At 67.7% G+C, this 113,452-nt stretch carries 108 protein-coding genes, 1 tRNA gene and 7 pseudogenes (2 of these 116 only partly in view); 65 read left to right on the top strand and 51 right to left on the bottom strand.

Annotated elements, in window-relative coordinates; genetic code table 11:
- The 3 genes in view from KFLA_RS37030 to KFLA_RS04385 are tightly spaced (each overlapping or abutting the next) and all read left to right on the top strand, a layout consistent with a single transcriptional unit that may run on beyond the window.
- Positions 1-1,312, top strand: partial view of an aldehyde dehydrogenase family protein gene (locus tag KFLA_RS37030; RefSeq protein ID WP_041289780.1) — the 3' portion only. Its footprint begins 233 nt before the window's first position; the window shows 1,312 of its 1,545 coding nt (coding positions 234-1,545); its start codon lies off the left edge, out of view; the stop codon is at positions 1,310-1,312.
- Positions 1,309-2,466 carry an NAD(P)/FAD-dependent oxidoreductase gene (locus KFLA_RS37025; RefSeq protein WP_202797079.1) on the top strand — a complete coding sequence of 386 codons (1,158 nt, stop codon included), beginning with the start codon at positions 1,309-1,311 and terminating at the stop codon, positions 2,464-2,466. Before KFLA_RS37030 ends, KFLA_RS37025 begins: the two co-directional genes overlap by 4 nt.
- Positions 2,466-3,404, top strand: a complete 939-nt coding sequence (locus tag KFLA_RS04385) for an ornithine cyclodeaminase family protein (protein WP_012918551.1) — start codon at positions 2,466-2,468, stop codon at positions 3,402-3,404. Before KFLA_RS37025 ends, KFLA_RS04385 begins: the two co-directional genes overlap by 1 nt.
- A 7-nt stretch (positions 3,405-3,411) precedes the next feature.
- On the opposite strand, the gene KFLA_RS04380 is transcribed toward KFLA_RS04385, so the two are convergent.
- Both KFLA_RS04380 and KFLA_RS35355 read right to left on the bottom strand, forming a co-directional pair.
- Entirely contained in the window at positions 3,412-3,981 is a 570-nt protein-coding gene (locus tag KFLA_RS04380) for a dihydrofolate reductase family protein (protein WP_012918550.1), read from the bottom strand.
- A gap of 123 nt (positions 3,982-4,104) precedes the next feature.
- Positions 4,105-4,764 carry a hypothetical protein gene (locus KFLA_RS35355; protein ID WP_012918549.1) on the bottom strand — a complete coding sequence of 220 codons (660 nt, stop codon included), beginning with the start codon at positions 4,762-4,764 and terminating at the stop codon, positions 4,105-4,107.
- 239 nt (positions 4,765-5,003) lie between these two features.
- Here KFLA_RS35355 and KFLA_RS04370 point away from each other — a divergent pair, with 239 nt between their 5' ends.
- Positions 5,004-5,993, top strand: coding sequence for a hydroxyacid dehydrogenase (locus KFLA_RS04370; RefSeq protein WP_012918548.1), 990 nt, complete (start codon positions 5,004-5,006; stop codon positions 5,991-5,993).
- A 137-nt stretch (positions 5,994-6,130) separates the two neighbouring features.
- Here KFLA_RS04370 and KFLA_RS04365 read toward each other — a convergent pair whose 3' ends face one another.
- The 3 genes from KFLA_RS04365 to KFLA_RS04355 form a co-directional block, all read right to left on the bottom strand.
- Positions 6,131-6,928 carry a DUF2382 domain-containing protein gene (locus tag KFLA_RS04365; protein ID WP_012918547.1) on the bottom strand — a complete coding sequence of 266 codons (798 nt, stop codon included), beginning with the start codon at positions 6,926-6,928 and terminating at the stop codon, positions 6,131-6,133.
- Positions 6,929-7,056: 128 nt separating this feature from the next.
- The gene (locus KFLA_RS04360) at positions 7,057-8,478 is read right to left on the bottom strand and encodes an aromatic amino acid lyase (protein WP_012918546.1); all 1,422 of its coding nucleotides are present in this window, start codon (positions 8,476-8,478) and stop codon (positions 7,057-7,059) included.
- On the bottom strand, positions 8,478-9,491 hold the full coding sequence (locus KFLA_RS04355) for an ornithine cyclodeaminase family protein (RefSeq protein ID WP_012918545.1): 1,014 nt from the start codon (positions 9,489-9,491) through the stop codon (positions 8,478-8,480). Before KFLA_RS04355 ends, KFLA_RS04360 begins: the two co-directional genes overlap by 1 nt.
- 154 nt (positions 9,492-9,645) lie before the next feature.
- Here KFLA_RS04355 and KFLA_RS04350 point away from each other — a divergent pair, with 154 nt between their 5' ends.
- Positions 9,646-10,344, top strand: coding sequence for a YqeB family protein (locus KFLA_RS04350; RefSeq protein WP_012918544.1), 699 nt, complete (start codon positions 9,646-9,648; stop codon positions 10,342-10,344).
- A 2-nt stretch (positions 10,345-10,346) separates the two neighbouring features.
- On the opposite strand, the gene KFLA_RS04345 is transcribed toward KFLA_RS04350, so the two are convergent.
- From KFLA_RS04345 to KFLA_RS04335, 3 genes are read right to left on the bottom strand one after another with little or no spacing between them, the layout of a single operon-like run.
- The gene (locus tag KFLA_RS04345) at positions 10,347-10,733 is read right to left on the bottom strand and encodes a hypothetical protein (RefSeq protein WP_012918543.1); all 387 of its coding nucleotides are present in this window, start codon (positions 10,731-10,733) and stop codon (positions 10,347-10,349) included.
- A gap of 40 nt (positions 10,734-10,773) precedes the next feature.
- Positions 10,774-11,166, bottom strand: a complete 393-nt coding sequence (locus KFLA_RS04340) for a hypothetical protein (protein ID WP_012918542.1) — start codon at positions 11,164-11,166, stop codon at positions 10,774-10,776.
- A gap of 47 nt (positions 11,167-11,213) precedes the next feature.
- Positions 11,214-11,912, bottom strand: coding sequence for a M15 family metallopeptidase (locus tag KFLA_RS04335; protein ID WP_012918541.1), 699 nt, complete (start codon positions 11,910-11,912; stop codon positions 11,214-11,216).
- A gap of 176 nt (positions 11,913-12,088) precedes the next feature.
- On the opposite strand from KFLA_RS04335, the gene KFLA_RS04330 reads away from it, so the two are divergent.
- Together KFLA_RS04330 and KFLA_RS04325 are read left to right on the top strand one after the other, a co-directional pair.
- Positions 12,089-13,423: a sensor histidine kinase gene (locus tag KFLA_RS04330; RefSeq protein WP_148256546.1), complete on the top strand. Its 1,335-nt coding sequence runs from the start codon at positions 12,089-12,091 to the stop codon at positions 13,421-13,423.
- Complete coding sequence (locus tag KFLA_RS04325; protein ID WP_041289777.1) at positions 13,420-14,160, top strand: response regulator; 741 nt, start codon at positions 13,420-13,422, stop codon at positions 14,158-14,160. Before KFLA_RS04330 ends, KFLA_RS04325 begins: the two co-directional genes overlap by 4 nt.
- A 271-nt stretch (positions 14,161-14,431) precedes the next feature.
- Here the strand turns inward: KFLA_RS04325 and KFLA_RS04320 are convergent, their stop codons facing one another.
- The gene (locus KFLA_RS04320) at positions 14,432-14,785 is read right to left on the bottom strand and encodes an MmcQ/YjbR family DNA-binding protein (RefSeq protein WP_012918537.1); all 354 of its coding nucleotides are present in this window, start codon (positions 14,783-14,785) and stop codon (positions 14,432-14,434) included.
- A 136-nt stretch (positions 14,786-14,921) separates the two neighbouring features.
- On the opposite strand from KFLA_RS04320, the gene KFLA_RS04315 reads away from it, so the two are divergent.
- From KFLA_RS04315 to KFLA_RS04305, 3 genes are all read left to right on the top strand, one after another.
- Positions 14,922-15,959 (top strand): alpha/beta hydrolase, encoded by a 1,038-nt coding sequence (locus KFLA_RS04315; protein ID WP_012918536.1) that lies wholly within the window; start codon positions 14,922-14,924, stop codon positions 15,957-15,959.
- Between the two features lie 126 nt (positions 15,960-16,085).
- Positions 16,086-16,832, top strand: a complete 747-nt coding sequence (locus KFLA_RS04310; RefSeq protein WP_012918535.1) for an esterase family protein — start codon at positions 16,086-16,088, stop codon at positions 16,830-16,832.
- A gap of 48 nt (positions 16,833-16,880) precedes the next feature.
- Entirely contained in the window at positions 16,881-18,125 is a 1,245-nt protein-coding gene (locus tag KFLA_RS04305) for an ATP-grasp domain-containing protein (protein ID WP_012918534.1), read from the top strand.
- Here KFLA_RS04305 and KFLA_RS04300 read toward each other — a convergent pair.
- Genes KFLA_RS04300 through KFLA_RS04285 form a run of 4 tightly spaced genes read right to left on the bottom strand, consistent with a single transcriptional unit; the run spans position 18,100 to position 20,773 of the window.
- Positions 18,100-18,885 carry a class I SAM-dependent methyltransferase gene (locus tag KFLA_RS04300; RefSeq protein ID WP_012918533.1) on the bottom strand — a complete coding sequence of 262 codons (786 nt, stop codon included), beginning with the start codon at positions 18,883-18,885 and terminating at the stop codon, positions 18,100-18,102. The genes KFLA_RS04305 and KFLA_RS04300 overlap by 26 nt on opposite strands.
- A 5-nt stretch (positions 18,886-18,890) precedes the next feature.
- Entirely contained in the window at positions 18,891-19,226 is a 336-nt protein-coding gene (locus KFLA_RS04295) for a hypothetical protein (protein ID WP_012918532.1), read from the bottom strand.
- 3 nt (positions 19,227-19,229) lie between these two features.
- Positions 19,230-20,258, bottom strand: coding sequence for a serine hydrolase domain-containing protein (locus KFLA_RS04290; protein WP_012918531.1), 1,029 nt, complete (start codon positions 20,256-20,258; stop codon positions 19,230-19,232).
- Positions 20,259-20,260: 2 nt separating this feature from the next.
- Positions 20,261-20,773: a helix-turn-helix domain-containing protein gene (locus KFLA_RS04285; RefSeq protein WP_148256545.1), complete on the bottom strand. Its 513-nt coding sequence runs from the start codon at positions 20,771-20,773 to the stop codon at positions 20,261-20,263.
- 59 nt (positions 20,774-20,832) lie between these two features.
- Here KFLA_RS04285 and KFLA_RS04280 point away from each other — a divergent pair, with 59 nt between their 5' ends.
- Positions 20,833-21,702, top strand: coding sequence for an amidohydrolase family protein (locus tag KFLA_RS04280; protein WP_148256544.1), 870 nt, complete (start codon positions 20,833-20,835; stop codon positions 21,700-21,702).
- A 21-nt stretch (positions 21,703-21,723) separates the two neighbouring features.
- Here KFLA_RS04280 and KFLA_RS04275 read toward each other — a convergent pair whose 3' ends face one another.
- Positions 21,724-22,512, bottom strand: coding sequence for an epoxide hydrolase N-terminal domain-containing protein (locus tag KFLA_RS04275; protein WP_012918528.1), 789 nt, complete (start codon positions 22,510-22,512; stop codon positions 21,724-21,726).
- A 297-nt stretch (positions 22,513-22,809) separates the two neighbouring features.
- Between KFLA_RS04275 and KFLA_RS04270 the strand changes: the two genes are divergently transcribed.
- Entirely contained in the window at positions 22,810-24,627 is a 1,818-nt protein-coding gene (locus KFLA_RS04270; RefSeq protein ID WP_012918527.1) for a glycoside hydrolase family 2 protein, read from the top strand.
- 51 nt (positions 24,628-24,678) lie between these two features.
- Here the strand turns inward: KFLA_RS04270 and KFLA_RS04265 are convergent, their stop codons facing one another.
- The gene (locus KFLA_RS04265; protein WP_012918526.1) at positions 24,679-25,743 is read right to left on the bottom strand and encodes a YeiH family protein; all 1,065 of its coding nucleotides are present in this window, start codon (positions 25,741-25,743) and stop codon (positions 24,679-24,681) included.
- Between the two features lie 171 nt (positions 25,744-25,914).
- On the opposite strand from KFLA_RS04265, the gene KFLA_RS04260 reads away from it, so the two are divergent.
- Positions 25,915-26,691, top strand: coding sequence for a GntR family transcriptional regulator (locus KFLA_RS04260; RefSeq protein WP_012918525.1), 777 nt, complete (start codon positions 25,915-25,917; stop codon positions 26,689-26,691).
- 72 nt (positions 26,692-26,763) lie between these two features.
- Here KFLA_RS04260 and KFLA_RS04255 read toward each other — a convergent pair whose 3' ends face one another.
- Positions 26,764-27,714: an MBL fold metallo-hydrolase gene (locus KFLA_RS04255; RefSeq protein ID WP_012918524.1), complete on the bottom strand. Its 951-nt coding sequence runs from the start codon at positions 27,712-27,714 to the stop codon at positions 26,764-26,766.
- A 115-nt stretch (positions 27,715-27,829) separates the two neighbouring features.
- Here KFLA_RS04255 and KFLA_RS04250 point away from each other — a divergent pair, with 115 nt between their 5' ends.
- Entirely contained in the window at positions 27,830-28,714 is an 885-nt protein-coding gene (locus tag KFLA_RS04250) for a LysR family transcriptional regulator (RefSeq protein ID WP_012918523.1), read from the top strand.
- A gap of 86 nt (positions 28,715-28,800) precedes the next feature.
- Positions 28,801-29,613: a serine hydrolase gene (locus KFLA_RS04245; protein WP_237706728.1), complete on the top strand. Its 813-nt coding sequence runs from the start codon at positions 28,801-28,803 to the stop codon at positions 29,611-29,613.
- A gap of 17 nt (positions 29,614-29,630) precedes the next feature.
- On the opposite strand, the gene KFLA_RS04240 is transcribed toward KFLA_RS04245, so the two are convergent.
- Entirely contained in the window at positions 29,631-30,026 is a 396-nt protein-coding gene (locus KFLA_RS04240) for a RidA family protein (protein WP_012918521.1), read from the bottom strand.
- 108 nt (positions 30,027-30,134) lie between these two features.
- Here KFLA_RS04240 and KFLA_RS04235 point away from each other — a divergent pair, with 108 nt between their 5' ends.
- The gene (locus KFLA_RS04235) at positions 30,135-31,175 is read left to right on the top strand and encodes a LysR family transcriptional regulator (RefSeq protein WP_012918520.1); all 1,041 of its coding nucleotides are present in this window, start codon (positions 30,135-30,137) and stop codon (positions 31,173-31,175) included.
- Between the two features lie 33 nt (positions 31,176-31,208).
- The gene (locus KFLA_RS04230) at positions 31,209-32,015 is read left to right on the top strand and encodes an arylamine N-acetyltransferase family protein (RefSeq protein WP_012918519.1); all 807 of its coding nucleotides are present in this window, start codon (positions 31,209-31,211) and stop codon (positions 32,013-32,015) included.
- On the opposite strand, the gene KFLA_RS04225 is transcribed toward KFLA_RS04230, so the two are convergent.
- Positions 32,002-32,610, bottom strand: coding sequence for a flavin reductase family protein (locus KFLA_RS04225; protein WP_012918518.1), 609 nt, complete (start codon positions 32,608-32,610; stop codon positions 32,002-32,004). The two genes, KFLA_RS04230 and KFLA_RS04225, sit on opposite strands and share 14 nt — an antisense overlap.
- A 66-nt stretch (positions 32,611-32,676) precedes the next feature.
- On the opposite strand from KFLA_RS04225, the gene KFLA_RS04220 reads away from it, so the two are divergent.
- Positions 32,677-33,384, top strand: a complete 708-nt coding sequence (locus KFLA_RS04220) for an ArsR/SmtB family transcription factor (protein WP_012918517.1) — start codon at positions 32,677-32,679, stop codon at positions 33,382-33,384.
- Between the two features lie 63 nt (positions 33,385-33,447).
- Positions 33,448-33,687: a hypothetical protein gene (locus tag KFLA_RS04215; RefSeq protein ID WP_012918516.1), complete on the top strand. Its 240-nt coding sequence runs from the start codon at positions 33,448-33,450 to the stop codon at positions 33,685-33,687.
- A gap of 196 nt (positions 33,688-33,883) precedes the next feature.
- Here the strand turns inward: KFLA_RS04215 and KFLA_RS04210 are convergent, their stop codons facing one another.
- From KFLA_RS04210 to KFLA_RS04200, 3 genes are all read right to left on the bottom strand, one after another.
- Positions 33,884-34,558, bottom strand: coding sequence for a GAF and ANTAR domain-containing protein (locus KFLA_RS04210; RefSeq protein WP_041289141.1), 675 nt, complete (start codon positions 34,556-34,558; stop codon positions 33,884-33,886).
- Between the two features lie 344 nt (positions 34,559-34,902).
- On the bottom strand, positions 34,903-35,565 hold the full coding sequence (locus KFLA_RS04205; RefSeq protein ID WP_012918514.1) for an anti-sigma factor family protein: 663 nt from the start codon (positions 35,563-35,565) through the stop codon (positions 34,903-34,905).
- On the bottom strand, positions 35,562-36,071 hold the full coding sequence (locus KFLA_RS04200) for a sigma-70 family RNA polymerase sigma factor (protein WP_012918513.1): 510 nt from the start codon (positions 36,069-36,071) through the stop codon (positions 35,562-35,564). The genes KFLA_RS04205 and KFLA_RS04200 overlap by 4 nt, the downstream gene beginning before the upstream one ends.
- A gap of 146 nt (positions 36,072-36,217) precedes the next feature.
- On the opposite strand from KFLA_RS04200, the gene KFLA_RS04195 reads away from it, so the two are divergent.
- The 4 genes from KFLA_RS04195 to KFLA_RS35340 all read left to right on the top strand — a co-directional run bounded on the left by KFLA_RS04195 (position 36,218) and on the right by KFLA_RS35340 (position 38,473).
- Positions 36,218-36,293: transfer RNA gene (locus tag KFLA_RS04195), tRNA-Lys, on the top strand.
- Between the two features lie 243 nt (positions 36,294-36,536).
- The gene (locus KFLA_RS35350; protein ID WP_012918512.1) at positions 36,537-36,950 is read left to right on the top strand and encodes a hypothetical protein; all 414 of its coding nucleotides are present in this window, start codon (positions 36,537-36,539) and stop codon (positions 36,948-36,950) included.
- A 466-nt stretch (positions 36,951-37,416) separates the two neighbouring features.
- A complete protein-coding gene (locus KFLA_RS37795; protein WP_049797266.1) occupies positions 37,417-37,995 on the top strand; it encodes a helix-turn-helix domain-containing protein in 579 nt (192 codons plus the stop codon).
- A 55-nt stretch (positions 37,996-38,050) separates the two neighbouring features.
- Entirely contained in the window at positions 38,051-38,473 is a 423-nt protein-coding gene (locus KFLA_RS35340; RefSeq protein WP_148256543.1) for a hypothetical protein, read from the top strand.
- A 121-nt stretch (positions 38,474-38,594) separates the two neighbouring features.
- Here the strand turns inward: KFLA_RS35340 and KFLA_RS04180 are convergent, their stop codons facing one another.
- The 4 genes and pseudogenes from KFLA_RS04180 to KFLA_RS35330 form a co-directional block, all read right to left on the bottom strand.
- Positions 38,595-39,266 carry a hypothetical protein gene (locus KFLA_RS04180; protein ID WP_041289140.1) on the bottom strand — a complete coding sequence of 224 codons (672 nt, stop codon included), beginning with the start codon at positions 39,264-39,266 and terminating at the stop codon, positions 38,595-38,597.
- Positions 39,267-39,364: 98 nt separating this feature from the next.
- Positions 39,365-39,736: a hypothetical protein gene (locus tag KFLA_RS37235; RefSeq protein ID WP_012918511.1), complete on the bottom strand. Its 372-nt coding sequence runs from the start codon at positions 39,734-39,736 to the stop codon at positions 39,365-39,367.
- Between the two features lie 66 nt (positions 39,737-39,802).
- A pseudogene (locus KFLA_RS39760) lies at positions 39,803-40,162 on the bottom strand (DUF3024 domain-containing protein).
- Between the two features lie 582 nt (positions 40,163-40,744).
- On the bottom strand, positions 40,745-42,316 hold the full coding sequence (locus KFLA_RS35330) for an ATP-dependent DNA helicase (RefSeq protein WP_085956206.1): 1,572 nt from the start codon (positions 42,314-42,316) through the stop codon (positions 40,745-40,747).
- Between KFLA_RS35330 and KFLA_RS37230 the strand changes: the two genes are divergently transcribed.
- The gene (locus KFLA_RS37230; protein ID WP_049797262.1) at positions 42,307-42,510 is read left to right on the top strand and encodes a hypothetical protein; all 204 of its coding nucleotides are present in this window, start codon (positions 42,307-42,309) and stop codon (positions 42,508-42,510) included. The two genes, KFLA_RS35330 and KFLA_RS37230, sit on opposite strands and share 10 nt — an antisense overlap.
- A 65-nt stretch (positions 42,511-42,575) precedes the next feature.
- Here KFLA_RS37230 and mobF read toward each other — a convergent pair whose 3' ends face one another.
- Positions 42,576-43,619, bottom strand: coding sequence for a MobF family relaxase (gene mobF / locus KFLA_RS36475; protein ID WP_272941301.1), 1,044 nt, complete (start codon positions 43,617-43,619; stop codon positions 42,576-42,578).
- A 55-nt stretch (positions 43,620-43,674) separates the two neighbouring features.
- Positions 43,675-43,884, bottom strand: a pseudogene (locus KFLA_RS39605) (relaxase domain-containing protein); the annotation flags it as partial.
- 481 nt (positions 43,885-44,365) lie between these two features.
- On the opposite strand from KFLA_RS39605, the gene KFLA_RS04165 reads away from it, so the two are divergent.
- The 11 genes and pseudogenes from KFLA_RS04165 (at position 44,366) to KFLA_RS37790 (ending at position 53,390) form a co-directional block, all read left to right on the top strand.
- Positions 44,366-44,773, top strand: a complete 408-nt coding sequence (locus tag KFLA_RS04165) for a MerR family DNA-binding protein (RefSeq protein ID WP_012918509.1) — start codon at positions 44,366-44,368, stop codon at positions 44,771-44,773.
- On the top strand, positions 44,770-45,738 hold the full coding sequence (locus KFLA_RS04160; RefSeq protein ID WP_012918508.1) for an alkylmercury lyase family protein: 969 nt from the start codon (positions 44,770-44,772) through the stop codon (positions 45,736-45,738). Before KFLA_RS04165 ends, KFLA_RS04160 begins: the two co-directional genes overlap by 4 nt.
- Before the next feature lie 356 nt (positions 45,739-46,094).
- Complete coding sequence (locus KFLA_RS04155; RefSeq protein WP_012918507.1) at positions 46,095-46,313, top strand: hypothetical protein; 219 nt, start codon at positions 46,095-46,097, stop codon at positions 46,311-46,313.
- A 10-nt stretch (positions 46,314-46,323) separates the two neighbouring features.
- Positions 46,324-46,842, top strand: a pseudogene (locus tag KFLA_RS39520) (DUF6879 family protein).
- 25 nt (positions 46,843-46,867) lie between these two features.
- Complete coding sequence (locus KFLA_RS38685) at positions 46,868-47,440, top strand: helix-turn-helix domain-containing protein (RefSeq protein WP_049797259.1); 573 nt, start codon at positions 46,868-46,870, stop codon at positions 47,438-47,440.
- 17 nt (positions 47,441-47,457) lie between these two features.
- The gene (locus KFLA_RS04135) at positions 47,458-48,321 is read left to right on the top strand and encodes an aminoglycoside phosphotransferase family protein (RefSeq protein ID WP_237706726.1); all 864 of its coding nucleotides are present in this window, start codon (positions 47,458-47,460) and stop codon (positions 48,319-48,321) included.
- Positions 48,322-48,946: 625 nt separating this feature from the next.
- Positions 48,947-49,171 (top strand): annotated as a pseudogene (locus KFLA_RS39600) (DddA-like double-stranded DNA deaminase toxin); the annotation flags it as partial.
- Between the two features lie 8 nt (positions 49,172-49,179).
- Positions 49,180-49,566 (top strand): Imm1 family immunity protein, encoded by a 387-nt coding sequence (locus tag KFLA_RS04130; protein WP_012918503.1) that lies wholly within the window; start codon positions 49,180-49,182, stop codon positions 49,564-49,566.
- Between the two features lie 723 nt (positions 49,567-50,289).
- Entirely contained in the window at positions 50,290-51,672 is a 1,383-nt protein-coding gene (locus KFLA_RS04125) for a ParB N-terminal domain-containing protein (RefSeq protein ID WP_012918502.1), read from the top strand.
- Positions 51,673-51,790: 118 nt separating this feature from the next.
- Positions 51,791-52,516, top strand: a complete 726-nt coding sequence (locus KFLA_RS36450; protein WP_083792789.1) for an HNH endonuclease — start codon at positions 51,791-51,793, stop codon at positions 52,514-52,516.
- 700 nt (positions 52,517-53,216) lie between these two features.
- Positions 53,217-53,390 carry a hypothetical protein gene (locus KFLA_RS37790; RefSeq protein ID WP_158307258.1) on the top strand — a complete coding sequence of 58 codons (174 nt, stop codon included), beginning with the start codon at positions 53,217-53,219 and terminating at the stop codon, positions 53,388-53,390.
- Between the two features lie 419 nt (positions 53,391-53,809).
- Here KFLA_RS37790 and dbpB (KFLA_RS36445) read toward each other — a convergent pair whose 3' ends face one another.
- Genes dbpB (KFLA_RS36445) through dbpB (KFLA_RS04115) form a run of 3 tightly spaced genes read right to left on the bottom strand, consistent with a single transcriptional unit; the run spans position 53,810 to position 57,283 of the window.
- The gene (dbpB, locus tag KFLA_RS36445) at positions 53,810-54,922 is read right to left on the bottom strand and encodes a DGQHR domain-containing protein DpdB (protein WP_012918500.1); all 1,113 of its coding nucleotides are present in this window, start codon (positions 54,920-54,922) and stop codon (positions 53,810-53,812) included.
- The gene (gene dpdA / locus KFLA_RS36440) at positions 54,915-56,153 is read right to left on the bottom strand and encodes a tRNA-guanine transglycosylase DpdA (RefSeq protein ID WP_012918499.1); all 1,239 of its coding nucleotides are present in this window, start codon (positions 56,151-56,153) and stop codon (positions 54,915-54,917) included. The genes dbpB (KFLA_RS36445) and dpdA overlap by 8 nt, the downstream gene beginning before the upstream one ends.
- Positions 56,150-57,283, bottom strand: a complete 1,134-nt coding sequence (gene dbpB, locus KFLA_RS04115; protein ID WP_012918498.1) for a DGQHR domain-containing protein DpdB — start codon at positions 57,281-57,283, stop codon at positions 56,150-56,152. Before dbpB (KFLA_RS04115) ends, dpdA begins: the two co-directional genes overlap by 4 nt.
- A 988-nt stretch (positions 57,284-58,271) precedes the next feature.
- Here dbpB (KFLA_RS04115) and queC point away from each other — a divergent pair.
- Genes queC through KFLA_RS36430 form a run of 4 tightly spaced genes read left to right on the top strand, consistent with a single transcriptional unit; the run spans position 58,272 to position 60,744 of the window.
- Entirely contained in the window at positions 58,272-58,979 is a 708-nt protein-coding gene (gene queC / locus KFLA_RS04110) for a 7-cyano-7-deazaguanine synthase QueC (protein ID WP_012918496.1), read from the top strand.
- Position 58,980: 1 nt separating this feature from the next.
- Positions 58,981-59,616: a 7-carboxy-7-deazaguanine synthase gene (gene queE, locus KFLA_RS04105; protein ID WP_012918495.1), complete on the top strand. Its 636-nt coding sequence runs from the start codon at positions 58,981-58,983 to the stop codon at positions 59,614-59,616.
- Positions 59,613-59,981 carry a 6-carboxytetrahydropterin synthase QueD gene (gene queD / locus KFLA_RS36435; RefSeq protein ID WP_083792787.1) on the top strand — a complete coding sequence of 123 codons (369 nt, stop codon included), beginning with the start codon at positions 59,613-59,615 and terminating at the stop codon, positions 59,979-59,981. Before queE ends, queD begins: the two co-directional genes overlap by 4 nt.
- On the top strand, positions 59,974-60,744 hold the full coding sequence (locus KFLA_RS36430; protein ID WP_148256542.1) for a GTP cyclohydrolase I FolE2: 771 nt from the start codon (positions 59,974-59,976) through the stop codon (positions 60,742-60,744). The genes queD and KFLA_RS36430 overlap by 8 nt, the downstream gene beginning before the upstream one ends.
- Before the next feature lie 90 nt (positions 60,745-60,834).
- Here KFLA_RS36430 and KFLA_RS04100 read toward each other — a convergent pair whose 3' ends face one another.
- Genes KFLA_RS04100 through dpdE form a run of 8 tightly spaced genes read right to left on the bottom strand, consistent with a single transcriptional unit; the run spans position 60,835 to position 78,150 of the window.
- Complete coding sequence (locus tag KFLA_RS04100; RefSeq protein ID WP_012918493.1) at positions 60,835-62,838, bottom strand: hypothetical protein; 2,004 nt, start codon at positions 62,836-62,838, stop codon at positions 60,835-60,837.
- Positions 62,835-63,356 carry a phospholipase D-like domain-containing protein DpdK gene (gene dpdK / locus KFLA_RS04095; RefSeq protein ID WP_012918492.1) on the bottom strand — a complete coding sequence of 174 codons (522 nt, stop codon included), beginning with the start codon at positions 63,354-63,356 and terminating at the stop codon, positions 62,835-62,837. The genes KFLA_RS04100 and dpdK overlap by 4 nt, the downstream gene beginning before the upstream one ends.
- Positions 63,353-67,762 carry a protein DpdJ gene (gene dpdJ / locus KFLA_RS04090; protein ID WP_012918491.1) on the bottom strand — a complete coding sequence of 1,470 codons (4,410 nt, stop codon included), beginning with the start codon at positions 67,760-67,762 and terminating at the stop codon, positions 63,353-63,355. Before dpdJ ends, dpdK begins: the two co-directional genes overlap by 4 nt.
- The gene (locus KFLA_RS04085) at positions 67,759-68,442 is read right to left on the bottom strand and encodes a hypothetical protein (RefSeq protein ID WP_012918490.1); all 684 of its coding nucleotides are present in this window, start codon (positions 68,440-68,442) and stop codon (positions 67,759-67,761) included. The genes dpdJ and KFLA_RS04085 overlap by 4 nt, the downstream gene beginning before the upstream one ends.
- The gene (dpdH, locus tag KFLA_RS04080) at positions 68,442-71,498 is read right to left on the bottom strand and encodes a protein DpdH (protein ID WP_012918489.1); all 3,057 of its coding nucleotides are present in this window, start codon (positions 71,496-71,498) and stop codon (positions 68,442-68,444) included. The genes KFLA_RS04085 and dpdH overlap by 1 nt, the downstream gene beginning before the upstream one ends.
- Before the next feature lie 5 nt (positions 71,499-71,503).
- Positions 71,504-72,367: a hypothetical protein gene (locus KFLA_RS04075; protein WP_012918488.1), complete on the bottom strand. Its 864-nt coding sequence runs from the start codon at positions 72,365-72,367 to the stop codon at positions 71,504-71,506.
- 1 nt (position 72,368) lies between these two features.
- Positions 72,369-74,945 (bottom strand): protein DpdF, encoded by a 2,577-nt coding sequence (gene dpdF, locus KFLA_RS04070; RefSeq protein WP_012918487.1) that lies wholly within the window; start codon positions 74,943-74,945, stop codon positions 72,369-72,371.
- Entirely contained in the window at positions 74,938-78,150 is a 3,213-nt protein-coding gene (gene dpdE, locus KFLA_RS04065; RefSeq protein WP_272941300.1) for a protein DpdE, read from the bottom strand. Before dpdE ends, dpdF begins: the two co-directional genes overlap by 8 nt.
- A gap of 479 nt (positions 78,151-78,629) precedes the next feature.
- On the opposite strand from dpdE, the pseudogene KFLA_RS38680 reads away from it, so the two are divergent.
- From KFLA_RS38680 to KFLA_RS04015, 11 genes and pseudogenes are all read left to right on the top strand, one after another.
- Positions 78,630-79,678, top strand: a pseudogene (locus KFLA_RS38680) (IS256 family transposase); the annotation flags it as partial.
- Positions 79,679-79,867: 189 nt separating this feature from the next.
- Positions 79,868-80,940 (top strand): annotated as a pseudogene (locus KFLA_RS39595) (IS110 family RNA-guided transposase).
- Positions 80,941-80,956: 16 nt separating this feature from the next.
- A pseudogene (locus KFLA_RS39590) lies at positions 80,957-81,187 on the top strand (transposase); the annotation flags it as partial.
- A 903-nt stretch (positions 81,188-82,090) separates the two neighbouring features.
- A complete protein-coding gene (locus tag KFLA_RS37220) occupies positions 82,091-82,312 on the top strand; it encodes a hypothetical protein (protein ID WP_148256540.1) in 222 nt (73 codons plus the stop codon).
- A 1,663-nt stretch (positions 82,313-83,975) separates the two neighbouring features.
- Positions 83,976-84,533 carry a hypothetical protein gene (locus KFLA_RS04045; protein WP_148256539.1) on the top strand — a complete coding sequence of 186 codons (558 nt, stop codon included), beginning with the start codon at positions 83,976-83,978 and terminating at the stop codon, positions 84,531-84,533.
- A gap of 477 nt (positions 84,534-85,010) precedes the next feature.
- Positions 85,011-86,102, top strand: a complete 1,092-nt coding sequence (locus KFLA_RS04040; protein ID WP_012918484.1) for a sensor histidine kinase — start codon at positions 85,011-85,013, stop codon at positions 86,100-86,102.
- A complete protein-coding gene (locus KFLA_RS04035) occupies positions 86,099-86,701 on the top strand; it encodes a response regulator transcription factor (RefSeq protein WP_012918483.1) in 603 nt (200 codons plus the stop codon). The genes KFLA_RS04040 and KFLA_RS04035 overlap by 4 nt, the downstream gene beginning before the upstream one ends.
- Before the next feature lie 108 nt (positions 86,702-86,809).
- Positions 86,810-87,694 (top strand): ABC transporter ATP-binding protein, encoded by an 885-nt coding sequence (locus tag KFLA_RS04030; protein ID WP_012918482.1) that lies wholly within the window; start codon positions 86,810-86,812, stop codon positions 87,692-87,694.
- A 26-nt stretch (positions 87,695-87,720) separates the two neighbouring features.
- Positions 87,721-88,437, top strand: a complete 717-nt coding sequence (locus tag KFLA_RS04025) for an ABC transporter permease (RefSeq protein ID WP_012918481.1) — start codon at positions 87,721-87,723, stop codon at positions 88,435-88,437.
- Positions 88,438-88,500: 63 nt separating this feature from the next.
- A complete protein-coding gene (locus KFLA_RS04020) occupies positions 88,501-89,178 on the top strand; it encodes a GOLPH3/VPS74 family protein (RefSeq protein WP_012918480.1) in 678 nt (225 codons plus the stop codon).
- Positions 89,179-89,473: 295 nt separating this feature from the next.
- On the top strand, positions 89,474-90,760 hold the full coding sequence (locus KFLA_RS04015; RefSeq protein ID WP_237706723.1) for an alpha/beta hydrolase: 1,287 nt from the start codon (positions 89,474-89,476) through the stop codon (positions 90,758-90,760).
- A 110-nt stretch (positions 90,761-90,870) separates the two neighbouring features.
- On the opposite strand, the gene KFLA_RS04010 is transcribed toward KFLA_RS04015, so the two are convergent.
- Positions 90,871-91,773, bottom strand: a complete 903-nt coding sequence (locus tag KFLA_RS04010; protein ID WP_148256537.1) for a phosphotransferase family protein — start codon at positions 91,771-91,773, stop codon at positions 90,871-90,873.
- A gap of 48 nt (positions 91,774-91,821) precedes the next feature.
- Complete coding sequence (locus KFLA_RS04005; RefSeq protein ID WP_012918477.1) at positions 91,822-92,364, bottom strand: GNAT family N-acetyltransferase; 543 nt, start codon at positions 92,362-92,364, stop codon at positions 91,822-91,824.
- Positions 92,365-92,634: 270 nt separating this feature from the next.
- Between KFLA_RS04005 and KFLA_RS04000 the strand changes: the two genes are divergently transcribed.
- From KFLA_RS04000 to KFLA_RS03985, 4 genes are all read left to right on the top strand, one after another.
- Entirely contained in the window at positions 92,635-93,576 is a 942-nt protein-coding gene (locus KFLA_RS04000; protein ID WP_012918476.1) for an alanine racemase, read from the top strand.
- The gene (locus KFLA_RS03995) at positions 93,554-94,786 is read left to right on the top strand and encodes an MFS transporter (protein ID WP_237706722.1); all 1,233 of its coding nucleotides are present in this window, start codon (positions 93,554-93,556) and stop codon (positions 94,784-94,786) included. Before KFLA_RS04000 ends, KFLA_RS03995 begins: the two co-directional genes overlap by 23 nt.
- Entirely contained in the window at positions 94,783-95,532 is a 750-nt protein-coding gene (locus tag KFLA_RS03990; RefSeq protein ID WP_012918474.1) for a class I SAM-dependent DNA methyltransferase, read from the top strand. Before KFLA_RS03995 ends, KFLA_RS03990 begins: the two co-directional genes overlap by 4 nt.
- 330 nt (positions 95,533-95,862) lie before the next feature.
- Positions 95,863-96,177, top strand: a complete 315-nt coding sequence (locus KFLA_RS03985) for a hypothetical protein (protein ID WP_237706721.1) — start codon at positions 95,863-95,865, stop codon at positions 96,175-96,177.
- Between the two features lie 114 nt (positions 96,178-96,291).
- Here the strand turns inward: KFLA_RS03985 and KFLA_RS03980 are convergent, their stop codons facing one another.
- The 4 genes from KFLA_RS03980 to KFLA_RS03965 form a co-directional block, all read right to left on the bottom strand.
- Positions 96,292-97,893, bottom strand: a complete 1,602-nt coding sequence (locus tag KFLA_RS03980) for an ABC-F family ATP-binding cassette domain-containing protein (protein ID WP_012918472.1) — start codon at positions 97,891-97,893, stop codon at positions 96,292-96,294.
- Positions 97,894-98,070: 177 nt separating this feature from the next.
- Positions 98,071-98,928 (bottom strand): ABC transporter permease, encoded by an 858-nt coding sequence (locus tag KFLA_RS03975; RefSeq protein WP_012918471.1) that lies wholly within the window; start codon positions 98,926-98,928, stop codon positions 98,071-98,073.
- Positions 98,925-99,863, bottom strand: a complete 939-nt coding sequence (locus KFLA_RS03970; RefSeq protein WP_012918470.1) for an ABC transporter ATP-binding protein — start codon at positions 99,861-99,863, stop codon at positions 98,925-98,927. The genes KFLA_RS03975 and KFLA_RS03970 overlap by 4 nt, the downstream gene beginning before the upstream one ends.
- A gap of 92 nt (positions 99,864-99,955) precedes the next feature.
- Positions 99,956-100,987: a hypothetical protein gene (locus tag KFLA_RS03965; protein ID WP_012918469.1), complete on the bottom strand. Its 1,032-nt coding sequence runs from the start codon at positions 100,985-100,987 to the stop codon at positions 99,956-99,958.
- A 421-nt stretch (positions 100,988-101,408) separates the two neighbouring features.
- Here KFLA_RS03965 and KFLA_RS38660 point away from each other — a divergent pair, with 421 nt between their 5' ends.
- Entirely contained in the window at positions 101,409-101,633 is a 225-nt protein-coding gene (locus KFLA_RS38660) for a hypothetical protein (protein WP_237706720.1), read from the top strand.
- 109 nt (positions 101,634-101,742) lie between these two features.
- Here KFLA_RS38660 and KFLA_RS03955 read toward each other — a convergent pair whose 3' ends face one another.
- A complete protein-coding gene (locus KFLA_RS03955; protein ID WP_012918468.1) occupies positions 101,743-101,931 on the bottom strand; it encodes a hypothetical protein in 189 nt (62 codons plus the stop codon).
- A 70-nt stretch (positions 101,932-102,001) separates the two neighbouring features.
- Positions 102,002-102,400: a VOC family protein gene (locus tag KFLA_RS03950; RefSeq protein WP_012918467.1), complete on the bottom strand. Its 399-nt coding sequence runs from the start codon at positions 102,398-102,400 to the stop codon at positions 102,002-102,004.
- A gap of 122 nt (positions 102,401-102,522) precedes the next feature.
- On the opposite strand from KFLA_RS03950, the gene KFLA_RS03945 reads away from it, so the two are divergent.
- A complete protein-coding gene (locus KFLA_RS03945) occupies positions 102,523-102,822 on the top strand; it encodes a DUF4287 domain-containing protein (RefSeq protein ID WP_012918466.1) in 300 nt (99 codons plus the stop codon).
- A gap of 73 nt (positions 102,823-102,895) precedes the next feature.
- Positions 102,896-103,405 carry a tetratricopeptide repeat protein gene (locus KFLA_RS03940; RefSeq protein ID WP_041289769.1) on the top strand — a complete coding sequence of 170 codons (510 nt, stop codon included), beginning with the start codon at positions 102,896-102,898 and terminating at the stop codon, positions 103,403-103,405.
- A gap of 18 nt (positions 103,406-103,423) precedes the next feature.
- Here KFLA_RS03940 and KFLA_RS03935 read toward each other — a convergent pair whose 3' ends face one another.
- The 3 genes from KFLA_RS03935 to KFLA_RS03925 all read right to left on the bottom strand — a co-directional run bounded on the left by KFLA_RS03935 (position 103,424) and on the right by KFLA_RS03925 (position 105,581).
- Positions 103,424-104,686 carry a type II toxin-antitoxin system HipA family toxin gene (locus tag KFLA_RS03935; protein WP_012918464.1) on the bottom strand — a complete coding sequence of 421 codons (1,263 nt, stop codon included), beginning with the start codon at positions 104,684-104,686 and terminating at the stop codon, positions 103,424-103,426.
- Positions 104,679-105,029: a helix-turn-helix domain-containing protein gene (locus tag KFLA_RS03930; RefSeq protein ID WP_012918463.1), complete on the bottom strand. Its 351-nt coding sequence runs from the start codon at positions 105,027-105,029 to the stop codon at positions 104,679-104,681. Before KFLA_RS03930 ends, KFLA_RS03935 begins: the two co-directional genes overlap by 8 nt.
- Positions 105,030-105,125: 96 nt before the next feature.
- A complete protein-coding gene (locus tag KFLA_RS03925; RefSeq protein ID WP_041289133.1) occupies positions 105,126-105,581 on the bottom strand; it encodes a rhodanese-like domain-containing protein in 456 nt (151 codons plus the stop codon).
- 234 nt (positions 105,582-105,815) lie between these two features.
- On the opposite strand from KFLA_RS03925, the gene KFLA_RS03920 reads away from it, so the two are divergent.
- The 5 genes from KFLA_RS03920 (at position 105,816) to KFLA_RS03900 (ending at position 110,682) form a co-directional block, all read left to right on the top strand.
- Positions 105,816-106,517: a GAF and ANTAR domain-containing protein gene (locus KFLA_RS03920; RefSeq protein ID WP_012918461.1), complete on the top strand. Its 702-nt coding sequence runs from the start codon at positions 105,816-105,818 to the stop codon at positions 106,515-106,517.
- Positions 106,518-106,608: 91 nt separating this feature from the next.
- Positions 106,609-107,751, top strand: a complete 1,143-nt coding sequence (locus tag KFLA_RS03915; RefSeq protein WP_012918460.1) for an ROK family transcriptional regulator — start codon at positions 106,609-106,611, stop codon at positions 107,749-107,751.
- Positions 107,752-108,057: 306 nt separating this feature from the next.
- Positions 108,058-109,029 carry a D-alanine--D-alanine ligase family protein gene (locus KFLA_RS03910; RefSeq protein ID WP_012918459.1) on the top strand — a complete coding sequence of 324 codons (972 nt, stop codon included), beginning with the start codon at positions 108,058-108,060 and terminating at the stop codon, positions 109,027-109,029.
- A 77-nt stretch (positions 109,030-109,106) separates the two neighbouring features.
- On the top strand, positions 109,107-109,544 hold the full coding sequence (locus KFLA_RS03905) for a MerR family transcriptional regulator (protein ID WP_012918458.1): 438 nt from the start codon (positions 109,107-109,109) through the stop codon (positions 109,542-109,544).
- 88 nt (positions 109,545-109,632) lie between these two features.
- Positions 109,633-110,682, top strand: coding sequence for an aldo/keto reductase (locus KFLA_RS03900; protein ID WP_012918457.1), 1,050 nt, complete (start codon positions 109,633-109,635; stop codon positions 110,680-110,682).
- A 69-nt stretch (positions 110,683-110,751) separates the two neighbouring features.
- On the opposite strand, the gene KFLA_RS03895 is transcribed toward KFLA_RS03900, so the two are convergent.
- Positions 110,752-111,336, bottom strand: coding sequence for a TetR/AcrR family transcriptional regulator (locus KFLA_RS03895; RefSeq protein WP_012918456.1), 585 nt, complete (start codon positions 111,334-111,336; stop codon positions 110,752-110,754).
- Between the two features lie 138 nt (positions 111,337-111,474).
- Between KFLA_RS03895 and KFLA_RS03890 the strand changes: the two genes are divergently transcribed.
- The gene (locus tag KFLA_RS03890; RefSeq protein WP_012918455.1) at positions 111,475-112,494 is read left to right on the top strand and encodes an aldo/keto reductase; all 1,020 of its coding nucleotides are present in this window, start codon (positions 111,475-111,477) and stop codon (positions 112,492-112,494) included.
- Positions 112,495-112,548: 54 nt separating this feature from the next.
- Here KFLA_RS03890 and KFLA_RS03885 read toward each other — a convergent pair whose 3' ends face one another.
- Positions 112,549-113,001, bottom strand: a complete 453-nt coding sequence (locus tag KFLA_RS03885; RefSeq protein ID WP_012918454.1) for a MarR family winged helix-turn-helix transcriptional regulator — start codon at positions 112,999-113,001, stop codon at positions 112,549-112,551.
- 153 nt (positions 113,002-113,154) lie between these two features.
- Between KFLA_RS03885 and KFLA_RS03880 the strand changes: the two genes are divergently transcribed.
- Together KFLA_RS03880 and KFLA_RS03875 are read left to right on the top strand one after the other, a co-directional pair.
- Entirely contained in the window at positions 113,155-113,358 is a 204-nt protein-coding gene (locus KFLA_RS03880; RefSeq protein ID WP_012918453.1) for a hypothetical protein, read from the top strand.
- A gap of 52 nt (positions 113,359-113,410) precedes the next feature.
- Positions 113,411-113,452, top strand: partial view of a hypothetical protein gene (locus KFLA_RS03875; protein ID WP_012918452.1) — the beginning only. Its footprint extends 150 nt past the window's final position; the window shows 42 of its 192 coding nt (coding positions 1-42); its start codon is at positions 113,411-113,413; the stop codon falls past the right edge of the window.

The following is a 113,452-nucleotide window of genomic DNA, read 5'->3' as shown; positions in this document are numbered from 1 at the left end:
CGCGAACAAGGCCCGGCTGGCCGCGCTGGTCACCCGCGAGATCGGCAAGCCGCTCGCGGAGGCGCTCGGCGAGGTGCAGGAGATCATCGACACCTGCGACTTCTTTCTCGGCGAGGGCCGCCGGCTGTACGGCCAGACCGTGCCCTCGGAGATGCCGGACAAGCAGCTGTTCACGTTCCGCCGCCCGGTCGGCACCGTCGTGGTCATCTCGGCCGGCAACTTCCCGGTCGCCGTCCCGTCCTGGTACATCGTGCCGGCCCTGCTCTGCGGCAACACCGTGGTCTGGAAGCCGGCCACGTACTCCGCGGTGGTGTCCGACGCGTTCTACCAGCTCTTCGCCCACGCCGGCGTCCCGGCCGGGGTGCTGAACGTCGTGCACGCCGACGGGCCGGACACCTTCACCGGCCTGGAGCAGGCCCTGCAGGCCGGCCTGGTCGACAAGGTCGGCTTCACCGGGTCGTCCGAGGTCGGCCGCCGGATCGGCGAGCTGTGCGGCCGGCACCTGCAGTCCCCGTGCCTCGAGCTCGGCGGCAAGAACCCGATGGTGGTGACCGAGAACGCCGACCTGGAGCTCGCGGTCGAAGGTGCCCTGTTCTCCGGGTTCGGAACGGCCGGTCAGCGGTGCACGTCGCTCGGCACGGTGATCGTGCAGGAGTCGGTGCACGCCGACTTCGTCGAGCTGTTCGGGGCGGCGGTCGCGGCGGCGCGCATGGGCGACCCGACCCAGGACGTGCTGTTCGGCCCGTTGCTGGACGAGAAGTTCGCGGCCGGCTTCGAGAAGTCGCTCGGCTGGATCGCCGGCCACCACCGGGTGATCGGCAGCACCGGCCGGGTCACCGCGGACAATCCGCGTTCCGGCTTCGTCGGGGACCCGGCCGCCGGACTGTTCTACCACCCGGTGATCGTGGCCGGCGTGCGGCCCGACGACGAGCTGTTCCTGCACGAGACGTTCGGGCCGGTGGTCGGCGTCACGACGTACTCGACGCTCGACGAGGCCATTGCTCTCGGCAACAAGCCGGGGTACGGCCTGTCCAGCTCGATCTACACCACCGACCCGCGGCAGGCGTTCCAGTTCGCGCAGGGCATCTCGGCGGGCATGGTGAGCGTGAACAACTCGACCTCCGGCGCCGAGGCGCACCTGCCGTTCGGCGGCAACGGCAAGTCGGGCAACGGTTCGCGGCAGAGCGGGATCTGGGTGCTGGACCAGTTCACCCGTTGGCAGTCGCTGAACTGGGACTACTCCGGCAAGCTGCAGAAGGCGCAGCTGGATACGGCGACGGTCGAGGCCGATTTCGACTTCCGGCTGCCTTGAGCCGGGCGTTGCCCGACGCCGCCGACGTGGTGATCGTCGGCGGCGGGGTGATCGGCACCAGCATTGCGTTCCACCTGGCCGAGGCGGGCGTGCAGCGGGTACTGCTGCTGGAGAAGGACAGCCTCGGCGCCGGCTCGACGTCGAAGGCGGCCGGCGGGGTCCGGGCGAACTTCTCCGACGAGGTGAACGTGGCGCTCGGCGCTCGCAGCCTGGCGGCGTTCGCGGACTTCGGCGTACGGCCGGGGCAGGAGATCGACCTGCACCGGGTCGGCTACCTCTTCCTGCTGTCCACCGACGAGCAGGTCGCGGCCTTCGAGCAGAGCACCCGGGTGCAGAACGAGCTGGGCGGTCCGACCCGGATGATCTCCGTCGACGAGGCCGTCGCCCTCGCTCCGCTGATCTCCCCGGACGGCCTGGTCGCTGCCTGCTTCTCGCCGGACGCCGGGCACTGTACGCCGGAGTCGGTGGTGCTGGGCTACGCGACCGCGGCCCGGCGACTCGGCGCCCAGCTGGTCACCGGCTGCGCGGTCACCGACATCGATGTCGAAGGCAACGAGATTCGCAGGCTCCGGACCAGCCGCGGAACGGTCCGGACCCGGTCGGTGATCTGCGCGGCCGGCGCGTGGTCCGCCCAGCTCGGCGCGTACGCCGGTGTCGACCTGCCGGTGGTCCCGCTGCGGCGGCAGATCGTCGTCACCGCGGGGATCCCGGGGCTGCCGGACAACCTCCCGATGACGATCGACTTCACCAGCACCTTCTACTTCCACCGCGAAGGACCTGGCCTGCTGGTCGGCATGTCCGATCCCTCGGAGCAGCCGGGCTTCCACCTCGACCGTACCGAGGCCTGGCTGCCCGGGCTGACGGCGGCGATGCAGCATCGCGCGCCGAGCCTGCTCGACGTCGGCCTGACCGGCGGCTGGGCCGGCCTCTACGAGATGACACCCGACCACAACGCGCTGATCGGCGAGGACGAGGACGTCAGCCGTTTCCTCTACGCCACCGGCTTCTCCGGCCACGGCTTCCTGCAAGGCCCAGCCGTCGGCGAGGTCGTCCGCGACCTGTACCTGCGGCGCACCCCCGTCGTCGACGTGTCCCCCCTGCACGCCGACCGCTTCCGCACTGCCACCCCCCGAACAGAATTCAACGTGGTCTGATGACTCTGCTGCTCACCCGCTCCGACATTGTCGGCCTGCTCGACGTTCCCGCCGTCCTGCGAACGATGCGCGCGGGGTTCGGCGCGATCCAGGAGGTGGAGCCGCAGCGAATCCGGACCGACCTCGCCGGGCCGGGCACGGCGACGGCCTTGCTTCCCGGCAGCATCCCGGGGATTCCGGCGTACACCGTGAAGGTGAATGCCAAGTTCCCGGCCGCCACGCCGGCGCTGCGCGGCGTGGTGTGCCTGCACGACCTGACCGACGGGACCTTGCTCGCGGTGCTCGACTCCGCCACGATCACCGCGTGGCGCACCGGACTCGCCGCGGCGCTGGCGACCGACGTACTGGCTGCACCCGGGGCTCGCACGCTCGGGGTGATCGGCACCGGCGCCCAAGCGGCGATGGTCGTGCGCGGTTTGACCAGCTTGCGGCCGATCGAGCAGCTGGTCGGGTACGACGTCGATCGCCCGCGGGCGCAGGACTTTCTCGCTGCGCAAGGCATCGCCGGCTCGGTGGCCGACGGACCGAGCGACGTCGCGGCGCGGGCCGAGATCGTCGCCCTGGCCACCTGGTCGCGCGAACCCCTGCTCACCGCGGCCGACGTACGGCCGGGGCGGCACTTCACGACGCTCGGCGCCGACGAGCCGGGCAAGGTCGAGCTCGGCGCCGATCTGCTCGGTGGCGCGCGCGTGGTCGTCGACGATGCCCGGCTCGCGGTCGCGATGGGTGCCGTGGGCAACGTTGGGCTCGGCGCGGGCGCGATCGCCGCGACGCTGGGCGAGGTGCTGACCGGAGCCCGCGCCGGTCGGCAGTCGGCCGGGCAGGTGACGGTCTACGCGCCGGTCGGTCTGCCCTGGCAGGACCTGGCGATCAGCTGGCCGGTCTATCAGGCGGCCCGCGCGACCGGCGTCGGCCGGACGATCGACTTCCTCAGCTGACCAGTGGTCAGCTGGGCGCCTGGTCGTCGCCGACGCGGTAGTCGAGCAGGACCAGGCGGTCGTCGAGCACGGTCGTCCCGGCGAGGCTGAGCCGCAGGTCGGGCAGGTCGGCGAACACCGGCCCTTCACCGGCCGTACCGTGAATGGTCGGGAACACCATCACCCGGAGCCGGTCGACAAGGCCCTGCCGGAAGAGGCTGCGAATCAGGGAGGCGCTGCCGATCGTGCGCATCGGCAGGCCGTCGTCGAGCTGCTTCAGCGCTGGGACGGCGGTCTCGATCGGCTCGTCGACGATCGTCGTGTTCGCCCAGGTCAACGGCGGTCGCAGAGTCGAGGAGAAGACGATCTTCGGCAGCTCGGCCATCCGGGGGAACGACGGGTCGTCGCCGTCCGCGACGATCTCGGCCAGCTGCCGGTACGTCGTCGCGCCCATCAGCATCACGTGGTCCGTCGCCAACTGCTCGTCCACCCAGCCGGACAACTCCGGCCCGCCGTACCCCCAGTACGGCGCGGACTGCGGACCTCCTCCGCCGAAGCCGTCCACGGTGCTGAACAGATCGACCGTCAACTCACGCATGGTTCCTCCCCGGTGAGATGCCGCCGACAACCTCACTCAGCGCGTCCACCGGCTTTCTCGGCACCTGGTCTCTGTGGTCGAGCGTGGTGGCGTGACCGAGGGACTGTCAACCGCCGGGGGCGATCACGGGCGGCGCGGGCCCTCGGGATCGTTCGGGTCCTGGGGCCAGTTGTCCGGGTCGCACCAGTCCGGGTCCCAGCCGCGGACCCGGCAGTACTCCCGGAGGATCTCCTCGCGGGTCGGCGGGGTGCTGGTGGTGGTGCGCGGCGGGCGCGGGGGCGTGCTGACGGTCTTCGTCGGGGTCGGCGTCGGGGCGCGCTCCTCGGTGCGCTCCGGACGGCGGGTGGTCCGTCGTTCGGTCGGCTTCTCGGTCGGCTTCAGCGTCGTCCGCCGCACCGGCGGCGGGGTGGTCTTGCGCACCGGCGGCGGGGTCCGAGCGGGAGTCAGGGAGGGCGAGGGCGAGGGGGACTGGCTGCGGTCGTCGACGACCGGGATCGCCTGCGTCTGCGGCGGTTCGACGTCGAACACGCCGGCCGCCGTCATGCCCCACAGCGCGGCCGCCACCAGCAGCACGGCTCCACCGGCGCCGCCGAGCACCACCCGCCGCGACGGTCCGCCGTACAGCCCGACCGGTCCGCGCACCGGGTTTCCCTTGCCGTCGACCCAGAACTTCCAGTCCTCCGGCGCGGCCGGCCAGGACGGATCGGGCCGCCACGTCTTCGGCGGCATCCAGCTCCGCCGCGGCGGCGTCGGCCAGTTCGGCGGTACCACGAACCGCTTCACGCAACCTCCACCTCGCCGACGGAACCCGACCCAGGCTAATGGATCCACCCCACCCAACGACCCACCTACCCGAAAAGCTACTTCCCCCGTCAGCAATCCAGCAGCTGTGCCTTTGCCCCCGCGCCCGCAGTACGTGGCTCGCCGGGGTCAGAGGCGGGGGTGTCTCGGACTACCATCCAGTGGCAAGCGCTTGCCGGATGAGGGCTGATGCCCATGCAGCTGGACCAGGAGGTGTCGTGATGCTCAACGGCCTGTACGTGATGGACCTGGCCCGGTTCCCGGACGTGTACGGCGACGAAGAACGCGCGGCGATCGAGCAGCAGCTGCAGATCACCGCTCCCCCATTGGCCCCGGCCGAGCTCACCCCCGCGTTGCTCGCCGACGTCGACGTACTGGTCACGGCGTGGGGCGGTCCGCAGCTCACCGCCGAACTGCTGGCGTTCGCGTCCCGCCTGCAGCTGGTCCTGTACGGCGCCGGCTCGGTGCGGTCGATCGTGACGCCGGAGTCCTGGGCCCGCGGCATCCGGGTGACCACCGCCAACGAGGTGATCGCGGCGTCGGTCGCGGAGTTCACCCTGGCGCAGGTGCTCTACGCGCTCAAGCACGGCTGGCGGTACGTGCTCGGCAGCCGCGCACGGCACGAGTCGTTGCCTAGAGCATCCAACGAACCCGGCGCCGACGGCTCGGTCGTCGGCCTGATGTCGCTCGGCGCGACCGGCCGCGCGACGGCCCGCCTGCTCGGCCGGCACGAGCTGACCCTGCAGGCCTACGACCCGTACGTCGATCCGGCGGTCGCGGCCGACCTGGGTGTTCGGCTGGTCTCGCTGGAGGAGCTGTTCGCCACCTCGGACGTGGTCAGCCTGCACGCCCCTGTTCTGCCCGACACCCGCAAGGTGGTCAGCGCCGAACTGCTCGGCTCGATGAAGCACGACGCCACGCTGATCAACACCGCCCGCGGCGCGCTGATCGACGAGGACGCGCTGGTGTCCGTCCTGCAGGAACGCCTCGACCTCTTCGCCGTTCTCGACGTCACCGACCCCGAACCGCCCCTGCCCGGATCGCCGCTCTTCAGCCTGCCGAACGCGGTGGTGACGCCTCACCTGGCCGGCACCCTGAACACCGAACGCCGGCGGCAAGGCCGGTTGATGGCCGAGGAACTCGCGCGATTCCTCGCCGGGGAACCCCTGCAGCACGAAGTCTTCGAGTCCACCCAGGCCCGGTCGGCATGACGACCACCCTCGTCATGAGTCCGCCCCAGCGCGGCTGAGCGCGCAGCTGATCGCACCGAGGGCGTGGGAGCCGCTGTCGCGGTTCCCACGCCCTCCGGCCGTGCCTGTGCCTCAGCGCTCAACCTCAGCGCTTGGCCTCAGTGCTTGCGCGGCGTCTTCTCGTCCAGGTCGGCGTCCACGACGTCGACCTGCTCCTTGCGGACCTGCTCGCGCACCTGCTGCTCGTCACGTACGGTCTTGGTGTCGAGCCCGACTTTCTCCACCGGGACGGTCTCCTTGGCCACCACCGGGCGCTCCTCGTGCAGCGTGACCTCGCGGTCCTCCGGCGCGATCTCGGCGCCCGGACGACCGTGCTCGATCGGTTCCCGCACGACGCGGACCTCTTCGTGGCTGACCGGCACGGTGACCTGCTGCTCCTCGGTCACCACGTGCTTGTGGAGGCGCACACGGCCGGTCTCGACCGTCTCGGTGCCGGCCCGCAGCCGCTCCTCGGAGCGGACCACTTCCTCGCGCCCGTGATCGGCGCGGGCGTGCTTCATGCCGGCGTTCTGCTGCTGGTCCGCCGGTACGCCGTCACCGGTGGCCATGCCCAGACCGTCGGTGCTCCGCGTGTTGCGCGACGTGGACTGCAGGTTGTAGTGCCGGTACAGCTCGGCGGCCTCGGCCTCGGACAGGTGCCCCTGGTCATCGATGCGTGGCGCGTCCTTGATCGCGTCCTTGTGCGCCCCGACGTGCAGCCCGTCCTGCTCGGCGTGCGCACCGGCGAGCGGCACAAACGTCTCCTTGTTGCCGAACAGGCCGGTCCTGACGGTCACCCACTCCGGTTCACCCGACAGGTCGGAGGCGTACAGGTTCGCCGCGGTGCCCACCTTCTGCCCGTCCACGTCGTAGACGTCCTGGCCGATCGTGCGCTCCAGCTCCTGTGCGGTGCTCATCTGTTGCATCCCCGTTCTTCTTGTCGACGGCAACTTCCGTACGACGACCGGGTACCCGAGGTCACTTTCCGCAAACACGCGATCACGCACTGATGTTGCTGACAGCCCCATTCCGGCCCTGGCGCCGCTCAGAGCACGGTGTCGAGAATTCGCTGCAGATCAAGGCCGAACGGCCGGTCCGCGCCGATCGGCGGTACGACGTCCGCCACCGCGTCGAGCAGGTCGCGCAGGCCCGCCGGCACCGGCCGTCCGGACAACGCGAACGCCTGGTGAACAGCGAGCAGCTCACCGGCAGCGACCTCGCGGGTGAGCCGGATCGCCTCACCCAAGCCGCCCACTGCCTCCCAGCAGAACGTCTGCACGTCCTCCTGGCCGTTCGAGGTCTCCATCGCACCGATTGCCGTCGGCAACGTCAACCGCCGCAGCGCGTGCACCGTCGCGACGGCGCGCTTGTGCACCGGGACCAGTCCTGCCTGCGGTCCCGGGACACGCGCCAACTGCGCGGGCAGACCGCTGACCGCCGGATCCAGCAGGCGATGCAGCCGTGCGGCCGACACCTCCGCGGCATGCGCGAGCGCGGCCACCACGTGGTCGCAGTGCGCCGCGAGGTCGATGCCGTGAAAGCCCGCCGTGCCGACGAAATCCCTGCCCAGCAAGGCCGGTGAGTCGGTGACCCCGTCCAGTCCACGGTCGACCGCGGCGGCCAGCTCCGCAACCATCCGCCTGGCATGCGAGACGACGTGTCCCACGACCCGGAACGAAATCGGCGCTTGCAGCGTGCTCGGGTTGCTTTCGGTTCCGGCAAGCTGAAGGATTCTCGCCTGCTCGGCCGCCAGCAACGCGTCCGCCCGCCCGGTCCGCGGGTCGTACGGGTCCCGTGAGGCGGCCACCACCGCGATGGCGCCGGCAGCCACCTCGCCCATCCGGTCCAGCAGTCGTTCCAGTACGCCGATCTGCAGCCACGCCCGCCCGGTGGCACCGGGGATGCCGGCCAGCAAGGCAATCCCTTCCTTCGGTCCCAGCTCGAACGAAGAGGCAGTGCGGCGCCAACTGCTTGCCAGGCGCACCTTGTCCTCGGCATCCACGACGCTCCCGACGCCGACCAGCGGGCCGAAGGCGTGGGCCAGTGGAATGATCTCCCCGGCCGAGCCCGCGCCACCGACGGGAATCGCCGGCGCGAATCCGCTGTTCAGCAAGGCGACCAGCTGCGCGCACAGCTCGGCCGACACGCCCGCGTCACCGGTGAGGAACGTTCGCAGCCGGGCGACCACCACCGCCCGCGACTCGGCGTACGGAAGCCAGGGCGCGCCACCCACGGCACGTCCCAGCAGCAGATTGCGCTGGTGGACGCGCTGCTCGTCCTCGTCCAGCCGGACCTTGCTCAGCGCACCCATCCCGGTGTTGACCCCGTACACCGGCGACTCCGTCGCCAGCACCCGCAGCGCCTGTGCCCGCGTCTTCCGCAGCTGCTCGAGCAGGCTCGGCGCCAGCTCGATCGGCCCCACCAGGTCGATCGTGAGGTCCTCCGGCCGCTCGACCGGCGTCGGCATCAATGGAACCTGAGCATCGTGCCGACGTCGGCTGCCTCGGCCCGGCGCAGGATCAGGTGCGCGATCGCGACGTCCAGCAGCGACAGTCCCCGGTGCCAGAGCAGGATCCGCTCGGTCGCGGTCTCCCGCCCCGGCTTCTGCCCGGCCACGATCTGGCCCAGCTCGGCGTACAGGGTCTCGGGCGAGAGCCGTCCGGTGTCCACGTGCCGCCGCAGGGCGCCGAACCTGCCGGACTGCGCCTCGCGCCAGTCGTCGACGACCACCTTGTCCATCACGTCGAGCAGATCCAGCTCCACCGCGCTGACCGTCCCGTACGGAACGACGAACGCGCCCGGCTTCACCGCGGCGGTCCGGAGCAGCGGCTCCGGCTCCACCAGCCGCGTCGCCTCGACCAGCACGTCGGCACCGTCGAACGCCTCCGCCGCGGTGGCAACCACCCGGACCGGGGTGTTCAGCTCCGCGGAGAGCTCCGCCGCGAACTTCTCCCGCGACTCCGGCCGGCGCGACGTCACCCGGATCTCGTCCAGGTCGAACAGGTCGTCGAGCATCGTGACGTTCCACCAGGCGGTGCCGCGCGAGCCCACGTGCCCGAGGATCTTGCTGTCCCGGCGCGCCAGGTGCCGGGCGCCGACCGTGGTCATCGCGCCGGTCCGGGCGGCGGTGATCATGGTTGCGTCGAGGATCGCCAGCGGCACCCCGGTGGTGGGGTCGAACAGCGTCGCGACGGCCAGCTCGCTGGGCAGTCCGATCTGATAGTTCGGCACGAAGTCGCCGACCACCTTGACCCCGCTGACGCCGTGCTCGCCGAGCCGGTTGAGGTGGCCGCGCAGCACGTTGAAGTGGCCGATCCCGCCGTTGTCGGGCATCAGGTGCACTCGCGGCTCGAAGCTGGTCTGCCCCTCGCCGTGGTCGCGGACCGCCGCCTCCACGGAGTCCACCAGCTCCGTCCGGGTCAGCCCGAGCGAGTCGATCTCGGGCCCGGACAGGAAGCGCAACCAGATGCCCGCGGTCATGGACTCTCCGTTCTCGGTACGACTTTGGTCTCGTCCAGGGTGTCAGGCGGCGACTTCGGTATCGGGCGCCGTCTCAGCCGGTGACCCGGCCCGGACCCGCTGCTACGTTCGCTGAACTGTGGACCCAGGACGGCAGGAGCTGAAGGAGCACGGCATGCGCACGGACACCGCGACGGTGATCGGGCACTCGGCGGCGGACAAGGTCGTGCTGTTCGGCGGACTGCCGCTGGCCGGTCTGGCGCTCGGCTACTTCCTGCCCCGCATCGCGGACTGGGCGGCCGAACAACGGTGGGTGCCGATGCAGGGTCCGCTGGAGCTCATCTCCGGCTGGGACGCCTGGTGGGTGGTCGTCGTCACCACCGTCGCCGGTCTGGTCGCCGGGCTCCTGCTGGGCGCGGCCGCCCTGGAGGACACGTTGCGGGTGACGGTGACGAACGCCGGGATCGAGTTCTTCAAGAAGCAGCACACGACGTCGGTCCCGCGCGACCAGGTGGCCTCGGTCTTCCTGGACGGCAAGGAGATCGTGGTGCTCGGTCGCGACTCCGGCGAGCTGGCCCGCGAGCGGCACGACGAGCTGAAGTCGGGCGCCCCGAAGATCGGCGCCGCCTTCCGGGCTCACGGTTACCCGTGGTCCGACGCCGGCGACCCGTACGCCGACCGCTTCCGCCGCTGGGTCGAGGACGACCCGGACCTGCCGCCGGCGGTCAACGCCGTCCTGCGCGCCCGGCAGAAGGCCTTCGCCGGCTCGTCGTCGGCCGACGATCTGCGTGAGCTGCGCGCCGAGGTGGCGAAGCTCGGCTACGTCGTCCGGGACAAGGACAAGAAGCAGTACTGGCGTCCCGCCAAGTCCTGACCTCAGCCCTCGAGCAGGTCGAGCAGGGCTTCGGCGTACGCCTGCTCGGCGTCGGTGGCGGTGTACTCGCCGGCCTGGGTGCGCACGGTGTAGCCGTCGCCGGTCGCGGTGAGGCTGACGAACTGGTTGCCGAGCAGGGTGCGCAGCTGCTCCTCGCGCGGCAGCCAGATCACCTCGCGCTGCTCGATGCTGTCCAGCGCCCACTCGGTCGTGCCGTTGAAGCCGATCACCTTGCCGCCGGGGTAGTCGTGCACCTCGACGGTCATGTCGCTGACCACGAACACGTCGTCGTCCATGTCCCGGTCCGGCACCAGGAACCGGTCTCCCGCTCCGGGCACCCACAGCGCCCCGGCCTTGCGCAACCGCTTCGCCTGCTCCACCGTGATCATTTCTCCATCGTCCCCACCCCGATCAAACCGGGGACGTGGTTCAGCGGCTGAGCGCCCGGCGCAGCTCGTCGGCGCGGTCCCGGATCCGGTCGCGGGTACCGCTGGTGAAGCGGTGCAGCGGAAGGTCGACGATCGCGCCGGCCTGTCCCGGGCTGACGTCCAGCAACGCGCGGATCCGCAGTACGGCGGTCTCCCGGTCGGAGGCCGCGGCGATCGTGTCCAGCACCTCGGTCCGCCGGTCGAACGCGCTCAGCACCGCGTCGTAGATCTCCAGCTGGGTGTACGCCGACCGGTCCGGCTCCGGCTGCCCGGCACGCTCCGGGCCCGCCGCGGCGCCGCCGACGACCTGACGCCACAGCGACGGAACGACCGGCCGGCGGCGGCGACGGGTCGAGGGCCGGGTGGTGACGGGCGCGGCTGCGGTCAAGGTCATGCGGGACTCCTGGTTTCCGTTGTCGGTACTGGTCTGTCAGCGGGGTTTCAGCGCGTGGCGACCGAGTGCGGCTCGCGCGGGGGGCACTTGCGGCCCGGCGTGGTGAGCGCCTCGAAGTGCCACGGCTCGTTGTCGTAGCGGCGGCAGATGCCGTAGCGGTAGCCGTTGCGGTTCAGCCAGGCCATGCCGGCCTGCGGCCCGATGTCGACGGCTCGGCCCTTGACGTGCGCCGAGTCCTCCGGCGGAAGCACCCAGCGGGTGGCCGCCTGGTACGAGCCGTACTGGACGATCGCTTCCTCCAGCAGCCGGCGCTGCTTGGCCGCGCTGCGCCGCCCGGAGGTGATCGTGAGCGTGACGCCGTCGGCCTTCGCGGCCGCCATCGCCTTCAGCAGCCGGGTCCGCAGCTTGACCGACAGGCCTTCGACCGACTCCTCGTCGTACGCCGGCCCGCTCGACTTCGGCGACCTGCGGGTGGGCGACGCGGTCGGCGTCGCCCTCGGGCTGGGCCGCGCGGACGCCTTCCGGGTCGGCGGCGCGGCCGGCGTGTCGGCCGCCGGCGGCGTCGGACCCCCGGGCACCCCCGATCCGGCCACCACCGGTTGCTTGTCCCCAGCAGTGTCCAGCCCGAGGAAGTCGGCCACCTGGGCGTGCCAGACCAGCAGGGACGCGGCCACGACCACTCCGGTCACGGACAGCCACCGGGCGCGGACCGAGAAGGTCCGCCGCGGCGGCACGTCGTTCGTCATGGGGTACAGCCTCTCGGATCGGCGGGCGGCGCGCATCGGTCCCAGGGACCGTCCTCAGCGGCCGGAAGTCGGACCTGGGTAGCAGGTCCGACGTCACGCCTCCTCCGAAAGTTGGAGCGCCCGCCCGTCCGGGCGACGGAACCGCACGGCGATCGGTGGCGACTACTGTGAGCAAGGTGTGGAACCTCTGGCGCCGGCTGTCGCAGGTGTGGCAGGACCTGCTGCTCGCGGCGCTGATCGGCGTCGGCTGGTTCCTGGCCCTGGCCGTGATCAACGACAGCACCCTGCGCCCGGCCAACCCCAGCGTGTCCGCGGTGACCGGGATCTTCCTGGTCGTCACCGTGGCCGCCGGGCGTAGCCTGCCCCGGACCACGCTGGTCTTCGTCTCGCTGCTGTACCCCTTCGTGTACGCCGCGGCCGGCACCGGCCTGGCGTCCCAGGCCGGCATCGACGTGTTCGGCCAGCCGCGGATCAGCAACGCCGCCCTGCAGTCGGAGATCCACGTGGTCCCGCTGCTGGTGGTCGGGTACGTCGCGGCCGCAGCCGGCGTCCGGCGGCTGACCTGCCTGTTCTTCACCATGGGCAGCCTGGCCGGACTGATGATCGGCCTGCCGACGGTGGTCGCGATCGTGCTGTCCCGCGCGGACATCGTGATCAGCCTGCGCTACCGCAGCCTGCCGCGGGACCTGGTCAGCCTCTACAGCTACATCGACCTGTCGCTGTTCGTCTTCGCCGAGGCGCTGATCTGCGGCATGGTGCTGCTCGGCGCGGGGGCGCTGCGCCGGCGCAAGAGTGTCGCGGTGCTGGAGAACCGCAACGCCGAGCTGGTCCGGCTGCGCAAGATCGAGGCCGAGCGGGTCGCGGCGGCCGAGCGGACCAGGATCGCCCGGGACCTGCACGACGTGGTCTCGCACCACATGAGCGCCGTGGTGATCCGGGCCCAGGCCGCGGACCGGGTCGCCGACCAGAACCCGGCCGCGCTGCGCGAGGCGGTCCGCTGGATCATTGCCAGCGGCAAGGAAGCGCTGACCGCGATGCGGGAGACCGTCCGGGTGCTGAACACCGCTTCGCCGGGCGGCGGCGCCGAGACCGCGCCGGTGCCGGACCTGGCGGCGGTGGCGCGGATGGGCGACCGGCTCAAGGCGGTCGGGGTGGACGTCACGATGACGTTGCCGACTCGGAGCCGCGAGCTGACCTCGGCCACCGACCTGACCGCCGTCCGGATCATCCAGGAAGCGCTGACCAACGTGATGGTGCATGCGAAGGCGACCACGGCTCAGGTGACCTGGCAGAGTGGGCCGCAGGGCGAGCTGCTGACCATCGACGACAACGGCAGCGGTGGGCCGCCACCGGTGAACGTGCTGGAGAACGCCCGCCGCAGCGAGAGCGGCCGCGGCAACGGACTGATCGGGATGCGCGAACGCGCGCTGGCGGTCGGCGGCACCCTGGCCGTCGCCGCCGGACCACTGGGTGGATGGAGGGTGCAGGCATGGTTGCCGCCGCAGAGGTGACGGACCAGATCCGGGTGCTGGTCGCCGACGACCAGGGGGTGATCCGGACCGGGCTGGCGATGATTCTCGACCACGAGCCGGACCTGACCACGGTGGCCCAGGCCGGCGACGGTGAGGAGGCGCTCCGGCTGATCGACCGGTTCGACCCGGACGTCGTGCTGATGGACATCCGGATGCCGGTGATGGACGGACTGGTCGCGACCGAGCGGATCACCCGGGCGAACCAGGAGGCCGGCCGGAGCAGGCCCGCTGTCCTGGTGCTGACCACGTTCGACGACGAGGCGTACGTGCTGAGCGCCGTACGGGCCGGGGCCTCGGGGTTCCTGCTGAAGGACACCGACCCGGACCTGCTCGTCGCGGCCGTGCGGGCCGTGCACCGTGGGGACTCGCTGGTCGATCCGGCCTCGACGCGGGTGCTGCTGGAGCGGTGCGTGGAGCTGGAGCGGCAGGTCGGTGCGGATCCGGTGGCGGCGGCGCCGCACGCCGCGGACGGGCGGTGGACGGGGTTGCTGGCGCAGCTGAGCGAGCGGGAGCGCGACGTCCTGGTGTGGATGGCGCGCGGCCTGTCGAACCGCGACCTGGCGAACAAGCTGTTCGTCAGCGAGACCACGGTCAAGACTCACGTCAGCAGCGTGCTGTCCAAGCTTGGCCTGTCCAGCCGGGTCCAGGCGGTCGTGGTCGCCTACGAGGCGGGCGTGGTCCGGCCGGGCGAGGCCGAGGTGCGCTGGGACGGCTGACGGCCGGCTGGGTTCAGCGGCTCATCGGTTCAGGTAGAGCAGTACCGCGCCGGCGGCCACCGCGAGCAGCACGACGGCGGTCACGGCCTGGGCAAGGACCGGCGCCTGGCGACGCCGGGGCAGGAAGTCTCCGGTCATGGCCCCAAGCCTGCCGTCCCGGCGCGCGCCGTTCATCCTTCCCGGGAACGGTTTCCGGCCCACCGGAAGTAGGCCCACCCGCCGGCCGGCTCATCCCTGGGGATGAGACTCTCACCGGATCAGTTGCCTGTGGCTACTTTCTGTGCGGGCGGGCCAGGTACTCGGCCGCGACCCGTTGCGGGACGCAGAGCTGCCAGGCGTCCAGCACCAGCTCGCGCAGTTCGGTGCGGTCGATCGCGTCCAGGTGGACCTGGATCCACTGGTACCGCTCGTCCGACGGCACCGGCCGGAAGAACTTGGCCGGCTCGGCGGCGATCGCGGCGTCGCGCTCGTCGCGCGGGAACGCGATGCCCATCGACCGCTCGTCCGGCGCCACCGCGAGGTAGACGATCTGTCCGACCCGGAACTTGATCCGGTCCCGCACCAGCACCTCGTAGCTGCGCGGCAGGCCGTCCGTCGCGGCCCGGATGTCGCTCAGCTCCACCACGGCTGTACTCCCCTCGCAGCTCCGGCCCGCTCACTGTCTCGGTCCGACCGTAGCGCGGATCACTGACACCGGCTGTCAGCAATGCGCGGCCGGAGCCGGTCGGCAGAACCGTGGCACCACCACGTACCGTGGTCTGATGCCCGATGAGGTGAAGAGTGCGGTCGAAGGCGCCGAGGTGGTGTTCCGTCTCGCCGATCCCGAGCACGCGCTGCCCGGGGTCCGGTTGTGGGAGGAGCTCGGGCTGGCCGCCGAGCAGCTGGAGTTCAAGCCGGTCCCCTACGGCTGGGAGCTGCGCCTGCCGCGGCCCTCGGTGCACCGGATGGAGTACTTGTTCGACGTCGCCGACGCCGGGATGCGGACCGACCCGACCAACCCTCGGGTGGTCGGTGGCGCGTTCGGCGAGCACTCCTGGCTGCCGCTGCCCGGGTACGTCGAGCCGGCCTGGCTCGAGACCGAGCCGATCCCGGGCAGCCTGACCCCGGTCCCGGTGGAGGCCTCGCCGGTCGGTGCTGTCGACGTCCAGGTCTGGGCGCCGGACGGGATCGCGCCGTCGTTCGAGCTGCCGTTGCTGCTGTCCCACGACGGACCCGAGTTCGCGATGTACGCCGGGCTCACGCACTACGCCGGCGCGATGGTCGCCGACGGCACGGTGCCGCCGTTCCGGCTGGCGCTGGTCCGCCCCGGCGCGCGGAACCCCTGGTACGCCGCCAACCCGCAGTACGCCGAAGCCTTGGTGGACCACGTGCTGCCGGCGGTCACGACGCAGTACCGGAGCCGGCAGCCGGTGCTGATGGGGGCGAGCCTGGGCGCCCTCGCCGCCCTGTACGCGGAGTGGAACCACCCGGGCACGTTCGCCGGGCTGTTCCTGCAGTCCGGGTCGTTCTTCACCCCGACCACCGATCCGCAGGAGTCCGGCTTCGAGTTCTACGCCGAGGTCACCGCCTTCGTGAACGAGGTGCTGGCGGCAACCGAGCCGCCGAGCCGCCCGCTGGTCGCGATGACCGCCGGCACGCCGGAGGAGAACGTTCACAACAACCGGGTGCTGGCCGCCCACCTGACCACCCTCGGCCTGGACGTCACCTTCGCCGAGACCCCCGACATGCACAACTTCACCGCCTGGCGCGACGTGCTCGACCCGGCCCTGACCGACCTGCTGAACCGCGCCTGGGGCTAGGCCGAGACGCGCTTGTAGGAAGCAACGGGTGTGAAGACGTGCGAGGGTTACCGGCAGGGCACTGGCACGAGAACCGGCCCCGACGGACCGGGTGTACGAGCTGTCGAGCGCGAGAGGTGAGGCCGCGTGGAACGTGAACAAGTCGAGCTGGACGCGCCGGGACTCGACCGGCCCGGCACGGTGATCCGCTACGGGCACTACGGGCGCCCGGTGCTGGTCTTCCCCAGCGAGCAGGGCCGGGCCTGGGACTACGAGAACAACGGCATGGTCGGCGCGGTCGCGGACCTGATCGAGGCCGGCCGGGTCAAGCTGTACTGCGTCGACTCCTTCGACCACCTCAGCTGGTCCGACCGCAGCATCCCGCTGGAGGAACGCGCCCGCCGCCACGGCGGGTACGAGTCGTGGATCCTCGACCAGGTGGTGCCGGCGATCGGCCGCGACACCCCGGGCGCCGCCGACATCATCACCACCGGGTGCAGCCTGGGCGCCTTCCACGCTTTGAACTTCGCGCTGAAGCGGGCCGACCTGTTCCCGATCGCGATCTGTCAGTCCGGCAACTACGACGCGTCCAGCTGGCACGCCTGGGGCGAGCGCGGCGACGCGACGTACTTCAGCAACCCGGCCGACTACCTGCCGAACCTGGACGGCGACCACCTGGAGTGGTTGCGCCATCGCGTCTTCCTGCTGCTCACCGTCGGTCAGGGCGACTGGGAGACCCACCCGACCGGCTCGCTGCCGTCGGCCCGGGCCACCTCGGCCCTGCTGGCGTCCAAGGGGATCCCGCACGAGCTGGACCTGTGGGGGCACGACGTGGCCCACGACTGGCCCTGGTGGCGCAAGCAGCTCGCCCACCACCTGCCCCGCTTCACCTGATCACACCGCCCTCCCTTCCCTGTCGTCCTTCACTTCTTTGGAGCTAGCGTGGCTGACCGCTCTCAGCATCTGATCGGGTTGTTGCTCGGCGCGGAGGAGGACTGGCCGCAGGCGTTCGAGGCGTTGCTGCGGCGGGTTCCGCCGATCACCGACCCGGCCGGACGGACGCACGAGTTCGTCTCCGAGCGGCTCAGCATCGAGCCGTTCGACCTGAACGACCCGGTCCGGGTCGAGCTGGTGATCGACCGGCTGGCGTACTGGTACTACCACCCGCGCGAGTGGCTGAAGAAGGCCGCGCTGATGAACGGCACCTACCTGCTGAACTCGCCGTTCACCTTCCAGTCGATGGAGAAGCACAGCGCGTACTGCGCGATGCTGCGGCTCGGGCTGAAGATCCCGCGGACCGTGCTGGTGCCGTACAAGAACCCGGTCGACAACGTGCGCTGGGCCTACACCTCGGCGAAGTACAACCAGCCGTTCGACCTGGACGCGATCGCCGACGACCTCGGCTACCCGATGTACATGAAGCCGTTCGACGGCGGCGGCTGGCGCGGGGTGTCGAGGATCAACAACCGCGACGACCTGCACCAGGCCTACGACGAGTCCGGCGAGATGCTGATGCACCTGCAGGCCACCGTCGAGTACGACAAGTTCGCCCGGGCGCTGTCGATCGGCGCCGAGACGATGGTGATGGACTTCCGTCCCGACGAGCCGATGCACAACCGGTACGCCGTCTCGCACGACTTCCTCAGCCCGTCGGCCGGCCACCAGGCGGTCGCGATCAGCCGGATCGTGAACGCGTTCTTCGGCTGGGAGTTCAACTCCTGCGAGATGCTGGTCAAGGGCGACTCGGTGCACCCGATCGACTACGCCAACGCCTGCCCGGACGTGGCGATCACCTCGCTGCACTACTACTTCCCGTGGGCGATCAGCGCGCTGGTGAAGTGGTCGGTGTTCTCGCTCGCGACCGGCCGCAAGACCTCGGTCGACCTGCACACCGAGCGGTACTTCGCGATCGCCGACGACGACTCACTCGACTACGACGCCAAGATCGACGCCTACCTGGCGCTGGCCGACGAGTACTTCGACACCGCCCGCTACCAGGCCTGGTGCGCCGAGAACCTGCCGTCGTTCGACGAGCAGCTGGTCGAGTGGGTCTCCGGTCCCGACTTCGACCGCCTGCTCACCGAGACCGTCGCGGCCACCTACCCCGCGCACGAGCAGGAGAAGTTCCTGGCCCACTTCCGCGGGCTCACCAGTCTGTGGGTCACCGACCAGAGTGTGTCGCGGTGATCACTTGCGCCCGTGGGTGGTGCGTCCACTCGCCGGCCGGGGCGCGGTCGAGGAAGCGCCGGCGCAGCTCGTCGACGAACGCCTCGCCGCGCACGTTCGCCGTCGCCCGCAACGGGCCGAACCGGGTGAACGCCTCGAAGAACGCCGCCGCGTCCGGGTGGGTCATCGGGAACGTCGCCTGCTCGTCCCGCTCGACGCTCGCGCCGAGCTGCCGCAGCGCGGCGGCGACGTCGGGATCGGGATCAGCCGGCCCGGGATCGACCAGTTCGTCGATCAGCCGGAACGGGCCGGCGTCCTCGGTCACCGACGGCCAGTAGACCACCGACAACCGCCCGCCCGGCCGCAGTGCGCGGTACCAGGAGCCGATCGCCTGCTCCGGCTCGGGCAGTTGCTGCAGCCCGAAAACCGACACGACCGCACTGCAGGCACCGGCCCACCGAGGGTCGAGCTCTGAGGCGTCGCCCTCGACGACAGTGACCTGGTCGAGCCCAGCGGCCCGGTCCCGCGCGAGCCGGACCATGCCGGCGGACAGGTCGATGCCGACGAGCTCCCGGTCGGGAAAGCGTTCGAGCAGCAGCTCCAGCTCAGGGAACGTGCCGCAGCACGGCACCAGGATCGGCCCCTCCGGGACCTCCTCCACCGCCGCCACAGCCAGCTCGACCCACGGCCGGAACCGCGGTACGAAGTACTGCTCGTAGCCGGCCGCGGCCTCGTCCCAGCCGCGTGCCACCCGCCGGAGCCGCTCAACTCGTTCAACCATGCCGCTCAGAGTAGGACGGCGCAGATCACTACCGCGAGCCCGACCTGGACCACGCCCGAGACGGTACGCCGGGCCGGGTGCGCCCCCTGCACCCAGGTGAGCTTCGACCAGGTCCGGCCCGCCAGGGCGGTCGCAGCGACCATCACCGCCAGGCCGATCAGCCAGAGCCGCGGCGGCAGCGCGTTCCAGTCGATGGTGGCGCGAGCGAAGAGCAGGAAGAGGACTCCGCTGGACAGCATGATCAGCAGCTCGGCACGGTCGCGCAGCTTTCCGGTCCAGATCTGCCAGAGCGCGACCGCCGGAAAGCTGACGCCGAGCACGATCAGGATGATGTCTCGCATGCCCTAGCCCTCCAGCAACTTGGTGGCGAAGTCGTCCACGTCGACGGCGACGTCCGAGAGCACGACCACCGCCCGCCGGCGGTCCAGATCCAAAGCGATGAAGGAGCGGTAGCCGCCGGTGCCGCCGTTGTGCCAGACCATGCTCCGGTCGTCGCGCAGCGGACTGGTCATCCAGAACAGGCCGATCCGGTCCTCCTCGTAGTCCCGCCGAGGGGCCAGCGCCGTGACGTACTTGCCGTCGAGCAGTGCCCGGGCGAGCAGAGCCAGGTCGGCCGCGGTGGAGACGACGCCGCCGGCGGGGCCGTAGCCCTCCTGGACCCAGGGCGCCTGCCGGCGACCACCCGAGCCGTACCCGTCCGGCGCCGCACCGGCGTCGCTGGTCGGCGTACGGGAGTTCCGCATGGTCAAGGGCTGGAACACGCGCTCCTGCAGCAGGTCGGGGTAGCTCTTGCCGGCCTTGCGAGCCAGTGCCTGGCCGAGCAACGCCCCACCCAGATTCGAGTACGCCGGTTCGCCGCGGCCGCCGGTGCCGGCGGAGCGGGCGTGGTCGAGCAGCTGGTCCACGTCGTACGGGTAGGGATTGCCCCCGGCAACGGCGGCCAAGGCCGACCGCACGGCGGGCAGCGGTTTGCCGCTGATCTTCGGCAGACCCGAGTGATGGGTGGCCAGATCTTCCAGCGTTGCCGTCGCGACCTCTGACTCCTGCAGCGGCAGCAGTGACCCCACCTGCTGGCCCAGCGTGACCTCGCCGCGCTCGACGGCGTCCGCAAGCAGGAGGCCGGTGAGCGCCTTGCTGATCGAGCCGATCTCGAAGCTGCCGTGCTCGTCACCACCGCGGCTCGCGAAGCGCGTCGAGCTGCCGTCCACCAGTGCCACGGACAGCCGGTGACCAGGCCCTTCGTAGTTGTCGTCGATGAACTTCTGCAGGGTCGCGTCACCCGTCCTCGGCCCGGCCAGGTGCAGTGCGCCGGGCCGGATCAGCCAGCCTCCGACGGCCAGCGCAACAGCGAGCAGTGCGGCGAAAAACTTCATGACTACCTTTCCAGGGCGACCAGGATCGCGAGCAGCGGCACCACCCGGGTCGGGGGCACGGCGAAGGCGCCACGGCTGGGGGCGTGCAACCAGCCCTCGGCCGTCAACTGCCGCAGATGGTGGTAGATCTGCCCGCTCGTACCGAGGCCCTCGACCTCACTGAGCGCGCTGACCGTGGTGCGGCCGTGCAGGATCTCGCGCAGCAGCGTCAACCGGACCGGATGGCCGAGTGCCGCGAGCGCGGACGCCCGGGCCGACCAGTCCGCCGCCAGCACGTCCGGTGTGGTCCGCCCGTACTGCCAGTCGAGCTGCCGGTCGTCGGGCAGCGTGACGCTGCCGGTGTAGAGCACCGCCCCGGGCGCCGGATAGCGCTCCTTGAGCGCTTGCAGCGCGAAGAACGCCTCCGGGTCGACGCCCTCGGGCAGCACTTGGTCCTGCGGAGGCAGGCGAGCGGACTCCAGCGCGGCGATCCGCCGCTCGAGCTCCGCGAGCCGGTTGTCCACAGCATCATCCACAGTGTGGATACTACGTAATTACGTAGCAATTGCAAATGCCATGTGTCTACAGTGTCCGGATGCGCGACGAAGGGGTCCCGGCCTGGTGGCAGCGGCTCGGGCTCGAGGGGCTCGTGGACGTGCACGTCCACTTCCTGCCCGACCCGGTGATGGATGCGGTGTGGAGTTACTTCGACCGGGCCGAGCAGCACTACGGCGTTGCCTGGCCGGTCCAGTACCGGACTCCGGTCGCCGAGCGCCTGCAGACTTTGGAGGATCTCGGAGTACGCCGCTTCCCCGCGCTGGTCTACCCGCACAAGCCGGACATGGCCGCGTGGCTGAACACCTGGGCCCGCGAGTTCGCCGCGGCGACACCGGGCTGCGTGCCGAGCGGCACGTTCTACCCGGAGCCGGGCGCAGCGCAGTACGTGAAGGAGGCGCTGGACCTGGGCACGCGCATCTTCAAGGTCCATGTCCAGGTCGGCGACTACGACCCGCGGGACGCCGAGCTCCACGCGGTCTGGGGTCAGCTGGCCGAGGCCGGCGTACCGGTGGTGGTGCACTGCGGGTCAGGCCCGATCCCCGGCCACCACACCGGTCCCGGCCCGTTCGGCGACGTACTGCGGAAGCATCCGCGGCTCACAGCGGTCATCGCGCACCTGGGCATGCCGGAGTACGCCGAGCACCTGGCACTCGCCGAGGCGTACCCGAACGTGCACCTCGACACCACGATGGCGCTGACCCCGTTCACCGAGGCGCTGGCGCCGTACCCGCGGGAGCTCAGGCCGCGGATGGCAACACTGCAGAACCGGGTCGTGCTCGGCTCGGACTTCCCCAACATCCCGTACGAGTACGCCGTCCAGTTGGCGGCGCTGGAGCGGCTCGACCTGGGCGACGACTGGCTGCGCTCGGTCTGCTGGGACAACGGCGCCCGGCTGCTGGGGGCCTGAGACAGGCCCTGCTCGGCGGGACTACTCGACCGGGAGCTGGGAGGCGAACCAGGCCAGTGTCAGGCCGGTGAGCAAGGCGTCGCGGTCGATCTCGAGGCTGACCAGCTGGGCGTTCCACGCGAGCAGTGCCGTACTCAGCACCAGCGCGGAGATCTGCTGCCCCTCGTTGAAGGCGGTGAGGTTCTCGTTGAACCAGCGGACCTCGGCCAGCTCGGCCGCGTCCAGCCCACGCTGCTGCGCTACCGCCTCCGACACCGCCGTGTACGCCGGGGTCGCCGTCAGGCCCTCGCGGTCGTCGCCGACCTGGTACTCGTCGTACCCGAGGCGGCGCATCAGCTCGTCCCAGCCTGCGGCGGTCCGGCGGCTGGGCGAGCCGCCCTCGTCGGGCCCGGTCAGCGCGGTCCACGCGATCGACGGGATCACCAGGTGGTAGCGGCCCGAGGCCTCCAGCGGCATCGCGGCGTCCAGCACATCCATCACGCCGCTCGGCCAGGCGTGCGTGAGCAGGGCGGGCTTCGCCGCCGGATCGGCGGAGCGCAGGTGCAGGAAGTGCAGGAACTGGCCGGCGATCTTGGTGCCGTAGTGGTCGTAGGCGTTCAGCCGCGCCTCGTGGACCCGCCAGTCGTAGCCACTGACCCAGTAGTCGAGCAGCTCGTCGGCGTACGCGGCCGGCACGACGCGGTCCAGCCCGGCGGCGATGTAGCCGCCGCCGTCACGGAAAGCGCGCAGTCGCCGGTACAGCGCGTCGAGATCGGTTTGCGGCACGCGCAGCCGGAGCTGACGCACCTCGGCGGTTCGCTCAGTTGCCACCCATCGACCTCTCCCTCTCCCCGCTGACGCACTACCCCTCCAGCATGACGCCCCGAGCCGCCGGTTGGTTGGGTCCGGGCCCGATCTGCCTCTTCTGACAAAAGAACGACGCGCCGGGCAAAGGGTTGCACGCCCCGGCTGACAGCAAGCTGTCAGTGCGGCGAGACGGAAAGGCTTGACAGCGCGGCGCAGGACCGGGGCACCGCCTGTCCGGAGGGCAGGAAGCCGTTGCCGGGGTTTTTCCAACGTTGTAACCTCGATCCGACCTGCTCAGCCCATCCCACGGGAGCCTTCTCGATGCCCAGCACCCAGCCCCGCCCCGAGCACCCCCGGCCGCAGTTCGTTCGTCCGCACTGGCTCAACCTGAACGGCGAGTGGCAGTTCGAGTCCGACCGCTCCGACTCCGGCCTGGAGCGTGGCCTGCGCGACCGCGAGCTGGCCCAGCGCATCACCGTCCCGTTCGCCCCGGAGTCGCAGCTGTCCGGGATCGAGGACGTCGACTTCCAGGAGGCGGTCTGGTACCGGACCACGGTGACCGTGCCGGCCGAGTGGACCGGCCACGACGCAGTGCTGCACTTCCAGGCCGTCGACCACGACGCCACGGTCTGGGTGAACGGCGTCGAGGTGGTCCGGCACCGCGGTGGCTTCACCCCGTTCAGCGCGAACCTGGCCGGCGTCGCCGGACCGGGTGACGAGGCGCTGATCGTGGTCCGCGCCCGCGACAGCCGGTACGGCGTCCAGGCGCGCGGCAAGCAGAGCACGCTGTACTTCAACCGCGACTGCCACTACACCCGGACCACCGGCATCTGGCAGACCGTCTGGCTCGAGGCCGTGCCTGCGGTGCACCTCGGCCGGCCGCGCATCACCCCGGACGTGGCGGGATCGGCGTTCCACCTGGACGTACCGGTCTCGGCCAACAAGCCGGGCTGGAAGGTCCGCGCCGTCCTGTCCGACGCCGACGGCGAGATCGTCACCGCCGAGGTCCGGGCCGACCTCGACCTGGCCCCGCGCCTGGTGCTGGCGGTGCCCACCGACCGGGTCCGGCTCTGGGACACCACCGACCCGCACCTGTACGGCGTACGGCTGGAGCTGCTGGACGCCGACGGAGCTGTTGTCGACCAGGCCGCCAGCTACGCCGGTCTGCGGTCTGTGTCGATCAACGGCAAGGCCGTGCTGATCAACGGCAAGCACGTCTTCCAGCGGCTCGTGCTGGACCAGGGCTACTGGCCGGAGAGCCTGATGACGGCTCCCTCCGAGGAGGCGCTGGTCGCTGACATCGAGCTGAGCCTGGCGGCCGGGTTCAACGGCGCCCGGCTGCACCAGAAGGTCTTCGAGGAGCGCTTCCTCTACCACGCGGACCGGATGGGCTACCTGGTCTGGGGTGAGTTCGGCGACTGGGGCGCGGGGGTGGCCGAGGGCACCCAGCGGGACAACCAGCAGCCGACTGCTTCGTTCGTCACGCAGTGGCTGGAGGCGGTCGAGCGCGACTACAGCCACCCGTCGATCGTCGGCTGGTGTCCGCTGAACGAGACCCACCAGTTGCTGCACGACCGGATCACCCAGCTGGACGACGTGACCCGGGCGATGTTCCTGGCTACCAAGGCCGCGGACACCAGCCGGCCGGTGCTGGACGCGTCGGGCTACTCGCACCGGGTGCCGGAGACCGACATCTGGGACTCGCACAACTACGAGCAGGACCCGGTGGAGTTCGGCAAGCAGATGGCAGGGCTGGCCGAGGGCAAGCCGTACGGCAACACCGGCGGTGCGGACGACCGGCCGATCTCGCAGCCCTATAACGGGCAGCCGTACTTCTGCAGCGAGTTCGGCGGCATCTGGTGGAACCCGGAGGCGGCGGCCTCGGCGGCCGGCGAGGACCGGACGGAGTCCTGGGGCTACGGCCAGCGGGTGCGGGACGAGGCGGAGTTCTACGAGCGGTTCGCCGGGCTGGTGGACGTGCTGCTCGACGACCCGCTGATGTTCGGCTACTGCTACACCCAGCTGACCGACGTCTTCCAGGAGGAGAACGGCATCTACCGCTTCGACCGGTCGACCAAGCTCGACGTGGAGCGGATCCGCAAGATCCAGGTCCGCGCGGCGGCTTACGAGCAGGACTGAGCGGGTCGGGCCGGGGCGCGGCCGGATCGGTCGCGCTTCAGCCCGAGCGGGTCACAGCGTGCCGGTGAGCCACTGCAGCCCGAGGCTGCCGAGGGCGACGCCGACCCAGAGGATTGCACCCAGCAGCAGCGGGCGGAACCCGGCCTTGCGCAGTTCACCGACGCGTAGCGAGAGGCCGATCGCGACCAGTGCGCTGGTGATCAGGAAGGTGCCGACGAGGGCGAGGTCTGCCTGCCGCTCGTCCGGCACCAGCCCCGCCGTCCGCAGCCCCGCCGCCACCAGGAACCCGACCAGGAACAGCGGAACCATCCGCCGCCACGGCAACTTCCGCCGTACGCCGGGGCCGGCTGCACCGGAGTCGGATGCGTCGGTGTGCGGCACGTCGGCGAGCGCGGCGGCCCGGGCGTCGCGGCGGGACTTGAGCACGACCAGCGCCAGCACGATCGGTACCAGCATCAGCGAGCGGGTGAGCTTGACGACCAGGGCGTGGTCTCCGGCCTGCTGGCTGTAGGCGTAGCCGGCGGCAACAACCGAGGACGTGTCGTTGACCGCGGTCCCGGCCCACAGCCCGAAGGCCTCCGGACCGAGCCCGAGCAGGTGTCCGAGCGGCGGAAAGGCCAGGACCGCGACGACGTTGAAGGTGAAGATCGTCGCCAGCGCGTACGCCACCGAGGACCGCTTGGCCTCGATCGCCGCCGTCGTCGCCGCGATCGCCGACGCCCCGCAGATCGCTGTGCCGACCCCGATCAGGATCTGGGTGTCACCCCGCACCCCGAGCAGCCGCCCGAACACCCACGCCCCACCGAGCGCGATCGCCAGCGTGCCGAGCATCACCGGCAGCGACCCGGCGCCGACCTCGACCACCTGCTGCAGCGACAGCCCGGTGCCCAGCACCACGATCGACACCTGCAGCAGAAACCTCGACGCGAACTCGTAGCCCGGCCGCGACCACTCGCCGCGCAGTACGGGCACGGCGGCGCCGACCAGGACACCGAGGACCAGGCCAAACACCGGACCACCGACGACCGGGACCAGCCGGCCGAGCGGCACCGCCGCGGCGGCGAGCACCAGCACGATCAGCAGTCCGGGCACGCGGTCGGCGACGTGCGGCTTCACCGCTGCCTCCCCGGGCGACGCGGGTGACCTAACCTCGACTTGCGCCACGGACGGAACCCCTAGCTCTGAAATGTACGCACATTTAAGCTAGGAGATGACCGGACATTTGGCAAGCGAGCGACCGACCACGCTGACCAAGCAGTAGGAGCAGGACCGACAGGGAAGGCGCGGATGACCGAGCGCAGGCTGGACCGCAGCGGCGGAGAGCCGCTGTGGAAGCAGCTTCAGCAGGAGCTGGTCCGCCGGCTGCGGGCCGGCGAGTTCGACGACGTCTTCCCCGGTGAGCTGGTGCTCGTCGAGGAGTACCAGGTCAGCCGGCACACCGTCCGGCAGGCGCTGAGCCAGCTGCGTGCGGACGGCCTGATCGTGGCCGAGCGCGGCCGCCAGCCGCGGGTCGCGACGACGCCGGAGATCCGGCAGCCGATGGGTGCGCTCTACAGCCTGTTCTCGTCGGTGGAGGCGTCCGGCCTCACCCAGCACAGCGTCGTCCGGGCGCTCGGCGTCCGGGCCGACGGCGTGATCGCGACCCGCCTCGACCTGGAAGCGTCCATCCCGCTGGTGTACCTGGAACGTCTCCGCTTCGCCGGCGACGAGCCGCTGGCCCTGGACCGGGTCTGGCTGCCGGCCTCCCTGGCCGAGGGGCTGCTGGACGCCGACTTCAGCCACACCAGCCTGTACCACGAACTGGCCGAGCGGACCGGTCTGCGGCTGGACCACGGCCGCGAGGACATCCGCGCGGTCAACCCGACTCCGGCCGAGCGGGCGCTGCTGCACTGCCCGGCCGAGGCCGCGGCGTTCTCGATCAACCGGCTCGGCCACGCCCAGGGCCGCAAGATCGAGTGGCGGCACACCGTCGTCCGCGGTGACCGGTTCGCACTGGCGGCCGAGTTCTCCGCCCACCAGGGCTACCGGCTGACTCCCTCCGGCCCGGCCATGACGTTGCTGTGAGCAAGTAGTTCACGCCGGACGCGTTGGCCGCTGGAGACGCGCCCGGCGTGAAGTCGTGGACCGTCGGAGCGGTCAGAGGGTGATCGACTGCAGGTGCTCGACCTTCGCGAACTCGGCGCCGGCGGCAACGACCGAGGCCTGCAGCTTGGCCAGGCCACCCCAGTCCACCGCCGGCCGGTCGAGCGGCTCGTCGAAGTCGTCCCAGTGCGTCGCGATCACCAGCGGCACGGGCTTCAGCGTCGCCAGCAGCCGGTCGGTGACTCCGGGCTCACCACCAGGAGCCGCCAGCACGACATCGACCTCGAGGTCCTTGAGCGCGATCGGGTCGAACCCGGCCGTGCTCAGGCTCAGGATGCGCAGTCCGCCGATGGTGATCACGTACGCGAGCGTGCCGCCCTCGACCAGGTCGGCGATCGTGCGCGGCGTGGGCGGCACGGCGCCGGGGCGCGTGCCGGGAAAGGCGAACTGGTGCCGCGCACCGCCACACGAGTGCAACGAGCGGAACACCTCGATGGTGAACTTGGGGAACGGCAGGTACTCGCCCCCGACCACCTGCGACAACTGGTCGGCCGGCGCGCGCAGCGACCGGAGCAGGTTGAGGTGCGTCTCGTTGCCGAACACGGTGGCCTTGGTCTTCCGGGCGATGTACGGCACGTCGGGCAGGTGGTCGTAGTGGCCGTGGTGCACCAGGATCGCGTCGGCCTTCGTGACGTACTTGTCGACGATGCTCGGCTTGCTGACGATGCGGGCCGACTCGTCGACGCCCTCCGGCTTGTAGGTGCCGGTGCGGAACCGGGTCAGCCACGGGTCGGTCAGCACCACCGACTCACCGCAGCGGATCTGCCAGGCGTGGTTGCCCCACCACGTCAGCTCCACCGGCTGCCGGCCGCTGCCGGCTGTCAGTACTGCTTGGCCGGGTGACGCCGTCGCGCTGTTCGCCGCATGCATCCCGACCGCGGTCCCCGCTGCGCCGACCGCTGCGGCGGTCGCCCCTTTGAGCACGCCTCTGCGGCTCACCGTCATCTGTGGTCTCCTCACCTCGACTGACTCCAGTCAAAGCCGGATCGCGCCGCCGTGTCGAATATGCTCTTACATATGGGTCGATTGCCAGCTGGTATCACCGCAGGTCACGTGAATCATGCTGACTGAACGGCACCTGCAGATCTTCGTGGCCCTGGCCGAGGAGCAACACTTCGGCGACGCCGCCCGCGTGGTGGGCATCACGCAGCCACCGCTGTCTCAGGGACTGCGCCGGCTGGAGGCACTGGTCGGCGCGAAGCTGTTCGAGCGCGGCCCGGGGCGGGTCGAGCTCACCGCAGCCGGCGCTGCGCTGCTCCCGTACGCCCGACGGGCTCTCGGCTCGCTCGACGAGTTCCACCACGCGGCAAGCGCCCAGGACCCCGACGGGCCGGAGCTGCGGCTCGGGCTGACTGCAGAGCTGCCACCGGCGACCGGCGCCGCGGTCGCTGCCGCCTGTGGCGAGGCACTGCCGAAGACCCGAGTCACTGTGGTGTCTGCACCGACGAGCCAGCTCCTGCCGCAGCTGGCGTCCGGGCGGCTGCAGCTTGGCGTCGTGCTGCACCCCGCGGTCCTGGATGGGCTGGAGGCCGGTCCGGTGACGCTCCTGCCGACCGCGGCTCTCGTACCGACGTCGCTGCACCCGGACGACGGCGTACCACTGAAGCTGCGCGATCTGGATGCGCTGCCGATCGCAGTCCGTCCACGGGCTGAGGCTCCGGCGGCGCGGGACCTCTTCCTGGACACACTCGCTCTCCACCAACCCACCGGCGGCACAGTTGTCGTCACCGACGAGCGCGCCGCGTTGGCGATGGCCGCGGCCGGTCAGGCGATCGTGGTGACGCCGGACCCCTCGCTGCAAGCAGCCGGCCTCGGACGCCACCTGATCGTCGACGACCCGCTGCCGCTGCGACTGCGACTCGTCTGGCCGACCTCCCGTACGCCGTCCGTGCTGCCGGCCGACGTACTGCCGCAGCTTGTCAGCGCACTGGCGGTCGAGTCGTGAGCCCGCGGCCACCCCGGCCCCTGGGCGCTGCCGCACACCTCAGCGGGGTCTTCGACGACGCCGGTGCCCGTGGCTGGTTCCACGCAGTGTCACTGGACCGGCCCGACGAGCAGATCGCGCTGGACGCGGACCACGTCGTACCGATGGCGTCGGTGTACAAGCTGCCGCTGGTCGTCGCGTTCAGCGAGCTCGTGGATCGTGGCGAACTGGATCCCCGGCAGCCGCTCACGCTGGAGCCCGGCGACCGTACGCCCGGACCGACCGGGGTGTCGATCCTGAGCGATCCGGTGACGATGTCTCTGCGCGACCTGGCTGCCTCGACGATGGCGGTGTCCGACAACGCGGCCGCCGACGCGCTGCTGGAGGTCGTCGGGCTGGATCGGGTCGCCGACTTCCTGCGGCGGCACGGGCTCACCGACACCCGCGTCCGCCGGGGAACGGCCGGCAACCTGCGCGACCTGGTCCGGCGTACGCGGACCAGTGGCCCGGACGCCGCCTTCGCCGTACTGGCCGACAACGACACAGCCGATCCCGACGGCATCTACGAGGCGGCCGGCGGCTCGTCGACAACGGCCCAGGACATGACGAGGCTGCTGGCGATGCTGTGGGCGGGCGCGATCCTCTCCGCCGAGCAAACGGCGTTCGTGCGACGGCTGATGGAGTTGCAGGTGTTCGGCCAGCGCATCGCCGCGGGGTTCCCGTACGACGGGGTGCGGGTGTACGGCAAGACCGGGTCGTTCGGAGCGTTGCGGCACGAGGTCGGCGTGGTGGAACTGCCGGGCGGGCCGACGGTCGCGCTCGCGGTCTTCACCCGCGCGGCCCGGGCCGACCGGCGACTCCCCCGGGTCGACGCGGCGATCGCGCACGCCGCCCGGTACGCCGCCGACCGGCTCCGCTGACGGCATACCGGCTTCGCCTACTCGGCGACCACGGCGTACGCCTCGACCTCGAGCAGGATGTCAGGGCGGAACAGCGCGACCACCTGGACCGCGGTGCTGGCGGGCGGATTCGCCGTGTCGACGTGCTCGTCGCGGGCGGTCCGGATCGCCGGCAGGAACGCGATGTCGGTGACGTAGAAGTTCAGCTTCACCACGTCGGCGAAGCTCGCACCGGCCGCCTGCAGACAGGCGTCCAGGTTCGCGAACACCTGCCGGGCCTGGGCCTCGGGATCGCCGGCGCCGACCACCGACCCGGTGTCGTCCAGCGCGACCTGTCCCGCGATCGCCACCCAGCGGCCAGGCCCGGTGACCACGTGGCTGTACCCGTTGCCCGGTGCAACGCCGACCGGGCGCGGGTAGGAGAGCTGACTCACGGTTCCTCCTCGAAGATCGGATCGGCCTTCATCCTGACCACTGCCGGCGCCATCCGACCAGCGCATACTTCGCAGACCAGCCATGCGTTCGCGGTATACCGTGAGCTGATGGAACTGACCCCGCTACGCGCTTTTCGCGAGGTCTGCCGGCTGGGCTCGATCAGTGCCGCGGCGGAGCACCTCGGCTACACCCAGTCAGCCGTCTCCCGGCAGCTCACCACCCTGGAGTCGCAACTCGGCCGCGACCTGCTCACCCGGCACGCCCGGGGCGTCGTACCGACTGCCGCCGGCGAGATCCTGCTGACGCACGCGATCGGCATTCTCGCGCAGGTCGACCGGGCGGCCGCCGACGTCGCGGCCGCCGAGAGCTGGCCGGGCCCGTTGCGGGTCGGAGCCGTGCCCACCGCGAGCGCACGATTGTTGCCACAGGCACTGAATGTCTTCCACCGGGTGCGTCCGGACGCCCGGGTCACCTTCGCCGAAGGGGTCACCCCGGACCTGGTCCCGCGCCTGGTGGACGGCACGATCGACCTTGCGGTGGTCACTGACCAGGGCGTGTCTCCCGATTCCGCGCCGTTGCGAGCAGGTGCTCGGTGCGGTAGCTCGGTGTGCGGGAGACGAGGTCTCGATGCGGAGCATCGTGGCCTTGGCTCCCGTGCAGCGAGGTGCCCTGCCGAGTGCCGCGCAGTAGGCGGGGAATCGGGGGACACGCCCTACCCGCCGGGTCTGCCGGCCGCGGACGGGCTCGACCTCGTCAAGCTGCTCGACGACCACCTGCACGTCGCACTGCCGGCCGACCACCGCCTCGCGAGCGAGCAGCGCATCGATCTGACCGACCTGGCGAAGGACAGCTGGGTCGAGGACTACCCGGGCGCGGCGGCCGTGCTGACCGGGCTGTGCGCCCGCGCGGGGTTCGTGCCGCGGATCGACATCGAGTGCGGCAGTCTGCTCGGCAAGCAGGCGTTCGTGGCCGCCGGGTACGGCGTGATGCTGGTGCCCGGACTCGTCGTACCGGCGCTGCGGCCGGACGTCGTGGTCCGCGAGCTGACCGGCTCCCCGACCCGCACCGTGTACGTCGCGACCCGGGCCGGGGACGCACCGTGCGGCGCCGTCGACGGCTTCCTCGACGCCCTCCAGGCGAGCGCTTGACCTCAAGTCCACTCGAAGTGCTGGGATGCTCGCATGACGACCGACGAGTGGAACACCCAGACCCTCGATCTGGACGCCTACCTGCGGCGGATCGGGCAGCCGGGCAAGCACACCGCCTCGGTGGACCTGCTGCACACCCTGCACGCGGCGCACGTCCGGACGATCCCGTTCGAGAACGTCGACGTCGTGCTCGGCACCCACCCGGGCCTGGCCCTCGACGCGATCCAGGCCAAGCTGGTCGGGCGTGAACGCGGCGGCTACTGCTTCGAGCACGCGCTGCTCTTCGCCGCCGCGCTCGAGCACCTCGGCTTCGAGGTCGAGCGACGGATGGCCCGCGTCCAGCCGCACCTGTCGGGGCCGCGCACGCACATGATGCTGGTGGTCCGGGTCGACGGCCAAGAGTTCCTGGCCGACGTGGGCTTCGGCGCCGGCATCCTGCACCCGATGCCGCTGAAGGACGGCGCCGTGGTCGACCAGGCCGGCTGGGACCACCGCCTGACCAGCGACGGAGTGGCGTGGACGCTCGCGAAGAGGACTGCGGAGGGCTGGGTCCCGCAGCACGCCTCAACTGCGGAACCGCAGCGCCTGATCGACTACGACGTCGCCCACCACTACGTCTCCACCCACCCGCACTCGCCGTTCTCGAGCAAGCTGGTGGTGATGCGGGTGACCGACGGCGTCAGCCGCCGGCTGGTCGGCACCGAGCTCACGACGGAGTACGCCGACGGACGTACCGAGCACCGCACCCTCACCAGCGAGGACCTCGGACCAGCCCTCGCCGCCCTCGACGTCGTCCTCAACGACGAGGAACTGGACCGCCTCCTGCTCAACATCCCCTAGGCGTCTCGCTCCGGAAGCTGTGGCCCAGCTGATCGCCCAGACCGAAGTAGTGCCGGAAGTTGTAGATCAGCGGCGACCACGCGCACGGGTCGACGTACGACGTCCCCGGCACGACGATCGCGGCCGCCGCGTGGACCCGGAGTACCTGCGCCTGCACGACGAGGAAGTTGCCCTGGGCATCCAGTTCCACGCTGGTCGCGGTCGCTTCGAACTGCAGCGGACACTCCGCCACCGGTGGCGGCGCGACCAGCTCCGAGGCGACCGGCGTCAGCCCGGCTGCCTCGAACTTGCGCGGCTCGTACCGGAACCGCGCTCGCTTCGCCGGCGGCACCGGGTGCTGACCGGTCAAACTCGCCAGCCGCTCGACGGCCTCCCACAGCGCCGGAGACGGGTAGTTGATGACGAGGTCCGGCCGGGCCTGCAGATTGAACCTGGTGCGGCCGTTGGCACCGAGACCGAGCACCACGACGTCACCGAGCGCCCAGGCGGACGACATCGCAGCCAGGTTGAAGGTGCCGTCGCCGTTGTCGGTGCTGAGCAGCGCGACCGGCGTACCGGCGTACAGGATGGAGGGCTGGATGGTCAGATGCGTCAAGACGGCCGAACCTAGAGCCGCAACGCTTCGGCGGGGGCCGAACCTTCGGCAAGGCACGATGAGGGTGTGACTCCTTCGACCGAGGCGCAGCAGCTTGCGACCTGGGCGCGAATGCTGGCCGACGGCACCCGCGCCACGGTGTGCCTCGCGCTGCTCGACGGACGAGCGTGGACCGCCACCGAGCTCGCCACCCTGGCCGGTGTCTCCCGGCCGACGATCAGCGAGCACCTGAACCTGCTGGTCGATGGCGGCCTGCTGAGCGAGGTCCGCCAAGGCCGACACCGGTACGTCGAGCTGGCGAACTCGGAGACCGCCCAACTGCTGGAAGGACTGGCCGCGCTGGCACCCCGGCGTACGGAGATCGCGACCAGCTTGAAGGCGGCGAGCCGGCGTGACGCGTTCGCCCGGGCGCGTACCTGCTACGACCACCTGGCCGGACGGCTCGGCGTCGCACTGGCCGACACGATGACCACCCGTGGTCTGCTCGATTGGTCCGAGGGCGTCGCGCTCACTCCGGCAGGACTGCGCTGGCTGGAGGAGCTCGGCGTCACTGTCCGTACCGGCCGCGGCCGGCCACTCGTCCGGTCCTGCCTCGACGTCACCGAACGCCGCCCGCACGTCTCCGGGGTTGTCGGCGCAGCCCTGTGCCGGCATGCGCTCGACCGAGGTTGGGTTCGCCGAATCCCCGGTGCTCGCGCACTCACCGTGACCGAAAGCCTCGCCGAGCTCGGGCTGCCGGACGACCTCATGCTGGATCTTGCTTCCAGAGCGTGAGATTCCCAGCGCAGAACACGCACTCAGCAGGCGAATGTCGGCGACAGGGCCTAGCCTTCGGCCATGACTGAGTTCGAGCCCGACACCGAGCTGGTGTCCCGCCTCCCTCTCCCCAGCCATGTCGTCGTCGAGGTGGACGGCGTGTGGCGCCACGGCTGGCTGATCGGCCGTGACAACGAGGACGCGGGATGGACCGGCCTGGTGCAGTACGAGGGCGACGACGGTGTCGAGCGGACGGAACGCCTGCCGGCGGCCCGGATCGCTTCGCCGGAGTCGGACCGACCGACTGACCGAGTGTCGTAGGAGGAACGACCAAGCCGAAGGGCCCCCAGGCAGTTGCCTGGGGGCCCTTCGGCTGTAACGGTTTCGGGCGCCTCGGGCGAAGAGATCCCGCCCCAGGCCCTTCGGGCGGTTGACCTGGAGCGGGACCCAGCGTTACACCCTCTGTATCGGCCGAGCCACGGCCGGTGTTACACGCGTCAGGGAAATTTCTTGCCGGTCAGGACAGCTTGCGGGTGGCGATCAGCCGCTGGGCGACGTCGCGCAGCTTCACGTTGTTGTCCTGGGAGTACCGGCGCAGGACCGCGAACGCCTGCTCGTCGGTCAGGTCGAACCGCTCCATCAGAATGCCCTGCGCCTGCCCGATCAGCTTGCGGGCGTCGATCGCCTGCCACAACGTCGACTCGCTGCGGGCGTTGGCCACCGCGACAGCGGCGTGATCGGCGAACACCTGCGCGATCACGTCGTCGGACTGGGTGAACCGGTCCGGCTGCGGGTCGTACAGGTTGAGTACGCCGACCGTGCTGGTCGGGGTCCGCAGCCGGACGCTCAGCACGCTGCTCAGCCCGACCTCTGCAACGCCGGCCGACCAGCGCGGCCACCGGGGGTCGGTCGCGATGGAGCCGCTGACGACGCTCTTCTCGTCCTCGACGACGCTGGAGCTCGGCCCCTCGCCGGTCTCCACCTGCACCCGGTCCGCCTCCTCGACCAGCGCATCGGTCGCGGCAGCCGACTCCAGCCGGCCGCCGCGGTGCGCGAGCAGCAGGCTGGCGTGCACGGTCCCGATCCGGGCCAGCACGTACTCGAGGAACCGTTCGGAGGTCTGCTCGACGTCGGGTTGCTCGTGCAGCACCAGCGCCATCCGGGCCAGCTCCTGGGCGAACTCGTCGTTCACGCGGCCACTGCGTCCAATGGCTGGGAGGGTCGTCTCACCGGAGTGCATCCCCAACGGTTGGTGGTGTCGTTGCGGGCGGCAGGCTGCGCCGCCGGCTGACTTCCCAACCGGGATGAACCTTAACACCGAAGTGCTGGGGCTCGGTCCGGCCTCACCCGGACAGCAGGCGACCCCGGTGCGTCGGGTCTGAACACCGGGGCCTGGAAGAACATGCCTCTCGAGCGATCTGTCCTTCCTTGCCATCAGGTGCCCCTTCCGTCGGCCCTCATGCGTGCCTTGCGCATCGAGTCCGCCCGGCCGCCGGTACGCCGCTGGGAGAACCAGTCGCACGGGCGGCGTACCGGTCAGAACTGGACGGCCAGCAGGATCCGCCCGGTGTCGGAACTGCGGATGTCGAGCGCGCGGATCTCGCTCTTGTGCAGCTTGGTGGTCGCCGCCGGCCGGACGGTGGTGCCCGGCGAGGCGGTCCAGTTCGCGATCAGGGTGGACTTGCCGGACCGGTCGGTGACGTACAGGTCGTACCCGCGGGCCCGTTCGCTGGGCGTCGCCAGATCGTCGTACCGGCAGCTGATCTCGATCGTCGTGCCCCACCGCTCCTCCACCAGGCGGGCATCGGCGGACAACTTGCTGGCGACCGTCTGCGCCAGAACGACGTACTCCCCCTCCGGCTCGTCACGGGCCAGCGGACCCGCCACGACGGCCCCGATCGCGGCAGCGGTCGCCGCAGTGGCGGCGACCAGTCCCGCCACGCGGAACCGACGCCGCCGACGGTCCCGCTCGACGGCACGCGCCAGGCCCGGCAGCAGATCCGGCGGGGTGGGGTCGAGGGTGGCGAGCGCCCGGTCCTCCGGCAGCATCGCCAGGCTGTCCGGAACACTCTGCAACGCAGCCACCTCGGCCGAGCACTCCGCACACGTCCGCAGGTGTTCCTCGTACTCGCGCCGCTCCTGCGCGGACAGCGCGCCCAGCACGTACGCCGCGTCCCACTCCCGGAACCGATCGCTCATCCCTGCGTCACCCCCTTCTCCTGCAACGCGAGCTTCAGCGCCCGCAACCCGTAGTGCATCCGCGACTTCACCGTGCCCGGCGGAATCCCGAGCTCCGCCGCGATGTCGCTGACGGTCCGGCGCCCGTAGTACGCCCGCACGATGACTTGCCGATGGTCGTCGGACAGCTGCGCCAGCGAGTCCGCCACCAGCCACGCGTCCAGCACGGCGTTCGCGTGATCCGCACTCGCCCGCTCCGGCAACTCGTCACTCGCGAACTCCCGGTTGACCCGCGCACTCCGCCGATCGTCGATCACCAGGTTCCGCGCCACCGTGAACAACCAGGCCCGCGCCCCCGCCTCGTCCTCGGTCAAGATCTGCGGCCGTCGCCACGCCCGCAGCAACGTCTCCTGCACCACGTCCTCGGCCAACCGGTCGTCCCCGGTCAACCGCACCACGAACCGCCACAACGACGGCGCGTGCACGTCATGCAACTCCCGCAGCAGCGCCGCCCGCTCATCAGCCATCCGGCACTCCCGCCCCGTCCCTTTCGTGGCTTCCCGCCCCGAGGCTACTTTCCCCACCCACCCCCGCCCAAGCGATCACCCACCACCCCACCGCCCGATCCGGTTAGCACTCCACCCCACCCACCTGTCAGACTGTCCCCACACAAGGGCCTCTAGCTCAACTGGCAGAGCAGCGGACTTTTAATCCGCGGGTTGTGGGTTCGAGTCCCACGGGGCCTACCAGTTTCCCCAGGTCAAGCGCATATCGGCGCCTCGGCTGTGAAAGTCGGGTTTGCGCAAACTCTGCCAATACTCAGAGTGGCCGATGCATGCCCGTCTGAGAGGGGGGCGGCGGCTCCGCGCAGCCAGCTGGCGGCGCGTTACAGAGCGACGTATCGCATCCTGTCGCACTGGTCTCGTTTCCTCCGATCTCCGGCTCGCCCAGCCGTTGAGCCGCCACGTGCTGTTGGACTGTGGAGGGCTGAGATGAGCAGACCGCCCCTTCCGATCGGAACCTGGGGCAACGTCCGATCCCGTGCTGAGAGGAAGGACGCCGAGGGCAAGGTGGTCTCCTGGCGCGCGTCCGCGTACTTCCGTGACCACGACGGACATACCCGTGAGGTCACCGCGTCCGCCAAGACCAAGGGCGCAGCCGAGCACCGCCTACTCGCGAAGCTGCGAGACCGCGCAAAGATCACCCAGTCAGGCGAGCTGAGCCCGACGGACAAGATCAACGACCTCATCGACCTCTGGATCGAGAAGTTCGAGGAACGCATCGAAGACGGCAGTCGATCACCGACGACGCTGACGACGCTGACGACGCTGACGACGCTGACGACGCTGACGCACAGCCATCAAGAACCACGTACGGCCCGCCCTCGGCGAACTCCTGATTGGTGAGGCAACCACACCACGCATCGACAGAGTGATCGGAACCATCAAGCGCAACGCCGGCCGCCCCACCGCCTAGACTTGCCGCGCGGTCATCGCCGGGATGATGCAACTAGCCGTCCGGTACGGCGCCTGACCGTCAATCCGGTCCGCGAAGTCGAAGCGGTCGAGTCCCGCCCGAAGAACCCGCCCCGCGCCCTGACCAACGAGGAGATCGCCGGCCTACGCCACCTCTTGACTACCGACGAAGACGCCGTACGTGCCGACCTCCCGGACCTAGTGCTCTTCATGCTCGGCACAGGAGTCCGAATCGGCGAGTCACTCGCCGTCCTCTGGTCACAGGTCAACCTCGAAGCCAGCGCAGTCGAGATCACTCACACCATGGTTCGCGTCCCAGGCCAAGGCTTGATCCGCAAGGCACCGAGGTCCAGAGCCGGCGAACCGCGCCCTATCCCTCCCAGACTGGGCCGCCGCCATGCTCCACCGACGCCACGCAGCCGGCGTCCACCTCGACCAACCCATCTTCGCCGACTCCCTCGGAGGCTTCCGCGACCCCTCCAACGTCCGCCGAGCCCTCCGCCGCGCACTGTCCCCGGTCGGCAGCACCGCCCGCCACGAGCTCGGCCAGGTGCTGCGATCCGCCCGCCTGCAGGCCGGCCCGACTCGCAAGCAAGTCGTCAAGAAGCTCGGCTGGCCAAGGACCAGACTCGAACTCATCGAGAACAGCCGCATCAAGATCGACCGCGACATGGTGGTCACCCTCGTCAAGACCTACCGCATCAACCTAGACGCCTCGCCGACCCTCAGGGACCAAGTCGACCGAGCAGCCGAGCCGTCCCCCTCAGACGCCCTGACCTGGATCCGCTCCCACACCTTCCGCAAAACTACCGCCACCGCCCTGGACCGCCGAGGCCAATCCGCCCGCCAAATAGCCGACCACCTAGGCCAAGCCCAGGTCTCCATAACCCAAGACGTCTACATGGGCCGCCGAATCCACAGCCCCTCCGCAGTGCATGCCCTAGACGAAGAATTCGCCGGCCTCGACCTCTGGTGACAATCCGCATCGCGTCGCGGGCGCCACATGGAGGGCGCGCTCTAGAATCCTCGTCATGTCATGGGTTCTGGTGGCTTGGGATGGACCGGTGCCGGCCAGCACCGACGATGCGGCGCGGATCCTCGAAGAACTGGAGTCCTCGGTTGACGAGGACGACCCACCGACCGACGCAGTACGGGGATACATCGAGGAGTTGCTCGCTCGGTGGCCCGACATCACGCAGGACGGCGGCGAAGACTCCCCATGGGCCGATGGGCCGCTGATCGCCAACGCCTCTGGGCGTCTCTTCGTCTTCTCGCTAGGCGTGAGTTCGCTGACTGAGTCGATCCCGTACTGCATTGAGGTCGCGAGACGACGCGGAATCGTCCTTTACGACCAAGAGCAGGCCGAGGTCTATTCACCAGCAGGCATCCCAAGAGCGGCCGCGGTGCCCGCCCCGGCATCCTCATCCCGATGGCGGTTCATCCGTCGCAGGTGAATCCTCGCTGACACGATTGCCTGATCGACCGGATGGCTAGTCGTAGATCCGGACGTCGAGTTCGTTGCCCAGACCTGTGGTCAGGAATCTATGACCTGCCAGTCACCGGGGACTCGGTCCATCAACCGACGCAGGTCGTCTTGGGTCTTGCCGAGTGCCCATAACCAGTGGCCGGCATCACTTCGTACCACCGCGTCGCGATGTCCGTACCACCTGGCAGGAGGCGCGCCGTCTCCTGCGGCCCAGAAGGGTGCGGCGGGATCCCCAGGGGTGCGAGCTGCTCAAGTGCCTCAGACGCTTGCGGCGTGGGGTCGAGGCTGGCGATATGTGTTCCCGAGCAGAACATCGCCTCGCTCAACACACCTTCCAGTACATGGATCGCGAGGCGGTTCTGGAATGGCTGCCAGCTGGACAAGCCAGCAGTCATGTGGTTCTTGATAACCACTGCAGGGTCCGGGGCCGACATCACCTGGTAGCCCCATTCGACGCAGCCTTGCTGCTCAGTCCTGAACGTGACAACGCCGTCCTCGTCAACCATCAGACTCTCAAGATGCACGATCGGGTCCTGCTGGAACAGCCGTCCGCCGGAGGCGCCTAGTCTGCTGTACAGCCAACGAAGAACAGACGGCGACGGAGCCCCCAACCTCGACTGCGCTGCGATGAGTTGCGGCTCAAGCTCCACGTCGGACAGGGCGACTGCGGGCACCCAGTCCCGAAGGAATTCTTCGGCTACCGCGCAGACCTCCGCAGCCTGCGCAGGAAGCGCGATGACTTCCCTGACCGTTAGCGACAAGTTTCGACCTTCCTCGGCTGTGCGCGTTGATCGTGGCATAGCAGGGCAACGACATGACCGCTCATCGGCTGGTTGCCGGGATAGCGGGCGGATGGACTCTAGGTGAAGAGGTCCTGCCCGTCCGCGCCAGTCGGATCGCAGGTCAAGAGGTCCTCGTGAAGGAACTCCAACTCCGAGCTGGTGATGGCCGTTGGCTCGCCAGAATCGCCTAGCGCGGTCTCGACGATCGTCCATCCCTTCCGGGCATCAACGTTCGCCTCTTCGGCGTGCTCGGCAGACAACAGGAACAGCAATCGGAACGCCGTCTCGTAGGAGGCAGCCGTCATCGCTCGGGCTAGGTCACCTGGAGAGGCGCCCGCTTCGGTGGCCCGCCGAGCCGCGGGGACGTTGAGGACGTTGGTCTCGTCGGCGGAACGAATCTCCTTCCAGACCACCTGAAGGAGTCGCTCACGAACGCTGTCATTGGCCACAGAGGAACCCTAGACGCCCCACGTGGCCGCATCCCACTCATCAGCCTGTCTCTTGTGCAGGCAGAACTATCTCACCGACGGGGCGCGGTCAGCCCAGAAGATGTTCGTGGGGTCGCGGTCGATCTCGGTCAGTAGGTCGTCGATACTCAGCGACGGGGCGAGTCGGTCGTAGGCGTGGAAGCGTTGGTGCTGGTCGGCTTAGTACAACGTCCAGGACTTGTCAGTGGCGATGTAGCGCAGGCGGGCGATTGCGGAGCAGGTCCAATCCGGACCGAGGTCCTCGCGCCACGGCGGACGCCGTTCCACGATCGTTAGGTGGCGCGGAGCGAGTTCGCACTCGATGCGCAGTTGGTCGCGGGCGTGCTCGGGGACTCGCGCGGCGCACCCTTGCTGTACGCGTGCAACATCCAGTTCGGGAAGAGCCATTCAGATCACCAGTTGTCGGGTGGCCGGAGCCGTGCTGGTTCTGGTCGGTGGCGCGGCCGATCGGCGTGAGGGTTGGTGGACGCGTTGATGCCAAGGTGCAAGTGGGCGACCCCGTCGTACGTCAGCACCCTACCGACCAACGCTCGCTACATCTGGCCGATCGCTTGGCATGGCTATGTCAGTCTGGCTGCGGCAGTGGGGCGGACTGTGTTGGCGTCTCGGTAATGCAGGTGCCATCGGTCGATCGTTCGGCGGCCTGTGTAGAGAAGCAGGTGAGCATCTTCGTGAGCCGGGAGTGCTGACGGCGTCGCTCGTCCGCGTTGGCTGGTGGAGCGTCTCCTAGGACGGAATGGCCGTGGATCTGGTAGCGCTCCCTGTAGGCGGCGATCTCACGGGCAGCTTCGGCGAGTTCCTGGTCTGGAGGATCACCGGCAGCGCGACGCCATTCGCGGTGCCAGGCGTGTGGCTCGGTGAGTAACTGGTCGGTGAGCCAATTGGCCCGTTCGATGATCCGCGATTCGAGTTCGCGCAGCGGCGCGATCAGTGTCGGATCGCTGACGTGGGTGGCTGGAGTGACGAGGCCTACGATCTGCGCCGGGTGGCGGCCGGTCTTCTGGAGTGACCGGGCGGTGAGGCGGTGGACTCGGTGGTGGATGACGGCAGCGAGGTCGTTGGCGGTTGTGAGTGGTGATTGGTTGACGGCGCGGTGGAGGAGGTCGGTGATGTTGAGGCCGGCGTTTTCGGCGCGGCGGAGTTCGGCGATGAGGGGCCGTAGGCGGGGGAGGCTTGGAGGGCTGCTTGGTCGGTTGGGTCGAGGCCGGAGGCGGCGATGGCGGGTTGGTAGCGCTTCTTGGCGTCGAGTTGGCAGAGGTGTTGGTGGATGGGGATGAGGCGGTCGAGGCGGGTGGCGTTGTCGAGCTCTTGGCGCACAACTTCGTGGGCGGATTGTTCGACACCGGGGTCGCTCAGGACGGCTTCGAGGACGTCCTGCATTGTCTGTTCGGGGTGGGGTTCGTGCAGGTCTGAGTTGGTCTGGTGGGTCGCAACGTAGGCGCGGTTCGAGGTGCGGCCGCGGGTCATGCCGACGTACATGAGGGCTCGGGTGAGGTGGTCGGTGACGAGGAGGTGGGCGGTGTCGACCGTGGCGCCTTGGGCGCGGTGGGCGGTGGTGGCGTAGGCGAGTTCGACGGATTCTTGGACGTACGCACTGGGCAGGGTCACGGTGTCTCTGCTGTGGTTCTGGACGGTGAGGGAGCCGTCGGGCCACCGCTGGATGACGGTCCACTGGTCGCCGTTCTTCACGAACTGGCGGTGGCCGTAGGGGATGCGGCGGTTGTTGAGGCGCGTGACGATGTGGTCGCCGAGGCCGACGTGGTTGCCGTTGTGGAGTTCAATGCCGTCGGGTTCGACCTTGCCGGTGGTGATGCGGTCGAGGCGGGCGCGGGCGTTGAGCCGGGCGACGGTGACGTTGTCGGCGGCGAGCAGCAGGCTGGTTTTGCCGTTGTGGGTGTCCGTGAGCCAGGCCTTGTAGGCGGCATCTTCCATCTCCTCTGACGAGCCTACGGTGAGCCGTTCGTGATTGTCGTAAGCGTCGATGGCGGCGAGGTCGCCGCGGCGTAGGGCGAGGCTGGCGTCGCGTTCCCAGGGGTTGGTGAAGCGCCAGACGTCGGTGAGTTCCGCGGCTCGGGTGTCTTGGGCGATGAGGCGGAAGGCGCCGCCGGTGTCTGCTGCGGAGAGCTGGGCGTCGTCGCCGACGAGGAGGAGTTTGGCGCCGGCGGTGTTGGCGGCGCGGGCGAGGGTGGCGAGTTCCATGGTGCTGGCCATGGAGGCTTCGTCCACGATGACGAACTGGTTCTTGTGGAAGCTCCATCGATCGTGCTCGGCTCTCAGAGCGGCGAGCTGCGCAATGAGTCGCTGGTGGCGGAGACGGCGCCCTGAGCGGCGGGCGAGGCCGGCGGCGTGTTCGGTGTGCAGGATCATCTCGCGGCATTGTTCGGCGCCGAGGCCGGCGGACTCGAAAATCCATTTGGCGATGTTCTCGGCGGGGGCGCCGATGGCGTCGGCCAGGACGGTTGAGGCGGCCGACGATGGTGTGAGCGCGATGATTGAACCGACGCCGTGGCTAGCTTCCCAGCTGGCCGCGAGTGCAGACAACAGACTGGTTTGCCCGTGCCAGCTGGGCCGATGAGGACCTCGAGCTTCTGGCCGCTGGTCGCGATTTGGTGGAGTGCGGCGGCCTTGTCCGCACTGAGTCCGGTGGTGTGGATCGTGGCTGGGGCGAGGACTGGTCCGTTGGCGTCGTGGGCGAGGTCGAGCAGGACGGCTTCGGCGCCGAGGATGACGGGTGAGGTGTAGATCTGGCCGTTGTGGATGGTGAACACGCTCTCGCCGCTGGCGCGGGTGACGGGGATGGTCACGAGGTCGGGTGCAATGAGGCTGACCGAGTGCTGTTCGGCGCGTTCGAAGGTCGCTGTAGCGCGGCGAACCGGTCGGTGGTGGAGACGAATCGGAGGAGTCGGGTTCGCCGTGCGGCCTCGGCGAGGAGATTCCAGCGCGTCCAGGTCGCGCGTTTGGTTTGCAGGGTCAGGACGGTCGCGGCGCCGTACGCGTCGAGCGTTTCCGGGCTCAGGTCTGCCGCCGCCAAGGGACGCTCGGCGGCGTTGTTGAGGGCGCGTTGGATGGCGGCGACGGCGTCCGGTCCGATGGCTTGGTCGGCGCGTTTGCGCCACTGCGCCATCAGTACGGTGAGGGGTTGGGCGAGGTGCTTGGCTGGCCGATTCATGAGGGTCGAGTGCTGCCGAAGGGCGTACATTTCGCGGCGGCTGGGTGGGTGGATCTGGTCAAGACGCTCGTCCAGAAGTGCGGTCAGGTTGGCTTCGATCTGTTCGGTTCTTGCGAGAACTCGCGGAGCAGTTCGTCCGGAATCGCGTCGATCTCGAACGCCGGATTGCGCCGGGAACCGCGTTCGCGATGCTCCCATTTCACGCCCAAACGACGCGCGAGATGGTCGGCGAGAAGCACGTTGTGGATCTCCGACATCGCGACCGCGGCCTGGGTACAGGACCCGCCCATCCAGGGTCCGCCAGGTGCCGTCCGGGCCCTGTACGCGGTTCGCGACCACCACGTGAGTGTGCAGTTGCGGGTCGCCACTGCGGCTGTCCCAGTGATCGAACGCTGCCGCGATCACCCCGCGGGTATCCAGTTGCGCGATGCCGCCATCGCCGCTCCTTGTGAACGCCGCGTGCTGCTCGATCAGCGACAACACATCGGCGACAGCCTCGTGATGCGCAGCCACTATCTGCTCTTGGATACCCACATCGGCAGTCGCCCACAGCGCCGACACCGACTTCACCGGCGAGAACGTCAGGTCGAACCCAGCGACTGCCTGTCGCGACTTCTTCCGCATCTCCTCCCGGCGAATCCGTGTCACAGCGCGCTCGCGTTCGGCGGTAGACAGGGCCGGGTCGAGTTCGCGGATCCGATCCCGGGTTTTGCTCCGCCGGACCTTTTGAAACTCGGTACGGCTCGCCGAGCGTCCGGCCGGTCATCGGATCCTCTGCACGTCCGAACAGCGCCGCCATCTGAGCCTCGGTGACCTGGCTCCCGGGCACCAACTCGCCGTCGCCGAGACCGCTGAGGCCCTGTCCCATCCAGCGGCCGGGCGGGTATCCCGATGCGGTGTAGTACGCCGTCAACGGCGTAGCCCATCCGCCGATCAACATCCCCCGCAGCGACATGCCGAAGCAGGTACAGGTAGCCCTCTCCGGCGTTCAGCCGGTGGATACTTAGCACAGTCGCCTGCCCGGAAAGTAACTGTTGAGTCTGTTCGCCTGGTCGGTCATGCAAGCTCAACGTGTGAGCGATCAGGGGGCTGATCGCGGCGGCACCCGACGGAGTCGGCCCGGCATGCAAGAGGTGTGCGGGTGTTGGGGTTGTCGTTCTGGTGGCGAGTTCGAGTTCGCGGGCTGAGATGGTCGTGCTTCGTTCGATGACGACGGGGCGCTGCAGGTTGCCCGAGTGCAGCGGGCAATCGGTCTCAACGTCTCGGATGGTCCGGCCGGTGGCGTCTCCGGCGGCAAGGTCAACTCAAGTCGAGAATCCGTTGCGGCGCCCGGTTGAGCCGGAAGCTGCGGTGTGCTCGGTTGCAGCGTGCTCAGGTCGTCACTTGACTCCGTACTTGAGTACGGGGTTGACCATGGGGACATGAGTACGAGCGAGTTGGCTGGGCGTGCTGGGGTGAACGCTGAGACGCTGCGCTATTACGAGCGTCGCGGGCTCCTGACGGCGCCGCCGCGTATCAGTGGTGGCTATCGGGACTACCCGGAAACGATGTTGGAGTTGCTGCGATTCATCAAACGGACCCAGGAACTGGGGTTCACCCTAGACGAGGTGGAGGAATTGCTTCATCTGGACGCGGGCGGCCCGGAAAGCTGTGACATGGCGAGGGCGTTGGCGGAGCGGCGTCGTGCCGACGTGGAGTCACGGATCCACGACCTGCAACGGGTGCGTGATTCTCTCGCGGAGTTCGTCGCGACCTGCGAGCTGCCTCGCGCGGATCGGCGGTGCGCATTGCTCGAGGCACTCGGCGCCCAGAGCGAGGCGACCCGATGAGGCTCGAGGTTCTGCATGTCGCGGGGTGTCCGAACGTCATCCCGATGCTGGACCGGCTGGCACTGGTCACGGATGTTCCGGTCATGACTCGGATGATCGACACCGATGCGGACGCGGTCCGGTTCGGCATGGTCGGCTCGCCGACGTTGCTGGTCGACGGTGCCGACCCGTTCGTCTCAGCCGATGACGATGAGGAGGGCGCGTGCACCCTGTCTTGTCGTCTTTACCGCGACGAGGCCGGCCGGATCGTTCCGGCGCCATCCGTCGAACAACTGCGCAAGGCAATCGTTGCAGCCAGCCAGCAGCCACAAGACACACCATCCGGCGTACTGAGTGCTTGGCGGACGCGGGCCTTGCCACTGGAGTCCGTCCAGCGGGCGGTGCATCAGGCCATCCTTCGTTGTTTCGCTGCTACAGGCCGACCGCCCGGCCGGGGCGATCTGAATGCCGCGGCGTCGATCGGCGGTGGCTCGAGCGTCGAGGAGACCTTGGAGGCACTGCATGACCTCGACGCGATCCGCCTGGCGCCGGATGGGCAGATCGCGATCGCGTACCCGTTCTCCGCCGTACCCACGCGGCACGGTGTCTGCATCGCCGGCCCACCCGGCGAGGGAGTGGATGTGTTCGCGATGTGCGCGATCGATGCGCTCGGCATCTCGGCGATGCTCGGCCGAGACACCGTCATCGAAACGGTGGACGTCGTCAGCGGCCAGCCGATCACCATCACCACCAGCGACGGTCGGACTAGCTGGGAACCCGCAACCGCAGTGGCATTCGTCGGCGCTGAAGAATGCGGCGGACCGTCGGCTGACTGCTGCTGTGACTACCTCAACGTGTTCGCCGACGACCGCGCCGCCCAGGCTTGGGCGGACGCGCACCCGAATGTGCCGGGGCAGATCCTCAGCCAACAGGAGGCCGAAGAACTTGCAGCTCGGCTGTTCGGCCACTTGCTCTCCGCCAGCTGACCTACGCCGTACACGGGCGGACGTCGTTCTGCGATACGACAAGATCAGACTCGGAGGCCCACTGCTGATCGCGGTCGTCGGTTCTATGGCAAAGACCCCCGCTGCCCAGGCAACAGCTGTCCTGCGGTCTTCCGCGAGGGGGAGAGCAACGTCTACCTCCAAGTTGAGATGGTCTCGATCCAGCGCTGCTGGCCAGGCCGTCCTAGGAATGCGAACCTTCGGACTCGGAGGTCCCGGCGGTCGAGAGGCGGAGCCCGGTCTCAGCGTGGGAGACTCGGGCTAGCAACTTTTCGCAACATCGGTGACATGCAACATCGAGGAATTTCAAACTTGGCGAAGCAAAGCTTGAGAAACCGATGCGACAGGGGATCACGATGAAGCTGACGCTGGTTGCAGGCGACCCGGATTCGACTCCGAAGAACAGTCCGACCCTCTACAAGACCGACCGGGGCAGCTGGGTCGTGCAGGGCTGGGTCGTCACTGACCCGGATGCCCTCGCGACGATCAACCTCCCGGAGGGCGAGACCGCGGTCGAGATTCCGGACCGGATGATTCCGTTCTTCACGAACCCGTAGGCCGGCCGGCGTGGAGGAGATCACCGAGGAAGCCTTCGACGAACTGCTGACGGAGTTCAAGCGCAGTTCGGTGCACCTGGAGACCCGCGACGCGTACGGCACCGAGGTTGAGCTGCCGCACATGGCGAAGTGGAAGCGCAGTGAGGCGGACGACTTCGAGTGGCTGCAGGAGTGGTGTACGACACTTCGTGAACATGTAGCCGCGGGACGAACGGTGCGACGAGCAAAGATCGTCTCGGAACCGCTCAGCGAATACCAGCGGTGGGTCTACACCGTGTTCACGCCCATCGCCGCAGCCGGTGAGGACATCCGCTGAGTGCCACGACGATCGGTCTCGGAGTTGTGCATACCCGGCAATGACTACTACCTGCTCGATGACGAGAGGGTGGTGTTTCCGCACTACGCCGGGTCCGGCCTGAACACGGCGTTCACGACCACAACTAACCCGTCCGTCGTGGAGATGTGCCGCGACGCATTCGAGCGGGTGTGGTCGTTGGCGATACCGCACAGTGAGTACAACCCCGAATAGCGCCACCCGAAAGGCGCAGGAGGCGTTGGGCCTGCGTCTTCGGGAGCTCCGCAAGGATGCCGGGCTGACCGGTCGCGAGCTCGCTGCCGCGACCGGTTGGCATTTCACGCGTGTCTCGAAGCTGGAGCACGGGGTACAGGCACCCTCAAACGAGGACATCCGCCTGTGGTGCGAGGCGTGCTCCGCGGAGGAGCAGATTGCGGACCTGATCGCCCAGGCTCGCACGGTCGAATCGATGTACATGGAGTTCAAGCACCTTGGCGACACCGGGCATGCCTTGTGGGATCTCGCCGTCCGTCAGGGCAAGGCTGAACAGGAAGGAGCTGCCAGGCTGGCTAGCGCCGTCGCCGGTCACACCGAGACCTACGTGCGTTCGCGCGCCATGAGCGGTATCAAGCTGGCATCGCTGACCATGACGGTTGGCGATCCCCAGGAGGCTGTCATTGGCGCGCAGGCACTGAAGGACGCTCGGTCCTTGCGTTCACGTCGGGCAGCTGACGACCTGCGTGACCTGGCGCGCCGGGCGACGGTGTTCGAGCGAATCGATGAAGTCGACGAACTGCGCCACGACATCCGTAATGTGCTGGCCGCCTCGTGACAGTGTCACCTTCACAGGTGCTGCTCGAGCAGGCATGCAGTCAGGTTGGCCTGTCCTCGTCGGGCGCCAAGCCAGTTCGGCTGGGCGAGAACGCCATCTACCGTCTCCCGGGCCAGGTGGTGGTGCGCATCGGACGAAGCGGGCAGCTTGACGCCGCTAGGAAGGAGGTCGCCCTCGCACGATGGCTTGCGTCTGTGAAGGTGCGAGCAGCTGAGACCGTCGCCGGCATTGACCAGCCGGTCGTCATTGATGCCTCGCCGGTGACCTTTTGGCGTGAGCTCCCCGAGCATCGTCATGGCACCCCGCCCGAGGTCGCCGCCGTACTCAAACGCCTACACGCCAGTCACTACCGAACGACTTCGATCTTCCACCGCTTGCCCCCGTTCGTTCGCCTGGCCGAACGTATCGAAGGAGCGACGACCTTGAGCGAAGACGATCGGGACTGGCTGCGTGGGCAGCTTGCCCGACTCCGGGAGGCGTTCGATGACCTTCCCGCCGGCCTGCCACGGAGCGCGATCCACGGCGACGCCTGGGCTGGCAACGTCGTGGTAACAGCCGATGGCCCGGTGCTCCTGGACCTCGAACGTTTCTCGCTCGGACCGCCTGAGTGGGATTTGGTCAGCACCGCGGTTCGGTTGAGCACGTTCGGCACTATGACGGCCGAGGAGTACCAAGCCTTCGCACAGGCATACGGGCATGACGTGCTCAAGTGGGACGGATTCGATGTGCTGCGCGACATCCGTGAGTTGCGCGTCACCTGCTACGCGGCCCAGCGTGCGAGCGAAGAGCCTTCGCTCCGTGAGCAGGCCGATCTGCGAGTCGCCAGTATTCGCGGCCGACGCGGACCGAGACCGTGGCCCGACTGGAAGCCACTGACCTGAGGCCAAAGAACGAGATCGTGCTGGTCCGAGGAGGCCCTCCATCGTTAGCGATCCGAGCAGATCGGGCAGCTTGGAATAGGTCAGCCTCGCGATCACCGTCAGAGCAGCCATCTCTCGCCGCGATCGCCGCGTCTGGTCAATCGGCCAGGCGTTGCGAAGAGACAGCCCGTTGCTTGTCTCAGGCTGAGGTTCGAGAGGCAGTGGCTCGAGTAGACGATGAGCGGCACTCGAACCGCGGAACCAAGGGGCGGCTCGAGGGGCGCGGACGGTCGCCAGGGCCAGGTAACGGCCCCCGGGCGTCGCCGTGACGACCACGACGTGCGGGAAGCCAACAAGCCGGATAAGCCCGCCCCGGCGGGCGACGAGACGAGTTGGGAGGAGGATGGACCACGGTCTCTGGGGCACCATCGACGATCGGCCGCAGCACAGTGGCTCCAGTGATGAAGTTGGAGAAAGGCCCGAGCCCGCTCGTTCGTCGAGCAGACTTTTCGGCCACTACCCGACCGGCCGCGAGACGTCGGGCCGCCATCCGGAATTCTGACAAGGCCGGACGTGGAGGCCTGATTCATGTGCTCAGCGGGACGCGAGGACCCGAGGTACGGCGCCAGGTCTCAGCGGCCGAACCGCCAGCCTCGACTCTGCGCGAGAACACGCGGAGGGCGAGGCGGCCCTCATGCGCCGCGCGGGAACGCCTCGAGAAATGACCCTGTACGTGAACAAGCGTCCCTGTGGTGGTCGGTACGGCTGCGACAACACGTTGCCGTGGCAGTTGCCAACCGGTACCAAGCTGACGGTCTATTGGCCAGGCGGCTATAAGGTCTACATCGGTGATGGGAGAGGGCTCGCCTGAACGACTTCTTGACGGCCTACTACGACGATGACGCGGGACAGGAGCGCATCGGCAGCCAGGCCGAGCTCGACGAAGTGCTTGACCGAGTGGCAAGTTTGCCTCGGCCGACCTGGGTCGAACTGGTCAGCGCGGACGAGCTCGCCACGATGAACATTGGGCTAGGGGCGGCCTTCAGTTCCTTGACGCTCTACGACGACGTCGATGGCTCCGCCGAGTACCGCTCAGCCGGCACCCTCGACGAGCCGCAGGAGGCCACTTTCGACTATGGGGCCGTGCCGACGACCATGAGCAAAGGCAAAGCGATGACCGTGAAGGATGCTCGTGCGGCGGCCTCTGAGTTCTTCGCCACCGGCAGACGTCCTGAGTTGGTGGCGTGGGAGTTGGCCCTCGACTGAGCGCTCACATGGCGGACATCGAACCTTGGTGTTCTGCGCTGTTGCCGCTCAGACTTCGTCGTTTCGAACGGTCGCCACCCGCTGCCAGTTATAGGCCGATCGCGCTGGACGGCGTCACATCTGTCTTCCGGTCCAACCAGGCGGCTTCTAGTCAACGTCGCAATACGGGTGCGTCGGCGAGGTTAGCAGTGCGGTGAACAGTTCGGCGGCTGTGCGGTCTCCCAGGACACGGCGGGGACGGTGGTTGATCTCGTTTCGACGGCTCGGAGGTGTGCTGGGGTGTGGATGCCGAGGTCGGTGCCCTTCGGGAATTACTGGCGCAGCAGGCCGCTCGCGTTCTCGTTCGAGCCCGCGCCGCCGGGGCGATTGGGAGCCACAGAAGTAGATCGGCGCACCCACGGTTGCCGAGATGGTGGTGTGCCGGGCCATCTCGGCTCCGTGATTGTCGGGAAGGCAATCTGGGCCGATGCTTGCCACGGCCGGACACATCTCAGCGCGGCGGCGTTCTCTGACGAGGCGAGTCTCCATGACATCGTCGCCACGTCGCTTGAGTTGTTACCCTTGTCGGGTGCTCCAAGTTTGGCGGGTGTCGGCGGGGAGGCTCTGCTTGGAAGCGGGTATGACGCCTGCCTGCCGAGACTGGACACCGGTATGCCAGCGAATCACGCCACTGACATGCCATCATGAGCGAGCAACCAGACGACGGCTGTAGAAGGAGAGCCCGTGCCTGACACTTACACCTACGAGGCGGTCCGAGTTCAGCAGCGGCCTTCGGCACCGCCTTTCTACCTCGTTGGCGCGCCGGCTCATGAGATCACGAAGTGGGCGGACGCACCTCACAAGAAATCGAGTCTGCGTGCGGGATATCAGCGTGAGTTGGATGAATCTCGGCTTGGTTCTATCGAGAAATTTCTCGAACTCTCGAGTGACAACATTCTACCATCTGCAGCACTGATTGCCATACGGCCGTCGGCCCTCAAAGTCACGGGCGAGGGCAATCACTGCAAAGTGGAGATTCGAATCGATGCGATCGGCCCCGATGAGTCTCGCGCGATCCTGTTGGAGGAACTGGCCGAGCGTCTCAGTTCGGAGGAAATGGCCAGTGTGGGGCCTGCGGACGAGTCGGAGGAGGATGATCTCGCCGAAGAGGACCTAGAAGCAATTCGGCCTGAGTCATACATGTCTAGCCTTTACGCCGAGTTGAGGGATTATGGATCGTTGGATCCCGAGCGTCAGGCCGAGATGGACGAGTTCGTAGCGACCATGATGACTCCGGGCCTAATCATGGATGGGCAGCACCGTATCTTCGGCGCCAAGGAGGCATACAACGGTTCGATCGTCCTGCCGTTGGTTCTGGTTCCGGGCCTGGATGTCAGCGAGCAGGTCTTCAACTTCTATGTCCTGAACAACAAAGCGAAGCCGTTGGACAAGCGCCAGTTGCGGTCGATCATTGCTACATCGTTGACGGCCGCTGAGATCGCGCGTCTGTACGAGCGGTTCAGTAGCAGTGGGCTTCGTGCTGATGAGGCTCAGTGGACATATCGAGTTCACACAGATCCGTCAAGCCCATTCGTGGGCCTGATCTCGCTGAAGTTGTCTGACGATGAGGCTCCGATCGACGACAATGTCATGGACCAGGTTGTCAGTAGGTTCATGAAACTCCCGAAAACCTATAATGCGCTGAAGAAGGGTATCTCCTGGGAGTCCGGTGATCCAGATTTCTCGAACCGCCTCGCGCTGTTCTATGCACTTTGGAGGGCGGTCAAGGACACGTACCCAGGGGCGTGGGCGGCGGCAACTGGCACTGGCGGGTTCGTCCAGATTTTCCAGAAGGTCGCGCTACTGCAAACGCAAGAGTACGTGCTTGATGTCCTCAAGCAGGTCGTCGCCTTCCAAGACAAGTCGCCATTCTCGTCACCGGATGACCTGTATGACGCTGCGTCTGTGGCTCTCAAACGGATTCCGGAGGCCTTCTATCTGAAGGAATGGAAGAAGAAGGGTCTTGATACCGGACCCGGCAAGACTTTCTTCTTGGAGCAGATGAGGAAGGTCGCAGCTGCCGACGGGAAGAACCTTGGAAACTTCGCAATCTTCCGCGCTGAATAGCTCGGGGACGTGGGACGACGCCCGGCTTGACTCGTTGATCTCCGACCTGATTCTCAGCGTTGGTCGAGGGACGAGGCACTGGCAGCATGCTCGGGACTGGGCTGCGGAACGTCTCCGGATGGCGAATGAGTTGGAGGACCAAGCAGATCTGGCTGTTCGCCTTCGCGTGGCTCTCAGCCTCTGCCCTGCGGATGCCCTGACTCACCGCAGATCTGATCGAGTCTCTAGGCGGGAGAAGATCGAACGACACCTCCTCGCTGAAGCGCTTGTACCGGACGAGTTTGTGGATCTTCTGGCAGAGGCTGTGGATCGAACGCTGGACGCTTGGCAAGTGCAACGCGAAAACGTTGCCAACTTCCGTGAGTACCTGCTTGAACGTGACGGTAGCCGTTGTGGCTCCTGCCGCGTGGACTTTAGTCAAGCGACCGACGAGGTCGATTCCGTTCGCCTGCGAGACCCGTTCAAGCTGGCCTGGGTCGACCCAAGTCGGCATCTTCAAGCAACAGTCGACCATCGTGAGCCTGTGTCCAAGTTCGGCACAAACGAAGTCGACAACCTTTGGTTGCTCTGCCGATTCTGCAACGAAGGTAAGGGCGATGGGTCACCCATCTTGCTTAAGCATGAGCTCGACTACGCGGCCGACTTACCATGGGCCGGTTCGGTGAACCCGGCTGCGAACTTGCTGGCGCATTCGTCACGCATCACGTATCGCGTTCTAGCCCGCCAGAACTTTGAATGTGGGCGCTGCGGTGGACGGGATCACGAACTCACTGTTCGCAAGGAGCGAGAGAGTGGCCTCGCGGTGCTGAGTAATCTGACGAGCGTGTGTGTCGAGTGCCTGTAGTGACGTAAGTTTCAGCACCGCAGTTCGCGATCCATGCAATCGCTGTGGTTACAGTTCACAGAAATCTGGGCGGACCGTCTCGCGTTGGAGCGCGCAGCGTTACTCGTTCGAGCGAGGCCTGCAGTTCCAGGACGGCCGCAGAGGCGGTGCGAGCCGGCGACTTCGGAGCCACAGTTCGACGATGCCTCCAGACTGTTCGTCCCGCTCGGTCAGAACCTGCCGCACCTTGTCGTGCTCATCCTCGTGCCTGCCCCTCCTCCCTTCCAGTCCCAGATGTGGGTCACGTCGAAGTGAAGTCGCAGCCCTTCGAGTGCTGTAACGAGTTGGCGGCCAGTCGACGTACCGCCTGGCCCGCGAGTCCAGTTGATTCCGTTGGCGGCGATCAACTTCATCGTAAACACTCCAATCGCTCGACCGCCAAGACCAACCTCGCAAGGCTCGATCGCTCAAGGCCCGAACGTAATCTTGCTTCAACGAGATTGTGGCGATCAGGCCATAGTCTCTGCGGCTGGCCAGGACAACTCTGTGTCGGCCGGAAGCGGTCCGCGCACGTCGATTCCGTCGACCTTGACGACCGAAATCGCAGGCTCGGTCTTCTCGGGTGCTCGCCGTCCCCGAACAGACCATTCTCACGCGCGTGTGGGTAGATCGCGCAGACGCCGATCCGTGGTCCGGGTACGCCGGCGCTGAGCGTCGCGGCATGGCCGCCGCCGAGCGTCCGCCCGACAAGGCCGGGCTCGGACGTCGTCCGCGCGACAGCGAACTCCTACATCCCCAAGGCATCGAGGACGATGAAGGCGGTATCTCGACCAATCAGGACCAGCGCCAACGGACGGGGACCTGCGGCGAGCAACTGCCGAGCGACGTCCGATAGCACGGTGGAGATGGCTGCCGGCGCTGCAAGTGCGTGGGCGAGACGGACTCTGCCATCAGCACCCACAGGTCGCCCGGCTCGCAACGCCCCAGGTGCCCTCGTTGCGCAGCGCGTCGGCCTGCGATCTGCAGGAGAGACCGCCACGCACTCGATCCCGGTCAAGCTGATGTTTGGCGCAGCTGCGGTCTAGTCGACAACGGATCGATCTGCAAGGGCCGCCGGCTCTGCGGGATCCGGCCGAGAGGGTCTGGACCGCGACACGTCCCCAAGTTGGACACAACCCAGAGGTCGTAGGGTTCAATCCTGCCCCCCGCTACGGAGGAAGGCCCTGTGACTACGCGAAACGCCGGTCAATGGGATTTCGTGATTGCGGCAGATCGACGTGACCACGGTCTAGGATGGCCTTCACAAAGAGACGATTACCGGATTGACCTCAGTAAGTGATTGCTAAGAAGGCGAACGTCCGACGGTGTGTTCTGCAGACCATTCCAGCGGCGCGACTCGCCATTTCCAAATTCCCAAACGCCGCTTGTCCACGCGCAGACGGACTTAAGTCTCGCCAATGGTTTGCCGAGGTCAAGTGTCGGCAGTTCCCTGGCTGGGATGCCGTCCGTCAGATGATCCATCACGTATCCAAGCGCTTGGATCCCCACTCCATGGCTAAGACGGGATTTGCGCGGTGGCAGTGACCAAGCCTCTGGAAACGTAGCCTTAACAAGGCCCCAGAAAATCTTCAAGTGGAGAAGCATCGCCTCTTCGTCGCCGGATCCGTCGCGAGGATCGCGGTATTGGTAGAGAGCGCCTTCATACAGGCTATTCTCGATCATCTTTAGTACACTGTTGTCTTTAATGTAGCCGTCGGGCACCGTTGGGGTGGAGATCAGGCCGCGGAACGGACTGTCGATGTCCGACTGGGTGGTCACTTCGTTGTTTAGCCGCGCCATGATCCGGGTGGGAAGTTGCCGACGAGCGTAGCGAGCGGGTAGATGCCCTGCAGTGTCGGGAAGAAGTTCGTGGATCAAGCCTTTCGGTAGAGGTTTGGTATTGTTGACCAGGATGAACTGTGAGCGTTGGTGATCCTGCCCGTCCGCGATGAACCCCACGGCTGCGATCGGGAACTCGGCGAGTTCCGCATCGCGAATGGCCGCGCTACGCTGCTGTCCATCGACAAGCCATGCAGGTTTGTCGTTCTCTGGTAAAGCCTCGTCGATTGGAATTATGAGTTCGCCAACTGTGGTGTAGTCCACAAGCGTGGCGGTCTTGGATACCTTGAACTTGACTCTTTCGTCGAAGGCAAGGACGACGGCGTTCGGCAGCATCGCGCCGTCTGATTCGAGATACCTCCGGATCGCGTTGATATGGCTCAATACCTCGGGACGTTGGTAGCCCTGTAGGTGATCGTCCTCTCGTCGAACTCGAGATACAGTGGTGAAGTCATGGATTCGTTTTCCATCGACTCCAAAGCAGTAGATGTAGTGCTTTCCTTGCCGTATCCGCAGTGCGGGTAGGCAAAGGGTGTATTTATCAGCCACGCCGGCTCCCGTTCGTGCTGCAGAGGGTGAGCTTTTTCATCTTCTTGAAGAGAACCGAGAGGTTGTGAAATCCCCGGCGCTTGTTCCGTTCGGTGCCGCGGAAGATGATAATCTCGATTCCGTGCTCTCGGCACAGAGCGCAAGAGCATGCCTTCCACGGAGTGGCCTCTAGTGTCCGCCGATAGGCGTCGAGATATGTCTTCTCGCTCTTGGTGATTGCCTCGTACTGGGAAAGAGCGTCTAGGACCGATTCCAGTGGGCAGTCGCCGGAGTCGTAGCGGCGTAGCCTTCTGAGGCACTCTCTTTCAGTTCGGATTGCATCTCGCTGAGACACCACGCCGCCAAGGATGTTGCGCTTGAGAGTGCTGTTCCCCTCGACCTGCGGAACTCGCACCGCGACGTAGTCAGTTTCTGGGGAATGGTAATTTCTCCGGTCATCCATAAAGGACTGCCTGAAGGCGGACGTGCTGTCGAAGCTCGCGATCCCAAGCCGAGCAAATTCCTCCATCGACTCGATGCGAGTAATGCCGAGTAGGTGCAGTTGAGTCTCAGGTCTGCGCACCTCGGCGATTTTCTCGAGGCATCGAATGATATCTGGCGTCTTAAGTGGAACCATTCCGCCGAGGGCGATCCGGCGGTAGCCCATCGATTGCAACTGCCGCACGCTGTCCGCATAACTATCTGGACTCCAACCTTGAGCGGCGCCAACCGGCTGAATGGTGGAGTTGCCTGCGTCTACCGCCTCAATGAATTCGGCGGCCAGGCGAAGTGTGAGTAGGCGGCGCTCAGCCCACTCTGTATCAACGGTCTCTGGAGTTGCGTCGGGGTCATAGCCAAAGATTACATGGTCTACGCTCACACCCGCATCGAAGCCGCATTCCTGATAGAAGTCGAGCGTCTCTCGAACGGTTACAGGCGGAATGCGTTCTTCGACATAATTAAAGGCCCCATTGTCGCCCAGAGTTTCGACCCCGCGCGGGAGTCTGAAGAACTTACGAACCCCAAGGCGGTGGAGTCTGGCACGTTGCGGTGCGGTGTACTTTCCGGCTCCGCGGACCGACCCGTCGACGATGGCCTTGCTGACGAGGATTCCATCATATGGAGGCCGGCTAAGCACTTCGTGAGCGTAGAGGTCGTCGCGTTGACGCACCCGCAAAGGGGAATACTCGTCATGGAGAAAGTCGTAGGTCGGACTGACCAGGTCCTGGCTATCGGGGAAATAGAACTTCATCGGGAACCTGTCCGGGCGCTGAGGTAACTCCGGACCAGCAGGTTCGACAGGGCGCTGATGTGGCGAGGCATGTTCTGTAGTTCATTCCAGGAGAGGCGCAATTCGGGCCAGGTGCCCTGGGTCCAGTGACAAAGCGGGGCAATTCTGGAGAGTTCATTCTTGGCTTGGACGAGCGCGTCTTGACTACTAAGGTCGACGTGAGCCATGACGCGGTCCATCAGGCGCCCCATCGCACGTATACCCACACCTCCCATGAGGCGCGACTTAGCGGGGGGTAAGCCCCATGCGTCTGGGAAGGTCTCGCGGACCGCGGTCCAGTAGATCAAGAGGACCCGACGAATGCCCTCGGTGTCTGTCGTCCCGGCAGCGATGTTGCGGTACGGGAACAGCACGCCCGACGGCGACTCGATTGACTCCTTGAGCGCCTCGACAAGACTGTTGTCCGTCACGACTAAGTGCTTACGTTCGACTGGATCTGCCGATGCTCGCTTGATGAGGTTATGGAATGGCGATTCGGGATCCCGATTCAGCATGTCGACTAGCGCTGATGGGAGCCTTCGGGCTGAAAGCCGAGATGACGGTGCGGCAACGATCTCCGGTAGAAGTTCAGTAACGAGATTCACCGGCAAGGGGGAGACCGTGTTCACGCGAAGGAATTGGTCGCGCTGCAGTTCGAGGGTATCGGCGACGAACCCGGCGACGGGTATCGGGAGCCGGGTGTTCTTCGTCTGGGCTAAGGCCCGACTTCGTTGTTGGCCATCGACGATCCAAGCGGGCCGTGGTCCATCGGAGCTGGCTGACAACGGTATGGTCAACGTCCCCGCGGTAGCGAGTCCGTCTGTGGTTGTTGGACCCCGGCTGGACTTGAACCTGACGGTGTCCGGCAGCGCGAGGATGAGGCCATTCGGGAAGAGGACGTCGCCGGAGTCAAGGTACTCAAGGATCTGTCGCACGTGGCTTCTCTTCTCCGGACGTTGGTATCCGATCAGCTTGCCGGCCTGGTCTCGAGAGATGCGCGCGACGTCGGCGACCAAGTCAACCTCATCGGCTGCGAGAGCGAAGAGGTAAAGGGGGGCTGCCTCACTTTGTACTAGGCGCAGCGCTCGGCGCTCCAGTCTCTCTACTGGCATGGAGCGCTCACCGCCTGCGCGAAGAGCTGCGCGAAGCGTCGTTGCTCGCATGCCAAGTTGTTGTCGCGGAGCAATCGTAGTGCTCGCGTCCGTGGAAGCGTTGGGTTCGCTGCTCGTGCCTCGCGAATAAAGGTCAGAACCTCCTCGTCACCTACAGTCGCTCTCTCGTAGTTCTCAGATCGCAACACGGTGGAGGCCCAGGTGTTCCAGGCGTCTTGCAGGGAGTCGGAGTGCAGACTGTAGCCGTCCAATCGTTCCAGCCACGCGATCGCCGTGCGCATGTTCAGGCCTGTGATTGTGCCACCGAGATGGCTGCGCAGTCGTCTGTCCGATGCAAGGCGCGGTAGGCCCGCAATGTCCCGGGCTCCTCCGACGAGTAGGCAGTCGCTACCCCGCTGAGCAAGGGCCAACAGATCTGCCTCGAGCGCGACCGCGTAGTTGGCTGACAACACGAGGAGCACCTGCCCGCGCAACTCCCGGGCAGGATCGAGCGCAGAGTGGTCATGGATCCGGTCATGCCACCAATCTTGACTGTCTGCCCTTGTCTGACAGACGGAGTCTTGTTGGTACCGCGTAAAGGTTGCTCCGTAGGCGGGCGCTGTGGACGTCAGGTCACGAAGGCCGAGTCCGGCCGAGGCGACAAGTATCCGGGGTTCGAAGCCCGCGCGTCGAACTGTGGTGCCGAGTTTGGTGACCTGTGACCATGACTCGCCCTGGTATAGGGCGCTCAGGGGGTGCCTACTCGGGGCCGATTTCAGCCGAGTTCGCCAGATGTCGGAGCGATCTGAGAGGCTACCGATCGGCAGGCTTCGCGCAAGAGTGTCACGGGTTGGCCGCGCTGACTTGCGGTCAGTGCACGTAACGATGATCGTCAGTTTCCGCATGTCCACCGCCTCTCGCTGATCGGAAACTGTCAGGGTGTCGCAGCTACTGTAGCGTGCAGTTACTCGTACCCTGGACGTGGCTCGCGGGGTGTGTGCAACCCCTTATGGAGGTGGAGGAGAAGATGGATCGTCCGGCCGTAGTGTTGCTCAGTGGTGGCCTTGACTCGACGACGGTGCTCGCGATCGCACGCTCGGAGGGATTCACACCGTATGCGCTCAGTTTTCGGTACGGCCAGCGGCACGTCGTCGAACTAGCCGCTGCCACGCGCGTCGCAGAGGCGCAAGGCGTCGCTCGACACGTCATCGCCGACATCGATCTGAGGGTTTTCGGTGGATCGGCGCTCACATCCGATATCGACGTGCCGAAGCATGACGACGTGAGCGACGTTGATGAGAGCATCCCGCTTACCTACGTGCCGGCACGCAACACGATCTTCCTGTCTTTCGCGCTCGCATACGCGGAGACTGTCGGTGCCATTGATGTGTTCATCGGCGTCAGCGCGCTCGACTACTCTGGCTACCCGGATTGCCGGCCGGAATACATCGAAGCCTACGAGGCGATGGCGAACCTGGCGACTCGCGCGGGTGTCGACGGCCACAGGCTCAAGATTCACACCCCGCTGATAGAGATGACCAAGGGGCAGACCGTCGAGCTCGGACTCAAGTTGGGCGTTGACTACGCGCTCACCTCGTCCTGCTATGACCCTGACCTCGACGGCCGCCCCTGTGGCCATTGCGATTCCTGCCTCCTGCGGCGGAAGGGGTTCGCCGAGGCCGGCAGCGAGGACCCCCTGGTGTACCAGGCGGGCTGACGTGTCTTACAAGGTAAAGGAGATCTTCTACACGCTGCAGGGCGAGGGCTCACACGCCGGTCGACCGGCGGTGTTCTGCCGCTTCGCGTCATGCAACTTGTGGACCGGGCGCGAGAAGGACCGGGCCCGAGCGATCTGCAGTTTCTGTGATACCGACTTCGTTGGAACCGACGGACCTGGCGGTGGCAAGTTCGCTAGTGCTGAAGATTTAGCACGCGCAGTCGAGGACGCCTGGCCGCACGACGGACACGATCAGCGAATGGTGGTGTGCACTGGTGGCGAACCCCTTCTCCAGTTGGACGCAGATGCGGTATCCGCACTCCATGAACGGGGCTTCTACGTTGCCGTCGAAACCAACGGCACACAGATCCCTCCGCAGGGCCTGGACTGGTTGTGCGTGAGCCCGAAGATCGGCGCTGAACTGATTGTGACGTCGGGTGATGAACTCAAGTTGGTGTATCCACAGGCGGGCGGAGATCCGGCGCAATTCGAGCACCTGGAGTTCGAGCACTTCCGATTGCAGCCGATGGACAGTCCTGATCGGCAGCAGAACACGGCCGCGGCCGTCGAGTATTGCCTCAAGCATCCGCGTTGGCAGTTGAGCCTTCAGACTCACAAGTACCTGGGGATTCCGTGACCGAGATCTTTCGAGAGTTCACCTTCGAGGCCGCGCATCGGCTGCCGAACGTTCCAGAGGGGCACAAGTGCTCGAGGCTGCACGGGCACTCCTTTAAGGTGGTGGTATCGGTAGCGGGCCCTGTCGATCCGGATTTGGGTTGGGTGATGGATTTCGGGGACGTGAAGGCTGCCTTCACTCCCCTTGAGGACCAACTCGATCATCGATACCTGAATGAGGTCAATGGGTTGGAGAATCCCACGAGCGAGAACCTTGCCCGCTGGATCTGGGATCGGCTGCGACCAGAACTTGCCGGATTGACTGAGGTAGTCGTCCGTGAGACATGTACGTCCGGCTGTCGCTATCGAGGAGTCGACGTTGCGTGACATTCAGAACGAACTCGATATACGAGGTGTTCCGATTGACCGGGTCGGCGTAGCAAGTGTGAAGTACCCAGTTTCCCTGGTGGACGGTCAGTTGGCGCAGAGTGGAGTTGCTGATTTCGATATCACGGTGGCGCTATCGGCGGACAAGCGAGGAACTCACATGAGTCGAATGGTCGAACTCATTCGTGATCATCTGACTGAATTGGATCCCCGCCGCCTGCCGATCGTGTTAAAGGTGGCAGCAGATGCGTTTGAGGCAAGGACGGTCAGCATCGGCGCCGAGATTCAGTTTGCGACCGAAGTGGCTGCACCTGTAACAGGTCGCTCCGTTTACCAGGTGCACGGTTTGAGGCTCGACGCGAGTCTTGATCAAGCCGGGGTAGACATTCAGTCAACGGTAACGGCGGAAGTCACCAGTCTCTGCCCATGCTCGAAGGCGATCTCAGACTATGGAGCACACAACCAGCGCAGCAACGTGCGTCTGACGACAGTGGGTAGTGCTGACACTCCGTACCCAATCTCGGCAAGCGAGGCGGTTTCGATGATCCGATCGATCGGTTCGGCTCCCGTCTATCCAATTGTCAAGCGTCCCGATGAGCGGCATATCACAATGCAGGCTTTTGATCATCCAGTGTTTGTGGAGGACATGGTACGGGACCTGTCGGTCAGATGCGATTTGCTCCAGGTTAGGCACCGCGTTGAGGTGCGCAACCTCGAGAGCATCCATAGTCATGACGCTGTTGCATCGATCGATCGTCGATAAGCCGCCACTTCTTGGTCAGCCAATCGCCGGCGGTATCGGCGCGCTCATCGCGGGCACCCGCTAACGCGTACTTAGTGGGCGTTGCACTCACTAATTCCCGGTCAGCCGACCCCACTCCCCGATGGCCGCTTCCACGGCGCGGAGCATCGAGCCAGTACCGGACCCGTCCGGATAGTAGAAGCCTGCCTGGGCGCCCGCGTTGTCGGCGATGTAGCCCGTCGCCGCATGAGCGGCCCGGCGGGTGGCAAGGACGATGATGTCCGCGTCGCGGGCGTACTGGCGGAGGGCCGGATCTCCGCCGACCTTGGCCGAGGAGACCTCGACCCGTGCCTGCGGCCACTGCAATTCGATCGTGGCCTTGACTCGGGAAACAGTCCCAGAATCGAGGCTGTAGAGCAGAACGAACGGGTCCACGGCCGTGGCCAGAACGGGCACCTCGTGGGACTCGAGGATGCTCCAGTCGAAGGCGAGGCCAACGTCGCTGCAGACGAGCTCGGCGAGCGCACGGAGCGGCGCGGAGAGCCTGGTCCTCTGCTGATTCAGCGGGGAGAGCAAAGTGGTGATGAGACCGGTACGGGTGTCATTATCGACAGCCGGACCACATGCCACTGCGTCGGCCAGGTCGACGGCCCGCACCGCGGTCCCGACTGCGACCCATTGCATGGCGTAACTGCGAATGCCGTCGAGCACCTCGTGGTATGCCCAAGCATCCGGCGCTCCACGCAGAAACACCTGCAACAGCGAGCAGAGCGCGCCGAGATCTGCGGGGTCAAATCGCTCGGCGAGCAGGTGTCGGTTAATTAGCGCCGCCGCGGTAGCGGTGGCCGGGTGCTCGGGATCGTCGGTCTCAAGGAAGCAAGCTACCCCGGAGAGGAGGTCGTCAACAGCCAGGTCGGCCAGGGCATCGACTGCCGTGGCGAGGTCTGCGTCGACTGTCCACGCCGGCGGCCATTCGTCGGCAGCGCCCGCCTCCAGGTGCTTGAGGTCAGGCGCGCCGAGCCTCGCAACCCATTCTTGCCAAGAGCCTGGGTCACTAGGCCCTCCGGGCGTGGGCTCCACCTCATGCTCGGGCTGGGCCTGGGGCTCAGCGGCCGATCCGGGCTCGAGGACGGGTTTGAGTTCCGGCTCAGGCTCTACGGTGGCCAGGAGCGCGGATAGTCGCTCCAGTACAGCGTCCGGCAGTCCGGGATGCTCGGCGAATGAGGCGGCCAACCCGCGATCGGCTCGGGTAAGCGTGACCAGTGCTCCAACGGTCGCGACCTCTCCGTCCAACGTCGCCGCGATGCGTTCGTCCACCAGCAACGCGAGGTCTGGCCCGGGCTCCCCGATTCGGCTGAGAGCCGCGTCGACGCCGTCCGCCGCCAGTGCGGGGAGGATCCGGTCATGCCCCCAGGCGCTGAGCACCGCCTCCCGGACCACGCGTGGCGGCTCGGTGTAGACGAGCGTCGGCAGAGAGCGATCCGCGAGGAGTTCTCTGTCTTGTCCGAGCCGCGACAAGCGACGGATCTGCAGGAACGCGATGTTCTCGTGGGAGATGCCACCGAAGCCCTCGATCTCCCGCAGCAGGGTCGCTGAGGTCTCGGTGGAACCGCTGGCGAGCGCAAGATCGAATTCGCGCAACATCCGGCCGAGCGGACGGGCGAGTTGCGGGGTCCGCAGCGGCGCCTCGGCGAGTGTCCGGACCAGCCGAGTCAGCGCCCGGAACGTCTGGCCCGCGGTCTCGGGCGGTGGCCTGAGCACGAAGGTGGTCCCAGGCCCGACGAAGTCGAGGACTGCCTTATGCACGGCGTCGCCCGGGTCAAGAATGGCTACCCGGCCGTCGAAATGGCACCAGTGGTGTGCAATTGCGGCTTCCAAGAGTGCGCGGATCCGACCGGAGTGAGCGGTGTCCCAGCAGATCACGTAAATCTCTGCGGGGAGGGCCGCCAGATCGCGGCGCGGCAACACGACCGGGCACTCCCCGCGCTTGCTGAGCGCGGTCAAGAACGGCCGGAGGGTGCTCACGATCCCGTGGCCCGGATCGGCGTCCGGCCAAATAGTGTTCGGTGCAGAAAAGAATCGGCTGACGAACTCGTCAGGGGTCACGCTCGTCATGGCGCGTCACCCCTCCAACGGGTTTGCAACTCCAGGCGCTGGGTCGCCGCCGCGGTGACATCGAGTTCAAAGTCGATGCTTTCCTCGTTGCGCTGGAGCCCGCTCCAGGTGAAGTTCATCGACCCTTTCATCAGCCAGGTCCAGCCAACCAGCATCTTCTCGTGCAGGTCAGGACTTGAGTAGGCTGATAGCGCGGTGGGTTCGGCGGCGGCACGGAGCCGTTCCACGAAACGCCGGTTGTGGTCAACCTCGCGAACAGCGACATGAACGTGGGATCCCCTGCGGGTGAGCGCGCCGAGGACTTCTGTAAGGGTCAGGCTGGATCGGGCATCGTCGCCAAGCACCGCGTCGTATTGCCGGTGTGCATTGTCGAGCACGGGCATGTCCGTGACCCAACCGGTGACGAGCCACAGTTCTGGACTCGGAGCACAAAACTCTGAGAGCAGGGCCGCGGTCAGTACGTCGGTGATGGCCAGGCCGTTGCGCGGCCGAGTCCGCACGGTGCGTGACCTACTCATTGCAACTCCTCGGCCAAGGAGACATCGGCGCGGACGATCCCGTTGCGCTGCAATACGGCAGTCACTCTCCCGTACACGCGTAGGCCGGCGCGCTCAACTGGTGTCACGGCTACTTCGCGCAACGCCTCCGACACCATGACCCGTTGCGAATATGGTGCGCGGAGGGAGACCCGTCCGTCGCGTTCGATCGCGGCGACGTAGTCGTCGTTCCAGGCCGGGGCGGTAACGTCGACGTCCACCAGTCCGGTGCTGAGGGCTCTGTCCAGGATCGTGCGTTCCACGACCACATTTTGGCGATATGGGTGCCAGTGCTCCAGGCGCTGCGAGCGGGCCTGACTGCCGCGCATCCAGAGCATCGAGAACGCCATGTCCGGGGTCAGCGGCGCGAGTTCGAAGCCGAGTCGGCCGCGATGGGCCTGAAAGGCGATAGTGCGCGCATCGATCTCGACGCCCAGCATTGACTCCTCGCGAACCCAAGCGCCCGCCAGGCTGGCGACAACCCGATCGATGGCCGGTTTTGAGCCGGGGCGCAGCAGTCGGGCGGCGAACGTGGAGACGAGCAGGTGCGGTGGCGGTCCGTCGTGCTCAGTCCAGATATGGATGAGGTCCCTCAGAGCAGCGTCCATCGAGTCGATGCCATCTGCGTCCCGAAACGCCTTGACGGAAGGGGCGAACACTGAGGTGGGATCGACGAGGTCGGCAACGAGTCGTTGCATCGCGGTGTCGACGTCCTCGGCTTCGGTGGGCGCGCAGGCGCGTCCGACTGAGTCCCAGAACCGACGCGGATCGAGCACGTAGTCGCGATGGAGCGCTTCGAGCAGACCCAACCCGCCGATCGAGGTCTCGGAGACGATGATCCGGAAGTTGCGGTCTCCTGACATTACGTCGCAGTTGGCAGCCAACTCGATGTCGACGGTCAGATCTTGGTCCTGTGCGTCGGGGATGCATTCTTGTACCGCAGTCAGAACGGCACAACCCAGGGTGTCAAGCAGGACTCTGTCGAGCAGGTCAACTGTCAGGGGGCGTGGGTCGTCGGTAACCAGGAGCCGACCGTGTTCCTCGATGACGCTGCGGATCAGGGTGCTTTCCGCTAGTTCGCGGAGTGTAGCCAGCAATCGTGCCCCGGTGACCTCTTCCTCGTCTGTTCGGTACGCCGCCGCGAAGAACTCCTCGATCTCGTCGGCCCAATGCCCGTCGGCGAGGGCGGCTGGGGCGCCAGCGAGGTCACCACCAGTGAGTCCGTACGTCACATGGGCGTGCCGGTAGATCTCTGTGAGCCAGTCGCGGTGGAACCCGTTCGCATGCCCGTCGAGACGTGTGTCCTCACGCACGCGTTGTTGGAATGCAAGGGTGCGCCACGCAGGTGATTCTGCAAAGTCACCGAAGAACTCCGCCCCATCCTTGGGCAAGTGACCGGTAAGGATCAGGGCGTCGACGTCGAGTTCGAACCCGAGCGCTGCCGACTGGCCGTGGTGTGTGTACCGGACCGAGATCGGCCGGCGAGTCCATCGCTTCCTGTGCGACTCGAGAATTTCACCCTCCGATCCAATCGTCATCCGCTGAACCCGCAGCGGGCCGCCCGTAATGTGAAGTGCGAAAGCACAGCGATCGATCAGTTCGGCCCAGAACGACGGCGTCGGGATATTGACGTCGTGCAGTGCCTCGTCGGAGTAGTGGAACGCTGAGCGCCATACCGGGGACGCGGACGAACTTGGTGCAACGCCGCGCGGCGGCTGCTGGAGCTTGAGCACCAGAGGCCGAACGACGAGGTATTCCTCTCCCTCAGTCGTGGTCCAGGCGCCCAATCCATGTCCCTTGGCAACCACGTCGGTGAGCGCCAGCTCGTCGTTGGCCGGAACTGGGAGCCAAGTGCTGTGGCTGGCGTGGGCGTAGCCGAAGCGGCGACTTACCCTGCCTGGGACGGCCTCGCGCAATGCCTGGGCGATGCCCATCGAAGCATCCTCGCGGGCAGCGAAGGGCAGATCGAACTGGACGTCCGGGGTGTTCAGCGGGTCGAACAGGGTGTTTGTCATGAACTCTGGCAGCGGTTCCGCGCCTTGTGCGCCGGGGTCGTCCTCGCCTGGGAGCGTCATCCAGGTGGACTCGAGCCGTCGGAGCGCGGTGGGAACTACCGACAGCAGCAACGATCGAGGTTCCTCCCAGAGAGCGGCTTGTGCTTCGTCGGGGCTGATCATCAGTGACCGCTGCAGATGGGTGGCGAGTTCGCGCTGAATGTCGGCGCTGACCAGAAGGTCCTGAAGGAGTGTTGCGACCTGCGGTGTCTTGTCGTTGATGTTGCCGTTGCGCGGGGGCCGGAACACCCAGCGTGCGTCGGCCTTGATCCGCCTCTGAATCCAGTCGAGTAGCGCGTGGGTGGCCTGGATCTTCACCACAAAACGGTTGCCAACCGGCAGAGAGCGGGCCCCGATCTCCGGGTCGAGGAGACGCTCATAGGACTGGTAGGCGATTCGATCCCGGCCGTAATCGGAGAGCACGACCGCCGTGATCGGGCGCATCGCCAGGTAGCGTCCCGCGCGACCTCGGCGTTGGAGGAACGAGGCCAGGTCCCGCGGCGCCTTGTGCTGGATGACGGCGCCAACGCGGGGATCATTGAAGCCGACCTCAAGCGATGAGGTCGCGACAATCACGTCCGCCGCGTTGTCGACCCCGGCGTCCTGCGACGACGTCCGTGCGATCCGCAACGGGCGGTCCATCCGCCCCAGATGCTCAGGGAGATCCCAGGACTGTCCTTCCCTGTAGCGGACAGCCGCGTGCGGCGCCGCAGGCGAGCGGAGGTCAGCAAGGACCCGTCCACGTGCCAGACCAAACCTGTCATGTCCCTCGGCATCACGCAGGTTGTCGTGCAGCCGATTGATCACGTCGAGATCGTCGGTGAATGCGAACGTCACCGAGCCGAAGTGACCCGGTTTTCCGTCCAGTACCCGGGCGAGAAGCATCGAGGTCTGGATGGTCGTCGAGAGCAACGATGCCCCCGAGAGGGGGTCGCCGCGCAAGATTACACCGTACTCGCGACTCGTTGGCCTCAGATCGACGAGAGCCGGCGCGATCACCTCGACGTTGGCTCGGTCGACACCAGTCAGATTCGCGAAGAAGTCACCGGCGTCGCGCAGGGTCGCGGAAAGCCCGACCATCACCGGCGAGACCGCACCGGGTTGACGATTTGCATAGCGCCAGCGCCGGAGCATTAGCGCCACTTGGGCTCCATGGACGCCAGAATACGTGTGCACTTCGTCGAGCAAGACCAATCGGGTTCCACTCGACCCGCGCCAGCCAAGAACGGTGGAGAGACGTGCATCGGTGGACTGCTTGCTGAGCATCTCTGTGGAACTGAAGAGGATGTCCGGCGGTTCCGCTCGGATTGACTGCCGGGTCAGCGCGACCGTCCCGGGTGTCGTCATCGCACCGCATTTCGGGCAGGAGAGTCGCTCAACTCCGTTACTACGGTCGGAGTCAGTCCAGACGAGGTAACTGCCGCAATCGTCATCAAGGCAGGGGAAGTAAGGCGTGATCCATCCGTCTCCTTCGCGCTTCCAGGCTCGCGAGGTGCTCACACCGGTGATGTTGGCATCGGTCGGAGTATTTCCGTAGAGCAGGCCGATTCGAGCGGTCCTCGACCCTGGTCCGTTCAGCGGGCCGACACTTTCGACGACCCGAAGGGTCTCCCGCGCTTGGTCGCGCAGCAGTTCGTTACGCGGGTACAACGCCAGGGTGTGCGGACCCGTGCGGCTCTCCTCGGCGCGGGCCGCGATGTCGAGCATCGCGGGCAGATAGAAGGCCAGAGTCTTGCCCGAGCCGGTGCCCGCCGTCACGATCCGGCCGGCGGGACGGGGGTCCGCCAGCGCCTCAAGGATCGATCGGGTCGCGTGCACCTGGAAGCGAGCTAGGTCTCTGGTCCCAACCACACGGCGCAGCACGCCGGCCTGCTCTGCCGTCCAACCATCTCGGGCCGCGAGGGCGGCGATCACCTCCTGCGTTGTGACCGCCCGTTTGGGGTACCAACGTGGGGACACGTGTAGGCGGTAGTCCGCGACCAGTGCGTTTGCTTGGCGCCACCACCCGACTTGAGACTCGTCGCTCGGAAGCAACTGTCGGAGGCTGCGGAGCAGTCGGAGCGTTTCGGCCAGTCGGGTCCGGTATTTCGGGATAGTGTCCGGGACTATGTGTAGCAACCCGGTGTTGATGAGATGGTCGAGGTACTCCTCTTCCGTGGGCGGGGTCGCCGAGGGTCGTTCCCGGGCCTCGCGGCTCAACTGCCCGTCGATCGCCCGGAGAACATCGTCTTTGCTGAGGTAGCCGTCGACGACGCCCCAGGAGAGTAGCGGCAACTCCAGGTCCTCGAGATGGCTGAGCAGGTCGGGAACGCCAGCCCAATGTTCGTCACTCACCGGATGCTCAACTGGATCCGCGCGGCCAACGCGGAATCGGCGCGCAGTTCGACAAGGTCGTCATCGGAAAGATCCGCCAGTGTCATCCCCCCGGCGACTATGCGGGCCTCAAGGTTTTCAGGATCGAGGCCTTCCGCGATCGCAGCGAGGTTGTCACGAGCGGCGTCTAGTGTGACTTTGAACGACGAGATGACCGCTAGCGTGGGGCTTTCCGCGGCGTATCGGCGCAGGCTCTGAATGCGCTCTCGTACTGCATTCGCGTGGGTGCCGAACGGCGGGAGCGAGGCCTCATCGAGGGCGTCGATCTGACTCTCGGCCCACTGCCGCCACGCCTGTTTGTGACTCCCGGTCATCGTGTCGCGCAGCTTGGCGACGTCCTTTGAACGGGCAGTGAGGAACTGCGCTGCTGGTCGACCAACGTTCTTAAAGTGATCTCGCAGCGCGGTTGCAGGCTTGGAGAGACCGTCGAGTGGCGGTAACGTCACACCGGCCCGCACGAGCGCCCGGCGGGTCTTGAGGCTGGAGTCCAGTTCGATGAGCAGGCCATTGAGCTTGTACAGCGCGGTGGCCACCTGACCCTGCGCTTGCGTTTCGCCCTCATTATCGCGCTTCGCGCGCGCCAAGGCACTGAGGCGCCTGGTCCGGAGCGCCAGGGTGTTGGTCGTTGTCGCCTCAGACATCAGTGCGCGCTCCCTTCTTGGGTCGCCAGTTGAGTCGCCGGCGACGTTTGTGGTGTCCCTGGAAGTTCCGAGCCTGCCTCACGTTTCGCGTGGTCGCCGAGGATTCCAAACCAGGTCGCGATCGTCGCATCGATCTGGGCATCTAGATCGGTCGCTACGCCTCCGTTGGCTTCAGCTTCCCGCAATCCTGCGTCGACCCAAGCGGCCGTCGAATCAAGGAAATCAGCAATCGCTGGCAGTTCGGCGCCCGCTTCGGTGCCGGCCAGTGCCAGCAGGGTCAGCGCGGGCGCGCTCTCGGCTTCGGCGAGCAGTTTCTCGACCTCGCCGATGCTGCCTGAATCCCAGGACTTCGCGGTCTCGTTACGCGCGTTTAGCGCCGCTAGGTCGTTGACCTTGACCAGCCCGTGGGCATGACCGACTGTGGCGGCTTCGATGACTGCGCCGACCGTATCTCCGTAGCTCGTGCCAGCGGGCATGTGCCGCCGGATACGAGAGGTGAGTCCTCGCCAATACTCAAGTTGAACTGGTGCCAAGCGTTCAAGAGCCCTCAACTTTCGGTCTGCGTCCGCGCACCACTCGGGGACGACCTGGCCACCCGCCTCGGCGCGAGCCATGGCTTGACGGACAATCGGCAACAAGCGGTGAATGTCCACCGCGTGCACCGCGCCAGTGCCTTGTGCGGCGCCGACCCCGGCGAGGAATCGATCAACGACGGTGGCGCGCGCGGCGAGGTAGATCGCGTAGGCGGCTGTCCACTGCGGGGCACGACCACCGGCGTCCGGACGATGGTGTCCCGGTTCGGACCAGAGCACGGCGTTAACCAGGTCGAGCTCCTTGGCCTTCGCCGGCAGCCGACCGGAGGCCGCTGCGCCGCGCAGCAGCGATGCCGCTGCGTCGATCAGCGATGCGTCGTCTACGGCTAGTTCGGCGATCACTCTCTTTCGCGTCTCGACGACGGCCGACTCAGCGAGGGCGTCGAGCCGCGGCAAGGCCTCACCAGCACGCTCTGGGAACCCTGCACGGAGCATCACCAGCCCGCGAAACATGCGCGCCATCCGCGCCGTCCGCGGAACTACTAGGACCGGGTTCGAGTTCTGTAGGTTCTCTGACGCGCCTGCGATCGAGATTCCGCGTGCGTTCGTCGGAATCGCCTTCTTCAGTGACGCGCTGTCCGGTTCCTTTATGACCGGGTCGAGCCAGGTGAGTCGGGCGAGGATGGCCTCCCGCAGCACCGACCGCATCTCGTTGGCCAGACCTTGGGGCAATGTCTGGCCAGTCGACCAGTTGTCGATTGCCTCGAGTTGCTTGAGGACCGAGGGAGGGATGGGCCCGTCGTCCCTGGTGACCCCTGCGCCGTCCGCGCCAGGTTCGTCAGTCTGCCGCTCGTCGAAGAGATCCGCTGGGATCGGCTCGTGCGAGAACGCCGTAAGGATGCCTGCCGGGATCACCTTGCGACCGCCGTCGCCCCAAAAATTTAGAAGAGTCGTCAGACGCTCCGCCTCGTCGTTTGGGTACTGCTCCTCGATCCGTTCCCGGACACTCAGCGGCAGGTGCTGCACTCCGACGTTTTCAACCTCCGCGGCGAGGAAGGTCGCCAGGGGGAAGAGTCCTTCGCGAATGACGTCGACGTTGTCGTTGAGCACGTCGCGGACAGCGCGCGAGAGTACCTTGCGCGGATTGAAGTTGAGCCGCGCCTGATCTCGCTCGGCGCACGCGCGGACGGCCTGAACGATCGCCGGCCTGTTGTACGGGTAGAGCCCGTAGCCGTCGGAGGAAGCCCCGAAGTTGTCGTGGCACGGAGCCTGGAACCGGCAACTCGCGCAGTGATTCGGTACCTGAGGGGTCGCCGCCTCAAGATCGTCCTTGCCGACCCGTGCGGCATTGAGGTAGCGGCCGACGAAGTCGATCAGGTCCTGCTCGTCCGCAGCACTGCTGTCGAGGTCGACATCGACCTCATAGAGCGGCGACGAAGCCTCTGCCCGCCGCTTGAAGGTCTCCGGGAGCGAATCGGTGTAGTAACCATCGGTGACCGCCATCATTGTGCGTACGGTCGCGTATCTCTGCTCACCTTGCACCACCCCAACCTCGACGACAGCGTCGAGTAGGTCGCGACGCACGCCCTGGATCAGCGCCACGTCCTCGATGAGCAGGACGATCTCCTGGCCGACGAGATTCTCGCGGATCTTCTTGAAGGCCTGACTTACGTCGCCCACGCCCAGGCTAGCGGCCTTCGTGACCGCGACATCGAACAACTCGTTGAGCAGGGCGACTGCCTCGACCTGGAGTTGTGCGCTGCTCGACAGCCTTCGGAAGATCTTCTGGGTCGTGGCGGCGGCCTCACGGATGTTCGCGAACTCGCCGATGTCGAGTGGGAGTTCGTCAACGGTGAACTCCAGAGGGACATCCGGTTCGTCGGCGTCACGCCCGCGCAGAGCGTGCTTGGCCCGGCGCTTCACAAACGAGTCCTCGCGCAGCAGATGCTGCCGGAAGAGTGGGTCCAAGAAGAAGAGCGCTAGGCCGTTGTCACCGACCAGGGCTTTGCCCAGGGGCGTCGGTGCCTCGTGGACGCGGAGAGCCTCGGCTATCTCATTGAGGATCCGCTGCTCCATCTCGTCGACGGTCATGCCACTGCCGAGGGTTGAGACCCGGCGTCGGATTTCGTCGAAGGCCGGGTCATGCTGGTCGACGAGGAGGGCCTCGACCACATCTTTAAGGCTGGTTTCGGTCTTCTGCAAGTAGATCAGGCGCCGTCCGGTTGCTTCGGGCATGTTCGCCTTGGCCCACCGGACGAGGTGCGACTTGCCGGCGCCAGACTTGCCGATGACGGTGGCGACGAGGACACCATTGTTGGGCTCGGCGGCGAGGAACTCCTCGAGCACTTCGTGCTCGGTGATGAGCTCCTCGGCGGCATGGCCGCCCTTGCCTCCCCGGCGCGTGATCCGTAGCGGTGAGTGGGTTCCGAGAAGCACCGCGTCCGACGGCGTCGCTGCCTCGGTTGGGATGGTTGCGGTGACGGTGTCGGCGGACCAGCAGACGAAGTTGACCTGTGTACTCATCGCCCTCACATCCGAATCGTGACGGTTGAGACGTACCGTGGGCGGCCGTCATGGGCGTCGTGAAGCGCCATCACGCTCGAGGGGTCGGATTGATAGGTCATGTCCAGGATCTGCCGCTCTTCTGCGCTAGTGAGGGCCAAGCCAAGCGCACGCAATGCCTCATCGGCTTCGCCGGTGAGACCGTCATAAGTGGCACTCGGGTGACCGGGGAGAACGGGGATCTCCGCACGGAGGAACGCGACCAGTTGAGTGATCGGGATCTGCTCGTCGCGCGGCAAGGGATCGCCGAATGGCTCACGGATCGCGTCGATTACGGCACCGGTCGGGTTGGGGATGAGCTTGCCGCCCCCCTGCTTCTGACCAGGCCCGGCGAGCACGCCGAGTACCACTTGCCCGAAACCGAGCACCTCGCACCACGGCCGAAAGGTGTTCCAGCGGGTGTCATTGGTGAAGGCCGTGGTTACCGGGCGCACGTCGAGGTCGAAGTCGAGCGGCTTAGTTGGCGACTGCCTCAGTAGCCAAATCAATCCACGGCGGAGGTCGTCGGGCGCGTCGAATTCTGGCCCGAACGTATCCGGCGGGCTCACCACCCGATGTCGCAACACCCGCAGGAACGCAGCCGCGTTGGTCACCCGGTCGGCGGTGAATCTGCCGTCCTCGCTTCGGACGAGGCTGAGATGGCGCAGGGCATCGAGAGCACGCTGGACGTGCACGCCATCCCCGCGCGGCGTCCGCTGTCGCATCGCTGCTGGCGCGAGGAGTTCGAGTATGTCGTCGGCCCCGAGGCCCGGTCGCTCCATGACGGTCCGGTACGTCAGCCACATCACTTGGGGCAGGAAGGACGCCGGGCTCGGGTTCAAGTACTCCACGTCACATTCTCCCCAACGCTGACATTGCTGTGATGCTCTTCCGAGTGTCTCGCAACAGGTTGCCCGGCTTCTCCGGGTCGGGCAGATCTGGCGGCCCCAACACGTAGGTGAGTTGCCCCCGGGCGATCCGTTGCCGCACCGACTCCTCGAGCAGTAACGACGTCATAATGACAACGAGTCCCGAGTAGTTCTCAATTAGGGTCGCGACGGATGCCGGGTCGTCGCGGATAATCGGCGTGCGTACGTCACGCTGCAGACGTGCGGCCAAGTTGGTGCTGATACTGAACGCCTGGGCGCCGCGCTGTGCGAACCGGGCGAGCAGGGGGCCGACGTCGTCGCCGTAGTCGATCCGGATGAAGAGGAACGGGTCGTCTCCGCGCGATGATGCCAGCGGATCGGAGATCCGGTGAGGAGCCGGCAGCGACGGGCACGGTTCGGCCGGATGGATTCCGGGCGCACGTCTCGGTTCGCGTCGGCAGACCGGGCAACCCCGGCAGGCCGGGCTGGTGTGGAACTTCCCGCCCCCGTGGCGTACGGCATAGTGGCGGGCGATGACCCGGCCGGCGCACTCCTCGCCGGTGGCGAGGGTGAGCAGGGACTGCAATGCATGCCCTTGAGCCGCCCGCACTTCGCCGCGCACCGACCCCAAGGCCGCCTTCCAGGCCTCTTGCGCTTGCAATTTGCCGTCGAGGATTTCGAAATCGAGCAGGTCCTCAACCTCGCGATAGAACGCATCGCGAGCTTCCTGCTGGGCGGATGCAGACTGGTTTGGATCCGGCGTGAATTCCGGTACCCGTAGCCGAATGATGCCGGCCTGTGCCATCAGGGTCAACGTGCGCACGTTCCACCGCGCCGACCGTCCGTAGCCGGTCTCGAGGTAGACGGGCAGAGTGCTTTTCGGCACTCGGTAGCGGAGGTGGCTGTCCGGCGCCTGAGTCGCGGACATGAGCAGGCGTCGCCATCGTTGCCAGCCTAGGTCATCCCCGATCATCGAGACGTCGTTGAGGGACTTCGCGATGCGCAGGTCCCCTGGACCACGGCAGAGAAACGCTAACGATGGACGCCCGTCGCGCCCTGCTCGACCGATCTCCTGGTAATAGCGGTCGATAGTCTCCGGCAGGCAGGCGTGTAGGACCGTCCGCACATTGGGCATGTCGAGGCCGAGTCCGAATGCCGACGTACCAACCACCACGTCGAGGGAGGTTTGCGCGGCGATTCTGTGGTCGGTTCTGCCTCTCCATCTTTCCATCACCGATCGGCGCTCGGTCTCACCAGACTTGCCAGTGATGCTGCCGACTCTGGCGAGGCCGGCGGCACGCAGACGGACGGCCCAGCTCTCCGCATCAGAAACGGTGGAGGTGTACAGGATCAGTGGACGCGGCAGTCGAGCGACAGCCTCGAGAACTGAAGTCGTTCGCGCATTCTCGTCGTCGTGATTACGGAAGAAGAACGCCGGTTCTGTCCGGGTTTCGGATCCCCAGACCAGGTCGACCGGGCGGTCACCTAGCGCGAATAGGCGGGCGAGCACATCGACCGGTCGCTGGGCGAGCGTCGCGCTGAGCAGCAGTACAGACGGCTTCGCCGCCTTGGGCGCGGCTTCGTAGGCGTTCCGGATTAGACCGGGCATCGTTTGGAACTCGGACCGGAAGTCGGCGCCCCACTGGTCAACTAGGTGCGCTTCATCGATCACCACCTGCTGCAGCAGGCCGTTACGTGCGCACTCCATAACTGCCGCGGCCAGACTGGAGACGAGTGCCTCGGGCGAGGTGTAGAGCAGGCGTTGGGTGCCGGCACGTACCGCCTCGCGCAACTGCCGCTTAACGTCGGGTGCCAGTGAGCCGACGTACGCGTACCGGAGGAGAGGGCTCAGCGCAGGCTTCCCCTTCTGCTCCCGCTCACGGGAGGCATCTTGGGTTCTGCGTTCCATGTCGAGGGCCAGTACGACCGTGGGCACCACGACGATGGTGACGCCTACGCTTGACATCAGCGCCTTCGACCAGGCCACCGCCGTCTTCCCTCGCCCGGTCGGGAGTGCGACGATCACCGACCCCCCATCGCTGAGGACAGCCGCCCGCGCCGCCTGCCGTTGGGGCTCGCCGCGGTAGACGTCGTAACCATGCGCAGCTCTCCAAAACGGGTCGGCCGTCACGGCGTTGTCATAACTCGGATCGGCGTCGCGGTAGGCGGCGCGTACCTGCAAGCGCGCGAGGTCGTCCCCGACTCCGTCGTCGAGCAAGGAGGCCGGCGGCGACCAGTCCTCCGCTTGGATCAGACGCCGTCCATCTACAGTCGCGATCGCTGAGCAGCGGACCCGGTTCCATTGGTCGAGATCGGGCCACGGGGCGATCTCGGGCACGATCAGGAACGGGTCCCCTCCATAGGTCACCTGAGTTGTGAGCAGCACCTGCCGCACCAAGGCTGCGATGTCCAGCCAACCGGTGGCTGGAGTCCCCAGGCCACGCAGCGCGTCCAGAGTCCGCCGACAGGCATCGCTGAGTTCGGCCCCGATCGCCTGGTCAGGCATCTCCGGCCAGGAGTTCAACGCGGCCTGCAGCGTGGCGATGTCGTCCCTAGACATAGTCAGCCCAGGACTGCGCCGACGCAACCATACAACTGACACCGCTGAGTCGGATCAGCGGGTCAGATACCCCGGCCTGTATGGCACGGCTCATCGCGACCTCGGCCTCCAGTGCTGCCGGATCGGCGACCAGGCCCGCAGCCCGGGCGCGCGCTCGGCTCTGTGCGAGGAGCATCTCGGTCTCCCGGCTAACACGTGCGGCGGCCCGCCGGGAAGTCGCCACGACGTCGGCCACTCGGTCGACGTGCGTGCGAGCCACAGCGAAGCACTCCTCGGCGATAGGGGCCAGGTACTGCTCACCGCCAACCAGGGTGTGCAGCGCGGGGATGCGCTCCAGGTTCAGATTGACATCTCGGCCTTTGACGAACGGCTGGTTGAGGTAGCCGACCTGCCTGGTCTCGGCGACTGGCTCCCGGGTGGAGACCGGTACCCATACCCGCTGGTGCTGCGGCGGGAACGCCGCATCGGCGCGACGCCGCGCGATTGGCTCGACCTGCGCCTGACCGTCAAGAATCGTGAGGATCGGCTCCAGATCGGCCTCAATGAGAAAGTCAAACCCGAAGAATGCCAGTGGGTCGCCCGGCCAGCGTGAATCGAGCCGCCACATGGCGACCGCCTGGCCACGATCGTCGAGGTCGAGAAGGAGTTCGAGACCGTCGATGAACGGGTTACCGCGGCGGAACAGCCGTCGTGCTGGGGTTACGCTCCAACGGTCGAAGAATCCGGTCCGTGCGTTCTCCACGCTGATGAGCCGGGCGAGCAGACGGTCGCTGAGCAACGGCTTGTCCTGGTAATCCCGCTCGAAGGAGATGCTCCCGTCGCGCTTATGATTTCCGACGAATCGGTACCCTTCATCTCCTTCGATGAGCTTGCGATATGCATTCTCGATTCCAGCGCTGTCCTCTTCGTACGCCGCGATCGCCCTTGCCATCTCTTCTCCGTCGGACTGGCCGTTGAAGCTGGCCTCGAGCGCATCCAGTTCGTTGATCCGGCGCTTCTCGCGGAGAAGCGCCGCCTTGATCGGCTCAGAACGCTCGAGCAACGCTTCGACCCCATCTGTCAGCAGCGCTGTCCATACGTCGCCAGCGAGCTTGTCGGCAACCTCCTGGAAGGCCGAGGTGGAGGCGTCGAAGATCCCAAAGCCATTCACGAGCAGGGTAAGCCAGGCCGTGCTGATCCCGTCACGGTCGTCGTCGGCGACCACGAACTGCTGCGCGGCGCGCTGGTTGCCATAGCGATCCAGGCGCCCGATCCGTTGTTCAAGCGCGTTGGGGTTGCCTGGAATCCGGATGTGGAAGGCAAGGTCGGCCTCCTGGAAGTTGCGGCCCACGTCGCCGGTCTCGTCGACGACAAGAACGCCGCCGTCAGCGAGCCAGGCGGCGGTCGCCTGTTCGCGTTCGGCCTCTACCTGGCTCCCGAGATGGGCGTGAACATGCTTGACCATCCCTTCGCCCACAGGAATCCGATCGGCCAGGTCTCCCGCAAGCGAACCACGGCCGCAGAAGACGATCGCCTTGGCGGGCGCCTTGGAGCGCTTCGCGATAGCCGCTGCCAACGCATCAAGCCCATCGGCGCCGCGTACCGCGCGCAGGTCGGCGAGCACCTCGGCTTCGATCTGCAGCGTCGGGGCGGCCGCGTGGACGGCCTCCTCGGCCGACAGCAAACCCGGCGTCGTCGTTCCTGAGACGCGATGTTCGAGGACGGCGCAAAGGTCGTCCACCGACCCGCCCAGGCGCGAAAAGAGCAACCCCGCCACCGGGCCATACAGGGTGGCGTCGAGGCCGTCGTCCAGAATCGCGGCCGCACAGCCAGCAACCCAATCGGCCATCGCCTTCGCGCCTACCTGGACCTCGTCGGTATCGAGGCGGACGACTTTCGGGCGGGTACGGCCGGTGAACTCGAACGGGGTAAGGAGGCCCTCGTCGTCAAGGCGCTGCATGTCGACCATGTGCCGCCGGTTCCGGATGACCCGGTGGTGGAGGCGGTAAGTCTCGGAGACGTGTGTCCGAACTGCGGCGACCGCGAGGCGCAGCGCTTCCTCGTCGACTGTGTCCGGCGGGGTGCCCGGCGGACCATACACATCCATCGCCCGCTGAATGGCGCTGCGGAGCGTCTCGTCCTCTGGCAACTGCTCACGGATCTCGTCGAGTTGGAGTTGTAACAAGTCGGGGTTGTCGACGTCCGGTTCCTCATCCAGGCCGAACACGGCCAGCGCGAGGGCATGCCGGGTCTCGAGGAGGCGCTCGAACGACTCTTGGTCCTTCCAGCGGAACAACTGCGGGTCGAGCAAGTGGAGCAGTGCCAGGTGTGTGACGGCGCCGCGCGAAAATGGGGTCGCGGAGAGCATTAGAACACGCGGCGCCGCGTGTGCGACCGCGGCGAGTTCCCGGTATGGCGACGCGTCCGGACCGGGAGTCCGGGCGAGGAGGTGTGCCTCGTCGACGACTAGAAGATCGACTCCGTCGAAGCCAGACCAGCGCTCGGGCTCTCCGTGGCCGAGCACTTGGACGGGCGACTCAGCGTCGACGGTCGGGAAATCGTCGAGGTAGAACTTGTCCCGCAGTTCGGCTTGCCATTGTGCCACCAGCGCGTCCGGCACAATGATGCCGATGCGGCGACCCGGAGCGTCGATAAGTACCTGCCGCATCACCATGCCCGCCTGAATCGTCTTGCCCATCCCGACCTCGTCGGCGAGCAGGTAACGCTGTACCGGGTCCCGGATGATCCGCAGCGCGGCGCTGATCTGGTGAGCGTGCATGCGGACGCCGGCCGACATGATCCCCGTCGCCGATGCGGTGGCAGCGCGCTCGGCCAGCAGAAGCCGCCTTACTGGCTCACGCGCGTCGCGAAAGCGGGGTGTCTCGTTGGCTCCGGAGAGCAACACCTGCAGCGGGTCGTGCGGGACTCTTTCCCAACGAACGCGCAAGCGATCTTCGGGGATCTCAACATCAAGGCGAAGGTTCGGCACCCGGACGAAGTATGTGTCCGGTCCGCCACCGACGATGCGTCCAGCCCGCCAACGGCCGTGCCTATCACGGAAGAAGACCCGAGTCTGCTCACCCAGCGGAACACGCCTGACGTCGTTAGCAGCCACCCACACTGACCCGATCACGGGCTCCGCCGCGGACTCGAAGAAGTCGACCCGAACCCTCCCACCGTCGATCGCGGCGACTCGCCCAATTCCGGGCGACGCCGGAAATGTCACAGAGTTGCCTGTCGCAACCGGCACGCGGACCGATCTCCTCCCGCCCTCCAACCCGCTCACGGGGAATCTATCGGGTCAACCCACTGGAATGTTTCAAGATACGCGAAAGACAACCTGGCTGGACTGGACGCCTGGGTTCGTTACGAACCCTTCACTTGACTCAGGGCAGGGTCTTCGAGAGACGGTGTAAGTCGGGCGGATCGGCTCGAGCCGAAGTCGTACCAGGAGGATCGGCGAGCCAGTTTCGAGCTTGCTGGAGGGTCGGCTGGTGGACGTTGATCGCGCCCTATCTCGAGATCGAGGGCCGGGACGGGAGTGTTTGTTCCGGCGAGGTGGATGGCCTAGAGTCGTTGGTGGGAGTTGAGTCCAGCAGAGTGGTGTACGACGAGGTCCTGGTGGCGCGTCGCGGGAACGTGAACGCGGTCATCGGGTGATCCTTCGAGTGATCTCTCACAACCGACTCGAAGAAGGAAACCGCGATGACCGCTGGCTCCAGTATCGACCCTGCCGAGTTCCTGCACGAACATCTCGAGCAGGCCAGCCCAGATCTGTTGCGTGAGTTGATGGAAGGGTTCATCAACACGTTGCTGTCCGCGGATGCCGACAGCGCGTGTGGTGCCGCGTTCGGGACCCGTGACCCGGGCCGGGTGAACTCCCGCAACGGGTATCGCCATCGCGAACTGGACACGCGGTCGGCACGTTGGATGTCGCGGTGCCCAAGCTGCGGGAAGGCAGCTACTTCACGGACTGACTGCTGGAGCGGCGCCGACGTGCGGAGGCGGCGCTGACCTCGGTGGTGGCAACCTGTTACCTGCTCGGGGTGTCCACGCGGCGGATGGACCGGCTGGTGCAGTCACTGGGCATCGCCGGCGTGTCCAGGTCACAGGTGTCGGTGATGTCCAGAGACCTCGACGAACTCGTGCGCGACTTCCGGGAACGTCCGCTGAACGAGGGGCCGTACACGTTCCTGGCCGCGGACGCGTTGACGATGAAGGTCCGCGAAGGCGGCCGGGTGATCAAGATCGCGGTCATGGTCGCTACCGGCGTGAACGCCGACGGGTTCCGCGAGATCCTCGGCGTCGCCACCAGGACTGCGGAGTCCGGGGCCGGCTGGAACAGCTTCTTCAATGACCTGGTCGCCCGCGGCCCGAACGGGTCGCGCTGGTCACCAGCGACGCGCATGCCGGCCCTGGTCGACGCGATCCTGCCCGGCGCGTCCTGGTAGCGATGCCGCACCCACTACACCGCGAATCTGATGAGTGTGTGTCCCAAACACGCCTGGGGCGGGGTCAAGGCCATGCTGCACTCGGTGTTCGACCAGATCGACACCGCCGCCGTGCACACGCAGTACGACAAACTCCTCGACCAGGTCGGGCAGACACTGCCGCAAGTGCACGTCCACCTCGACGACGCCCGCGCCGAGATCCTCGCGTTCACCGCCTTCCCCAAAGACGTCTGGCGACAAATCTGGTCCAACTGTAAGGATCTTCGTCGTGCCGTCCGGACGAGGTTCCTGGCCCGTGGTCTAACTGGCGTTGTTGCCTCTGGGTTGATTGCCGGTCCTCGTTCCGGGCGGGTGCTTGCTGCCGTCGGACCGGCAGACGTGTCCCGATAGGGGCCTTGCGGCTACAAGGCACCGTCACAGTTCTGACCGTCACGCCGGTCCGACGACGGCCATCAACGACGCCGTTCAAGGAGCCAGATGACCATCGCCAGCATGGCCGAGGCCGACGACCAGCACTACACACAAGGCAATGAAGACATCGTCCTGGGTGTCGACACACACAAAGACGTGCACGTTGCGGCTGTGCTGACCCTGACAGGTGGCGTGTGGCGCACGCCTCGTTCCCGACCACGAGATCGGGTTACCTGCGGCTCATCGCCTGGGGGCGCTCGCATGGTGAGGTCCGCCGAGCGGGAGTTGAGGGCACCGGCTCCTACGGGGCGGCGCTGGCCCGGTCTCTGCAAGGCGAGGGATTCACAGTCTTGGAGGTCAACCGGCCGGACCGTGCAGTGCGGCGACGCCGCGGCAAGACCGACGTAATCGATGCGGAGAACGCCGCGCGAGCCGTGCTGGCCGGCGAGGCGACCGCCATCCCGAAGACCGCAGATGGGCCGGTGGAGATGCTGCGAGTCTTCAAGGTCGCCAAAGACTCCGCGATCAAAGCGCGGACTCAGTCGATCAACCAACTCAAGGCGCTGCTGGTCTCGGCTGATCCATGCCTGCGCGAGCAGCTCACCGCGCTGTCGACACCACGCCTGATCACCGCATGCGCTGCCCTGGAACCAACGGCAACCGGCACCACCGACACGACGCAGGCCACCCATCTGTACCCTCAGGCTCCTGGCCGACCGGATCCGCTACCTCACCGCTGAGATCGACGAACTCACCAAACGCATCACGCCAGCAGTCGAACGCGCCGCACCCACGCTCCCTCGACAGCCCGGCATCGGCCCCGACAGCGCCGCGATCCTCCTCATCACCGCAGGCGACAACCCGACAGGCTCACAAGCGAAGCGTCCTTCGCCGCCCTCTCTGCGGCGTCAGCCCCTTGGACTCCTCATCCGGCAAGACGAGCCGACGACGACTGAACCGCGGCGGCGACCGGCAAGCCAACGCAGCCCTCTACCGCATCACCCTCAGCCGACTCCGCTGGGACACACGCACCCAGGACTACCTGCACAAACGAACCAGCCAGGGCAAGACTACGCCGCGAAGTCATCCGCTGCCTCAAGCGCTACATCGCGCGCGAAGTCCACCGCCACATCATCAACTCCAGCACCACTTGACATCCATAGGGGCGTCAACCCCAACGAAAGGCTCAACCGCGAAATCCGCCGCCGCACCGACGTGGTCGGCATCTTCCCCGACCGACCCGCCATCATCCGCCTCGTCGGAGCCGTCCTGGCCGAACAACACGACGAATGGGCCGACGGCCGCCGCTACCTCGGCCTCGACGCACTCCACCGCAGCCGACTCACCCTCATCACCAACCCCGACCACGACACACCCACCACCAGCGCGATCAGCGCCTAACCAGACAACGACGAAGGACCAAACGTCGTACACCACCTCCTGGGACTTGACCTTGGTGGGCGGTGCCAGGTCGCCTGCTCATTGCGAGCCGGGCGGGATTTCAGGATCTTGCGGTGGGCGTGGGTGGCGAGCGGGCTGGGGTCGGCAGCGCTTGTTCGGCTTGGCGAGTCGCCCGTCGAGGGCAAGGTGGCGCAGCCAGGCCTTCAGCGTGCGAGCCGGGGCGGCCAACTGCACCCAACGCACTATTGCGTCCAGGAGACCGACGTTATCTGGAGCCGCTCGATGGGCGTCCATCACGTGCATGATGGGGACCGAGTTCTCAGCAGAATGCGTCGTGGAGGCGATTGTCTTCCGATGTCCATCTATCTGCACTCTCTCCGCCGCTACTCCGCCACGGAACTCATCGCCGCGTGCGTCGATATCCGCACAGTCGTTGGCCGCCTCGGTCACGGAGGCGGCGGCGCAACCACCCTTCGCGTCTCCAGCACGCTCGTCCCGGAGGCTGATCGGCGAGTTGCGAATCTGCTAGCGAGCCGGATGCCTTGGCCCACTTCCGGCTCATGAGAACGATCTCGCCAGAATAGGGCGTGCTGACCCCCACGCAACGCGGGGCAGGCGTGAAGCAGGCGTCGTCCAACTCCCCTCTGGAGGGCTCGGATGCAACGTGAGAAGACTCGGCGGGGGCGGAGCCCCAGGGCCTCTTCAGCCCGCCGCCTGAGAACGGCCGGTTGGATGTTGCTTGGCTTAGCTGCCGGCCTCGGTCTCGGATGGCTGTTTGGCAGTCTTACCGGCTGTCTTCGCACAAGATGTGAGCCCAGGTTGGGTGCAATCGAAGCAACTGGTACCTGGGTTGGCGGACTCGGCACGATCGCGCGGTCTTGTTTGCCGTTGCAGCGTTCCAGAGTGAGGAGCGACATCGTCGAACTGAGGCGGAATTCAGGCAGGAAGAGCTTGCTGACCAAAAGGCCGAACGCGATGAACGAGCAGTTACGGCGTGAACGGGTTCAGCATGCAGACGAGATTCTGAAGCAGGATGCCGCCGAAGCTCAGAAGGCGACTGTCGATGTCGGCGCGCTCTGGACTAGCGGCGACAACATTCTTGGGTTTCGCTGGCTGGGTCTATAACGGCACGAACGATGACGCCATCTTCGATGCCACCGCGACACTTGGAGAATTCGGAGCGACGTATGCGCGGTCCATGAGGCCGGGAGAGTCGAAGCGGAAAGAGATCCAGGGGGTAGCGGCCCAATCGCTCTGTTTCGGGATGTACCTGTGGCGGCCGAAGGACCGACGTTTCTCAGAGAGGTTCAAGTCCGGACCACTGTCGAGTTCACTCTCAACGGCCGAGCCTAGCGTCGAACCGGCAACCAGTTAGCCGAACTGATGAAATCCTGAACGACCATCTCTTGCGCGATACCTAAAAGGGGAGGGCTCGTTCGGATCGGATGGTCGGAAGAGTGTGAGCCCGTCGACCAGATTCCGGAGTTGCGCGAGCACATTCTGAGAGATGAAGCCTCGATCACGGACAGGGTTGGCGAGGTTCTGGCAGTTGACACTGTTCGCGCTTCGAACCTGTTGCCCTACGGACGCCATCGCCGCACCCTGCTTCGCTTGCGGCTGTGGTCCCGCGATCGGAGAATACGTTCGCAGGCAAGCGATTGGTCCCGACAGTCCTGAGTTGTTCGCCTTTACTCAGCAGAATGAACGAAAGATGCTGGCTGAGGATGGTTACCGATGAGAAGGCCGGCGCGGCGAATCCCCAGGTCACGGGTAGATTTGGCAATTGATGACAAACGATGAGCGTATTCTTGTCAGTTTCCGCGGGTTTTGGGTTCGAGTCCCACGGGGCCTACCAAAACCGCAGGTCAGAGGGCGATTCCAACGAGCCTGCTGCCACCGCTCGGACTCGCGGCATGACACGGTTCGTGACGCAACAGTGCCCAGGATCGGCCTCACCGCCAAAGCAAATGGTCGCAAGCGGCGGGATCGACGCGCTGCCGAGCGGGGACCGTCAGAGCGCGCGTGCACGCCGGCGTTGACCCATCCCGAAGCGTCGACGCGATCTCACAGAGTCATCCCGGCTGGGCCTGACGCCGAGAAGCTCGCCGAAGCCGATCCGGAGAGCAACGTCGTCAAGTTCGACAAGCGCGACGCCGACGAGCACAGACGGCCCCTCATCGGCAGCGTGAAGATCGCTTCTCACAACGCCGGCACGCGCCGCGGATCTGGGTCGATGGCAAAGTGATCGGTCCCATACGCATTCCTGGATAAGCTTCGGCTGTCTGCAGGTGGGAGTCCAGCACCAGACTCAGCGGGACGACCGAGCCGGACTCGACACCAAGTGGAAAGCTTATGATAAGCCGCTGACTTGCTTCCTACAGCGTGTAGCAGGGCACTCCTCAATCTGGCCGACGGACTCAACCACGGCATGTGTCTCCATGACCGCTCGCAGGAGAAGCCGCGACCCGAGTGGGGCATGTCCGGGCAGAGAACACAGCCCGTCGATGGCAACAACAAGACCGATGGCGCCGAGGAGTTGCCCTGGTCTTGTAAGGGCTACCTACAAGCCGCATTCGATCACCGGCGGTATCGGTTTCGACGGGCGCCAAGAATGCTTCGGCGCCTTCGAGGTGCAGAAGGTGTGCATCAAGCTTCAGAAACTCGACTACTACGGCACCTATCACGACCGTACGAGTTACGTCTGCTCGGCGGAAACGCTTGGCCGGACGGCGTCCAGACCACCAGGACCGGCTACTCTGCCGGGGTGAGACTGTGTATCGGGTAATGAATGAGCACTTTTGACTGGAGCATGGGTTCGACGGTCCCCTCACCCGAGACCGTCGAGCCCCGCAAGACGTTGATCGCCGACGTGGCTGGCGTCGGCGAGTTGATGCATGCCCCTCGAAGGCTACGACTCCTGGTCGGAGCGAGCAGCGTGTGCGTCCGGGACGCCGCGGACCGGCTGATCTGGTTGGAGACCGCTCTGCTATCCGCGTTCACTGACACCGATGGCCAGGTCAGGATTGTCCGCCACGACGACGAACCCACTCTCGTACCTCGTGACACTGGCGCCGAGGCACGGGCTCTCGCGAGTCTCGACGCCTTCCGCGCCTGGTACGACGCTCGCAGCGAGTCTGCATCCGTTCCAACTGGACCGTACCTTGATCGACCCACGACCGGACTCACGCTCAGTACCGAAGGTGGGAGGTCCACCGCAATCACTCGCGATCTTGAGACAGGCATCATCCTGTCCGCCCGCGGCCGGTCACTGCGGGGAGAGTTCGAACTGCAGGTTGGATCAGTGGAAATCAGGGAGACGACGGCCGACGAGTTCTCGCCGGTCTGACTTCGTCTCGGCTTACACATGCATGTAGGCCTCGTCAGTTCTGACATCCCGAGATCGACCCCGAGCGTGAGCCCAGAGGCAGTGTCAAGCCCTGCGCAGTCAAGTACTGCGAGTCCCACGTGTACGGCGGGATCGACCCGGTCTACGGGCGACATCATCGACTATCTCCGGCCGTCACCGACCCCCTGGAACTGTTCGCTCTCGTGTTCGCCGGCCTGAGCATCGATCTGGGCCGTGGCCCCGGCGGCACGGATCGGCCGCTGCTGTGGTTCGGCGTACCGTCCAAACGCGGGCCAGGCGGTAGATGACACCATGTCACTAGTTTGCCTGGCGCAACGACGACATACTGGCGGTGACCATGGACCTGGTGGTGCTGGCATCGTGGCAGGCGGACCGGAGCTGTCCGGGTCGGTTCGTTCGCGCCGGAAAGAGAGCACTTACGCCGTGACGTCCGAGCACCGTGCGCAAGGATCCAAGGTGAGGCTGCGGCGGCTGAACCTGTTCATGCTGCTGCCGATCGTCGCCGCTGGTGGCGTGCTGCACGTCGCGCTGGAAGCTCAGAATTGGTGGCACGCGATCGTGCTGAGCGTCGGTGTGGTGGCCGGGGTGGTGGGCTTCGTGCGGTGGGCCGACGGCAAGGTGATGACCGTCGCCGTGCCGTGCCTGCTGATCGGCGGCGCCGTTTGGTTCTTCGGGGCGGCGGTGGCCGACAGCGGAGGTTCGTTCATCGGTCTGCTCATCGTCGGTCCGCTTGTCGTGCCGGAGCTGCGGCGGTTCCGCCTCACCGCAGGGGTGGCGCTGGTGGTCTTCGTCGCCGTGGTGGGGTCGGCCAAGCTGTGGCTCGCCCCGGACGAGTTTCGCAGTGACCTGATCGGTTTTGTCATCGTGCCGGCGGCGCTCACGGCGGTCGTGGTGGGGTTGAGGTTTCCGAACCACACCTTCTACGACGTCGTGCGGGACCTGGAGGACTCCCGGGAGCGGGAGGCGGAGTTGGCGGTGATGCGCGAGCGGGTCCGGTTCGCCGGCGATCTGCACGACATCCAGGGGCATACGTTGCACGTGGTCAAGCTGAAGGCGGCGCTGGCCCAGAAGATCCTCCGGTCGGACCCGGTCCAGGCCGAGCAGGAGCTCCGCGAGATCCACGCGCTGGTCGTCGACACGATCGGCCAGACCAAGGCGCTCGCGTACGGTGAGCGCCGGCTCAATCTCCAGGCCGAGCTCGAGAACGCGAAGAACCTGCTCGAAGCGGCCGGCGCCAAGGTCGTGATCGCACGGGACGGCGAGCCGGATCCGGCGTGGAGCGACCTGTTGAGCCAGGTGCTTCGCGAGACCACGACCAACATCCTGCGGCACGCACAGGCCGGGCAGGTCCGGATCGAGCTCGGCGCGGCCGGGATGGAGATCACCAACGACGGCGCCGATCACGACCGGATTCCCGAGCTCCGCGGCCTGGCCGGGCTGCGAGAGCGCGTCGTGGACGGCGGCGGCACTCTCGTCGTCGAACAACACGGCCAGGAGTTTCGTACGGCGGTGTTGTTCGTCAGCACAGAAGGCAGGTCGCCGAGATGATCACGATCGTGCTGGCCGACGACGAGGCGCTGCTGCGCAAGGCGCTGGCAAAGCTGTTGCCGATGGAGGGCCAAATCCAGGTCGTCGCCGAGGCCACCGACGGTGCGGACGCGGTGCAGGCGACGTTGCGCCACGGGCCCGACGTACTCGTCATCGACCTGGAGATGCCGGGCACCGACGGACTGGACGCCGTGGCGGCGATCCGGCGGGCACGCCCGCAGCAGGTGGTGCTGATGCTGACCCGCCATGCGAAGCCGGGCGTACTGCGGCGTGCGCTGAAGCTCGGGATCCAGGGATTCGTCAGCAAGTCCGCGGAGCCGGCCCACATCGCCTCGGTGATCGGACTCCTGCACGGGGGTAAGCGCTGGATCGATCCGGAGGTGTCCGCGCGTGCCGTCATCGACGACAACCCGCTGACCGACCGCGAGCTCGACGCGCTGCGACTGACCAGCGAAGGGTACTCGGTGGCCGACATCGCGACCCGCCTGTTCCTTGCCGAAGGCACCGTCCGGAACTACCTGTCCAACGCCATGCGCAAGACGCAGGCCAAGAGCCGGCACGAGGCCGCCCGCTACGCCCGGGAGCACGACTGGCTGTAGGGCCGCCCGCAAGTGACGTGGTGTCACCTTCGTTGCCTGACACACCTCACATCAGGTGGTGACGCGACGCCACTGTGGCCACCCGGGTCCGTGGGCTGAGATGGAGACATGTCCTCCACCGCAGTGATCGAAGTCGAAGGACTCAACCTCGCGTACGGCGACTTCCACGCCGTACGCGATCTCTCGTTCGAGGTCCGCCAGGGCGAGCTGTACGCCTTGCTCGGCACCAACGGAGCGGGCAAGACCTCCACGCTGGAGGTGATCGAAGGGCATCGCGCGGCGACCTCGGGCTCGGTGCGCGTCTTCGGCCGCAGCCCGCGGAACCGGAACCAGACCCGGCCCCGGATGGGCATCATGCTGCAGGAGAGCGGCTTCTCCCCCGACCTCACGGTCCGGGAGACGGTGCACCTGATCGGCCGGTTGTCCCGGCGTACCGACAACGTCGAGCGGGTGCTGACGGTCGCCGAACTGCAGCACAAGGCGACGACCCGGGTCTCCCAGCTGTCGGGCGGCGAGAAGCGGCGACTGGACTTCGCCACCGCCGTGTACGGCGCCCCGGAGCTCATTTTCCTCGACGAGCCCACGACCGGGCTGGACATCCAGTCCCGCGACGCGCTCTGGGACGCCGTCGACCGCCTGCGTGAGGACGGCTCGACCGTCGTACTCACCACGCACTACCTCGAGGAGGCCCAGCAGCGGGCCGACCGGATCGGCCTCATGCACAAGGGCGAGTTCCACCGCGAGGGAACCGTTGCCGAGCTCACCAACACCCTGCCGGCCGTGATCCACTTCCGGCTCCCCGACGACGCGCCGGCCCCACCGTTGCAGGTGACCAGGCACGACCACGGCGGCTACCGCGTCGAGACCTTCGACCTCGAGCAGGACCTTCGCACCCTGCTCAACTGGGCCCACAGCTCCTCGGCGCCGCTGACCGAACTGGAAGCCGGCCCGACCCGGCTCGACGACATCTTCCGGTCGATCGAGCGCGGCTGACCAGCTTCTCGCAGACAAGGATCGACATGTTCGACATCGCGCTGAGCGAACTCGCTCAGACCTTCCGCAACCGATCGGTGCTGATCACCAGCTTCTTCATGCCGGTGGCAGCCAGCGCGTTCTTCATCTGGCGCCGCGAGATCTTCGCGAGCCTCGGCCACGGGTTCATCGCCGCCCTGGTGGTCTTCACCATCGCTGCCTTCGGGCTGTACGCCGGCGCCGTGACCTCCTTGGCCGCACGCCGGCAGAACCTGTTCCTCAAGCGACTGCGGTCGACCTCGGCCGGCGACGCCGGGATCCTGGTCGGCATGGTCCTGCCGGGCACGGTCCTGGCGGTGATCCAGACGACCCTGGTCCTCGTCGTACTCGCGGTCGTGACCGACCGGCCCAGTGATCTCGTGCTGGTGGTGTTCGGCTCGCTGCTCGTGGTCGCCATGATGCTCGGCTTGGGGCTGGCGACGGCAGGCGTGACCCGCTCCCCCGAGCATGCGCAGGTGACAACGCTGCCGATCAGTCTGGGCGTGATCGCGATCGTGAACTGGGTCGCGATCACCGGCCCCGAGCAGCTCACCGCCCTGAAGCGCCTGCTTCCCGGCGGCGCGGCCACCGAGCTCCTCACCCGGGCGTGGGACGGCGGAGTGCCCGGCGGCGACGTCCTGCTTCTCGTCGCACCGACGCTGGGCTGGGTGGCCGTCTCGGCCGCTCTGGCGCTGAAGTACTTCCAGTGGGAGCCGCGCCGCTGAGTCCAGCGAGCCGGAGGTCACCTGCGCTCCCTTCATGAACCCATCGACCCATCGAGGACGACCATGACCCAGTACGACGAGCCGACCCTGGCCGAGGACCTCCTGCTCCTGCTCTTCCAGCCCAGCTCCGGCACCATCGCGGGCGAGAACACGCTGTTCTACGCGCTCGGAGGAGCAGTGCTCGCCGACCTCGCGCTGCAGGGACACGTGACCGTGGACGAATCGTCCGGAGGCAAGCTGGCGACGGCCGGGAACGAACCCCCGGCCGATCCTGCCCTGCGTTCGGCCTGGGACTACATCGACGAGAAGCAGCGCCGGGTCCAGACCGTTCTCGCGGCGATCGGCCCAGCGTTGCGTCAGCCGTTGCTCCAGCGTCTGATCGACCGCGGTGACCTCACACAGGTTCAGCGCAAGACGTTGCTCGTGTTCACCACGACAGCGCTGCAAGAGGGCGGCAACGGGCGACGGGCCGAACTGCTCGCCGCCGTACGGGGCGCGCTCGTGGACGGCGGCGAGCCGACTGCCCGCGTCGCCGCGCTGGCAGCCCTGATCTCGGGTAGCGGCACGCTGCCCCAGTTCCACCGCGAGATCCCCTGGAACTCCGCGGTCATCTCGCGCGCCAAGGAGCTCGAGCGGGGGAACTGGGGCGCCGGAGCGGCCGCCGAGGCCGTGACCCGCACCGTGACCGCAACCGTCGTCAACAACGTGGTGATCGCGGCCGCCGTGCGGCCGCCCACCTGAGCACAGGTCGTGAGCCGCAAGTCGCTTCCATTGCCATTGACAACGATTTGTCCCGCAGCACTCTTCGGAGGAGAACATGAGACGTACAGTTCCACTGACCATCGCCGTTGCGTCGCTGGCGACCGCCCTGGTCCCGGCTGCGTCGCAGGCAGGTCGAGCAGCCACGCAAGCATCACCGTCGGGTGGTATCCAGTGGAGTAAGTGTCCGGCGGAGATTTCTCCGGTGCCGCTTCCGGAGGGGATGCAGTGCGGCACGGTGAAGGTGCCGTTGGATTACCGTAAGCCTGATGGCCGGATGATCGACATCGCCGTGTCGCGGTTGGCCAGCACCAAGCCCGAGAAGCGGCGGGGGGTGTTGCTGACCAATCCTGGTGGGCCGTCTCCGGGGCAGAACTATCCGGCGTTTCTGGTCGCGATGGGTCTGCCGCAGAGTGTGCGCGACAGCTACGACGTGATCGGGATGGACCCGCGTGGCATGGGCCGCAGTACGCCGGTGACCTGTGACCTGAGCGTGGAGCAGCAGGCCGCGGGCAACGTTCCGCCGTACGCGCGCCACGCGGCCGACGTCACCAAGCGGGCCGCGCAGGTCAAGCAGATCGCCCAGCAGTGCGCTGCGTCGAAGACGGCCTGGATGCTGCCCCACACCAGCACCGCGAACACCGCCCGCGACATGGACCGGATCCGGGTCGCGCTGGGAGAGGCGAAGATCTCCTTCGCCGGTGCTTCCTGGGGCACCCACCTCGGCGCGGTCTACACCACGCTGTTCCCGCACCGCAGCGACCGGATCGTGCTCGACAGCAACGTCGGCCCCGACGGCTGGGACTACCCCAACGACCGCCTGTTCGCGCGCGGTTTCGCCGACCGGTTCCCCGACTTCGCCAAGTACGCCGCAGCCAACCACCGCGAGTACGGCCTGGGCCGCACACCGGCCCAGGTCACCGCGAAATACTTCCAACTCGCCGCGCGCCTGGACACCAAACCGCTCCAGACCATCGACGGCTCCACCTTCCGGCTGCTGACGTTCGTCTTCATGTACGGCGGGCAGCAGTTCCCCACCCTGGCCGGCATCTGGCGCGCCGTGAACGCCGGCCAGGAACCACCGGTCCCCGCCGGCACCACCACCGCCACCACCGCCGGCCAGGACGCGGACAACCTGATCTCGGCCCGCTACTACATCATCTGCAACGACTCCCGCTGGCCACGCTCGGTCCACACCTACCAGCGCAACGTCGCCATCGACCGGATCCGCTACCCCCTGTTCGGCGCGGCCGGCGCCAACATCCAGCCCTGCGCGTTCTGGCCCGAACCCACCCAACCCCCGGTCCGCATCACCGACCAAGGCCCCGCGAACGTGCTGCTGGTGCAAAACCTCCGCGACCCCGCCACCCCACTGGCCGGCGCCCACAAACTCCTGCGGGCCTTCGGCCACCGTGCCACCATGGTCACCGCCGACCAAGGCGGCCACGGCGTCTACCCTGCCGGCAAGAACCAGTGCGCCAAACACGCCGTCACCACCTTCCTCACCACCGGCCAACGCCCCACACACAGCTACCACTGCACAACCGACGCAGCACCCCGCTGACGCCGACGGAGGCAGTCGCCCGCGCCGCGGCGTGGAGAGCAGAACATGAGTTGATGATTGCGTAAGGCATCTATTCGTCAGCAGGTTGGCGAGTGAGTGCTCTGCGATGGTCAACAGACCGTGTAGCGGGCGATCACGTCCACGCAGCGCCGGAACTGTGCCGGTGCAGCGGGGTTCGTCCAGCCGAGCTTCTCGAGTGACCAGTCGACCGCGAAGGCCGGCGTCCACCCGGCGTCGGCCGTCCCGGGATCAGCGACCCGTGCGTACCCGCGGCGTACCAGGTCCACTCGGTCGTGCAAGGGTTCGCCGGCATCGACCTCCCATTGCGCGAAGTCGTAGGCCGGCGAAGCGGGGCCGGCGAACTCCCAGTCGATGAAACCGGCGACCGTCCCGTCGTGGATCAGCAGGTTTTTCGGGCAGAAGTCGCCGTGCACGAGCGAGATCGGGGGCGCCGTCCGGGTCGTCACCTCTTGGCGCAGGAAGTTGGCGCCACGCTCGACGACCGCGGCCGCCGCCGGGCCGAGTGCCGTCGCGACGATGCGTGCGACCCGGGCGACTTCGTGCTCGTCGGGCAACCGCAGCTCGTGCTGGATGCCCCGCTGGTCGTCCGGGACCACGCTGTGCACACGTGCCAGGATTTCACCGGCCTCCGCGACCACCCGCTCGAGAGCAAAGGCGGGCAGTTCGCCGCTGAGCTCTTCGAGCGACCGGCCCGGTAGGAACTGCTGGATCGAGAACGACAGCGGCTCGCCGTCGTGGTCCAGGTGCTCGAGGCCGAGTACCTGGGCTGTCGGTACGCCTGCTGCGGCCGCCTGCGCCATGAGGTGCGCCTCGTCGATGAACCACGGCGTGGGCCGACGCGCGATCCGGACGACCACAGCGACATCGCCGGCGAACTCGGCGCGGTAGGTCTCGTTCAGCCCGCCACCGGCGAGGGGAACGAGGCGCTCGACGGCGCGGCCGCAGACCGACCGCACCACCGCGTCGACGATCGGGCGAGGGGTTGTCACCACCGCCCAAGTATCGTTCAGCAATGCACGGCCAGACATCGAGCGCGCGGGCTACCCCACGTCTTGTCCGGCAGCCCTGGGACTGACGAACACCGCCAGCCGCGGCTCCGGGACCTGGGACGGCAGCTCCTGCCAGCCGACGCGGCGGTAGAACGCCACGGTGTCCACGGCCTGGTGCGACGTGAGCAGCCAGGACGGCTCACCGGCGCACAAGGTGGTCAGCACGGCACGTCCGATGCCGAGGCCTTGGCTCGCGGGATGTACCGCCAGTTCGTCGACCTCGAAGGCGCCGACGAGGTGGCGGTCGACCTGGTCCGCGCCGAGTTCGTCGAAGACCGTGCCGTAGGCGCGATCACGGCGAAACGGCGCCACCGTCGGCCACCCGGCGCCGAATCCGCGCACCGTGCCGCCGACGACCGCGGTGACGAGCCGGAAGCCGGGCCGGGCGGCGTTCTCCTCCAGCCGCCCGGCGAAGGCGTCGAGCTCGGCCGGTTTTTCGTTCCACGGAGGCGCGCCGAACACGTCGCGGTACAGCTCGTCCAGGCGGTCGGCATGCAGCAGGGCATCAGTTCCCGTGACTGTGGTGAGCTCCATTCGAACGACTCTACCTGCGACAGATTCGCATCTGTAGCTAATTTGAAACCGAGGACCGCGAGGTCTTACGGCGGCGAGTTCGGTCGCCTAGACTCCGATGCTCCGCCCCACGGAGCAAGGGAGGGAGCGTCATGCGCTGCATCGACCCGCCAGAAGAGAGCTGACCGCCCGAACATCCGAAAAGTACGGTGCGCCCGATGCCTGTGTGGTGTCGGGCGCGTCGTCGCTGCAGCGGGATCCGTTGCAGCCGTGGAGTGTGTGCGAGGACCGATGCCTGTACTGCCGGTGGCCGTCGACGTACGGCGGCTCGATCGAAACATCCGCCGGTTCCATCAACAGGTGGAGGCTGCGGGACGGGTGACCCGAGCGCATCTCAAGGCGCATCGCACGGTCGAGCTGATGAGTCGGCAGGTCGCGGCCGGGGCGGTGGGTGCGTCCGTGCACACCGTGGAGGCGGCGCGCGAACTCGCCGCGGCCGGGGTGACCGACGTCGTCGTCGCGTGGCCGTGGCGGGAGGACTGGCGCTGGAAGCTGTACGTCGGAGCCGCCCAGGAGATCGAGCGTTTCGGCATTCATGTCGACAGCGCGGAGACGATCACCGGAACGGCCCGGCTGGCGGCCGCGGCGAGCACCCAGGTCGGCGTCCGGATCGATCTGCGCCACACCCCCGCGGCCGATGTTCTTCCGCTGGCCCGCCTGGCCCACGAGACCGCCGGCGTACGCCTGGACGGTGTGACGGGATACCACGGGCCGGAGACGGTGGCGGACATCGCCGACTGCGCGACGCTCGGACGGCGGTACGCCGAGCAGCTGGTCGCGGCCGCGGCATCGATCCGGGCGGAAGGTATCGACTGCCCCGTGGTCAGCATCGGCGGCACCCCGACCGCTTCCGGAGCGCTGGAGGTCGAGGGCATCACCGAGATCGTGGCCGGCGCGTACGCGACCCTGGACGGCGGACTCGCCGCGGCCGGCGCCTGCGACGTCGCGGACGTCGCCATCAGCGTCGCGACCGAGCATGCCGAGCTGCTCGACGACTGCGGCCAGCCCTGGGCTCCTGAGGTGATCGCGGTGCCGGCTGACGGCCGGCTGCTGCCTGGACACGTCTGCCCGCTGGCTCGCAACCTGATGCGCAGCAAGGTCGAGATCACCGTGCTGGACGGCGGCGTACCTGTCGATCGATGGCTGCCCCGTGGCCGGCCTGACCGCGAGTAGGACGGTGCCGGCCCGGTTCTGGCTGTTCTTCAGCGCCCGGACGGTGTCGGTGCTCGGCAACGCGTTCGGCCCGATCGCCCTGGCGTTCGGGGTACTTGCGCTGCCGGGCACCACCCCCACGACGCTCGGCGTGGTGCTGGCGGCGCAAGGTGTTCCTCAGCTCGGACTGTTGCTGCTGGGCGGGGTGGTCGGCGACCGGTTCTCCAGGTATCGCGTGCTGGTGAGCGCCGAGCTGCTGTCCGGTACGGCGTACGCCGGCTTGGCGGCGATGATCCTGACCGGGTGGGCCCCGATCGTGATGCTGTGCGCGGCCGCCTTTGTCGCCGGCGCGGCATCCGCTCTGCTCCTGCCCTCACTGACCGGCGCGGTCGTCGAGACAGTGCCGGGCGACTCGCTGCAGAAGGCCAACGGGTTGCTGAGACTCGGCACGAACTCGGCTCGGATCAGCGGTGTGGTCGCCGCCGGGGCGACCGTGGCTTGGCTCGGGCCGGGTGTGGCACTGGCGTTCGACGCCGCGACCTACCTCGTCGCCGCCGGCCTGTTGAGTGCGCTCCGGTTGCCGGCCTCGGTCCGCGCGAACCGCCGCGACCTGCGCGGCGATCTCCGCGTCGGCTGGCGCGAGTTCGCGAGCCGTCCCTGGCTGTGGTCCACCGTGGCGGCGGCGGGGGTGATCAACGCGGCATCGACGGCCGCTCTGGGGGTGCTCGGCCCGGTCCTGGCCAGAGACCGGCTCGGCGGCGCGATGGCCTGGTCACTGGTGCTGGCCGGCTACGCCGCCGGCATGCTGGTCGGCGTCGCCGTCGCGATCAAGTTCAAGCCGCGGCGGCCGCTGCCCGTGGCGATCCTGTTCACCCCTGCGCTGGCGCTGCCGCTGCTCGCTCTCGGCTTCGTCGCCCCGCTGCCCCTGGTCGTGCTCGCGGCCTTCGGCGCGGGCATCGCGATGGACATCTTCGGTGTCCTCTGGGACACGATCATGCAGACCGAGGTGCCCGCGGACGCGCTGTCGCGGGTCAGCTCGTACGAGTACCTGGTCTCGTCGTCGCTGAAACCCGCCGGAGCGCTGGTCGCCGGCCACGTGGCCGTCCAGTTCGGTCCGGCCGTCGGCCTGCTGCTGTTCGGCGGCCTCATGCTGCTCGCCGCAGCCGGCGCGCTCGCCCATCCCGCAGTCCGGCACCACCCGCCCCGCCCACACCCTGGAGTCCAGTCATGAACGAGGGATACGTCGAAGGTTTCGCCCAGGCCTACGACCGCTTCTGGCACCCGTACCCGAACAAGTCGGCGAAGGCGCTGCTGAAGCTCGTCCGGAGTGCCGCGCCGCAGGCCCGCCGGGTCCTGGACGTCGGCTGCGGCACGGGCATCGTGGCCGAACACTTCCTGCAGGCCGGTTTCGGCGTCACCGGCATCGACCGCTCGCCGGCCATGCTGGCGCTGGCCCGGGCCAGGCTCGGGGACGGCCCGGCACTGTACGAGGCGGACGCCGCGGACTTCACCATGGACGAGCAGTTCCCCGTCGTCGTGTCGACCTACGACATCCCGAACCACCTGGACGACCTCGACCGGGTCGCGGCGTACCTCGGCTGCGTCTACCGCGCGACGGCCCCTGGCGGGTTGTTCGCCTTCGACATCGCCACCGTCGAGGGGCTGCGCGGGATGAACAAGGTCCAGATCCGCGATACCGAGGAAGCCATCCTGCTGTTCCGGGGTGCGCTGAACGAGGCCGCGGGCTTGGGCTTCTACCGCATCTCGGGCGTCGTCCAGGCCGCGGACGGCCGGTACGACCGGTTCGAGACCACCATGACGAACATCGTCGTCCCCGTCGACCGGGTCCTGTCCCTGATGGCCGACACCGGATGGGTCGACAGCTACGTGGCCAGCCCGGACGACCTCTTGACCCCGCTTCCGGAACCACCCGAGGACCTGCCCCATCTGTACCTCGTCGGTCACAAGCAGGCGTAGCCCGGCCGACGTCGCGTCGTACTGGCCGGAGCGATCGCGGTTACGGGGGCTGTTGAGGGGTACCGCCGTCGGACGTGCTCTACGAAGGAGACTCTGATGGCTCGGAATACGTTGGCTCGGTCGATGCATGATGTGGGACTGGCGGCTTGGTTCGGGGGGACGTTGGCGAACGCGGTCGCATTGAACGCCGCGGCCTCCCAGGCCGACAGTGATCGTGGGACGGGGGCTGTGGCCAACGTCGGGTGGGATCGGTGGACGCCGGTCAACGCCGCTGCGATCGGTTCTCACCTGGTGGGGTCGGTCGGGCAGTTGGCGGGCAATGCTCCGCGAGTGTCGGGGCAGCGCGGGGTGGCGTCGATGGTGCTGGTGAAGACGGCGCTGACGGTCGTCGCGCTGGGGGCCACGGCGTACAGCCGGGCGCTGGGGAAGAAGGTGTCGGCCCAGACCGACGTGCCGGCGGAGTCCGGGACCGAGCCCGCAGCGACTACGCCGAGTGATGTCGCGGCGGCGCAGCGGCGGCTGGCGGTCATGCAGTGGGCGGTGCCGGCGGTGACGGGTGCGCTGGTGATCGTCAGCGCCTTCGCAGGCGAGCAGCAGCGGGCCAGCGAGGTCCACAAGGGATTCCTGCGGCGGATGCTCGACTGACCCGTTCGAGCCGTCCCACGAGATCGAGCCGGTCAGGGCCAGGTCAACCTCGGCGGCGACATGCCGGCTGTGACGCCCGAAAGGAGTCACGGCAACGACATGTCGCCGCGGGGTTCAGAGCGCCAGGCGGGGCCAGGCCCTCGTGTCGCGCAGCAGTTGCCGGTCGTGGGTGGCGATCACCACCGCGGCTGGGGTGGAGCCGAGTGCGGCGGTCAGTTCGTCGACGAGCGTGGCTGACAGGTGATTTGTCGGCTCATCGAGCAGGAGGACATGCGGCAGCGCCGCCAGGACCAGAGCCAGGTCGAGGCGTCGGCGCGCACCGACGGACAAGTCAGCGACCGGGCGGTGCCGGTCGTAGCTACCGAGCAGTCCCAGGTCGGCCAGGGATGGGCCTGATTCCCCCGACTGAGCCAGCTGTACGTCGTACAGGTCGGTCGCCGTGCGGGTCCCTGGTTGCTCCGACTCTTGTCCCAGGCGGCCGATGCGTACCGATCGTGGGCGGATGACCGTCCCGGTGCTCGGCTCCAGGTTGCCGGCGAGGACGGACAGCAGCGTGGACTTGCCCGCGCCGTTCGGGCCGGTGATCACCAAGCGGTCTCCGGCGTCCAGTGTCAGGTCCACTGGGCGCTGGAGTCTTCCCGCGACGGTGACCCCGGTGGCCCGTAGCGCGGTCGCGCCGCGGTACTTGGGCAGCTCGGGCATCGTGAAGCGGGTTGGCGGAGGCGGGACGGCGATGACGTGCGCAGCCAGTTCCTCCTGGCGTCGGTGGACGGCCCGGACCAGGCCTGGAGCGCGGGTCGCGCGGCTGTGTTTGCCGTGCCCCTTGGCGGGACGCCAGCTGTCGCGCAGGCGGTTCTGGGCGGTGGACAGGTCGTCGGCGAGGCGTTGACGCTCGGCCAGCTGCTCGGCGTACGACGCCTCCCAGCGGGCCCGCTCGGCTTGGCGACCCTCGACGTACGACGCGTAGCCGCCGCCGTAGACCCGCGGACGGTTGTCGCTGGACGGGTCCAGGTCGATCACGGTGGTGGCGACGTCGGCCAGCAGGGCCCGATCGTGGCTGACCAGGACGACGACGCCCGGGTGGGCGCGCAGCTGCTCGGTGAGGTGATCAAGTCCGCTGGCGTCGAGGTGGTTGGTCGGTTCGTCGAGCAGCAGGATCGAGTGGCCGGCGCCCAGCAGGCAGGCCAGTCGGACCCGATGACGCTGCCCGACGGACAGGGTGCCGAGCGGGCGAGACCGGTCGTCAACGGCGTTCAAGGCGGCCAGCGAGACGTCGACCCGTCGGTCGGCGTCCCAGGCGTCGAGCGCCTCGGCGTCCGTGAGCGCGTCGGCGTAGGCGTCGTCCGCCCCGGGGAAGCCCTCAGCGAGTGCGCTGGTGGCGGCGTCCAGGCGTGCCAGCGCTGCCCGCACGGCGGCCAGTTCGAGATCGATCAGGTCGCCGACCGTGTCGGTGGAGCCGAGCGGGATCTGCTGATCGGCGACGCCGACGGAGCCGGCGCGATGGACTTCGCCCCGGTCGACCGGCAGGTCGCCGGCGAGGACCCGGAGCAGGGTGGTCTTGCCGCGGCCGTTCTCGCCGACGACGGCGACGCGGTCCCCCGCGGCGGCGACGAGGTCGACTCCGGCGAGCACGGGCCGCCGGCCGAAGGAGAGGTGGAGGTCGGACAGACGAACGTGCGCCGCGCGCACCGGCGCGGACGGAAGGTGGGACGGCATGAAGGAACTGCCTCCAGCGAGAGGTGATGAGCAGGAAGGACGAATTCCGGTACTGCGGTTCGCAGTACCGGTGGAGGCGTCGTCCCTCAGAGGAACAGGAGTTGCTGCATCACGTTCACCAGGTTAAAGCACCTGCCCTGCGCCCCGCATCCGGATTCCTGCGGGGCGGAGCAGGTCTCAGAGGTCCTTGCGGGTGTAGGAGAGGGCGGCCAAGGTCCCGATCATCGCGGTCCAGAGCGCGGCCCAGGCGAGATAGGCCGGGGTCAAGGAGGCCACGCTGAGGAAGGGAAAGGCCTGGGAGTCGGGCCCTCCGAACTGGACCAGGGCCGAAGGGTCCTGGAAGCCGTGCATGGCGCCGCGCCACAGGCCGTCGGTGGGCAGCAGCATGCGGGACACAGTGCCGACACGGGCCACGGCCTCGTTGCCGAGGGAGGCTCCCAGGCCGCCCACGACGCCGGCCACCCACGTGGTGCCGAAGAGGCCTACGGCAACTACTCCGGAGGCCATCGGGGAGATGGCGGTGGAGAGCAGCACGGCGAGGGTCAGCAGGACAGTGGTTTGGGCGGCCAGCAGGGCCAGAGCTGCGGCCGGGTTGGGAGGCCAGTAGCCGACTGTCGCCCAGACGACGAGGCACTGAGCCAGTCCCGCCAGTGCGCCGAACCCGCTGCCGAAGGCAACCAGTCCCAGCCATTTGCCCAGCAGGAAAGCGGATCGGCGGACGGGGCGGGCCAGGACGGAAAGCGCGATGCCGGACTCGGTCTCGCCGGCCAGGGTGGGGCCGGTGAGGAAGGCGGTGCCGAGCGCCGCGATCAGGCTGAAGCCGAACATCACCAGATTGAGCAGGATGGACGCTGTCAGCCGGGCTTCGCCGCTGGTGAGCGTGCCGCCCGACTCGGCGGCCAGGCGGGAGAAGCCCCAGGCGCTGAGGGCGAGCAGGACAACGGTGAGAGCGCCGAGGGCGAGCAGCACCCGTCCGCGGGACGCCTCGCGCAGGGTGAGGGCGGTGACGGTGAGGACTGTTCGGGCCGTGCTCATCGATCGACTCCTGACTGGCCGGTGCGCAAGATGCCGAGCAGGCGTTCCTCGAGGCTGATCCGGGCGGGTTCGACCGCGTGGACCTGCACGTCGAGGGCAACCAGCTCGCTGATCAGGGCGGGGACGGAGCTGCCGTCGTCGTCAGCGGGCAGCAGGACGGTGTAGAAGTCGCCCGCTCGCTCAACGACACCAGTTGCCACGAGCAACGCATCGGCGGCCGGGGACAGCGCGGTCAGGTGCAGCCGGAGCTCGCGCTGGCCGAGCAGTTCGGTGAGGGTGCCCGCGGTGGCGACGCGGCCCCGGTCGAGGATGACGACGCGGTCGCAGACGCGTTCCACCTCGCCGATCAGGTGCGAGTTGAGCAGGACCGCGACACCGCGCGACTTCAGGTCCAGGACGATGTCGCGGACGTCGGCGCGGCCGAGCGGATCCAGGGCGCTGGTCGGTTCGTCCAGGATGACGAACTGCGGACGGGCAACCAGGGCGACGGCGAGGCCGAGGCGTTGCTGCATGCCTTTCGAGAAGCCGCCGACACGGTCACCGGCGCGCTCGCCGAGGCCGACGAGGTCCAGGCAGTCGAGCTGCTCCTGCTTCGGGACGGCGAGGCCCGCGAGTCGTACGTGCAGGGTCAGCACCTCCGCCGCGGTGAGCCAGGGCTGGTAGCGGAAGAGTTCCGGCAGGTAGCCGACGGCAACCCGGGCGGCCGGATCGGTGGCAGGGCGGCCGAGCAGCAGCACCTCGCCGGCGTCGGGGCGGACCAGGCCGAGCAGCATCTTGATCACCGTGGTCTTGCCGGCGCCGTTCGGGCCGAGCAGGCCGACGATCTCGCCGCGCCCGACCTCCAGCGAGACGTCCTCGACGGCGGTCCGCTTGCCGTAGCGCTTGTGCAGGCCCGAGCACCAGACCGCCGGTCCGGGCGGCAGGCCGGCGATCAACCGTGCTGCTTCCGTCCGTCCGTCGGGGGTGTCGAGCTCGTCAGCAACGTTGCTGACAGCAACGGCGTCGACGGTACTGCGGCCGGCGGGGTTCAGCGGAGGCTCCGGGCGATCGACAGGACCTCGTTCTTGTCCAGGGAGCCGGCGACCGCGGTGACCATGCCCTTGTCGACCCAGACGACAGCGGAGATCGCGCGGTCGCGGGTGGTCAGGACGGTGGCCTGCTTGCCGTTGACCTTCGCCTGCGACGTGGCAACCTGGTCGGCCGGCACGGGCAGCGGGAGCGTCGAACCGTCGGCGCTGAAGGTCCGCAGCTTGTCCGCGACGTCCTTCGGCAGACCCGGCAACGACAGCAGGTAGTCGCGGGCGGTCTCGAACTCGATGCCCGACGAGAACGCCGACGGCGCCACCGCACGGCCGACGAGCAGGGCGGGCGCACCGGAGGAGGAGCTCCAGAGCTGCGCGACGCCTGGGCCGGCGTCCAGGCGGACCTTGCTGCCGTCGAGGCCGGGCGGCGGCGCAGGCAGCTTCTCCCCCGCCTGCTCGGCTGCCTGGGCGGCGCGGTCGGCGGAGAAGGTGAAAGTTACGCTCACCTTGCCGCCCACCTGGTAGACGGGGTCACCGCTGACACCTTGGGGCAGCTTGGCGACCTGCGGCACGGCGAGTCCGGTCCGCGCGGCGGCGGTCCTCGCGTCGGAGACCTCGCGCAGGCCGTCGGCGCCCGTGACCGCGACTTCGCCGTACGAACGGAGGTCGGGCAGGGCGACCAGGTCCGCGGCACTGATGCTGACCGGCGCGACCTGCTCGGTGCGGAAGATCGGCAGCCAGTCGTTGGCGGCCGCAGTACTGGCGCCAGCGATGACGGCGGCGACTGCCAGAGCGGCCACGAGCGGGCGGCGGAGTACGGAGCGCGAGCTGGTCCTCGTACGCCGCGCGGTTGGGCCTGGCTCGTTCGCGTGGTTCGCGCGCAAGGCGGCGAGCCGGTCGAGGCACTGGGGGCAGGTCGCGAAGTGTTCGCGGTCGGCGTCGGCCACGCCGGCTGGTTCGTGCAGCACTCGGCGCAGCACCGCTTCGGCCGGATGGCGGGCGACAAGGGTCGACAGAGTCCTGGGCAGCGTGTCCATGCATTGAAGATCGCTCAGTATCGATCGAAAGTCAATAGGTTCTGATCGAGTGACGCTAGCTTGCCGAAGACTGCGCAACGTGAAAGCGCAGGCGGCTGTACTGGAGCAGTTCACGCCAACTCGGATCGAGAGGCGGTGGAGAGCCGGCTAGGCTGCCCATGTCGATGTCCCTGGGCGGCTACATCGCCGGGCCCGACGACCGGGCGGGGCAGAAGCTCGGCCGGAACGGGGCCGGTTGTTCAACTGGCTCGACGACCGGATGGGCCCCGGGGGGTGAACGGGCAGGTGTACGGCGAGGCGCTGGCGACCGAGGCGCTGCTCTCCGGGCGCGGACGTTCGAGCTCACCGGACGATGGAACGGCGACCACCACGACGGCGTACCGATCCATGTCCTGACGCAAGGTCCCGACGAGGCGACGAGTTGGCCGCGGCTACGAAGTTCTCCACCGACTTCACCGCGTGCGCGGCGGATGCCCGGGCGGCGGCCGGCGGTCGCGCGGTGATGGTGCACGGCGGCGGCGCGGCGACATCACTGCTCGAGGCCGGCGAGCTGGACGAACCGAAAATCACCTGGTGCAGGTCCTGCTGGGTGAAGGCCGTCGCCTGTTCGAGCCCCGAGCCGGCGGCCACATCGAGCTGCAACTGATCCGCCAACTGGAAGGCGCGACGCCACCCACCTGCGCTACCGCGTCCCCAGACCCTAACACGGACGAAGAAGTCGGCGGCCGCAAGAGTCGGCCGCCGTACGAGTTCGGTCAGACGCCGTGTTCGTTGCCCTGGCGGGGGGTGCGTTTGCTGTAGTCGGCGATGACTCGGCCGCGGGGGTTGACCACCTTGCCGTCGTCGCGCAGGCCGCCGCCGGAGCCGGGGGCTCGTTTGGCCTTGCGGCCTGATTGGTAGCCGCCTTGTGCCGGGTCCTGTCCTTTGTTCTTTCCCCAGCGCATGGTTCGGTTCCTCCCTGCCGGTGACCTGACGCGCGTCACTTTAGCGGCGGCGGGGGCGACGCACGAGGGGTCAGTCGCCGAGTTCTTCGAAGAGGGTGAGCTGGATGCCGCCGGGGGTTTCGAGGCGGGCGTTGAGCGAGTTCCAGGGGGTGCGGGTGGGGGCGGCGACGAGGGAGGCGCCGGCCTCGGTGAGAGTGTGGGTGGTGCCGGTGGCGTCGGTGACCTGGAGCGCGACCCGGAACTGCCCGGCGACGCGGCGGCCGACCTCGACCTGGTCGATGTACGCGGCGTGGTTCGGGTCGGTGATCTCGAGGGTGGCGCGGCCCGCCTCGAGAATGGTGACGTGGCCGTCCTCGGAGGAGAAGGCCGCGCGTTCGGGCAGACCGAGCACGTCGCGGTAGAAGGCGACGGCTTCGGAGTAGTCGGGCGCGGTGACGACCAGGCGGAGTTCGGTGACCTCGTGGCTCATGGTCAGATTCTGCCCGGCCGGAGGTCGAGAAATTTCTGTCCGGCCGGATGTCGAGAACGCCGCCGGGTGTTCGACGCAGGGGTGAGGCAGGGAGGCTGCCCACTGAGCGAGAGGTGACGAAGATGTCGTTCCAGGCCTACTTGGACAAGATCGAGGACAAGACCGGGCTCACCCCGCGGCAGCTGGTCGAGCTGGCCGCCGAGCGCGGCTTCGCCGGACCGGACACCAAGGCGGGCGTGGTGGCGGACTGGCTGAAGCAGGACTACGACCTCGGCCGCGGGCACGCGATGGCGCTGGTGCACGTGATCAAGAACGGCCCGAAAATCAGCACCAAGCACGTCGGCACCGACGGCGTGCACCGCGACGAGTCGGACACGTTGTGGCTGGACGGAAAAGCCACGAATCCGGCCGCGCAGAAGTAAGACACCCAACCACGACCGGCGCGACGGGGCAACGGACTGTACGCCGAAGTGACGGGTTCCGGCCTACGGCATGATGGATGGTGTGAGCAACGAGCTGACGCCTGAGCTGGCGGCGACGATCGAGGCGGGGTTCGCGCGCCGGGACCGGGCGAACATGAAGCCGACGATCGACTTCTTCGAGGACCTGCTGCGGCAGCATCCCGGCAACCCCTACGTGCTGTACGAGGTCGGCGGTTCGTACGACACCGACGGGCAGGAGGAGAAGGCGCTCGAGTACTACGAACGCGCGCTGCCCGGGCTGACCGGGGACACCAAGCGACGCTGCCTGCTGCAGTACGGCAGCACGCTGCGCAACCTCGGCCGGCTCGACGAGTCGCTGGAGCTCTTCGCCAAGGCATGCCAGGAGTTCCCGGAGTCGGACGCGCTGCGCGTCTTCAAGGCCCTGACCCTGAACGCCGCCGGCCGCCACGACAAGGCCCTCGCCACCTTGCTCCTGGTCATCGCCGACCGGATCGACACCCCGGAGATCAAGCGCTACGAAGCGTCCATCCGCGGCAACGCCGACTACCTCGCCACGCGCTGACCGCCCCGGGGCTCGCAGTTACAGGCGGCTGAGCAGGAGGTCGCAATGCGCCTGAACTGCGGGCAGACTGCGACCCGCAACCTCGGCGGCACCGGGCACGTCCGCGAGAACCTTCAGGGCGTCGGCGAAAGCCTGCGGGAAGGACGACGCAAGGTTGCCGACCCGTCCGCGCAGCAACTCACGATCCAAGCCCAGGATCTTGGCGGCCTTGTCCCACTGCTCGGAGAAGATCCGGGCTGGATGGCGCTCACCTCCCACCGAAAGCGCAACAGTGCGTTCGACCTGGTCACTGTCGTAGGCCAGACCGGTGGCGAGGTCGTAGAGCGGCGCCACCCAGGTCCGGCCCGCCGACCGCAAGAGCGAGATGTTCTTGGCGTGCCCGTCCGGAGCGCCGGCGACCAAGTTGACGATCATGAAGTCGGCGAGCGCCAGCAGGTCGTCCCGCAGTACGGTCGACTCTCTCTTCAGCAAACGCACCATGTCCCGCGCGCCGGGGCCTCCTCGCGATTCGTACTTGTTCTCCGGCATCCTGCCGAGCGCTTGGCAGAAGTCCTCTTGGTGGATCCGCGTGACGGTGCCGTCCGAATTCGGTGTCCGGTCGAAGCGCTCGACGACGATCGCCCACTGGTCGTCGAAGCGCAGCAACTGGCTCGCCGCAACATCCACTCCGAGCGCGGTCGCGGCTGCCATCGTGGCGTGTTCCACCAGCGCCTGGTGGAACAGCACCGGAATGCCCGGTTTGACGATGTGTGTGGTGGCCGCCGAACCATGCGCCGCATGCCACCGGCCGTCGATCCGAGCCAGCGCGAACTTCTCCTGCTGACCACCCAACGACCAGTGCTCGTCGGGCATCGTCCAGGAGGCGGGGCGCACGGCGAGGTCACGGAGCCGCTGCCCGATGTCGAACTCGGACAGCAGCTCGTACTCGCCCGAGCGACTGAGCAACTCGTCGACCTTGTCCAGGGCGCTGAACTGAACTGCCCCCGGGCAGTCCCAGCCCATCGCCGCGAGAATGCCGAACAGATCGTCGGGGGAGGTCCCCAACCGCGATGACCACAACCCCAGCGTCGCCGCATTCTCGGGCAGCAGGCCGCGAAGGTACGGCTCAGTTCTCGACGGCGGCCACGTCGAACTGGCGATCGGCAGACGAGCTGACAGAGCGACCTCGCCGGTCCGGACGTAGTTCTCGGCATAGGTGAAAGTCGTCGGAGACCGCTCGTCGGCTCGCTCGAGCTGCCCGACCACCACGCCGTACAAGAGAACGGCGAGCCGGTCAGGCATCGCCGGTCTCCGAGGGAGCGCCCCAGGAGCGGCGCCGCTGTTCGGCGATGTCCTCGTGCGCGGCGGCATAAGACTTCAGCACGTCGTCGGCCTCGAATGCGGCAGCGGACTCCTCGGCGCCTTGTTCTCTGTCGCGCAGAACCACAGTCATGCCGAGCGCGTTCACCAGGCGCAGGACCTGCTGGAACTCAGCGGCGCGATGGCCGGATTCAACTCTGGCCAGCCACGACCGGGAGACTCCGGCGCGTTCGGCCACCTGCTCTTGGGTCAGCCGTTGACGGGAACGTGCGGCGCGCAAAGTCGATCCGAGCTTGGTCCAGTCTGGAATGACGACATCAGCCACCCGGGCACCCCTCATTGTCTCCGAACGAAGACAGTCTGACATTGTCCACGTTCAGAGACAACCCGTTGCCGTCTTCGTTCGCGGACGCCGTTGCGGTCAGCAGGCGCAGGCGACGTTGCGTGGGGCCACGAGGGGATCCACCGGGCGGCGGGTGATGCCTTCGGAGGTTTCGACCGGGAGGCCTTCGCGGGTCCAGTACTCGAAGCCGCCGATCATCTCCTTGACCGGGTAGCCGAGCTTGGCGAACTCCAGGGCGGCCTTGGTGCCGCCGTTGCAGGCGGGGCCCCAGCAGTAGGTGACGACCGCCGCGCCGGCCGGTACGACGGACGCGGCGCGGGCCGCGATCTCCCGGGTCGGCAGGTGGAGAGCGCCGGGAACGTGGCCCTGGTCCCAGCTCTCCTGGCTGCGGCTGTCGACCAACACCCAGCCGGTCACCCCGGCGCCGATGTCGGCGGCGACGTCCGACGGATCGGTCTCGAACGCCAGTCGCCCGGCGAAGTGCGCGGCGGCGGTCTGGGCAGCGGCGGGCGGGGTCTGCAGAACTGCTGACATCGGTGAGCTCCTTGATCTCGTGGAGCCTTCAGCGTGCCGGAGCGGACAGGCCGGCGAACAGTGGCAGAAATGACCTACTGCCACAAGATCATGCCACTACGTCGCCGGGAAATTGCCGCCATCGCCTTGACAGCGGTCCGGCTAACGGTTCCGTCGCCGGACCCTGCATGATGTCCGGTGAGGAACACTCCAGCCACGGGGTGCCCCCGGCGATGACCCATGTCTGGAGCCCTGATGGCCGAGTTCGACCTTGCCACCCCGGTGTCGGCTGACGCCTTCGCCCGGCTGGCGGTCGAACTGCACGAGGCGCCGGGCGTGGAGGAGACCGTCGAGGCCGTCGCCCAGTTCGCCCTGCAGGCTCTGAACTGCAGCTACGCCGGCGTGGCACTGCACCGGCGCGGTTCCCGGCCGGAGGTCGTGGCGGTCACCGACCCGGTCGTCGCGGACGTGTTCGAGCTGCAGATCGATCACGGCAACGGCCCGCTGGTCACCGCGATGCAGGAGCGGTCGACCGTGCTGATCCACGACACCACCACCGACACCCGGTGGCCGGAATGGGCCGCGAAGGTCTCCGGCCTCGGCGTACGCAGCGTGCTCGACGTACCCCTGACCCTGCGCGACGGCCGCAACACCGTCGGCGTGCTCGGCCTCTACAGCCTCGCACCGGACGCCTTCACCGTCGACGACGAAGCCATCGCCCACATCCTGGCCCGGCACGCCTCCGTCGCGGTCGCCACCGCCCGCCACGAAGAAACCATGGCCCAGGCCGTCGACGCCCGCAAACTCGTCGGCCAGGCGATGGGCATCCTGATGGAACGCTTCGACGTCGACGGCGACCGCGCCTTCGCCATCCTCAAGCGCTACTCCCAAGACACCAATACCAAGCTCCGCGACGTCGCCCAGCACCTCATCGACACCCGCAAACTCCCGCACTGATCGGCCAGCAGGCCGCCGGTGCGCCGGTCCGGTGGCGAGGATTGCGTATTCTGCGGTGCAGGCGTGACGTCGGCGGAAGCGGGAGACCCAGGTGACAGGTGGCTGGCAGCCGCTGACCGGGCCGTCGCACCGGGTCGCGCTGGACATCCTGCTGGACGGACCGCTGTCGCGCGCGGCGCTGGCCCGACGGGTCGGCCTGTCCCCCGGCAGCCTGACCCGGATCACCAAGCCGATGCTCGAGTCCGGCCTGCTGGTCGAGGTCTCGGGCGGTCCGTCCGATCCGCGGGTCGGACGGCCGTCGCAGCCGCTCGACATCGTCGCCGACTCCCACCACTTCGTCGGGATCAAGCTGACCGGCGACCACGCGGTCGGCGTACTGACCACTCTGCGGGCCGCGGTGATCGCGGCGGCCGACCGCCCGTTGCCGGACCACTCGCCGGACACCGTGGCCGCGACCGTCGCCGCGCTGACCGAGGACTTGACCGCCCAGGGGCCAGGCACCGGGATCAGCGGGCTCGGCATCTCGCTCGGCGGCCACGTGCTGAACAAGAACGAGGTCCGATCCGCCGCGTACCTCGGCTGGGAGTACGTGCCGCTCGGCGACCTGATGAGCCGGCACACCGACGTACCGGTCGTGGTCGCGAACGACCTCACCGCGCTGACCGAGGCGGCGCACTGGTTCGGCGCCGGCCGGGGCGTGGAGCGGTTCTGCCTGCTCACCATCGGCGCCGGCATCGGGTACGGCATGGTCGCGCACGGCCGGATCGTCGACAGCCCCGAGTCCAGCCTCGGTCTGATCGGGCACCATCCGCTGCTACCGGGTGGCCCGCGCTGCGACCGCGGGCACCGAGGGTGCGCGAGCGCCCTGCTCACCACCGACGCGATGGTCAGCCAGGTGGGCGCCGCGCTCGGCCGGCAGGTCGGCTACGAGCAGTGCCTCGACCTTGCGGAGCGCGGGGACCGCGCGGTCCGCAAGATCGTCGACACGGCCGGTCATGCGCTCGGCCGGCTCGTCGCCGCCGCCGCGAACTTCACCCTGCCGGACCGGATCGTGCTCGGCGGCGAAGGCGTCCGGCTGGTCGAGGTCGCCCACGACGCGCTGCTGGCCGGCTTCCACGCCGACCGTCACCCCGACGCGTCCGACCCGCCGATCGTGCTGCTCGACCCCGACTTCAGCGAGTGGGCCCGGGGCGCCGCGGTGATCGCGATCCAGACCTTCGTGCTCGGCAGCTGACCGCGACACTCGACCACGGCGGTGAAGGTCGGACGAACGGAGGTTGACGCGGGGTCCGCCGGGCGAGCGGGTGGTCCTTTGGGATGGCCGGACCCGAGACCGCGTGCTACCTGGGTCGTACGCCGGCGGCCGGCAACATCACTCCGCGAACCGATGTGGCGAGTGGTTGCCGGAAACAACAATAACCGGCATGAACCTGGTGCAGAGTCCGGTCCGCGGCTGTCTCGGACTGACCGAGGCGCTCGGCGCGGCAGAGGTCCGCGGCCTCGGCTCGCGAGTGCCGCGTCGCCATCCGGACGCAGTCCGGTGAAGGTCGCGGTGATCAGCGGCGGCGCGAGTCCCGAGCACGACGTCTCGCTGGCCAGCGGTCAGGGCATCGCCCGCGCCGCCGCCGAGCTCGGCCACACCGTGCTGTGCCTGGTGATCGAGCCGGACGGCACGTGGCGGGACGGTCAGCACGAGGCGATCGAGCTGCTCCAGTTCTGCGACGTCGTGGTGCCGGCCCTGCACGGCCAAGGCGGCGAGGACGGCGTCATCCAGGGATTCCTCCAGCAGCTCGGCGTCCCGTACGTCGGCAGCGGCGTGGCGGCGAGCGCGGTCGGCCTCGACAAGCACCTGACCAAAGCGGTCCTGCGCGCCCACGGCCTGCCGGTGGCCCCCGGCATCACGCTGCGCGGCGCCGACCTCGCCGACCCGGAATCCGTGCTGCAGCGGTTGAAGGAAGCAAGCATCGACCTGCCGGTCTTCGTGAAGCCGGGCAACGGTGGATCCAGCTTCGGCGTCACCCGGGTGACGGACTCGGCCGAGCTCGGCCGGGCCGTCGCGGACGCGGCCGGGCTGGACAGCCAGGTCCTGGTCGAGCAGGAGATACGCGGCCGGGAGATCGACCTGGCCGTGATGGAGTTCCCCGACGGCCGGATCGAGGCCGGTCCCGCGCTCGAGATCCACAGCGACCCGGCCCGGCCGTTCTTCGACACCACCGCCAAGTACGCCGGCGCGGGCACCCGGTTCGTCGTACCGGCACCGCTGGATCCCGCGCTTGCGGCGTCGCTGCGGCGGACGGCGGTCGAGGTGTTCCAGACGCTCGGCTGCGCCGGCCTGGCCCGGGTGGACTTCTTCGTCCCGGCCGACGGGCAGCCGGTGGTCAACGAGGTCAACACCTTCCCCGGCTTCACCCCCGCCTCGCAGTTCCCGCGGATGTGGGCAGCGGCCGGGATGTCCTATCCCGAGCTCGTGCACAACCTCCTGGAGACCGCCCGCGCCCGTACCGCGCGGTGATGCCGGGGTCTTCTGCCGAGCAACAGTCGCCCGCACATCACGGGTCCGGTCGCACGGTCGGGGGTTACTGTGACGGGATGAACGACGGGCTGAGCATCGGGCAGGTGGCGGAGCGGACCGGGATGAGCGTGCACGCGCTGCGCTTCTACGAGCGCGAGGGCATCCTGCCCGAGCCGGTCCGGCGCGAGTCGAACGGGCGACGGATCTACAGCGAGGACGACGTCGACTGGCTGGAGATGTGCATCCGGTTCCGCTCGTCCGGGATGCCGCTCGACACCATCCGCCGCTACACCGAGCTGGTCCGCCAGGGCCCCGGCAACGAGGCCGACCGGCTCGCGCTGCTGCAGAGCCACCAGGAACATGTCCGGCACCAGCTGGACGCGCTCAACGCCTGCCTGGCGGTGATCACCCACAAGGTCGAGATCTACCAGCGGCACCTCGACCAGGGCACCGCCGAGTGCCTCTGGACCGTTCCCACCCCGGCCGACGAGTCCCCGCTCGCCGCCGGCCAGTGACCGGCGGCCGCAGCGCCGCCCGGGGGTTGACCTAGAGCCTGCTCTAGCTCCTAGGTTCGGGGCACCTACGAACCTGAGGAGCTCGTCCATGCGTTACCGCACTCTCGGCGCGACCGGTATCGAGGTCAGCGTGCACTGCCTCGGCACGATGATGTTCGGTGCCGTCGGCAACCCCGACCACGCCGACAGCATCCGGATCATTCACGCCGCGCTCGACAGCGGCGTCAACTTCGTCGACACCGCCGACATGTACTCCGCCGGCGAGTCGGAGGAGATCGTCGGCAAGGCGCTGCAGGGCCGGCGCGACGACGTCGTGCTGGCCACCAAGGTGCACTTCCCGATGGGCGAGGGCCGCAACCGCGGCGGCAACTCGCGCCGCTGGATCACGATGGAGGTGGACAACAGCCTGCGCCGGCTCGGCACCGACTGGATCGACCTCTACCAGGTGCACCGGCCGGACCACTGCACCGACATCGAGGAGACGCTGTCGGTGCTGACCGACCTGGTCGGCCAGGGCAAGATCCGCGCGTTCGGCTGCTCGACGTTCCCGGCCGAGGACATCGTCGAGGCGTACCACGTCGCCGAGCGCCGCGGCTACGGCAAGTTCCGCACCGAGCAGCCGCCGTACTCGCTGGTCGCGCGCGGGATCGAGCGGTCCCTGCTGCCGACCGCCCAGCGGCTGAACATGGGCGTGCTGACCTGGAGCCCGCTGGCGTCCGGCTTCCTGTCCGGCAAGATCCGCAAGGACCAGCCGGTCGACCTGACCACCGGCCGGGCGGCGCTCACCCCGTTCCGCTTCGACCCGTCGATCCCGGGCAACGCGGCCAAGTTCGACGCGCTGGAGCAGCTGACCGAGCTGGCCGAGAGCATCGGCCGGACGTTGCCGGAGCTCGCGCTGGCCTTCGTCGTGGCGCACCCGGCCGTCACCTCGGTGATCACCGGCCCGCGGACGATGGAGCACCTGGAGGGCACGCTCAAGGGCCTCGACCTCGTGCTCGACGACGAGATCCTGGACCGGATCGACGAGATCGTGCCGCCCGGCACCGACCTGTACCCGCCCGACGGCGCCTGGCGGCCCGTCTCGCTCACCGACCCGGCCAGGCGTCGCCGTCCGCTCGAGGACCGCGCGGCCGGCTGATTTCCCCGCTGTGGCTCGCGCGGCCCGCACGTCCTCGGCCGTGCGGGCCGCGCGAGGCAGGCCGGAGCATCACTGCTCGCGACGCAGCCCCGCGACGAGTACGCCGACCAGGCGGCGCGCGTCGTAGCGGGAGTCGTTGCCCGCTCCGATGCAGAGATTCCCGACGCCACGCAGCAGCTCGTACGCCGCCAGGTCGGTCCTGATCTCGTCCGCCGCGGCGTCGAGCAGCTCGGTGCAGACCGGAACCAAGCGGTCGAGGAAGTAGGTGTGCAGGGTCTGGAAGGCGGCGGCGTCGGACCGCAACGCCTCGGCCAGGCCGTGCTTGGTGACCAGGAAGTCGACGAACAGGTCGATCCAGGCCGCCAGCGCGGCGTACGGCGTGGGGCTGCTCGCCAGCAGCGTCGGACCGGCCTCGGCGCAGGCCTCGACCTGGTGCCGGTAGACCGCGACGATCAGGTCGGCCCGGGTCGGGAAGTGCCGGTAGATCGTGCCGACGCCGACGCCCGCCTGCGCGGCGATGTCCCGCACCGGCACGTCGACGCCCGACCGGACGAACGCGGCGGCGGCCGCCTCGAGCAGGGTCTGCTCGTTGCGCCGGGCGTCGGCCCGCTTCCGCGGCGCCGGCGCACCTGATCCCGCGTCGGGCTGCACCACTGCACCCCACTCCTTCCAGGTCACGGTTGGCAAACGGAACAACGTTCCGTATGGTTGTTAGCGGAACAACGCTCCGCTTCTGTTCAGGATGCCAGATCAGCGCGAGCCAGCCCGCGACACCCCCTGGAGGAAACACTCATGCAGTACCGCACTTTGGGCCGGACCGGCGTACAGGTCAGCACGCTGGCGCTCGGCGCGATGAACTTCGGCAGCATCGGCCGCACCACCCCGGACGAGGTGACCGCGATCGTGGACGCCGCCCTGGCAAGCGGAATCAACCTCATCGACACCGCCGACATGTACGGCCGGGGCGAGTCGGAGGAGCTGCTCGGCAAGGCCATCGCCGGGCGTCGCGACGACCTCGTGCTCGCCACCAAGGCCGGCATGCCGATGAGCGACCAGCGCGACCACCAGGGCAGCTCCCGCCGCTGGCTGGTCACCGCGCTGGAGAACAGCCTGCGCCGGCTGGGCGTCGACCACGTCGATCTCTACCAGATCCACCGCTGGGACCCGGCCACCAGCGACGAGGAGACGCTGTCGGCGCTGACCGATCTGCAGCGCGCCGGAAAAATCCGCTACTTCGGCTCGTCGACGTTCCCGGCGTACCGGATCGTGCAGGCCGAGTGGGCCGCCCGGGAGAACCGCCTCGGCCGGTACGTCACCGAGCAGCCCAGCTACTCGATCCTGCAGCGCGGCATCGAGGCGCACGTGCTGCCCGTGACCGAGCAGTACGGGCTCGGGGTGCTGGCGTGGAGCCCGCTCGCCTCCGGCTGGCTGTCGGGCGCGATCCGCGCGGGCCGCGAGATCGCCACCAGCCGCTCGACCTTCATGCCGCAACGCTTCGACCTCAGCCTGCCCATCAACCAGGCCAGGCTCGAGGCCGTGGAGCAGTTGGCCGCGGTGGCCGACGAAGCGGGCCTGACGATGATCCAGCTGGCGCTCGGGTTCGTGACCGCGCACCCCGGCGTGACCAGCGCGATCATCGGGCCGCGCACCCTCGACCACCTGCACTCCCAGCTCGCCGCCGCGGACACCGTGCTGTCCGCCGACGTGCTCGACGCCATCGACGGGATCGTCGCTCCGGGCGTCGACCTGGCCGCCGGCGAGAAGTTCGACACCCCACCCGCCCTGCTCGACCCGGCGCTGCGGCGTCGCTGACGGCACCGGCGACCGCGGGTCGTCGGCGGCGACCGCGGGTCGTCGGCGGCGAGCTCAGGCTCGCGCCGGCCGGGCTCCCGCGCGACCGAGCCCTGCGTGCACCTTGCCCGCCAGGCGGTGCAACTGGGCCCGCTCGGCCACGGTCAGCGGGGCAAGGGTCGACTGCTCGACCTTGCGCACGACGCCTCGCGCGGTGGTGAACGTTCGCCGGCCGAGCGGGGTGAGCGTGATCCGGTAGCGACGGCGGTCCTGCGGGTCACGCTCGCGGGAGACGAAGCCGGCGGCCAGCAGTTCGTCCATCAACCGGACCATGTCGCTGGGATCCAGCCCGAGTCCACCGGCCAGCTCACGCTGCGCGGCCGGGCCCTGGTCCGCCAGCTCGGCCAGGGCGGCGAACTGCCACAGCGTCACCCCGGGCCGCACCGCGAGACGCTGCGCGATCTCGCGCCGCCCGGCCACACCGACCTTGTGCAGCACGAACGTGGTCATCCCCAGCAGCGCGTCCATACCGGCAGTCTAGGTTCGATCCAATCGTTGGTTCACACCCACTGATCTGCCGCGGACACTTGATGCCTACTGAACAGTTTTCGACGGAGGACTTTTACCGCGGTGGCATCGGGGGCACCGGACAGGTGCAGACCCTGAGGAGATGTGAGATCGATGGCACTGCCGCAATCCATCCGGAACGCCGGTGAGCCCTGGACCGACCAGGACCTGGCTGAACTGGAGGAACTGGCCGCTGAGAACATCCCGCCCTGTGTGATCGGCATGCGCCTGGGACGCCCGGAAAAGGCCGTGGTGCACCAGGCGACGCAGTCGGGGATCAGGCTGACACCGCGCTACCGGCCGCCGTACGGTTCCTGACGGCCGGCGGCACGCCGAACTGGATCGCCACCCAACGAGCCGGAGGACAGCGATGAGTTTCGACAGACCAGGCCTGCCGCAGCCCGGGGACCCG

Source organism: Kribbella flavida DSM 17836 (assembly GCF_000024345.1).
GTDB lineage: Bacteria > Actinomycetota > Actinomycetes > Propionibacteriales > Kribbellaceae > Kribbella > Kribbella flavida.
The sequence above is the reverse complement of the archived record's forward strand: the minus strand, read 5'-3'. Positions and strand labels throughout refer to the sequence as shown.

Excerpts from the sequence above, each read along its gene's own strand:
- KFLA_RS04370 (WP_012918548.1), top strand. The coding sequence starts at position 5,004 with ATGCTCAACGGCCTGTACGTGATGGACCTGGCCCGGTTCCCGGACGTG.
- KFLA_RS04250 (WP_012918523.1), top strand. The coding sequence starts at position 27,830 with ATGCTGACTGAACGGCACCTGCAGATCTTCGTGGCCCTGGCCGAGGAG.
- KFLA_RS04290 (WP_012918531.1), bottom strand. The coding sequence starts at position 20,258 with ATGAAGTTTTTCGCCGCACTGCTCGCTGTTGCGCTGGCCGTCGGAGGC.
- KFLA_RS03935 (WP_012918464.1), bottom strand. The coding sequence starts at position 104,686 with ATGCCTGACCGGCTCGCCGTTCTCTTGTACGGCGTGGTGGTCGGGCAG.
- KFLA_RS35350 (WP_012918512.1), top strand. The coding sequence starts at position 36,537 with ATGAGCAGACCGCCCCTTCCGATCGGAACCTGGGGCAACGTCCGATCC.
- KFLA_RS04355 (WP_012918545.1), bottom strand. The coding sequence starts at position 9,491 with ATGACCGCGGGCATCTGGTTGCGCTTCCTGTCCGGGCCCGAGATCGAC.
- KFLA_RS04335 (WP_012918541.1), bottom strand. The coding sequence starts at position 11,912 with ATGACGAACGACGTGCCGCCGCGGCGGACCTTCTCGGTCCGCGCCCGG.
- KFLA_RS04295 (WP_012918532.1), bottom strand. The coding sequence starts at position 19,226 with ATGCGAGACATCATCCTGATCGTGCTCGGCGTCAGCTTTCCGGCGGTC.
- KFLA_RS04300 (WP_012918533.1), bottom strand. The coding sequence starts at position 18,885 with ATGGTTGAACGAGTTGAGCGGCTCCGGCGGGTGGCACGCGGCTGGGAC.
- KFLA_RS04155 (WP_012918507.1), top strand. The coding sequence starts at position 46,095 with ATGCGACAGGGGATCACGATGAAGCTGACGCTGGTTGCAGGCGACCCG.
- KFLA_RS04100 (WP_012918493.1), bottom strand. The coding sequence starts at position 62,838 with ATGACGAGCGTGACCCCTGACGAGTTCGTCAGCCGATTCTTTTCTGCA.
- KFLA_RS04230 (WP_012918519.1), top strand. The coding sequence starts at position 31,209 with ATGACGACCGACGAGTGGAACACCCAGACCCTCGATCTGGACGCCTAC.
- KFLA_RS03980 (WP_012918472.1), bottom strand. The coding sequence starts at position 97,893 with ATGCCGTCCCACCTTCCGTCCGCGCCGGTGCGCGCGGCGCACGTTCGT.
- KFLA_RS03945 (WP_012918466.1), top strand. The coding sequence starts at position 102,523 with ATGTCGTTCCAGGCCTACTTGGACAAGATCGAGGACAAGACCGGGCTC.
- KFLA_RS04235 (WP_012918520.1), top strand. The coding sequence starts at position 30,135 with ATGGAACTGACCCCGCTACGCGCTTTTCGCGAGGTCTGCCGGCTGGGC.
- KFLA_RS04025 (WP_012918481.1), top strand. The coding sequence starts at position 87,721 with ATGTTCGACATCGCGCTGAGCGAACTCGCTCAGACCTTCCGCAACCGA.
- KFLA_RS04205 (WP_012918514.1), bottom strand. The coding sequence starts at position 35,565 with ATGAGCGATCGGTTCCGGGAGTGGGACGCGGCGTACGTGCTGGGCGCG.
- KFLA_RS04255 (WP_012918524.1), bottom strand. The coding sequence starts at position 27,714 with ATGACGGTGAGCCGCAGAGGCGTGCTCAAAGGGGCGACCGCCGCAGCG.
- KFLA_RS04035 (WP_012918483.1), top strand. The coding sequence starts at position 86,099 with ATGATCACGATCGTGCTGGCCGACGACGAGGCGCTGCTGCGCAAGGCG.
- KFLA_RS04200 (WP_012918513.1), bottom strand. The coding sequence starts at position 36,071 with ATGGCTGATGAGCGGGCGGCGCTGCTGCGGGAGTTGCATGACGTGCAC.
- dpdF (WP_012918487.1), bottom strand. The coding sequence starts at position 74,945 with ATGTCTAGGGACGACATCGCCACGCTGCAGGCCGCGTTGAACTCCTGG.
- KFLA_RS04030 (WP_012918482.1), top strand. The coding sequence starts at position 86,810 with ATGTCCTCCACCGCAGTGATCGAAGTCGAAGGACTCAACCTCGCGTAC.
- dpdA (WP_012918499.1), bottom strand. The coding sequence starts at position 56,153 with ATGAAGTTCTATTTCCCCGATAGCCAGGACCTGGTCAGTCCGACCTAC.
- KFLA_RS04215 (WP_012918516.1), top strand. The coding sequence starts at position 33,448 with ATGACTGAGTTCGAGCCCGACACCGAGCTGGTGTCCCGCCTCCCTCTC.
- KFLA_RS04350 (WP_012918544.1), top strand. The coding sequence starts at position 9,646 with ATGCGCACGGACACCGCGACGGTGATCGGGCACTCGGCGGCGGACAAG.
- KFLA_RS04380 (WP_012918550.1), bottom strand. The coding sequence starts at position 3,981 with ATGCGTGAGTTGACGGTCGATCTGTTCAGCACCGTGGACGGCTTCGGC.
- KFLA_RS04345 (WP_012918543.1), bottom strand. The coding sequence starts at position 10,733 with ATGATCACGGTGGAGCAGGCGAAGCGGTTGCGCAAGGCCGGGGCGCTG.
- KFLA_RS03900 (WP_012918457.1), top strand. The coding sequence starts at position 109,633 with ATGCGTTACCGCACTCTCGGCGCGACCGGTATCGAGGTCAGCGTGCAC.
- KFLA_RS04000 (WP_012918476.1), top strand. The coding sequence starts at position 92,635 with ATGCCTGTACTGCCGGTGGCCGTCGACGTACGGCGGCTCGATCGAAAC.
- dpdK (WP_012918492.1), bottom strand. The coding sequence starts at position 63,356 with ATGAGTAGGTCACGCACCGTGCGGACTCGGCCGCGCAACGGCCTGGCC.
- KFLA_RS03890 (WP_012918455.1), top strand. The coding sequence starts at position 111,475 with ATGCAGTACCGCACTTTGGGCCGGACCGGCGTACAGGTCAGCACGCTG.
- KFLA_RS04160 (WP_012918508.1), top strand. The coding sequence starts at position 44,770 with ATGAGGCTCGAGGTTCTGCATGTCGCGGGGTGTCCGAACGTCATCCCG.
- KFLA_RS03965 (WP_012918469.1), bottom strand. The coding sequence starts at position 100,987 with ATGGACACGCTGCCCAGGACTCTGTCGACCCTTGTCGCCCGCCATCCG.
- KFLA_RS04015 (WP_237706723.1), top strand. The coding sequence starts at position 89,474 with ATGATCGACATCGCCGTGTCGCGGTTGGCCAGCACCAAGCCCGAGAAG.
- KFLA_RS04280 (WP_148256544.1), top strand. The coding sequence starts at position 20,833 with ATGCGCGACGAAGGGGTCCCGGCCTGGTGGCAGCGGCTCGGGCTCGAG.
- KFLA_RS03880 (WP_012918453.1), top strand. The coding sequence starts at position 113,155 with ATGGCACTGCCGCAATCCATCCGGAACGCCGGTGAGCCCTGGACCGAC.
- KFLA_RS04340 (WP_012918542.1), bottom strand. The coding sequence starts at position 11,166 with ATGACCTTGACCGCAGCCGCGCCCGTCACCACCCGGCCCTCGACCCGT.
- KFLA_RS03950 (WP_012918467.1), bottom strand. The coding sequence starts at position 102,400 with ATGAGCCACGAGGTCACCGAACTCCGCCTGGTCGTCACCGCGCCCGAC.
- KFLA_RS03955 (WP_012918468.1), bottom strand. The coding sequence starts at position 101,931 with ATGCGCTGGGGAAAGAACAAAGGACAGGACCCGGCACAAGGCGGCTAC.
- KFLA_RS37795 (WP_049797266.1), top strand. The coding sequence starts at position 37,417 with ATGCTCCACCGACGCCACGCAGCCGGCGTCCACCTCGACCAACCCATC.
- KFLA_RS04270 (WP_012918527.1), top strand. The coding sequence starts at position 22,810 with ATGCCCAGCACCCAGCCCCGCCCCGAGCACCCCCGGCCGCAGTTCGTT.
- KFLA_RS04385 (WP_012918551.1), top strand. The coding sequence starts at position 2,466 with ATGACTCTGCTGCTCACCCGCTCCGACATTGTCGGCCTGCTCGACGTT.
- KFLA_RS04085 (WP_012918490.1), bottom strand. The coding sequence starts at position 68,442 with ATGTCTGAGGCGACAACGACCAACACCCTGGCGCTCCGGACCAGGCGC.
- KFLA_RS03905 (WP_012918458.1), top strand. The coding sequence starts at position 109,107 with ATGAACGACGGGCTGAGCATCGGGCAGGTGGCGGAGCGGACCGGGATG.
- KFLA_RS03940 (WP_041289769.1), top strand. The coding sequence starts at position 102,896 with ATGGATGGTGTGAGCAACGAGCTGACGCCTGAGCTGGCGGCGACGATC.
- KFLA_RS04365 (WP_012918547.1), bottom strand. The coding sequence starts at position 6,928 with ATGAGCACCGCACAGGAGCTGGAGCGCACGATCGGCCAGGACGTCTAC.
- KFLA_RS03975 (WP_012918471.1), bottom strand. The coding sequence starts at position 98,928 with ATGAGCACGGCCCGAACAGTCCTCACCGTCACCGCCCTCACCCTGCGC.
- KFLA_RS37790 (WP_158307258.1), top strand. The coding sequence starts at position 53,217 with ATGGCCGCCGCCGAGCGTCCGCCCGACAAGGCCGGGCTCGGACGTCGT.
- KFLA_RS04045 (WP_148256539.1), top strand. The coding sequence starts at position 83,976 with ATGAGCACTTTTGACTGGAGCATGGGTTCGACGGTCCCCTCACCCGAG.
- KFLA_RS03885 (WP_012918454.1), bottom strand. The coding sequence starts at position 113,001 with ATGGACGCGCTGCTGGGGATGACCACGTTCGTGCTGCACAAGGTCGGT.
- KFLA_RS04360 (WP_012918546.1), bottom strand. The coding sequence starts at position 8,478 with ATGCCGACGCCGGTCGAGCGGCCGGAGGACCTCACGATCGACCTGGTG.
- KFLA_RS04315 (WP_012918536.1), top strand. The coding sequence starts at position 14,922 with ATGCCCGATGAGGTGAAGAGTGCGGTCGAAGGCGCCGAGGTGGTGTTC.
- KFLA_RS03925 (WP_041289133.1), bottom strand. The coding sequence starts at position 105,581 with ATGTCAGCAGTTCTGCAGACCCCGCCCGCCGCTGCCCAGACCGCCGCC.
- KFLA_RS04005 (WP_012918477.1), bottom strand. The coding sequence starts at position 92,364 with ATGGAGCTCACCACAGTCACGGGAACTGATGCCCTGCTGCATGCCGAC.
- KFLA_RS04020 (WP_012918480.1), top strand. The coding sequence starts at position 88,501 with ATGACCCAGTACGACGAGCCGACCCTGGCCGAGGACCTCCTGCTCCTG.
- KFLA_RS03990 (WP_012918474.1), top strand. The coding sequence starts at position 94,783 with ATGAACGAGGGATACGTCGAAGGTTTCGCCCAGGCCTACGACCGCTTC.
- KFLA_RS04165 (WP_012918509.1), top strand. The coding sequence starts at position 44,366 with ATGAGTACGAGCGAGTTGGCTGGGCGTGCTGGGGTGAACGCTGAGACG.
- KFLA_RS35340 (WP_148256543.1), top strand. The coding sequence starts at position 38,051 with ATGTCATGGGTTCTGGTGGCTTGGGATGGACCGGTGCCGGCCAGCACC.
- KFLA_RS04260 (WP_012918525.1), top strand. The coding sequence starts at position 25,915 with ATGACCGAGCGCAGGCTGGACCGCAGCGGCGGAGAGCCGCTGTGGAAG.
- dpdH (WP_012918489.1), bottom strand. The coding sequence starts at position 71,498 with ATGAGTACACAGGTCAACTTCGTCTGCTGGTCCGCCGACACCGTCACC.
- dbpB (WP_012918498.1), bottom strand. The coding sequence starts at position 57,283 with ATGCCAGTAGAGAGACTGGAGCGCCGAGCGCTGCGCCTAGTACAAAGT.
- queC (WP_012918496.1), top strand. The coding sequence starts at position 58,272 with ATGGAGGTGGAGGAGAAGATGGATCGTCCGGCCGTAGTGTTGCTCAGT.
- KFLA_RS36450 (WP_083792789.1), top strand. The coding sequence starts at position 51,791 with ATGGCGAATGAGTTGGAGGACCAAGCAGATCTGGCTGTTCGCCTTCGC.
- KFLA_RS03920 (WP_012918461.1), top strand. The coding sequence starts at position 105,816 with ATGGCCGAGTTCGACCTTGCCACCCCGGTGTCGGCTGACGCCTTCGCC.